Below are 114,524 nucleotides of genomic sequence, written 5' to 3'. Positions count from 1 at the left end.
TCGAGCGGCCGCATGCGCAAGGCTTGTCCCACTCGACAGCGATTTCGTCGCCCGTGATGAAGCCGCCCCAGCGCGTGTCGGCGCCCAAGTCGAAGAAGGCGGCACGGCCCGTCTGCCGGCCGGTGCGCGGCAGCGGCTTGCTGGTCTCGGGGTCGAGCAGGAAGGGGATGACCGTGTGCGCGAAGTGGTAGTGGCCGTGTTCGCAGCGGACGTGCGAGCCCGAAACCAGCTCCGACATGGCATAGGTCTCGTTGAGCACGCGGGCACCCGTGAAGCGCAGGATGTCCTCGCGCCATCCCTCGGGTTGGGGCATGCCTTTGGCGCCGCCGGTGGTCGTGATGTACGAGTCCGCGGCGAACACGCCCTCCAAGCCTCGCTCCAGGCCGGCCTTGGCCATGGCATGCAGCAGATTCCAGGTGGCGCCGATGTACACCTGCTTGCCGCGCAGTTCGTGGGTCATGCGCTCGAAGAAGGCCGCGAGATGCTGCGGCATTTCGGCCTGCAGCTTGTCGAAGGCCAGCTTCTTCGCTTTCATGGCCGGAGTGATCTCGAGCCGGTCCAGCGTGCCCTTGGCGTGGGCTGCGCGGATCTTCGCGCCGAGGTGCAGGACGTCGCTGGAGAGCGTCGACGGGTAGGCGGCATGGAAGTTGGCCTCGCCGGGCAGCAGCGCCTCGATCAGGAAATCGTTCGCGCGCACATGGCTGAGGAAGCCGGCGCGGTAGTAGGGATAGGCCGTGTGCAGATCGGGATCGGGCGTGTCGGGGCCCTCCATGCCCCAGATGAACATCTTGCGCACCTGGCAGGCCTTGCGCCATTCGATCACGCTCTGCGGCAGGAACGAGACCGTGCCGGAGGTGCCGGAGGTGTGGCTCATGCGCAGCTCGGGCACGGCCTGGTCCATGCGCGGGAACCAGTCGTCCAGGCCTTCGCAGCCTTGAACGTCAGCGGCAGCGAGCTTTTCCGCGATCTCGGGCGTGACGAGCTTGCCGAGCCATTTGTTGATCTGAGCGAAGTTGCGCTTCTCCAGCAACGAGGGCGGGTAGGACTTGTAGACCGTGTGCTCGAACATCAGCGGCACGATGTCGTCGAGCTGTTCGACGACATCGACACCTTCGGCATCGGCCAACTTCTTCAGCATCGGGATGCGGTCGCGCAATTCGGCGAAGCGCTGCTTCAGGGCCGCGAGTTGCAGCGCGTCGATCTCGGCGCGCGGCATCTGCCCCCAGGCATGGAGCGAGTAGTTCGCCAAGGCTGCCGGCTCGTTCAGCAGCGTTCGGGTCTTGTCTTCGAGGGAGGCTTGTGAAATTGACATCGTCGGCTCATGGGTTCGGCGTTGAAATCGGGTCAGTGTAGGAAGCGCGAAGGCATTTCCCAATCCGGATTCCGGCGCCATCCGTCGCTACGCAAGTCCTTGTCGCGCAAGGAGAATTCACCGAATTCACGAAACCCGAAAACCCTTCACTCCGGCTTCGGATCCGGCGCTTCGCCAGGCGTGGTCATGAGCGCGTAGAGCATGCGCGCGATGAGCAGCGGCGTGTCCTCGTCGCCGAGATATCGCGGCCGGCCGAGCACGATCGCGCGCGGGAGGGCCAGCAGCACATGGTGGGCGAGGAAGGCCGCCTTCTCGCGGTCGCGCACCAGCACTTCGTCGGTGAACTTCTCCATCAGCGCCGGCATCGCGACGGCCGACCAGAAGTGTTCCGACTTGACGAGTTCCAGCCGCACCAGCTCTTCGTAGTAGGTGGCCTTGAGATTGAACTCCGGATCGACCTGCGCCCACCGCTCCAGGGCCGCCATGCCGAAGCGCAGCAGCGAGAGGATGCCCTCGAACAGCCCCGCCGAGGGCGGTAGCGCTGCAATGTGTTCGACCACCTCGCGCCGCGCCTCGCTGCGGTAGTCGTTGAAGATCGCGGCGATCAGCGACTCCATCGTCGGGTAGTACTCGTAGATCGAGCTGACCGCGACACCCGAGCGCTCGGAGAGGTTCTGCACGGTCAGCGCATCGCGGCCCTCGCGATCGAGGATCTCGCGACCGGTCTCCTTGAGCGCCTCCACCAGTACGATGGACCGCGTCTGGCGCGGCCGCTTGCGCGGCTGCGCCGGCACCTCGATGCGGACGACGTCGCTTCCCGAGGCGTTTGGACGTGTCATGTCAACTCATGGGGTGACGATGTTGAAGCTGGGCTTGAACGCGTCCAGCATGCCGAGCAGTTCGGTGAGCTTGCCCGCATTGCCCTCGACGCGGATGTCGCCCTGCTTGAGCGCCGTGGCGAAGTCGAGCTGTCGCAAGCTGATGCGGTCGAGCACGGCCTTGTTCATGCGCACCGTGGCGTCGGCCTTCGCATGCTTCGTGCCTTCGCGATGCGTGAGCACGCCGTTGCGCAAGGTCAGCGCAAAGGACTGGCGCACGTCGTCGAAGCTCCAGTTCAGCGTCATGTCGTGGCCCTGCGCTTTGTCGGAATCGACCCGGACGGCCAGGAAGTCGAAGAACATCGCCGGCGTCGCCGCCTTGACGAGATCTTGCGTGGCGCGGCTCGCCAGCTCGGGGACGCCGTTGCGCAGGTCGGCCGCGCCGGACAGGTAGATGTTGCGCCAGACCGCCGATTCGCTCTGGTAGCCGAGCTGCTCGAGCGCATCGGCCTGCGCATCGCGCGCCTCCTTGTTGTCGGGCTCGGCGAAGACGAGGTGGTTGCCGATCTGCACCGCCCAGCGGTAGTCGCCGCGGCCCATGGCCTCGCGCATCTGCGCGAGCACCGCGCTCGCACCGCCCATCGCAGCGACATAGTGCTTGCCGGACTCCACCGGCGGCAGCGGGTCGAGGTTGGCGGGGTTGCCGTCATAGAAGCCCATGTAGCGCTGGTAGACCGCACGCACGTTGAAGCTCAGCACGCCATAGTAGCCGCGCGCGTACCACTTCTTGTCGAGGTCGCCCGGCAGCTTCTTGATGGCCTCGGCGATCTCGTTCGGCGTCAGCCCCTGGTTCAGCAGATGCAGTGTGCGGTCGTTCATGAAGGCGTACATGTCGCGCTGGTCGGCCAGCAAGGTGCGGATGTTCTCGCCGCCCCAGGTGGGCCAGCTGTGCTGCGTGAACATCACCTCGGCCCTGTCGCCATAGCGCACCAGGCTGTCGTCGAGGTATTTCGACCAACCCTTGGCATCGCGCACCAAAGCGCCACGCGGCGTGAGCAGGTTGTGCATCATGCGCGTCGCGTTCTCGGCCATGCACAGTGCATGCTGCTTCGGCAGGTACATGTGCATTTCCGAGGGCGCCTCGGTGTCGGGCGTGAGCTGGAACTCGATGGGCACGCCGTCGATGACGTGCGATTCGAATTCCTTCGTGATCAGGTGGGTCGGCGGAATCAGCGTGATCGTCGCGCTGCGCGGCGTGCCCTTGCCCAAGCCCGTGTCGACCTGTGCGCGCTCTCCGCGCGGCAACGCGGAGCCGGCCTGGTACATGCCGCGCCGGAACATCGCATTGCCGGCCAGCAGGTTTTCGCTGATCGCCTCCTCCATGAAGCCAGCGGGCGCGAAGATCTTCACCTTGCCCGCCTTCACGTCCGCTTCGTCAATCACGCCTCGCACGCCGCCGAAGTGATCGACGTGGCTGTGCGAGTAGATCACCGCGACCACTGGCTTGGCTGGGCGATGCTGGCGGTACAAGGCCAGCGCGGCGCGGGCCGTCTCGGAACTCAGCAGCGGGTCGATGATGATCAGTCCGTGGTCGCCTTCGATCACCGTCATGTTGGCGAGATCCATGCCGCGCAACTGGTAGACCCGGTCGGTCACCTTGAAGAGGCCGGCGCGCGAATTGAGTTGCGCATGGCGCCACAGGCTCGGGTTCACGGTGGCTGGCGCCTGGTCCTGAAGCAGGAAGTCGTAGCTGTGCGAGTCCCACACGACCTGCCCCGCGTCGTTCTTGATCTGCCCCTCGAAGGGCGCGACCAGACCGCGGCCAGCCGCTTCGAAGTCGGCGCGGTCGTCGAAAGGCAGTTGCTTGAGCACCGCGGCGTTGCGCGCCGCCGTGGCCTCGCTGGCAGCCTTGGCGGGTCCGGCGGGTGCCGCATCGGCCGGTGCGGCATGGATCGAATTGAAAGCCAGCGCGAGGGCCAGCCCGATCGTCTTTGCGTGGACGTGCTTCATCTCTCTATCAATCGCTTTTGGTGCGCAGGGCTGTTGCCACCGGCTGCAGCGCCGGCCTTTTCCATTCGCCGTTCAATGCTTCGGGCTTGGGCCAGTACAGGCGCAGCGCCGCGAAGAATGGCCCCTCCGGCGCAGGCAGCCAGTTCGCCTCCTTGTCCTTGCCCGGCGAGTCGTGCTGAAGGTAGATCGTGATTGCGCCATCGGCGTCGCGCTTCAGCCCGGGCAGCATCGGCGAGTTGATCAGGTAGCGACCGATCGGATTGCCGACCAGCGTGCGCGATGGCAGCTCGTACATCGTCAGGGACCAGAAGGCGTTCACAGGCGGCAGTTGGCCGGGCGCGAATCGCATCGTGTAGCGCTGGCCCGCGCCGTCGAGCTTGCCGCCGGTGGCATCGACGTAGTAGACCGGGTAGAGGGCCTCTTCCTGGTCCATGCCATAGATGCCGCCGACCGCACCGCGCATGCGGTAGAGGTAGTTGTTGCGCAGGCGCTCGCGCGAGCCGAACAGGTCGCGGCTGGTGATCTCGCCGGAGGCCAACTGCTTGTCGAGGACGGCAAGTGCCTGCCAGGCGTCGGCCATGCCGGCTTCGATGGCGGTCTTCATTGCGGGCGACAGCGCCTGGACATCGATGTGCCGCCGCGCCCCCACGCCGAGCCGGGACAGCCGCTGCATCAGCGCCTGCTCGCTGGGATGCGGGGGGCAGAACTGCAGCACGAAGTTCAGCAGATTGAAGAACTCCAGCGAGCTGCGCTGTTCGGCGACGGACAGCGGGCGCGGAAAGTCGACGGCGGCCGCCGACGCCGCAGGTCGCCCCATGTAGGACGACAGCGTCTGCACGCGATAGCCCGCCTGCACCTTCTTCACGGCGTCGATGTCCTGCGGACCGAAGAGCTGGGTGCGAATCATGATGAAGGCGAAATCGGTCTCGGAGCGAATCACCGAGGCAACGCCCTCGGGCTTCTCGCCCGACCACCCGGGCCTCGCCAGCAGGAAGCGGCCGGCAGCGTTGCCGGTGGTGCGACTGCCCACGTAGGCGAAGTTGTGGGTGTAGGCATCGACGAACTGCAGCGAGTAGTAGCGGCCCGGCTCGACCTGCGGCACGCTAATCACCAGCGGCTCGGCGCGCAGGTCCGCACCGATGAACGAATACGGCGTGTCGGAGTTGGGCGACTGGATCGCGCGGTCGTCCGGCGTGTACACCCGCGCGGTGTTGTGGACCTGGTTCCAAGGCCCCTTGTATTCGGGACCGGCGCGCTCGACGAAGTACGAGTGCTGGATGCGGTAATGGTCCACCATCGGATAGCCATAGATGTAGGCCTCTTTCGCGATGGCGCGGGCCTCGTCGGTGGAAAGCGCCGTGGACTGCGCGCACGCGATGGCGGGCAGCAGCAGGCCGCCGATGAGCGACACGACGAACGCTGCGATCCTGTGGAGAGTCGGCATGGTCTTGATTCGAAAGATCGAAGGGGCTTCAGCGAGGCACGGCCTGCGCCTGGGGGAAGATCCAGTCACCGCTCAGGATCTCGGTTCGCGCGCGGTACAGCCGCACCATGTAGTTCCAGCCCGGCATGGTCGGCAGGCAATTGGGGAGCTTGCCGTCGCAACCGCCGAACTGGATGTCGATCGAGCCGTCGGCACTCCGCCTGGCCGTGATGTTGTTGAGGGCGTAGGCCTCGTAGGGGTTGGGCTTGAAGAAGCCGTGCTCGTCGTACACGCTCACCGACCAGAAGCCATCCACCGGCACGTCCTTCACCCGCATGCGATAGACGGTGGCTCCATCGTTGCGGCTGGGCGTCACATTGAGATAGAGCGCGTCCTTCTCGTTGTTGCCGCCCCATGCGATGGCGGAGCCGATCAGGCGCCGCACCGGTGCCACCTGATCACGGCTGCCGAACATGCCTCGCGAATCGGGCACTGTCTTGCCCAGTTCGAACAGGGCTTCGCGCATGTGTTTCAGGCTTGCCGGGTCCCAGGCCGGCACCTCGAAGCGGCCGTTGCCTTCCTGGCGCGTGCCGATGGCATCCTGCAGCGCATGGACCTGCCTGCGGTCGGCCGCGTCGGCCGGATCGAACAGGATGCGAATCCCGAGCATCGCGTAACGGGTGCCCAGCTGCTCGCGGGTGAAGGTGTAGGTGCCCGGCTTGTAGATCGCGGGCGACGCGTAGTGGTCTTCGTTGTAGGCCACCAGCGAGATGTAGCGCTTGCCGGCGTCGGGCAGCGTCACCGTCACCGGCCCGGCGTCGAGGTCGAATACCCCCACCGAGTAGAGCGTGTCGCGATTCACCCGCACGACGGCCACCTTGTCGAGCGGCACGAAGTCGCGGTAGTGCATGAGCTTGCCGAACGCGTACGACGCGATGTTGCCGAAATAGCGATCGGTTTCGGCGCGCACGAAGTTGTCGGGCGTGACGGCCAGGGCGGGCTCTTTCGCCACACCAGGCTCGGCCGATGCCGCGGTCATCGTGGCCAGGCAGGCCATCACGGCGAAGATGGGAAATACGGGAAATGCGCGGTGCAGATGCTTTTTCATGGCGATGTCTCTCTCGTTGGCTTTCTTGTCCTGCGGCACTTCAACAGGGTCGATGCATCCTGATCGAGGGCTTGTCCCGGTTGATGACGGCGTGGCGGCCGAGGTCGCGCTGCTCCGGCCCCACGTTCGCGCGGCCATTCATGTCGAACTCAGATGCAGTACATCGTGACGACAGCGGCGCCGCCGATGCCGACGTTGTGCTGCAACGCCACGCGCGCGCCTTCGACCTGGCGCTTGTCGGCCCTGCCGCGCAGCTGCGATACCAGTTCGTAACACTGCGCGAGACCGGTCGCGCCAATGGGATGACCCTTGGAGAGCAGGCCGCCCGAGGGGTTGACCACGTAGCGGCCCCCGTAGGTGTTGTCGCCATCGTCGATGAACTTCTGCGCGCCGCCTTCGGGACACAGACCCAGCGCTTCATAGGTCAGCAACTCGTTCTGCGCGAAGCAGTCGTGCAGCTCGACCACGTCGACGTCCTCGGCACCGATGCCGGCCAACTCGTACACGCGCCTTGCCGCCGCGCGCGACATGCCGAAGCCTGCAAGGTGGCGCATGTCGCCGGAGTTGAAGGTCTCGGGGCCGTCCGTGGCCAGCGCCTGGCCGGCGATCCACACACGCGCGTCGAGGCCGTGCTTCTTCGCATAGTCCTCGCTGCACAGCACCGCGGCGGCCGCGCCGCAGGTCGGCGGGCAGGCCATCAGGCGCGTCATCACGCCGGGCCACATCACCTGGTCAGCCATTACCTCATCGGTGCTGACCACCTTGCGGAACACCGCGAACGGGTTGTTGGCCGCATGGCGGCTGGCCTTGGCGCGAACCTTGGCGAAGCTCTCCAGCGGTGTGCCGAAACGCTTCATGTGCTCCTGGCCGGCCGCGCCGAACAGGCGGAGCGCCGGCGCCACCCCTTCGGGAACCACGCTGGCGCAGGTCTGCTGGAACAGCTCCAGCGGCGAGGGCCGGTCGGTGTACATGTCGCCCAACGCGCCCGGATTCATCTGCTCGAAGCCGAAAGCCAGCACGACGTCGGCCTCGCCGCCGGCGATGGCCTGGCGCGCGAGATAGAGCGCGGACGATCCGCTCGCGCAGTTGTTATGCACATTGATGACCGGAATGCCGGTCATGCCCACGTCGTACAGCACGCGCTGCCCGCCGGTGGAGTCGCCGAAGATGTAGCTGGCATAGGCCTGCTGCACGGCCTCGTAGCCCACGCCGGCATCCGCCAGCGCGAGCCGCACGGCCTCGGCGCCCATCACCGGGTAGGTCTCGCTCTGGCCCGGCTTCTTGAAGGGAATCATGCCGACACCGGCCACCACTACTTTGCTTGTCATGTATTTCTCCTTTTGAACGTTTGAAAACTCACAGGCCGGAGGCATCGAAGCGAGGCGCACCAGCGTAGGCGGGTGCCTCGCGCGAGAGGAAGCGCGTGAGCGCCTCGGCGTGATAGTTGCTGCCGGCCAGAATCCCCTGCAGGGCGGCCTCCCATTGCGCCAGTCCATACCGGTCCGTCTCGAAGGACCGGTTCAGGATGTTCTTCGTCAGGCCGAGCACGTGCGTGGGCGCGTCGTCGAAGCGGCGCGCGAAGGCGAGCGCCGTCTCGAGCAGGCGCTCGGCCGGAACCACGGCCTGAACCAGGCCCATCTGCAGCGCCTCGTCGGCGGGAATGTCGCGCGCGCTGAAGGCGATCTCCTTGGCGCGCGCCAGGCCCACGAGGCGCGGCAGCACATGCAGCAGCGACAGGTCGGGCACGAAGCCCACGCGCGCGAAGCTGGCCGCGAACTTGGCGCGTTCGGATGCGATGACGAAATCCGCCCCGAGCGCGAGCGAGAAGCCCGCGCCCACCGCGAAGCCGTCGACCGCGGAGATCACCGGCTTTTCGAGATCGGCCAGTTCCGCGAACCATCGATGGGCGTCGATGAGCAGGTCCCGAACGGCGAAGGGCTTTTCGGTCTCGTCCCCGCCGTTCGACAGTTGCGCGCCCGAGCAGAAACTGCCGCCGGCTCCCGTCAGCACCACCGAGGCGACCGACGGATCCTGGCGCGCGGCGCGAATGGCCGCAGGCATCGCCGCCCGCAGCGACTCATCGAGCGCGTTCTTGTACTTGGGCCGGTTCAGCGTCATGACCGCCGTCTTGCCCACCTTCTCGTAGACCAGGACTTCTTCGCTCATCTGAATGTTGATCGGCTGCTGGATAGACATGCCTTCAGGTTAAGGAGCGCCATCGCGGAATTCCCCACCCTTTGGGGATGGGGGGCGCCTTCGGCGCCGCCACGCAAAACCTTCAACGAGCGGGTGGTGTTGAACGTGAAATCCTGCATCCGGGCAGCCTACGTGGACGCCCGCTTCTGCGGCCCCTCACTTTGGGGTGGGGCCGAGGCCCAGCCTTCTGTGGTCTCCTTGCCGGCTACCTGAAGCCCGCGACCGCAGGTCGCCCCGCCCGCATGACCCAAGAACTCATCCTCTCCCGCAGCGACCTCGACTTCCTCCTCTTCGACTGGCTCAAGGTCGATGCTCTCGCCCGGCGCCCCCGCTTTGCCGGGCAGGACCGTTTCGACTACGCATCGGTCCTGGACACCTACGCCAGGATCGCCACCGAGTTGTTCGCCACGCACAACAAGAAGAGCGACAGCCAGGAACCTTCGTTCGATGGCGAGGCGGTGACCGTCATCGACGAAGTCGGCGTGGCCATGCGCGCGTTCTCGGAGGCCGGGCTCATGGCCGCGGCCTTTCCCGAAGAATGGGGCGGCATGGGCCTGCCCTCGGTGGTAGAGCGCGCCGGGATGGCCTACCTCATGGGCGCCAACGTCGCCACTGCGGGCTATGCCTATCTGACGATCGGCAACGCCAACCTGCTGATGGCGCATGGCAAAGCAGAGCAAGTGGCGAAGTACGTGCCCGCGATGGCGCAAGGTCGCTTCTTCGGCACCATGTGCCTCTCCGAGCCGCAGGCCGGATCGAGCCTTGCCGACATCCGCACAAAAGCGGTGCCCCAACCCGACGGCCGCTATCGCCTCTTCGGCAACAAGATGTGGATCTCGGGCGGCGAGCATGAGGTGTCGGAGAACATCGTGCACCTCGTGCTGGCCAAGATCCCCGATGCGAACGGGCAGATCCCGCCCGGCGTGCAGGGCATCTCGCTGTTCACTGCGCCGCGCCGACTGGTGAACGAGGATGGCAGCCTGGGCGAGCGCAACGACGTCGTACCGGCCGGCGTGAACCACAAGATGGGCCAGCGCGGACTGGTCAACTGCCTGCTCAACTTCGGTGAAGGAAAGTTCAGGCCGGGAGGCGAGGCCGGCGCCATCGGCGAGATCGTCGGCGAGCCCGGCAAAGGCCTCGCTTACATGTTCCACATGATGAACGAAGCCCGCATCAGCGTGGGTCTGACCGCCGCCGCCCTCGCCTGCACGGGCTACCAGCACGCACTGGACTACGCGAAGACGCGCACCCAAGGCCGCACGCGCAGCCAGCGCGATCCGGCATCGCCGCCGGTGCCCATCATCCAACACACCGACGTGCGCCGCATGCTGCTTGCGCAAAAGGCCTACGCCTCCGGCGCGCTGGCGCTGTGCCTGTACGCGGCGCGCCTCAACGACGACGTCCATTCGCTGGAAGATCCGGCAGAGCGCGACGACGCCCATCTTCTGCTCGAGCTGCTGACACCGATCGCCAAGAGCTGGCCCGCGCAATGGGGGCTGGTCGCCAACGAGCTGGCCATCCAGGTGCACGGCGGCTATGGCTACACCCGTGAATACAACGTCGAGCAGTTCTATCGGGACAACCGCATCAATCCCATCCACGAAGGCACCTTCGGCATCCAGGCCCTCGACCTGCTGGGCCGCAAGACCCGTGTCGCGCAGGGACGGGCCATGCAGCTCCTGTCGGCGCGCCTCGCGCCCACCGTCAACGCCGCGGCACACGTGACTTCCCTCCAGGACCACGCTCTCGCACTCGAGGCGGCGTGGGTGAAGCTGTGGACCATCACTCGCCAGCTCCACGCGCTGGAAGACGCCGAACTGCAACTCGCCAATGCGGGCCCCTACCTCGAAGCATTCGGCCATGTCGTGGTCGGCTGGCTGTGGCTGGATCAGGCCGTCGCAGCGAGCAAGCTGCTCAAGGGCTCCCAGGCCAGCGACTTCCATCGCGGCAAGCTCGCCGCCTGCGACTACTTCTTCGGCTGGGAGATGCCCAAGGTCGACGCGTGGCTCGCCGTGCTCGATCCGATCGAGCGCACGCCGCTGGAGACGCCTGCGCACTGGCTGTGAGCGGAGGACATCTCCCACCTCCTCCTCTCTCTCCCTCCCTCCCCCCCGATGCGGACCTGAGCGGACCTACTCCACGGTCACGCTCTTGGCCAGGTTGCGTGGCTTGTCGACATCCGTCCCCCGCGCACATGCCGTGTGATACGCCAGCAACTGCAACGGCACCACGTGCAGCATCGGCGACAACGCGCCGTAGTGCTCGGGCATGCGGATCACATGAACGCCTTCGCTGCTCTCGATGCGCGTGTCGCCGTCGGCCAGCACATACAGCACGCCCCCGCGTGCGCGCACTTCCTGCAGGTTGCTCTTGAGCTTCTCCAGCAGCGCGTCGTTGGGCGCGACAGTGACCACCGGCATCTCGCTGGTGACCAGCGCGAGGGGGCCGTGCTTGAGTTCACCGGCCGCGTAGGCTTCCGCATGGATGTAGGTCACTTCCTTGAGCTTGAGCGCGCCTTCGAGCGCGATCGGGTAGTGCAGGCCCCGGCCGAGGAACAACGCGTTTTCCTTGCGCGCGAAGTCCTCCGCCCAGCTGATGATCTGCGGCTCCAACGCGAGCACCGACTGCAGTGCAACCGGCAGATGCCGCATTTCTTTCAGGTAGCGCACTTCATCCACTGCGGACAACCGGCCCTTCGATTGCGCGAGCGCCAGCGTGAGCAGGAAGAGGCCCGCCAATTGCGTCGTGAAGGCCTTGGTCGAAGCCACCCCGATCTCGACGCCCGCGCGCGTGATGTAGGCCAGCTTGCACTCGCGCACCATGGCGCTGGTCGCGACGTTGCAGACGGTGAGTGTCTGCGTCATGCCCAGTGAGCGCGCGTGCTTCAACGCGGCCAGCGTGTCGGCCGTTTCGCCCGACTGGCTGATCGTCACGACGAGCGTCTTCGGGTCTGGCACGGAGTCGCGGTAGCGGTATTCGCTCGCGATCTCGACCTGGGTGGGGATCTTGGCGATGCCTTCGAGCCAGTACTTTGCCGTGCAGCCGCTGTAGTAGCTGGTGCCGCAGGCCAGGATCAGGACCTTGTCGATTTCCCTGAAGACGCGCCATGCGGCGGCGCCGGGCTCGCCGTCGATCGCTACACCGTCGAAGAGCTCGGGCACGATGCCTTCCACGCCTTCGAGCGTGTCGGCAATGGCGCGCGGCTGCTCGAAGATTTCCTTCTGCATGTAGTGGCGATACGGACCGAGTTCGGCCGCGCCGCTGTGTGCCTGCACGGTACGCACCAACCGGGTCACGGGCTTGTGCGCGCGATCGACGATCCAGTACTTGCCGGGCTGGATGTCGACCACGTCGCCTTCTTCGAGGTAGACGATCTGGTCGGTCACACCGGCGAGCGCCATCGCATCGCTGGCGAGGAAGTTCTCGCCCTCCTCCGCGCCCACGCCGAGGATCAGCGGCGACCCGGCGCGCGCGCCGACCACGCGGTGCGGCTCGTCGCGGCAGATCACTGCAATGGCGTAGGCGCCCTGCAGTTGCCTGACGCTCGCCTTCACGGCTTCGAAGAGGTCTCCGTCGTAGTGGCTGTCGACGAGGTGTGCGATGACTTCGGTATCGGTCTGGCTGGCGAATGCATAGCCCTTGCCCTGCAGGGCGACGCGCAGGGGCTCGTGGTTCTCGATGATGCCGTTGTGCACGATCGCGATGCGTCCGGGCCGCGCCGCCTCGGCGTCCGCGCCGGGACCATGGCTGAAATGAGGGTGGGCATTGTGGACCGCAGGCGCGCCATGCGTGGCCCAGCGTGTGTGGGCGATGCCGGTGGTGCCTTCCACATGATCGTTTCGCACTTGAGCCAGCAAGTCGGCCACGCGCGACGTGGTGCGAGCGCGCTGCAGACCATCGCCATGGACGGCCACGCCACAGGAGTCATAGCCGCGGTATTCCAGACGCTGCAGGCCCTGCACGAGGATGGGAACGATGTCGCGACCGGAAACAGCGCCGACGATGCCACACATGAAATTGCTCCTGGGGATTGGAAAGTTGAGCAATCCTATGGCGCGTCGATTGAAATTTCTCTTCTCATTTCTTCCATATATGGAATCAAATTACTTGCGACGTGATTGGTGAATTTTTATTTCACTATGATCCATAGAAATGAAAATAACAGATCTCGATGACATCGACCTGCGTCTTCTCGACGCGCTGCAACGCGATGCCTCCCAAAGCAACCAGTCGCTGGCCGAACGCTTCAGCATTTCGCCACCCACGTGCCTGCGGCGCCTGCGTCGCTTGCGCGAATCAGGATGGATCGAGAGCGAGGTCGCGATCCTGCGCGCCGACCGGATCGCTCCGCTGCTCACCGCGGTGGTGGAGATTTCGCTGGATCGGCAGGACGCATCCGCGCTCGACGCCTTCGAGCAACGCATTGCGTCCGACGAAGCGGTCCAGCAGTGCTATCGCGTCTCACCGGGACCGGATTTCGTATTGATCGTCACTGTGCGCGACATGCCCGGCTACCAAGCCTTGGCGCAGAGGCTCTTCACGAGCGATGCCAATGTCCGCAACGTGAAGGCCTTCTTCAGCGTCAAGCGGGCGAAGTTCGCGCCGCAGTTGCCGTTGCCGTTGCCGCTGTCCCGCCGCGGATGACGCCTTGACCGGGCGCTTCAGTCTTTGGGCACCTTCTTCGGACGCTGCCAGTTCGCGAAGCTGGTCTGCCGCGCGCGCGAGATCGTCAGCGCACCCGGCTCGGTGCTCTTGGTGACGGTCGAGCCGCCGCCGATCGTGCCGCCCGCACCGATCGTGACCGGTGCGACCAGCACGCAATTGCTGCCCACGTGCACGTCGTCGCCGATAACGGTGCGGTGCTTGTTGGCGCCGTCGTAGTTGGCCGTGATGCTCCCGGCGCCGTAGTTGACGCGCTGGCCCACCGTGGCGTCACCCAGATAGGCAAGGTGATTGGCCTTCGCGCCCGCCGCGAGCGTCGAATTCTTGACTTCCACGAAGTTGCCGATGTGCACTTCCGCGCCCAGGCGCGCCCCGGGCCGCAGGCGCGCGAACGGCCCGACCAGCGAGCCCGCGCCCACCGTCACGCCGGCCTTTTCGCCATCGATGTGGGTGAAGGGATGGATCACCGATCCGGTCTCGATGCGCGCATTGGCGATGACGCAGTTGGCGCCGATGCGCACGCCCGCACCCAGTGAGACTGCCCCCTCGAACACGCAGTTGACGTCGATCTCGACGTCCGCTTCGCAAGCCAGCGTGCCGCGCAAGTCGAAGCGCGCAGGGTCGGCCAGCCGAACACCCTGCGCCATCAGCGCATCGGCCTGGCGCAGTTGGTAGGCGCGCTCCAGCGCGGCCAGCTGCGCGGGGCTGTTCACGCCGGCCACCTGCAGGGCATCGTCAGTGCGATGCGCGACCACCGGCACGCCGTCGACCGTAGCAAAGCCGACGACGTCGGTCAGGTAGTACTCGCCCTGCGCGTTCTTGTTGTCGAGCCGCGTGAGCCAGGTTTTCAGGAGCCGGGCGGGCACCGCCATGACGCCGCTGTAGATCTCGTTGATGGCGCGCTGGCCTTCATTCGCATCCTTTTCCTCGACGATGGCGAGCACTTCGCCCTCCGTCTCCTGGCCCAGCGCCCGCACGATGCGGCCATAGCCGGTCGGCTTGTCGACCTGGATGGTCAGCAGCGCCAGCCGTCGCCCTGCGCTTTCCGCGACCAGCGCGCGCAAAGTGGACTCGCCGATGAGCGGAACGTCACCGGAGAGCACCACCACCGTGCCGTCGTCTGGCAGCAGCGGCATCGCCTGCTGCATCGCATGGCCGGTGCCCAACTGCGGAATCTGGCGCGCGAAAAGAGGCGTCACGCCCGGCACGGCGCCGTCGAGGGCCGATTCGACATCGGCCGCGCCGTGCCCGGTCACGACGACGATGTTGCGCGCGCCAACGCGGGTGGCGGTGTCGATCACATGCGCCACGAGCGACCGGCCACCCAGGCGGTGCAGCACCTTGGGCAGGCTGCTCTTCATGCGCGTGCCTTTGCCGGCAGCCATGATGACGATGTCGAGAGGTTCCTGGTTGTGCTGCGGAGTCTGATTCATGCCACTTTTCCGAATGCTTCGCGCGAACTGGCGCGATTGGCGCGGATTATCGACGCGTCCGCACTCGGCAATGCGCTGCGAAATGCACCGATCGCCGGCGTACGACATCTGTTTACACTCGAACGCGCCTTACCTCCACTACCCATGAACATCACGCTCTGCACGCTCTTCGAAGGCAACTACCATTTCGGGGTTGCAGCGCTGTCGAATTCGCTGATCGCCGCCGGCTACGAGGGCGACCTCTGGGTCGGCTATCGCGGTGCGCTGCCGAGCTGGATCACGCAATCGCCATCCTTCGATCGTTCCACGGGCCGGCTGCAGGTCGCGCAGACGCTCGCCCTATGCATGGTCGAACTCGACACGCCGCTGCATTTCGCCTACTACAAACCCACTTTCATTCGCGAAGTATTCGAGCGGCATGCACCGGCATCGACCGTCGTTGCCTATCTCGATCCCGATATCGTCGTGAAGTACGACTGGTCCTCGTTCACGGGATGGTTCACCGAAGACGGCATTTCGCTTACCGAGGACATCAACTGGAGCTTCCCGGCGCGACATCCCAAGCGCCTGCTGTGGAACCGTTTCTTCGAGCCGCACGGCATCACGCCCCGGCGCGCGCTCGAGCGCTACTACAACTCCGGTTTCATTGCCGTTTCGCGCGAGCACTTCGAGTTCCTGGCCCTGTGGCGCCATCTGTGCGAGATCGTCCTGGCCTACAACGCCGGCATCAAGCACCTCAAGGCAGGAGGCCCGGCCGCACTCTTCCATTCGACGGACCAGGATGCCATGAACTTCGCCCTCACGGTATGCGACGCGCCGCTGAACACGGCGGGGCCTGAGGCAATGGATTTCGCGCCCGGCGGGTATTACCTCTCGCACGCCATCGGTTCGGTGAAACCATGGCACGGCGGGCATATCCGCCAAGCGCTGCGGGGCAAGCCGCCATCGATGGCCAGCAAGTGGTACTACCGCTTCGCCAATGCGCCCATCAAGGTGTATTCCGACGGCGATCTCGCGAAACGGCAAATCTCGCTCAAGATTGCCTCGGCCATCGGACGAATCTACAAGCGAGCCTGAGCCGGCCCCATCCGCCACTGCCTCCAGCGCATCGTGAGGAGCGCGTACTGGTAGCCGAAATTGGCCACGCTGGTCGCGATGCCGAACCCGAGGACCGAGCGAAGATCGGTCACACCAATCACTGCCAGATAGAGAACCTGGATGGTCAGCGTCACCAGGATGCTGTAGCTCTGCCCCGACGTCGCCCCACGCACCGTCAGCGAACGGAAGGCGAAGCCTGATGCGCTCTGCAGCATCGATGAGAGGAACACCATCCATACCAGCGGCGTCAGGCTGCTGTATTTCGAGCCCAGCAGCAGGATCCAGTACTGGGGAAAGTAGATCGAGGTCAACAGCGCCAGTCCCATCGTGCAAAGATAAGCCAGATGCGCCCTGAGCACGATGGACTGCAGCCGCGTGCCCGTGGGCGAGCGGGCAATGGCCGGAAACAGAAGGATGCCGGTGACACGATCGACGACGATCAGCACCATGCTCAGGCGCCCGAAGGCACCCACTTCCGCCATCATGTTCGACGTGCCGAAGAGCGACACCAGGAACACCGTCACGACGCCCTGCACCTGGTAGAAGATCGCCGGGAGTACCAGGGGCTTGGCAATCTGGATCACCTGGGCATCGACGCGCCGGGCATCGTCGGCATCCAGCCTTGAATCGCCGATTTCGTGCACCCTGAACTCGTGGCGAAAGAACATGACGCTCACGATGCTCGTCGCGGCCGTGGCCGCCACGACACCGGCCACGGTCCATGAGGTCGTCGGAAGCAACAGGACGGTGCCGACAAACGTGATCCGCACGAGGCTCGAAGTGAAGCCGATGCGATTCAGGCTGGGGATGTGCCCAAGAATCACCAGGATGGTGCCGCCGTAGTGCTCCCGCAGCGCCAGAAGAACGACCGTGAGCATCAGCGCTGACGCAAGGAAATAAGCCGGCCCGAACCAGCCGTGCTGGCGGGAGGTGAGGAACCAGTAGGGCACCACCAGCAACAGACCCAGGCCCAGCAGCAGCCAGCGCTTGCGGAACACCTGCTGACACGCGCCGACCACCCACGGAACCTCATTCGAACGCTGCCCGACCACCGGCATGCAGCAGTGAGCCAGCCCCAGATCGGTCACTCCCAGAACCAGCATCATGCAAGCGGCCAGAAAGGTGTAGGCGGCGTACTGGTCCTTGGGCAGCACGTTGACGATGAGCAGTCCGGAGACGCCGCCGACGGCCACGCCAAGCGATTCGACGCCGCCAACCGTGGCGATCTGGCGCAGCCGGGAGAGCAGGTTCATCAGATGAGGCGATGCAATAGTGTCAGGAAGGGACCTGACGATAAGCGATATCGATGACGCAGGCGCATCGATATTGCCGGGCGGCGTGCGCTCCTGCGCAAAGACCGCCAGAGCCGTCAGATCAGCGGCACCGGACGCAGCGGCCGCTCGAAGTAGTCGCCCAGCGATTCCAGCGCCTTCGGATCGAGGATGCGCAGCCAGCCGCCTTCGAGGCGATGCAGGTTCAGGTGCCGCAGTCGCCGCAAGGTCTTGTTGGTGTGGACGAGAGACAACCCGAGCGCGTCGGCGATGTGCTGCTGGTTGAACGGGAATTCGACCCAGCCGTCGCGCACCATGCCGACCCGCTGCGCACGGCGATAGAGATGCATCAGCAGCATCGCGACTCTTTCGTTCGCGTTGCGCCTGCCGGCGGTGACGAGGTTGTCGTCCACCATCTTCTCCTCCCGCGCGGCGAGCCAAGTGATTTCGTAGCCCAGCTTTGGATGCGCATGGAACAGGTCCCAGAGCTCGTCGCGGTCGAACATGCAAAGGGTGACGTCGGTCACGGCCTCGACGCCGTGCGTATAACCGTCGGCAAATTCGTCCTGCAGTCCGATGAAATCGCCCGGCAGCAGAAAGCTCAATATCTGCCGGCGGCCGTCGCTGAGCGTCTTGAAGCGAAAGGCCCAGCCGCCGTAGAGCGTGAAGAGATGGGGACCGGGGCGGTACTCCTCGATGATGGGTCTTCCGGCTTCGACAAGGCGCGAACCGCGTCGGAACGCCTCGATGGCGCGCACTTCGGCCGGGGATACCTGGAGGAAGGCGGGATTCGCGCGCAGGCCGCACTGATCGCAGGGGTGGTCACCGCAAGGGGGAACGGCGGGCGCCGGATAGTCCTCGAATTTCACGTCGGCACTATAGGCCCGCGAAACTGCCGCTGTCCTGAGTGTCTTTTGACATTTCGCCGTTCGAGTCCGGCTCCTACACTCCGCTCGCCTTCTCTCCCCGACAGCCGATGGAACTTCAGGAAATCCTCTATTGCAGCCGACTCGCCCCCGATCAGTCGACCACCGTGGTGGGCCACATCGTGACCCTGGCCCGCGCCCGGAACGCCCAGGAAGGGATCACCGGCCTGCTGGTATTTGACGGATTGCGCTTCTGCCAGCATCTCGAGGGGCCGCCGGAGCCAGTGATTTCGCTGATGCGCCGCCTGGCAGCCGACCGGCGGCATTCGGATGTGCGCATCCTGTATGAGGGCACGCTGCTGAAACGCCGCTACCAGCGCTTCGAGATGGGCCTGGCGGAAGTGGAAGACCACGAAGATCTGGCGGACCTTCATGATCTCCACGGCAGGGAGGCGCTCGAGCGCTTCATCGCGCTGCGCTCCCGCTTCGATATCGCCGGCTGAGGCGCTCAGCCCCTGGGTGCGGCCTGGACGGCGTCCCAGCTGTAGGTCGCGCCGTTGCCGTCCCAGGGCTCCATGACGATGCGCTGGCCCGCCGCCACGGTGATCGACTCACCCGGTGCCAGCACCAGGTCTTCGCTTCCCCATTGGGCGGTGGCGTCGCGCGTGACCCACACCCGGCCTTGCCGGACGCGCAGCACGCTGGCGCTCGTTGCCTTCAGACTCATCGCATGGCCGGCCTCGAGTTGCCATGCCCCACGGCGCACGGCCGAAGGCACGGTGGCCGGACGGCCCAATGCAATGGAAGACGGCGAGGTGGAGGTGCAGACGGCAGACATGTTCGACTCCTTGATATTGAGCACGCAAATGGCGCGCTTCGGGAATGAATGATCTGCCCTCCGTCGTTGGCGGTCCAATGAAAACGCGGTAGCCTACTGATTCCGGATTCGCATCAATCCACCCATCGTCGAAGGCCGACAGACATGCTCCATTCGCAAACCCATCTGCGGTCCAGACCGATTTCGGCCGGCCACCTTCGCGCCTTCGAGGCGGTCGCCCGCCACCTGAACTTTCGGGCCGCGGCCGAGGAAATGGCGTTGACCCAGTCGGCCGTGAGCCGTCAGATCCAGTCACTGGAGGAGGAGGTCGGCGTGGGTCTCTTCCTGCGGCACACGCGGGCGGTCGAATTGACGAGCGCCGGTGCGCAATTGCTGCTGGCGGTTCAGCAGTCGTTGCCGCGCATCGACGGTACAGTGCGTCAGATCCGTCAGAACGCCGGGCGCAAGAGCGTGTCGCTCACGACCTTCGCATCGTTCGCCTCGATGTGGCTGATTCCGCGCCTGGAGGCGTTTCAGCGCGACAACCCCGAGATCGACATCCGCATCGACGCCAGCGACGCGGCGCTCGACCTGGACATCGCTGATGTCGACATCGCCCTGCGCTACGGCCCGCGAGAGAACATGCCGGCCGGCGCCCTGCGCCTGTTCGGCGAGAACATCACGCCGGTGGCAAGCCCTTGGCTCATCAAGACCAATCCGCCGATCAAGTCGCCGGCGGACATCGCCGGCTTCACGCTCATCGAAGCGGGAGACGCGCACCGCACCCACCTCGAATGGCTCACCTGGCGCCGCTGGTTCGAGGTCAACAACATGTCGCGCGCGCAGCCGCGGCGCTGGCTGTACTTCAACTATGCCTACCAGATGGTGCAGGCCGCCCTGACCGGCCAGGGCGTGGTTCTGGCGCGAAGCTCGCTTATCGCGGAAAGCCTGGCAAACGGCGACCTCGTGGAGGTGCTTCCGCACCACCGGATGGATTCACCGATGGGCTACTGGCTGATCACCGGCCCGCGCAGCGCGCCAAGGCCTGAAATCCAGGCTTTCAACGAATGGCTTCAGGCCCAGGCTGCGATCACCCGGGAAACGATCGGCGAGGTGCCAGACCCCGACACGATCGATCAGATGGATTGACTCGTCGCGTGCCCGGTCAACCTATCGGCCAGACGACGCCGTTGTCGTTCAGGATTGCATCGAGTGGCAGGTCGTGCGCCTCTGGTTCGAAGTTCTCCAGGAAGCCATTGGTGAAACCCAGGCCGACCGTGAACGGTCTCGGCTCCAGCGCCGCGAGCGTGCGGTCATAAAAGCCGCCACCGTAACCCAAGCGATAGCCGCCAGCGCTGTACCCCAGGCAGGGCACGAAGAGCAGCGTGGGCACGATCAGCTCGGTTTCCTTCGGCTTCGGGATGTCGAAGGCATCGTTTTCCATCGGGCAGCCCGGATACCACGCGTGGAAGCCCAGCGTCTTGTGGACCCGGTTGACGACGGGCAGGCCGATGCGCCTGCGCTGCGGCTCGTCCAGGAGTTCGCCGTCTTCCTTCCAGCGGTGCAGCGCCGGCAACGGATCGAATTCACCCTTGATCGGCCAGTAGGCGCCGATCACGGTATCCGGCCGCCCGACGAGCCAGATCCGCATCACGCGCTGCAGAAGATCGGAACGCGCGAGGCGGTCCGGCATGCCGAGGCGCTGTTCGATCAGCGCCGCACGCAACTGAGACTTGAGAAATGTGGCAGTTGCCGAGGTGTCGGCACCCTTTGACTTGTCCATAATCCCCCGATGCAATTCGCAAGCATTTTGGCATCCGTCCGCCGCCGCCGACGCGGTGCTCTTTCAACTCTTGCTTTTTCGTTCCTTGTGATTGCCGCGACGACCCGGCCGGCCGACGCGCAAAACAGCAACGACGACGTCCTCCTCCAGATGAAACAGGCCGCCCAGCGCGGCGACAAGGCGCGCCTCACGGCGCTGCTGCCGCAGGCACGCGGCCATGTGCTCGAACCGTGGGCCGCCTACTGGGAAATGAAGGCTCGCCTGCAGGATGTAAGCCTGCCGGAGATCCAGGAGTTCCTCGCACGGTACGCCGGCACCTACCAGGAGGACCGCCTGCGCAATGACTGGCTGCTGCTCGCCGGCCAGCGCCGCGACTGGGAAGGCTTCACCTCGCTGAACCCGGCATTCCGCATGAACGACGATGCCCAGGTGCGCTGCTACGCCGTCCTGGTCGAGACCTTGCAGTCTGGCACCGCCACCCCCGGCCAGTTGGAGGAAATACGCCGCAACTGGTTCGGCCAGCGCGACCTCGATGACGGCTGCCTGACGGCGGCGGACCGCATGATCAGCGCAGGCCTGATGTCGCCCAACGATGCCTGGAAGAAGGCGCGCCTCGCCATCGAGGCGAACCGGCCGCAGGCGGCTCGCGCCGCGGTGATGCTGGTGGCGCCCGATGCGATCCCGCTGTTCGACGAAATGAACGCCAACGTCGGCAAGTTCCTGGCCGGCCGGGCCGTCGTCGCGGCCAAGTCGCGCCGCGAACTGGTGGTGCTCGCGCTGATCAAGATGGCGAATGCCGACCCCGACATGGCCGCGTCGCAATTCGACGCCAAGTGGAGCCCGATGATGTCCGCCGAAGAGCGCAACTGGCTCTGGGGCACCATCGGACGGCAAGCCGCGAGCAAGCTCTCGCCGCTGGCCAACGGCTATTTCGCGAACGTCACCAAGAACAGCGACCTCACCGACGACATGCTCGCCTGGAAGGCGCGCGCCGCATTGCGCGCCGGCGACTGGAAGATCGTGCAGGCCGCCATCGACGCCATGAGCGAGACGCAGCAGCGGGATCCCGCCTGGGTCTACTGGAAGGCTCGCGCCCTGGCTTCATATGGCGGCGACGAACGCCGGGCCCAGGCCCGCACGCTGTACGAGAGCATCTCCGGCACACGCGGCTTCTACGAACTGCTGGCCCTTGAAGAACTGGGCCAGCGTGCGACCGTGCCGACGCGGCCGGCGCCGCTCACGCCCGAAGAAAAGAACGCGGCGCGCAACAACCCGGCGCTCAACCGGGCGCTCTACGCCATCTCGATCGGCTTGCGCCCCGAAGGCACGCGCGAGTGGAACTACGCCACCAATCTGCACACCACGGGCGGCATGACCGACCGGGACCTGCTGGCCGCAGCGGATCTCGCCTGCCAGCGCGAGGTATGGGATCGTTGCATCAACACCAGCGAACGCACCAAGGGTGTGATCGATGTCGAGCAGCGCTTCCCGATGCCCTTCCGCGACACGGTGGTGCGCAAGAGCCGGGAGATCGGCCTCGATCCCGCCTACGTCTATGGCCTGATCCGCCAGGAAAGCCGCTTCATCATGGATGCCCGCTCGGGCGTCGGCGCCTCGGGTCTGATGCAGGTCATGCCGGCCACCGCACGCTGGACCGCCAAGAAGATCGGCATGAGCGACTTCACGCCGGGCCAGATCAACGACCACGAGACCAACATCACCATCGGCACCAACTACCTGAAGCTCGCGCTCGACGACTTCGACGGCTCCATGGCGCTGGCTGCCGCGGCCTACAACGCCGGCCCCGGCCGGCCGCGCAACTGGCGCAACGGGCCGACGATGGAGGCCGCCATCTGGGCCGAGAACGTGCCTTTCAGCGAGACGCGCGACTACGTCAAGAAGGTGCTGGCGAACACCACCAACTACGCAGCACTGATCACCGGCAAGCCCCAGTCGCTCAAGGAAAGGCTCGGCCGCGTGGGCCCGCGCGATACCGCCGAGCCAGAGTCGAGCAAAGACCTGCCTTGAGCAACCGCGAACCAGCCCTACGCGCTAAGGGTGAGGGTCCGCCATGATCCATGCCCTGCAGAACCTGCGCGCCCAATTGCCCGGCTGGGCCATCGAATGGCTGGAAATCATCGTCCCGACGGCGCAGGTCGGGCTGATCCTCCTGGGTGCCTGGCTGATCTATCGCTTCGTGCGCCGGCTGATCGCGCGCGTGACCACGGGCTACCGATTGCCCCACAACGTGGCCATGGTCACTCGCCGCACGGCCGGTTTCCTGATCTATGGCGGCGCGCTCATGTGGGGCCTGGAGCGGCTGGGCGTCTCGGGCACCGTGCTATGGACCGCCTTCACGAGCTTTGCCGCCGTCGGCGCCGTGGCCTTCTTCGCGGCCTGGAGCGTGTTGTCGAACATCTTCTGCGCGCTGCTGATCTTCACCACGCGCATGTTCTGGCCCGGCGACACGGTCGAAGTGCTGGAGAACGGAGAGAAGCCGGGCCTCAAGGGCCGTGTGTTGGACATCAACCTGATCTTCACGACGCTGGAAGAAAGCGGCAGCGCCCAAGGGGGCACGACGCTCAAGATTCCGAACAGCATGTTCTTCCAGCGCGCAGTGCGCCGCTGGCACGGCAACGCGCCCGAGCTGCCGCAACGGGTCGACCTGGCGCCGCCGACCTCCCGGGACACCCTGCACCGCTGAGCATCAATTCCGGGCCGTGATTGCATCAATCACCCCGGAGGCCGCAGCTAGCATCGAAGGCTTTGCACCACTTCCGACTTCTGGAGACCCCGCCATGCCACAGCTCTACATCGGCAACAAGAACTACTCGTCCTGGTCCATGCGGCCCTGGGTGGTCATGAAGCAGGCGGGCATCGCTTTCGATGAGGTCATGCTGCGCTTCGACTCCTTCGGCGAGGACTCGAAGTTCAAGCACACCATCCTGCCGCTCAATCCGACAGGAACGGTGCCGGTGCTGAAGGACGGCGACATCGTCGTCTACGACACGCTCGCGATCTGCGAATTCCTCGCCGAGACCTATCCCGACAAGAAACTGTGGCCCGCCGACCGCGCCCGGCGTGCGCAGGCGCGCAGCGCATGCGCCGAGATGCATGCGGGCTTCGGCATGCTGCGCACCCATTGCACGATGAACATCGAGGCCGACCTCCGGCAGCAGGGCCAGATCATCCTTCGCGACCAGCCTGGCGTGCGCGCGGACCTCGATCGCATCGTGCAGCTCTGGAGCGGCCTGCTCGAAGCGAGCGGCGGCCCCATGCTGTTCGGCGAATTCAGCATTGCCGACGCCTACTTCGCGCCCGTGTGCATGCGCATCATGACCTTCGGGCTGCCCGTGCCTGCAGCGATCTCGGCGTACGTCGAGCGCATTCGCGCGCTGCCGGGCGTGAAGGCGTGGATGGACGAGGCCCTCCTCGAAAAGGACTTCGTCGTCGCCGACGAACCCTACCGCCTGGCGCCCTGAACCGATCGCGCACCGCCCAGGCGCGCCGCCCTACACTGCGCGCATGCAAATCTATCTCGTCGGCGGTGCGATCCGCGATGCGCTGCTGGGCCGGCCCGGCAGCGACCACGACTGGGTGGTGGTCGGCGCCACGCCGGAGCAGATGGTCGCGCGAGGCTATCTGCCCGTCGGCCGCGACTTTCCCGTCTTCCTTCATCCGGAAACGCGCGAGGAGTACGCGCTGGCACGCACCGAGCGCAAGAGCGCGCCGGGCTATCGCGGCTTCGTCGTCCATGCGGCGCCCGACGTCACGCTGGAACAAGATCTCGCACGGCGCGACCTGACGATCAACGCCATTGCGCTGCCGGCGGACAGGATCGGCGCATCCGACCGGCTCGACGTAGACCCGACGGAACTCGTCGACCCCTTCGACGGCCAGCGCGACCTGCGGGAGAAATGCCTGCGCCACGTGACCGATGCCTTCCGCGAGGACCCGGTGCGCATCCTGCGCGTCGCGCGATTCGCGGCGCGCTTCGACGACTTCCGGGTTGCGCCGGACACCATGGCACTCATGCGCGCGATGGTCGAGGCCGGCGAAGTCGATGCATTGGTGCCCGAGCGTGTCTGGCAGGAACTCTCGCGCGGCCTGATGGAAGCGAAGCCTTCGCGCATGTTCGAGTTGCTGCGCGAGTGCGGCGCCCTCGCCGTGCTGTTGCCGGAAGTTGAGCGGCTCTGGGGCGTCCCGCAGCCCGAAACGCATCACCCCGAGGTCGATACCGGCGTGCACCTGATGATGGTGCTCGACATGGCCGCACACCTCCACGCGCCGCTGTCGGTCCGCTTTGCCTGCCTGGTTCATGACCTCGGCAAAGGCACGACGCCGACCGACGTGCTTCCCCGGCATACCGGCCATGAGCAGCGCAGCGCCAGGCTCCTGCGGGCGGTGTGCGATCGCTGGCGCGTGCCCGTCGACATTCGCGAGCTGGCCGACGTGGTGGCACGCGAGCACGGCAACATCCACCGCAGCGGTGATCTCAACGCCGCGGCCGTGGTCCGGCTGCTGGAGCGCTGCGATGCTTTCCGCAAGCCGCAGCGCTTCGACGAGGTCCTCCAGGCCTGCGAGTGCGATGCACGCGGACGGCTGGGCCTCGAAAACCAGCCCTATCCCCCGCGCGAGCGCTTGGCGGCGGCACTCGCCGCGGCGCAATCGGTGTCCACCGAGCCCATTGCGCGCGAGGCGCTGGCGGCGGGCGCGACCGGACCGAAAATCGGCGATGCGATCACCCGTGCCCGCGTGGCCGCCGTGGCAGAAGGCCTTCGCCCCTACTCCTGAAGTTGGATTGGCGGTTTTGGCCGACGCGCTGCGCGGCGGGAGTCTGCTATGGTTTTCCCTCCATGCAGACGCCACCCAGACTCCCCACCGACGCTGCGCTCTTCCTCGACTTCGACGGCACCCTGGTGGCGCTCGCAGAGACCCCGGAGGCCGTGCATGTGCCACCTGCGCTCATCCCGCTGCTCGGCGATCTCCATGACCTCCTGGGCGGTGCGCTGGCCGTCGTCTCGGGTCGGCAGATCGACGTCATCGACCGCTTTCTCGCGCCCCTGCGCCTGCCCGCCGCCGGCGAGCACGGCGTCCAGCGCCGCGATGCGGACGGCCAGATGCAGGAACAGCGCGCGCCCGATCTCAAGAAGGTTCTCGACGTGGCCAACGAGCTTGCACGTGTGCACGAGGGCCTGCTGGTGGAGCGCAAGCACGCCGCCATCGCCCTGCACTACCGGCTCGCACCGCAACTCGAAGCCGTCTGCCGCGACGCGATGGCGCGCGTGATCGACGGCCAGCCGCAGCTGGAATTGATGCACGGCAAGTTCGTCTTCGAGGTGAAGCCCGCAGGCATCAACAAGGGCATCGCGATCGATGCGTTCATGCACGAAGCGCCTTTCGCCGGCCGCGTGCCCGTGTTCGCGGGCGACGACACGACCGACGAGAACGGTTTCAGCGTCGTGCAGCCGCTCGGCGGCGTGGCGATCAAGGTCGGCCCGGGCCCCAGCCAGGCGCTGCATCGGCTCGAATCGCCGCGCGAGCTCTTCGAATGGCTCGTGGCGGCGCGGGACTTGCTCGCAACGCCGTGATCCGCAACCCCGAGGAAACCGGCATGACGACCCTCCAAAAAGAAATCGAAACCGAAGCGCCCGATCGAGCGGGTCAGGCCCTCGCCGGCGCCGCAGGTGCGAGCGACACGATGCCGGAACATCCGGAAGCCCTGACCGCGCCGTCCGCGCGCACCGGCTTCGGGCCGCCGGCCGACCCCTCGCTCAATGTCGGCGTGATCGGCAACTGCGCGTACAGCGCGCTGGTCGACGAACGCGGCCGCGTGGTGTGGTGCTGCCTTCCGCGCTTCGACGGCGATCCCGTCTTCAATGCGCTGCTGCACACGGGCGACGATGCAAGCGCCTGGGCCATCGAACTCGAAGACTTTGCATCGTCCAAGCAGTGGTACGAACCGAACACCGCGGTGTTGCGCACCCAGTTGTTCGACTCCGCGGGCCAGGGCATCGAGATCACGGACCTGGCGCCGCGCTTTCACAGCCGCTCGCGCTACTTCAGGCCGCTCACGATGGTGCGCCGGGTCAAGCCCATCATCGGCACGCCGCGCATCCGCGTCTCGCTCGCGCCGCGCTTCCAGTGGGGCGGCATGGCACCGACCATCACGCGCGGCAGCAACCACATCCGCTACGTCGGGCCCGACTTCACGCTGCGGCTGAACACCGACGCCTCGGTCTCGCACATTCTTGCGCGCCGGCCCTTCGTGCTCTCGCGGGAGTACAACTTCGTGCTGGGTGCCGACGAAACGCTGAACGACGGCATCGCCGACACGGCGCGGCATTTTGAACAGGAAACCATCGCGTACTGGCGCACCTGGAGCAAGCGACTCGCGATTCCCTTCGAATACCAGGAAGCGGTGATCCGCGCCGCCATCACGTTGAAGCTCTCGCTCTACGAAGACACCGGCGCGATCGTCGCCGCGATGACCACCAGCATTCCCGAAGCGCCCGGCAGCCAGCGCAACTGGGACTACCGCTACTGCTGGCTGCGCGATGCCTTCTTCGTGGTGCGCGCGCTCAACAGCCTCTCGGAAGTCGGCACGATGGAGGACTATCTCCGCTGGCTATCCAACGTGGTGATCGGTTCGCGCGGCGAGCACATCCAGCCGCTCTACGGCATCGGGCTGGAGGGCGAACTGCCTGAATCCTTCGTCGAGAGCCTGAGCGGCTATCGCGGCATGGGACCTGTGCGCGTCGGCAACCAGGCACAGGAGCACTTCCAGCATGACGTGTACGGCAACATCGTCCTCGGTGCGGCGCAGGCTTTTCATGACCATCGCCTGCTGAGCAGGGGCGGCGTGGCTGAGTTTCCGTATCTCGAGGCGGTAGGCGAGCAGGCCCTGCGCGTCTACGGCACGCCGGACGCCGGCATGTGGGAGTTGCGCACGCGCGCTCGCGTGCACACCAGTTCGGCGCTGATGAGCTGGGCCGCCTGCGACCGACTTGCCAAGATCGCGCGCGCCCTCGGGCTGGCGGAACGCGCGGCCTACTGGCACGGCCACTCCTCGCGCATGCGCGAAGAAATCCTTGCCAAGTCGTGGTGCGAGGAACGCCAGGCCTTCGCAGAAAGCTTCGGCGGCCATGAACTCGATGCGAGCATCCTGCTGATGGCCGAAGTCGGCCTGGTCGACGCGCGCGACCCGCGCTTCGTCTCGACCGTCGAGGCCATGGAAAAGTCGCTTTGCGATGGTCCCTACATGCGCCGCTACGAAGCGGCCGACGACTTCGGCAAGCCCGAGACCGCCTTCAACATCTGCACCTTCTGGCGCATCGACGCACTCGCGAAGATCGGTCGCAAGGCCGAGGCGCGGCAGATCTTCGAGACCATGCTGGCTGCGCGCAATCCGCTCGGTCTGCTGTCCGAAGACACGCATCCCGTCACCGGCGAGATGTGGGGCAACTTCCCGCAGACCTATTCGATGGTGGGGATCATCAACGCCGCGGTGAGGCTGTCGGCGCCCTGGGATTCGTGCATATGAACGCGCCCCTGCCCGGCGGCGGTCGCATGGAGAACATGAGTCGACTGGTCGTGGTCTCCAATCGAGTGGCCGATCCGCGCAGGCCGGCTGCCGGCGGGCTGGCCGTTGCACTCGGCGATAGCCTTCAGCAAAGCGGTGGCCTCTGGTTCGGCTGGAGCGGGTCGATCGTCGAGGAAGGCCCCACCGGCGAGGGTGAACTTCATCGGCAGCAGGCGGGCAAGGTCACGCTCGCCACCATCGACCTGAGCCGCGATGACCACGACAGCTACTACCTCGGCTACAGCAACGACGTGCTGTGGCCGGTGTTCCACAACCGCCTGGATCTGGCGCACTTCGACGCCGGCTTCATCGGCGGCTACCGGCGCGTCAACCAGTTGTTCGCCCGCAAGCTGATGCCGCTGCTGAAGGACGACGACATCATCTGGGTGCACGACTACCACCTGATCCCGCTGGCGGCAGAGCTGCGCGCGATGGGTTGCAGGCAACGCATCGGCTTCTTCCTGCACATCCCGCTGCCGCCGCAGATCATCATCGCGGCGGTACCGCAGCACGAATGGCTCATGCGCTCGCTGTTTGCCTACGACCTGATCGGCTTCCAGGCCCATCAGGACGTGCAGCATTTCGAGCACTACGTGCAGAACGAGGCGCACGGCGAGGCTCTCGGCAATCACCTCTATCGCGCCTACGGCCAGACAGTGCGCTGCAACGCCTTCCCGATCGGCATCGATGTCGACGAGTTCGCCGCGCTCACGCACGCGAAGGAATCGCGCGACATGTACGAGACCATGAAGCGCGAGTATTCGAGCCGCCGCCTGCTGCTGGGCATCGACCGGCTCGACTACTCCAAGGGCATTCCGCAGCGGGTGCGCTCGTTCCGCGAGCTGCTGGCCAACTATCCCGAGAACCGCCGCAGCGCGACGCTGATCCAGATCGCGTCGCCGACACGCGAAACGGTCGATGCCTATGGCGACATCCGGCGCGAACTGGAGTCACTGTGCGGCGCCATCAATGGTGATTTCGGCGAGCTCGACTGGATGCCGGTGCGCTACATCCACCGCATGGTCGCGCGCAAGCGTGTGCCGGGCCTGTGCCGCGCGGCGGCGGTGGGCCTCGTCACGCCGCTGCGCGACGGCATGAACCTCGTCGCGAAGGAATACATCGCCGCGCAGGATCCGGCGGATCCGGGCGTGCTGGTCCTGTCACGCTTTGCCGGGGCGGCCGAGCAACTCAGGGAGGCGCTGTTGGTGAACCCCTACGACACCCACGGCACCGCGGAGACCGTGCAGCAGGCGCTGCAGATGCCGCTGGAAGAACGCCGGGAGCGGCATCAGAAGCTGCTGGCGCGGATTCGCGAGCAGGATGTGCATTGGTGGCGGGAGGGGTTTCTGGATGCGTTGCGGGCGGCGGAGAGCGTGCGGTAGCGGCTACCGAAAGCTATGCGGCGGCTCGATGTCGAGTTCGCTCGCGCTTCCAGAGGTGGAAGCGAAACGGCCAACTTGCTATTTGTCCTTTTGATCCTGGAGCCAATGCGGAGCCAGCACGGTCTTGGTCCTTGCGACTTCCCCGCAGTAGTCCGCTTTTGCAAATTTCGCCTTGGCCCTGGCCGAAGGGATCGGCGCCCAATGAACGGTGATGCTCTCCGATACCTTGGGATCCTTCGATACAGAAGTTCTTACATCATCGCGTTCCGCGTATCCGACCAGGATCGGCCCTGAGAGCTTGCGGGCATCGTCGAGTGCCCAGCTGCAGACCATCAGGTATCTCGGGATCTCCTCCCCTTTGAGTGGCGGCGTCGGCGTTGCGAATTTCCGCTTCGCGGACGCCAGCGTTTGATTGGGTACGTAGTCGGTTTGCCCCATCCAAGTCACATTTCCCGCGTCGTCGGCGGCGAACGCTGCGATGCCGCCTGCATTGGGGCGGTTGCCCACACTCAACGAGGTGTAGAAGCCGTATGACTGCTCGCCCCTGCGCAAGAAAATCGATCCCATGACCCAGGCGCTGACCTGAGGCTCGAATCCAGGCGGCATCGCGGGTTGTGCCTGGACGGCCGTGCTGATCGCGAGCAGCAATCCGGCGGCGGCCCACCGCTCGTAGCTGACAGCGCACGCGGGAGCAAATCGGCCCAAGAGCATATTCATGAATCCCCAATTTACGACCCTGCTGTCGATCGGGCGTCTCCCAAACAGGAGAGAAATCACAGATGCACCGAGATGCCCGCCACGCTGCGTGCCAGCAGGGCGACCAGCGCGGCTTGTCGACGAGTGCCCGTCTTGGTCAGCACCTTCTTGAGATGCGTGCGCACCGTGCCGAGGCCCACGCCAAGGGCGACGGCAATCTCTTCCAACGACCGGCCTTCGCTGAGAGCCACCGCAATCGCGGCTTCGGCTCGGGTCATGCCGAACAACTCGCGCAATGTCAGGGCCGCGGCCGACCCCGAATGTTCCGGATCACGGACAAAAATCATTGCGGCGGGCATCACGACATCCGTCGGCGCCCAGGCGGCGCGCCAAGGTGAAATCAACAGCGTGATGGGCAATCGCCCCGGACGCGCCACAGCCAGTGGCGCCCCCGGCGTATTGGGCTTCCCTCCTGCGGTTTGCACGGCCTCCCGGACCAGCCGCATCAGCCGGTTGTTCGCTGCGGGATCGTTCAGGCGCAACCGACCCCCCGTCGCCCGGATCTCGAGCGCCGATTGCAGCAGGCGTTCGACAGCCCGATTCGCATACACCACGGTGCAGGAGGCATCGACGACCAGCACCCCGGTCTCGATTCGCTCGATGGCGTCGACCGCGGCACTCTGCGCCAACCCGGTTCCGCGGAGCCTTTCGCGCAATCCGAGCGCCCGTCGCACATGCGGAAACAGGGCACCGAGTCGAAGGCGATCGGCGTCGGCGTAGCAGCCGGCGGCACGAGGCCGGTGCACCCCCAGGACGCCGATCTCTCCATGACTGGTTGGAAACAGCACGCCCACCATGTGATAGATGTCGAGTCTCCTCGTCCAATCCTGATAGAACCCCGTGCGTTCGAATTGGGTATCGGGCATCAGGCTCTGGCTGGTGAAGACATGGCCCATGTCGAACTGCGAAGAACGTTCGACCCACAGGTCGTTGCGATGCCAGTGCTCCGCCCACGACTGCTCTCCCGCCGAGACGCGCAGGTTTTCCGTCACGCTTTCCAATCGAGGTCCCGACTGGCCTCCAAAGGTTTTAAACACAGCACTGGAAGAATCGAAGGCGTCCGCGACCGACACGGCAAGATCCCGCCATCGGCCGTCATCGAGCGCCGCGTCATACAGCAAATCGATCACCGAACCAAGCTGGTCCAGCGGTCCCGCCACCTTGCCCATCGTGTGTACCTTCTTCCCCCGACTCGATGCAAATGTACGGGATGTAAGAAAATACGTCTACTCGAGAGCTCGGAAGATGCCGAGCACATCCCGACAGACAAAGCGCGTGCCTGGGCTCAGTCAGAGAGACATTCCCGGAGGACAAGCGCAGTCGTTGCTTCCGACCGCTGAGTCTCCGGTGCCGCGGCGACAGGCGGCCATCACAGTCGATTTTTCGCCGATCAAGGCGCCCTTCCCGGGCTTGAGTCGCGTCTGGGCGCAGAGCTCCTGGGTCACGGCGAGTGTCGAATGCCACAGCAGCACGACCTCTTCTCCACAGTTGTTTGTCGCCCGCTGATCGGGGCTGCGCTCCATGTTCTGGGTCGGCGAAACGGAGACGCAAGCGCTCCCCTTGCTCGTCACACTCGAGTACGGCCGCTTCGGGACGAATCCTCCTGACGCGGACTTCGGCTGTTGAATTGGAGGGATGGGTGGTGACGCCTGTGCCTGTTGTGCCTGTTGTGTCTGCGGCGCGCCGGGCGACGAGGTGCTCGTATCCTGCGGGCTCTTCGATGGGCCTGGGAGCACGTTGTCCAATGCCCTGCCAAGCGCATCGGTGGCGCTCTTCCCAAGTGTCTTTCCCAACTCGTCGAATGCTCCCGCGGCAGGTGCAGCCTGACCAAGCGCCATCCCGAGCAGGACCGCAACGAGCGCACTGTGCATCCTCTTCCCATTGAACCGTTTCATCGTGATGTTCCGATCAGGTTGCCGTAGCGGTCAGAGCCCGCAGGCCTTCATCGACGCCGCGCGCAAGGCTTCAACCTTGCGCAGGTTCGAATTGGGGCTTGCACGGAAGGCGTCGGAGAACCTGTTTCCCGTGCAGGCGCAAAACTGCGTGTGATCGGTCCGCTTGTGCTGCATGTAGTCGTCGCATGTCTGGTAGACCCAGGCGTAAATGGTCTCCTTGGGTGCCGCGCATGTCTGTCCGAGTTGGTACTGTTCTTCCACAGAGACCACCACGCTCTTGCGCGCCGTCAGCGCTTCGCGCGCTCCTCGGGTAAGGCATTCGCAGTCGTGCATATTTCTCAGGTAGGTCGTGTGAACGGCGCAGTTGTCGTGGTACTTGGCGACGGCCGCCTCGATCTGCTCCGGCGTGGCTTTGCCGCGCGCCGGCATCGGCCCCGGAGCGCTACCGGCCGCCACGGAGGCCCCACCTGCGGTCGGCGGCGGCGCCGCTGCCTGCGCCCGCTGGCCAGCCCCCGTTTCAGGCTGAGTGCCAGGTGAAGGATTGCTGGTCGGCTGATTGCCCAGGACGGAATCGACGTTGCGCTTGATCGCGTCGCTCAAGCTTTGTGCGAGACCCTCCTTCATGTCGTCGAACGTGGCGGCTGTTCCTGTCGTGGGACTGCCCGCGCAGAGGATTCCGACCAGGAAGAGGCGAGGGACAAACGTATACCGGCTCATTGCGAATCTCAGTTCGCTTGCTGCATTGCCGTCAGCTCGATGTTGGTGCCATCTGGACAGGTGCATGGCACGACGTAGGGTGACGACTTCGGCAGCGTCATCCTCGTACTGCAAAGTCTGGCCACCGGCATCATCTTCTTCACGGAATGCGCAGGCACCCACGCCGCATTGCAAACCTCCTGGCTCGTCTTGTAGTTCTGGTAGGTCAGCAGGGTCAGATCGCCGTCGCAGTCGTTGACGACGTCCATTTCCATGAACCCGCGGAACATCCTGAATTCCTTTTGTGAGCCGGCGAGTTTTCTCCTGGCGCAGCCGGAGGAGGCTTGGCCGGATGGTTGCGCCGAAGCGGATGGATTGCTTCCACTGCCCGGCATCGTCTTTGTCGCCACTTGGGAGCTCACAGGAGCTTGGGTTTGAGCGGGTGCCGTGGGGGCGGTGGACGCCGGAGCGGCGTTGCCGGAGGGAGGGTTCCCGAGGGCCGCGTCGAGGCTTCGCTTGGCAGCCTCCCCGAGACTCTGGCTCAGCCCCTGCTTCAGGTCGTCGAAGGTGCCGGCGCGGACCTGCATCGAGTACAGCGCGCAACCCAGCGCCAAAAGCGCGACGAGCGTGCCGGCGTGGAACCGAAGTCTGTAGTCCGTCATGGCACCTCCAGCCCCTGTGAAGGAGGTTCCGCCGACTGGCCCGCCTCCGATGTGCAGAGACAGTACTGCTTCGGATCCAAGTTCGCCTCTACCAATTAGGAGAGAAAGTGGGAGAGAAAGCCCGCATGCGGAACTGCAGGTGGGTGCCCCTGCGGCTATTTCCGAAGTCGCGAAGACCGCTTCTCGCCGTGGCGCGGCCCCGGCACTTCCCGCCGCAGGCTGTTCCCGAGCGCCGTCTTCCGCAAGATCACCGCAAACGACTGGACGAAGACCGGTTTCGTCTCGCCGAGTCGCCAAAGAATCCCGGGCGTGCGCGTCGGCGTCGGGCTTTCCAGCGGGATCACCGTCAAGCCCGCCATGCCCTCGGGCACGGCATTGATGGCAACGATCGAACCGATCTGCGTGCGGGCGACGAGAGCGAGCATGGGCGCGACCGTGGACATCTCGGCGACCACCGTCGGCTCCGCGCCGCAGGCCCTGAAGCATTCGTCCAGCATGGTCCGCGTCGAGAAGGAGGTCGAGATCAGCACCAGGTCCTGCCGGTGCAGTTCCACCATGCGAATGCGCTTGCGGCCGGCGAGCGGATGGCTGTTCGACACCACGAACACCATCTCCTCGTTGTAGAGCGGCTCGAACCACAGGTCGCTCGGATCCTCGGGCCGGTAGGCAATGCCGAGATCGAGTTCGCCGGCCTGCAGCCGATCGCAGATCACCTCGGCCGACAGTTCCTCGACGCTGATGCGCACCGTGGGATGGCGCGCCAGGAACAGCGACACGCACTCCGGAATCAGGCCGATGTTGAAGGTGTGGGTCGCGCCGATGCGAACCCTGCCGGTCAGGTTGCCCGCGCCGGGCTTGAGCAGCGCCACACCCTGGTCGACCTCCCGCAGCGCACGCGCAGCAAAGCCGCGCAGCAGTTCACCCGCCTCGGTGGTCACCACCTTCTTGCCGATGCGTTCGAACAGCGGCTGGCCGATCTCTTCTTCGAGCTGCCGTATCTGGTGCGACAGGGTGGACTGCGTGACGTGAACGCGTTCCGCCGCCCGCGTGAAGCTCAGGCAATCGCTCAGCGCGACGAAGTACCGCAGATGCCTCATCTCCATGAAAACCCCCACGAATGATCGATGCCATCGATGATATCGATGGAAATTCATCATTTGCGGGCTTTGTGTCGGCGTCCTATCGTCCGACGCGAATCGACGCCGAAGTACGGCGCGCAACAGGAGACAAGCCATGTCGGAATACAACCAGGACGGCATCACGCGGGACGTTCTCGAGGCCTTCGCCAGGACGCCCGATCCCCGTCTGCGCCAGCTGATGACCGCACTGGTCAAGCACGTTCATGCCTTCGCGCGCGAGGTCGACCTCCAGCCGGAAGAGTGGCTCGCGGCCATGAACTTCCTGACCGCGACGGGGCAGATCTCGACCGACAAGCGGCCCGAGTTCATCCTGCTGTCCGACACGCTGGGCCTGTCGATGATGGTGGTCGCGCTGGCACAGGCCCGCGCCAGCAAGGCAAAGGGCGCGACCGAGGCGACCGAGGCCACCGTCGAAGGCCCGTTCTATTGGGCTGGCGCGCCCGACGTGCCGCTGGGCAGCGACATCGCGAATGGCGCGACGGGCGAGCCAACCTTCTACATGGGCCGCGTGACCGACTGCGACGGCCAGCCGCTCGCGGGCGCGCTGCTCGACGTGTGGTCCGGAGACGGGCACGGCAAGTACGACGTGCAGCTCAGCAGCGAGCCGACGATGCAGGCGCGCGGACGCTTTCGCACCGATGCGCAGGGCCGCTACTGGTTCTGGTCCATCCGCCCGAACTACTACCCGATACCGGACGACGGACCCGTGGGCGACATGATGCGCGCGACCGACCGCAGCATCTACCGGCCCGGCCATCTCCACTTGCAGGTCTCGGCGCCGGGCCACGCGACGGTGACGACGCAGCTTTTCGTCGGCGGCAGCCCGTACATCGACGCCGACGCCGTCTTCGGCAAGCGCGACAGCCTCGTCGTGGACTTCGAGACCCACCCGCCCGGCAAGGCCGTGGACGGCCGCGAGATGCGCGTGCCGTACCACTCGGCGAGTTTCGACATCCGCCTCGCGCCGGCGACCGCTTGATGCACGCACCCTCCATTCATTTCAACTCACGCCCCATGAAACTGGCGCAGCCCAGCCCAGGGCACCCGCGGAACCGGCTTGGCCGGGCCGCCGGGTGCGCCCCCTTGAGGGGGAGCGCCGAAGGCGCATGGGGGCGTTTCAAGGACCTTTCATGAAGATCGGCAAGGCCACGGTGCCACGCACTTCCATCTCCACGTCGGACGCCCATACCATCGTCGTCCGCGGGATGGATCTTTCCCGCGAACTGATCGGCAAGATTTCCTTCGTCGATCATTTCTTCCTGCTGCTGACCGGCAGGCGCGGATCGGCCGGAGAAATCGCGGTGCTGAACGCCGCGCTGGTCGCGATTGCCGAGCACGGGCTGGTGCCGAGTGTGCAGGCGGCGCGCATGACCTTCGCCGCCGCGCCCGACGCGATGCAGGGTGCCGTGGCGGCGGGCATCCTGGGCTGCGGTTCGGTCGTGCTGGGGTCCTCCGAGACGGCTGGCCGCCTGTACGCCGAAATCGATGCGCTGGTGAGCACCGGACGGCCGCTGGGCGCCGCGGCGCTGTCTGTGGCGAAGGCATGGCGCGAAGCCGGCCGATCGATCCCCGGCTACGGCCATCCGTTGCACAAGGAACGCGACGCGCGCGTCGATGCCCTGTTCGCGGCGGCCAAGGAGGCAGGCACCGACCTGCGCTTCGTCGAGATCGCGACTGCGGTCGAGGCGCTGATGCCCGAGGTGCTGGACAGGCCGCTCAAGCTCAACGTGTCGGGCGCGATTCCGGCCGTGCTCCTCGGCGCGGGCTTTCCCGTGGAGGCGCTCAAGGGCGTGCCGATCCTCGCGCGCACTGCCGGGTTGATCGCGCACATGTTCGAAGAGATGCGGCAGCCCATCGGTTTTGCGCTCTCATACCAGGCGACGCGCGAAGCGGTCTACGAAGGCCCGTTGCCGGCCCACTTCGGACCCCAGGAATGATCCCCGTCCTGAAAGGGCTCAAGGTCATCGAGCAAGGCACCTTCATCACGGGGCCGGCGGCCGGCATGCTGCTCGGCGACCTGGGCGCGGATGTCATCAAGGTGGAGCAGCCGAAGACGGGTGACCCGTTCCGCGCCTTCAAGGATGGCCTCTACAGCCCGCACTACCAGACCTACAACCGCAACAAGCGCAGCATCACGCTGGACCCCAAGGACGCCGGCGACCGCGAAGTGCTGGATGCGCTGATCGCCGATGCCGATGTCTACATCCAGAACTTCCGGCCTGGCGTGGCGGAGAAGCTCGGCGTGGGTGCCGAGCGTTTGCGCGCGCTCAATCCGAAGCTCATCTACTGCTCGATCAGCGGCTTCGGCGCCACCGGGCCGGCAGCGGACCGGCCCGCGTACGACACCGTGGCGCAAGCCGCGAGCGGCTTTCTCAACCTGCTGATCAATCCCGAGAACCCGCGCGTCGTGGGCCCGGCCATCGCGGATTCGCTGACCGGCTTCTATGCCGCCTACGGCGTGTTGGGCGCGCTCTTCGAACGCAGCAGGACGGGAGTCGGCCGCAAGGTCGAGGTGTCGATGCTGGAGGCGATGGCGCATTTCAACCTCGACGCCTTCACGCATTTCTTCCAGGTGGATGAAGTGATGGGGCCTTACAGCCGGCCGCGGGTCTCGCAGTCGTACGTGCTGCGCTGCGCCGACGACAAGTGGATCGCGCTGCACATGTCCTCGCCGGAGAAGTTCTGGCGCGGGCTCGCCGTCGCCATCGAGCATCCCCGCCTCTTCGAGGACGGGCGCTTCGCGACCCGCGAGGCGCGCATCGAGAACCAGGAGCAGTTGATCCAGCTGCTCGGCGAGCGTTTTCGCACGCAGCCACGCGACGAGTGGTGCCGGCGACTGCAGCGCGAAGACGTGCCCCATGCGCCGATGTACGACACCAGCGAGGCGCTCGAAGACCCGCAGGCGAAGCACCTCCAGTTGATGACCTCTGCCGAACACCCGGTGATGGGCCTGTTCCGCACGGTGCGATCGCCGGTCAGCTTCGATGGTGAGCGCGCGCTCGAAGTCCGCCCGCCGCCGACGCTCGGCGAGCACAACGACGAGATTCGCGCCGCACTGCGGCACCGGGCGACGCCCAGGAATCCAGGAGATGCGGCATGAAGCACCCTACGCTGCTCAATGTGTTCGTCGCGTTCGGGTTGCTCTTCGGCGGCCTCGCCCAGGCGCAGGACCGCGGCCCGGTCCGGATGGTCGTGCCGTTCGGCGCCGGCACCACGACCGACACGGTGGGTCGCATCGTCGGCGAAGCGCTGGGCAAGAACCTGCAGCAGCCGGTGATCGTCGAGAACCGGGCGGGCGCCGGCGGTTCGACCGGTACCGACCTCGTCGCCAAGGCCACGCCCGACGGCAGGACCCTGGTGATGGGCACCGTCGGCACCCATGCCATCAACGCGGCACTCTTCAGCAAGCTGCCCTACGACCCGCTGCGCGACTTCGCACCCGTCGCCTTCGTCGGCTACACGCCGACGCTGCTGGTCGTGGCGGCCGATTCACCGATCAAGTCGCTGAACGACCTGGCGCAGGCGGCCGCAAGACCGGCGGGCGTGACCTTCGCCTCGGCCGGCAACGGCACCTCCGGCCACCTCGCGGGCGAACTTCTCGCGCAGCGCCTCGGCGGCAAGATGATGCATGTGCCGTACAAGGAGGGCGCCATGGCGTTGACGAGCGTGATGTCGTCGCAGGTCGACTTCATGTTCTATCACCCCGCGGCGGTGATGCCGCAGATCAAGGCCGGCAAGCTGCGCGCGCTGGGCGCGAGCGGCGCGGTGCGCAGTGCCGCAGCCAGCGATGTTCCGACGCTGATGGAGCAGGGCATCGCCGATTTCGATCTCGTTGCCTGGTTCATGCTCTATGCGCCCGCCGCGACGCCGACAGCCACGCTGGAGCGCCTGCGCACGGCCGCCGGCGCGGCACTCGCGCAGCCCGACGTCATGGCGCGCCTGCGCGACCAGGGTATCGAGTCGCGCAGCCTGCGCGCCGAAGAGATGCTGCCCTTCAACAAGACGGAGCTCGGCAAATGGGCCGGCTTGGTCAAGCGCTCCGGCGCACAGGTCGACTGACCCCCGGTTTCCCGTTTCGCCCACAAGAACTCATAGGAGACAAGACCATGAAGACGCAGACTTTCGAAGGCATCGGACGGCGCAGCGCGGTGGCGGCCATCGCGCTGGCTGCGGCAGGCGTCGCTTTTGCGCAGACGCCATCCGGCCCGCCGATCCGCATCGGCAGCACGCTGGCGCTCACCGGGCCGCTGTCGGCCACGGCGCAGATCCACAAGGTCGTGGGCGAGATCTATGTCGAGCAGCTCAACAAGCGCGGCGGCCTGCTCGGGCGGCCGGTCGAATGGGTGGTGAAGGACGACCAATCCAAGCCCGACCTCGCGCGCACGCTGTACGAGCAACTGGTCACCGCGGACAAGGTCGACCTTCTCATGGGCCCCTACGCCACCGGCGCGATCCTCTCGGCGATGGGCGTGGCGCAGCGCTACAACAAGGTGCTGGTGCATCACACGCTGGGGATTCCGTCGCTGGCCAAATACGACATGCAGTTCCCGGCCTGGTCGATCGGCTCGGACCCGGCGAACACGGTGCCGAACACGCTCTTCGATGCCCTTGCCGCATCCGCCAAGCCGCCGAAGACGATCGCGGTGGTCACCAGCAAGTTCCCGTCGATCCAGTTCATGAGCGCGGGTGCGCGGGAGGTGCTCAAGAAGCGCGGCCTCACCGAAGTGCTGTTCCTCGAATGGGACTTCGGCAACCGCGATTTCGGCCCGATCGCCAACCGGGTGAAGGACGCCAAGCCCGACTTCGTCTGGGTCGGCGCCATCGGCCTGGAGGGCAACCTGCTGCTCGATGCGATGAAGAAGATCGACTATGTGCCGCCGCAGCACTTCTACCTCTACCCCGCGCCCGGTCCGCTGCTCGCGTCGCCGGATGCGAAGAACGCGCTGTCGGCCACGATCTTCGAGGAGCAGCCGCCCTTCACCAGCAACCTGGGCGCCGCCGAGTTCATCAAGCTTTATCACGAGCGTGCCGCCAAGGCAGGTTTCACCGACACCTCGGTCGAGACGCAGGCCGCCGCTTCGTACACGGCGTGGCAGATCCTGGAAGCCGGCGTCGTCAATACCAAGAGCCTGGACGACAAGACCATCGCGACCTACCTGAAGACGCACAAGGTCGACACGCTGCAAGGCAAGCTGCGTTTCGACGGCGTCGGCAACTTCGGCGACGACCTGATGCGCATCAAGCAGATCCAGGATGGCAAGTGGGTCGTTGTCTGGCCAAAGGAAGTCACCGCAGGTGGAGCCAAGCTCCTAGCCCCCTGACATGTCTGGCTTCACACTGCCCAGTCTTTCACTGCTGTCCCAGTCCATCCTCTCCGGTGTCTTCGTCGGCGCGCTGTACGGGTTGATGGGCCTGGGCCTGAGCCTCAGCTGGGGGTTGCTGCGACTGATCAATCTCGCGCACTTCGCCTTCGCGTTCATGGCCGCCTATCTCTGCTACCAGATGGCGACGATGGGCATGGACCCCTTGCTGACGCTCGTGGTCATCGTGCCGGCCTTCTTCGCGCTCGGCGCGGGACTGCATTGGGTGATGGCGCGCTTTGCGGTGACGCCCTTCAACTCACTGCTGCTCACCTTCGGCTTGATGGGCATCGCCGAGAGCGTGATCCAGGCCATCTGGACCGCCGACTTCCGAAAGCTCGAATCGAGCTACGCGCAGCAGAAGTTCAAGATCGGCGAGCTGTTCGTGCCGGTGCCCGAGTTCATCACGCTGCTCCTGGCGGTCGGTCTCGCGTTCGCGGTCTGGGCCGTGCTGCGTTTCACCGACCTGGGCAAGGCCATGCGCGCCGCCGCGCAAGACGCGCCGGTGGCCGCGGCCTTCGGCATCAATGAAAAGGCACTCGGGTTGCTGCTCGCGGGAACGTGCGCCGCGCTCGCCAGCGTGGCCGGCGTGTGCCTGGCGCTGAGCTTCACGCTCGCGCCATCGCAGATGTACGCCTGGGTCGGCGTGGTCTTCGCAGCCGTGATGCTGGGCGGGCTGGGCAGCGCGCTGGGGCCGCTGATCGCCGGCACGCTGATCGGCGTCAGCGAAGCCATCACGATGGCGATCACCGCGCCCTCATGGGCGCCGATCGTGTCCTTCACGCTGCTGATCGTGATCCTCGTCTTCCGCCCCGGAAAGACCACCTGACGATGAAACGCACCCCCGTGGTCATCCTGCTGGCCGGCGTTGCGCTGGCCTTCGTGCCGCAACTCGGCCTTCCCGCCTTCTACGACTCGCTGCTCTATCTGATGCTGAGCTGGATCGTGCTGGCGACCTCATGGAACATCCTGTCGGGCTACTCGGGCTACTTCTCGTTCGGGCACGGGGCCTTCTTCGGTGCCGGCATCTACACGAGCGCCACGCTGATGGCGCGCTACGACTGGCCCTTCCTGTGGACACTGCCGGCGGCGGCGCTGGTCGCTGCGCTGCTCGGCGTGGCGCTCGGCGCGGTCGTGTTCCGGGTCCGGGGTGTGCGCGGCGAACTCTTCGCGCTGCTCACGCTGGCGATCACCTTTGTCATCGGCACCATCGTCGTCAACACGCCGCTGGATGGCGGCTCGGGCGTGCCGCTCAGTGCCGTGCCTGTCCCGAAGATCGGCCCGACCCAGTCCTCGACGTTCTACCTGCTCGCGCTGGCCGCCGCCGTGGGCACGCTGCTGATCGCCTGGGGCATCCAGGTGTCGAAGTTCGGTGCGGGCCTGTTCGCGATTCACGACGATGAAGACGCCGCCGAAGTGATGGGCGTGCCGACCTACCGCTACAAGCTGCAGGCGCTTGCCATCTCGTGCGCGCTGGCCGGCGTGGCCGGCGGGATCCATGCGCTGTTCCTGTCGTACGTGACGGCCGGCGAAGTCTTCACCATCACCGTGCCGCTGACGGTGGTGCTGATGAGCGTGCTCGGCGGCACGCGCCACTGGGCCGGGCCTGCGATCGGAGCCGTGGTCATCACCGCGTTGCTCTACAGCTTCACGGCGGCCGACCATGCGGTGGCCGGCAAGGCGCTGATCGGCATCATCCTGATCGCGGCCATCCTGTTCATGCCCGAGGGCATTCTGGAGCGCGTGCGCCGCCTGTGGCGGCCAGCGCAGCCCATCACGCCGCCAGAGACCCACTCGGCACCGGCATCGGCGGAGACACCTGTTCGACCCTCACCGGTGATCGCAGGACATGGCGACCTGCTGCTGCGCGTGCGGGGCCTGAGCAAATCGTTCAAGGGCGTGCGTGCGCTGACCAGCGTCAACGTCGACGTGCGGCGCGGCGAGATCCTCGGCCTGCTCGGTCCGAACGGCTCCGGCAAGTCGACCTTCATCAACGTCGTCAGCGGCCACTACACGCCCAGCGGCGGCCAGATCGTCTTCGAAGGGCGCTGCCTGAACGGCCTGCCCGCGCACCGCATCGCAGGCAGCGGCATCGCGCGCACCTACCAGATCCCCCGGCCCTTCGCGCACCTGAGCGTGCTGCAGAACGTGGCGATCGCCACGATGTTCGGCGGCGCGGTCCGCGATCCGGACAGCGCGCGCAAGCAGGCCATGACCTGGCTCGAATTCACAGGTCTGCAGGACAAGGCCGGCGCGCTGCCGGACGACCTGAACCTGCACCAGCGAAAGTTCCTCGAACTCGCCCGCGCGCTGGCCTCGCGCCCGCGGCTGGTGTTGCTCGACGAGGTGCTGTGCGGGCTCACGCCGAGCGAAATCGACGATGCGGTGGCGCTGATCCGGCGCATCCGCGACCAGGGATCGAGCATCGTCTTCGTCGAGCACGTGATGCGCGCCGTGATGGCGCTGACCGACCGCATCGTGGTGTTCAATCACGGCGAACTGCTCGCCGAAGGAGCGGCCACCGACGTGATGCAGCGCTCCGAGGTGATGACCGCCTATCTGGGGAAGGCCCATGCTTGAAGTCCGGGATCTCCAGGTCGCCTACGGCGCCGCGCCTGCGCTGTGGGGCGTTTCGCTCGACGTGCGGCCCGGCGAGCTGCTGTGCGTGGTCGGCCCGAACGGCGCCGGCAAGACGACGCTGATCAACACCATTGCGGGAATGCTGCGCGCAAGCGGCGGCAGCATCGGCCTCGACGGACGGGACATCACCCGACTGCCGCCGCATCGTTTCTGCGAGGCCGGCATCGCGCTGGTGCCCGAAGGGCGGCGTCTCTTCGCCGGTATGACCGTCCTGGAGAACTTGGAGCTCGGCAGTTACCTGCCGCATGCCAAGGCGCAGCGGCGCGACACGCTGGAGCAGGTGATCGCGCTGTTCCCCGTCATCCGCGAGAAACTGGCGAGCCCGGCCGGCGAGTTGTCCGGCGGGCAGCAGCAGATGGTCGCGATCGCCCGGGCGCTCATGGCGCGCCCGCGCCTGCTGCTGCTCGACGAGCCCTCGCTGGGCCTGTCGCCGCGCATCGTGCACGACATGTTCGCCGCCATCCGGCGAATCAATGCCGATGGCATATCGGTGCTGCTGGTCGAACAGAACGTCACGATGGCGCTGGAGGTGTCGCACCGCGCCTATGTGCTCGAAGAGGGCCACGTCGTGGCCGAGGGCGTGCCGCAGGAGTTGCTGGCGCGGCCCGAGATCCGGCGCGCCTACCTGGGCGTCTGAGCCGCCGAATCGTACGAACTTCAATTCACCCTGGAGGAAAACCATGCTGTTCCCCACCACCATCGTCGGCAGTTTCCCGCAGCCGGAATGGCTGATCGACCGCGCCAAGCTGGCCGGTCGCTTTCCGCCGCGCGTCCGTGCGCGAGAGCTCTGGCGCATTCCGCCGCAGTACCTCGAGGAAGCGCAGAACGACGCGACCCTGATGGCGATCCGCGCACAGGAAGAAGCCGGACTGGACATCGTCAGCGACGGCGAGATCCGGCGCGAAAGCTATTCCAACCGTTTTGCCACTGCGCTCGACGGCGTTGATCTCGACAACCCGGGCACCGCGCTGGACCGATCGGGCCATCCGAACCCGGTGCCGCGCATCGTCGGCAAGATCGTCCGCCGGCATGCCGTGGAAGTGGACGACCTGAAGTTCCTGCGGGCCCACACCAACCGCCAGGTGAAGATCACCGTCCCCGGCCCGTTCACGATGCTGCAGCAGGCGCAGAACGACCACTACGCGAGCGAGGAAGAAGCGGCGATGGACTACGCCGCCGCAGTCAATGCGGAGATCCGCGACCTGTTCGCCGCAGGCGCCGACGTGGTCCAGATCGACGAACCCTATATGCAGGCGCGTCCCGAGAAGGCGCGGCAGTACGGCCTGAAGGCGCTGAACCGCGCACTCGACGGCATCACCGGCACCACGGCAGTGCACATCTGCTTCGGTTACGCCGCGATCATCCACGAGCGGCCGAGCGGTTATTCCTTCCTGTCCGAATTGGCGCAGTGCAGTTGCCGACAGGTTTCGATCGAGACCGCGCAGTCGAATCTGGACTGTTCCGTGCTGCAGCAACTGGACGGAAAGCGCGTGATGGTGGGTTGCATCGACCTGTCCGACCCGAAGGTCGAATCAGTCGAAACGATCGCCGGGCGCATCCGCCGCGCACTGCCTTACATCAAGCCGGAGAACGTGATCCTGGCGCCCGACTGCGGCATGAAATACCTGCCGCGCGACGCGGCCATCGGCAAGCTGCGCGCGATGGTCTCGGCCGCCAAGATCCTCCGTGAGGAGTACGCCGCGGCGGCCTGACTCAATGGCGCCAAGCCACGTCGCCAGTGAGCAATTGCACGAGCCGCGCGACGAGAGAAGCCGTCGTCTCGGGCTTGCGCGCCGGCTGCGGCAGGCCACGAACCTGCGCGGCGGACAGTGCCGAGACCTCGATCCAGCCGCCGCGCTCGATGACATGGGCCTCGCCTTCATTCAGCAGGGTCCGCGCGCTGAACATCGTTTCGCCGAACCATGCGGGCGGCGAGCAAACGCGCACGCTACCTTGCGCGACAAGCATCGTGAAGCCTGGGTCGACGGCCACGCGCAGTGTCTGGCCCGCTTGAAGACTGGTGATTTCGGAAAGTTCGCTCGACATGGTGATACCTCTTTGAGAACGATCTGGGTGCCTTCATGGTAGGCAGCGGGTCGCCTAGAAAACAGGCACAGCAGAAGGGAAGCTGAAGCACAACAGATGGGCTCGAGAAGCGTCTGTTATGGTCGATTTCCTTCGGATCTGCATCTGTTTTCAAGACACGGACCGCGCGAGGATCAAAGCCATGGAATCGCCACCGCTCTACCGGAAGCTCGCCACCCGTTACGTAGACGCCATCCGCGCCGGCTCCCTCGAGCCCGGCGACAAGCTGCCATCGTTGCGCAGCCTGATGCGACTGCACGACATCAGCCTTTCCACCGCACTGCAGCTTTGCCGCGCGATGGAAAGCGAAGGCTGGGTCGAGGCCCGGGATCGCTCCGGTTACTTTGTGCGGCGTCCACGCCGGCTCGCGATCGCAACGATGGAGGAGCCCGCTGCCAACGAGCCGCCCAACCCGGCCCAATACGTCGGCATTCACGCGAAGGTTTCGGAATTCGTCGCGCGTCGGCGCCAGGGCGAGGTGCGGATCGACTTCTCGACGGCACGCGGCGCACCAGGGCTCTACCCCGCGCAGGCGCTTCGCACGACCATGATTCGGCTGCTGCGCCAGCGGCCGGAGTTGCTCACGACTGCAGCGCCCTCGCGCAGCCGCACGCCATTGCGCGAAGTGGCGGCGCGGCGCGGCTTGCGTGTCGGCATGGCACTGTCGCCCGACGACGTGATGGTCACCAACGGCTGCATCGAAGCGCTCAACCTCGCGCTGCGCGCCGTGGCCCAGCCCGGCGACACGGTGGCGGTCGAATCGCCGACCTTCTACGGCTTGCTGCAGGTGCTCGAAAGCCTCGGCATGCGCGCGGTCGAGATTCCGACCAGTCCGCAGACTGGCCTGTCGATCGAGGCCCTGGAGATGGCGCTCGACGCCTACGACAACATCAAGGCGGTGGTGATCGTGCCCCACCTGCAGAACCCGCTGGGCAGCGTCATGCCCGACGCGCACAAGCAGCGCCTGGTCGCGCTGTGCGAGCAGCGCGCCGTTGCACTCATCGAGGACGACTCCTACAGCGAACTGCTCGACGCCGACGTGCCGCCGCGCGCGATCAAGTCATGGGACCGCAGTGGCAACGTCATCCATTGCGCATCGCTGCACAAGATCCTGGCGCCCGGCATGCGTCTGGGCTGGATGTCGGCCGGCAGATGGCACGGGCGCGTCGAGATGCTCAAGTACACCCAGTCGCGCAGCAACGAGGAACTCTCGCAATGGGTGGCCGGCGAGTACATGGGCACCGGCGCCTACGACCGCCATCTGCGCCGCCTGCGCGAAAAACTGAAGGATCAGCGCGAGCAGACGGCCGATGCGATCGCCGCGCACTTTCCGTCAGGCACCCGCCTGAATCTTCCGCCCGGCGGTCTTCAACTGTGGGTGGAACTGCCTGGGCGGCTTTCGTCCATGGAGGTATTCGACGCGGCCTTGCGCGAACGCATCCTGGTGGCGCCGGGCACGCTCTTCTCGAATTCTTCGCGCTTCGACCACTACGTGCGGATCAACTGCGGCAGCCCCTATGACGACACCGTCGCTGCGGGACTGCGACGGCTGGGTGAGATCGTCGGCGAATGCGCGGCCGAACAGAGCGCGAAGCTGCGGATGGCAGCCTGACGGTCGTTCGCTCGTCGGCAGGTAGGCCGGTGATTCAGACGACGGTTTCACCTCGGATCGCATCCGTAGACCTGCGGATCTGATCCGCCATGAGACGTTCCAAGTGCGTCGGCGGCGTACGGTGCGCAAGCAGATCGATGACCCAGCCGACGGCCACCAACGCGCCAAGTGCTGCAAGAGTGAAGATCGCTGAATCCATGGTCCGCTCCGTCGTGTAACCGCTGAGGCAGCGCGCACTTTGCCTGCGTGAGACCGGCCGGTGAAGGGGCCAAATGGCGCATTTGGCAGTGACAAATTCACTTTTCGGACCGGGAGGGATTTGATAGACGCCTAGATCATTGCCCGCAATCGCCGCTGCGCGCGATCGAGTCCGACGACCAAGCGGTTCTCGATACTTTCCGCCTCCGTGATTCGCTCGTCGAGCCACACTGCATCCGCGCTTCCGACTCGGGACATCTTCTGCATCATCCTGGCGATGAGGGCGTTCTGATCCGTGATCAACCCATCCCAGAGGTCAACATCCGCCTGGGCGCCTTGTATTTCCACGTAGCTGGCCGTCATCGTTGTCTCCTGGGCGCGTGTCTGAGTAGCGTAGCACTGCGACCCTGCGCCTCGACGATGCCTCAAGCGATCAGGGCCAACGCGCCGTAGTCGCCCACCGTGTTGCCGAGGCCGGCGGGAATCAGCACGGCGCCGCGCGTCAATGCAACGAGCTTGCCGTCGATCTGAGCCTGCAAGCGCGGCAACAGGAAATCGCGGTTGTTCCAGAACACGCTGCCGCCCAGGCTGATGCGTTCGAGGTCCAGTGTCGCGATCAGGTTGTAGAGCATGCGGCCCATGACCCGGCAGAGCCCGTCCGCCGTGGCAATGGCCTGTGCATCGCCGCGCATGGCCGCCGAGAACAAGTCGGGTGCGGACTGGCCGAATCGCCGTGCGATCGCATTGCCCGCGCTCAGTCCCTCGACATCCCCGACGTTGCCGCAGCCGCACAGCGCATTGCTGTCGTCATCGACGACGAAGCTGTGTCCTGCGTGGCCGGCGTTGCCGTTCTTGCCGCGCAGGACGCATCCGTCGACGCACAGGCCGACGCCGATGCCGGTGCTCCACGTGACGTAGGCGCAATGGTCGACTCCCTGCAGCGCGCCCCAGCGCCGCTCGGCTTCGAGTGCAGCGACTGCATCGTTCTCGACGCGGACGTGCGGGAACCGCCGGCGAAGCGGCGCTTCGAGCAGTGCGGTCATCCACTGGTTGGGCAGCCCACGCGCGGGGCCGGCAATGCCGCCGCAGATGTTCGGCGTCGCCAGCTCGACCATGCCGTCTCGCAATTCGAAGGGGCCCGCCGACGAAACGCCGACGCGATCGATGCTGGCGAGATCGACGCCCTGCTCCGCGCAGGCCTCTTCGATCAGCCGAATGATCTGAACGGCCACCGCATCGTTGTTTCCGGTCTTGGCGGTGGGTTCGCTGCGGCGGCCGATCAGCGGCGGAGCACCGGTCGCGGACAGGCTCACGGCCACTTTGGTTCCGCCGAGGTCGACGCAGGCTTTCATCGATTCAAATCCATCGCGCGATCAATGCCGCGATCATGCTGAGAACGACCGTGCTGGCGATCGGCAATTGCCATTCGCGTCCGAAGGCACGGAACTCGAAATCGCCAGGCAGCCGCCCGAAACCGAAGCGCCGCAGCCATTGGGTGAGCCCGCTCATCAGAACGAGCGCAAGAACGACGACGATCAGCCAGCGAATCATCCGGAGAGTTTAGGCCGCTAGCAACGCCAGCGCCTGTCGGTGAAGTTCGGGCGTTGCGGCGGCGATGACGCGCCCGTCAGACTGCAGGCCGAGCGGACGCCCTTCCCAATCGGTCACGATGCCGCCCGCTGCCTCGATGAGGCCGGTCGGGCCGAGATAGTCGTAGGGTTGAAGGCCGGTTTCGACCACCAGATCGATCGTGCCGCCCGCGAGTTGCGCGTAGCCGTAACAGTCGCCGCCGAAGCGCCGCATCGCGCACTGGCGGCTGAGCTTGTCGAAGGCCTGCCAGTCGGCCGCGTTGAAGATGTCGGGCGATGTGGTGACGATGCGGGCCTCTGCGATGGTCTTGCAATCCCTCACGCGTACAGGTTGACCGTTGCGGTTGGCACCGATGCCGGCCTGGCCGACCCAGCGTTCGCCAAGCACCGGCATGTCGACCATGCCCAATTCCACACGGCCACCGCGCACCAGCGCGATCAGCGTGCCCCAGAGTGGCGAGCCGGTGATGAAGCTGCGTGTGCCGTCGATCGGGTCCAGCACCCAGACGCGTTCGGCTTCCAGGCGCTCGCGCCCGTGCTCTTCGCCGAAGATGCCGTCGGCGGGCCGTTCGGCGCCGAGGATGTCGCGCATCGCCGTCTCGGCGGCACGGTCGGCCTGGGTCACGGGGCTTTCGTCGGCCTTGGCGATGATGTCGAGCGGCGTGCGGAAGAGGCGCAGCGAATGCGCCGCCGCCGCGCCAGCGAGCGCATGGGCGACGCTCAAATCGGCTTCGGGAGAAAAAGTGGAGCTCATGAGGGCCGATTAGACCCGAGCCCGGTGTCAGAAGGGCTGGTCGCCCTCGACGGTGGTCCGGTAGAGCTTGCGGCGCAACGCGTCCGGCGTTCCCGCAGCCAGGTGCATCAGCGAGCGGTTGTCCCAGAACACAAGGTCGTGCGGCGCCCAATGGTGCCGGTAGACGAATTCGGGCTTCACGCTGTGCGCGAAGAGTTCGGCCAGCAGCGCATCGCTCTCGGCCTGAGGAAGTCCGACGATGCGCGTCGTGAAGTGCTCACTGACGAAGAGCGCCTTGCGGCCGGTCTCCGGATGCGTGCGAACCACCGGCTGGACGGCCGGCGCGACCTGGTCGATCTGGGCTTGCGACAGCTTGGGCCGCCACGGATTCTTCGCCCGCAGTTCTTCGTACTTGGCCAGGTAGCTGTGCTCGGCCTTGAGCGGCACGATGCGCATCTGCAGCGCCGGGTCGAGCGCTTCCCACGCCAGGTGCTGGTCAGCGAACAGCGTGTCGCCGCCCTCGCTCGGCAGTTCCTGCGCATGCAGCAGCGAACCGAGGCTGGGCCGGGTCTTGTAGGAGATGTCGGAGTGCCAATAGACACCCGCATCGCCCAGGCCGATCGGCTCGCCGTTTTCCTTGATGTTGGAGACGATCAGGATCTCTGGATGGCCCTTGAGATGGAATTGATGCAGCACATGGATTTCCAGCGGCCCGAAGCGACGGCTGAACGCCACGTGCTCCGCGGGCGTGATTTGCTGGTCGCGGAAGACGAGCACGTGGTGATCGAGGTGCGCGCGGTGGATGCGCGCGAAGTCGGCATCGTTGATCGGCTTCGAGATATCGAGCCCGACGATCTCTGCGCCCACCGGCGCATCGAAACGTCGCACTTCGAAGGGCTGCGCCGGCGCATTCCGCGTGTCGGCTTCGGGAGAAAGAGTAGCAGTCATTCAGACAATCCATCGTGGCGTCGCGCCTTCTGAGCCTTCAGGCGGGCAGCGACCGGTCTGCCACTTTAGGACGCGCGGCGCGAATCTCCAACCAACGGTTGGTTGCTAGCTTATTCGGGCCTCACAGCGTGTGGATCCGGTCGCCTTCGGCGAAGCCGAGCGCATCCCAGTGCGCCCCCACCGTGAAGCCGATGACCTTGAACAGTTCGCCCATCTCGTGCTCATGGATCAGCCGGGCCGCCATGCTCCGCTCGGCGAGCGTGGCCTGCTCCATCATGGGAAGGATGCCGGCGTTCAGCAGGAACCTCGCCTGGCTGCCATAGCCCAGGACTTCGAAACCCGCGTTCTGGCCCGCCAACGCGACCGAGGTGAAGTTCACGTGGGCGGTGATGTCCTTGGCGCCGACGTCGGCAAGCGGATCGCCATCGGCCTGGTGCCCGAGATGGCACATCACCGTGCCCATGTGGCGTTGCGGGTGGTAGTACTCCGACTCCGGAAAGCCATAGTCGAAGAAGAAGGCTGCGCCCTGCTTCAGGCGATCGGCGAGCGTGGCGATGAAGGCCTCGGCTTGCGGATGGATTTCGGTCAGGTAGTCGTGAGTGCCTTCGATCTCCACCGGCGGGCGCAGATCGGTGGGGCGGTCGTCCCAGGCGAATCCTTCGCCATCGCGCACCACGCCGCGCTCGAACCAGGCGCCGCCTGTCCGCACCAGCAGTTGCACCGGCATCGCGTCCAGCACCTCGTTGCCGACGATCACGCCGCGCATGGTCTCGGGCAGTTCGGCAAGCCATTCGACCTTGCTGCCATGCCTGGCCAGCGTCTGCTGCTGCCGCTCGCGCAGGGTGCCGGAAAGATCGACGATGCGATAGCGCACCACGCGATCGCCCAATGCATCGAGCAGTTGCAGCGCCAGCGCACCCGAGCCGGCGCCGAATTCCCAGATTTCATCCGTGCCGGTCTTCGCGAGGGCCTCGGCCACCTGAACGGCCAGCGTTCGGCCGAAGAGCGGTGTCAGTTCGGGCGCCGTCACGAAATCGCTGCCGGAAGACGGCATCTGGCCGAACTTGCGGCTCGAATTGGCGTAGTACCCCCATCCGGGCGCATACAAAGCCAGCGCCATGAAGCGGTCGAAAGGCAGCCAGCCACCGGCGCGCTGCAGCGCGGCATCGATAATCCGGGTCAAGGGGGTGGCGCGTCCGGCGCCCTGCTCCAGGTTCATACGGGAAATCTATCAGGATGGTTCATTCGTCCCCACGCCAGAGCGTGCTCGTGACAGGCGGCGGCCAGCGGCTGGGCGCCGCGGTCTGCGAAGCCTTCGCGCGCGCGGGCTGGCGCGTGTGGTGCCAATACCGCGCCTCGCGCGAACAGGCCCTGGCATTGTGCGCGCGCCTGCGCGACGAAGGTCATGACGCAGCCGCCGTCGAATCCGACATCGGCAGCGAGGAAAGTCGCCGCGCCCTGGTCGAGCAGATCTCGGCCGACGGCCCGCTGGCTTGCATCGTCAACAACGCCTCGGCCTTCGAACCCGATACCGGGCTGGATTTCGACGCCGATGCCGCAATGCGCCAGATCGGCGTGAACCTGATTGCGCCGCTTTCCTTCGCGCGGCTTCTCGCCCGCAACGCGACGCCGGGCGACGGCATCGACCGCTCGGCGATTCACATGCTGGACCAGAAGGTCTACAACCTGAACCCCGACTACTTCTCATACACCGTCTCCAAGCTGGCGCTGGAACGTGCCGTGGCACTCCAGGCCCAGTCGCTGGCGCCGACGGTGCGCATCTGCGGCGTCGCGCCGGGCATCCTCTTCACGAGCGGTCCGCAGACGGGGGACAACTTCGAGAAGGCTTCGCGCGCCAACCTGATGCGCCGACCCATCGATCCCGCCGACGTGGCGCGCACCTGCGTCTTCCTCGCCGCCACGCCCAGCGTGACCGGCACCACCCTTTGCGTCGACAACGGCCAGCACCTGGTGCCGCTGCCGCGCGACATCATGTTCGTCGTCGACGATCTGCTGAAAGATTCCACTCCATGAGCCGCCCGGCCGCTCCGAAGGCGAATCCGAAGCGCTTTTGCGCGAAGGTACTCCTATGACACACGTCGCCATCGACCCTCTATTGCGCACCTGCAGACGCGTCTTCCTGCGCGACTACGAGGTGTGGATCAACATCGGCGTGCACGAATTCGAGAAGCGCGCCGAGCAGCGCGTGATCATCAACGTCGACCTGTACGTGCCGCTCGACGTCTCGACGCCGAAAGTGGACGAACTCGACGAAGTCGTCGACTACGACTTCATCCGCCGCACCGTCGCCACGCGCCTGAGCAAGGGGCATATCCACTTGCAGGAAACGCTGTGCGACGACATCCTCACGCAAGTGCTCACGCACCCGAAGGTGCATGCCGCACGCGTGTCGACCGCCAAACCCGACGTGTATCCCGACTGCGACGCCGTCGGCGTCGAAGTTTTCAGGAGCAAGTAAATGAGTGCCGTGTGGATCGACGAGACACCATCGTCTGCCAATAGCCTGAAGATCGAGCGCGAGACCCACAAGCTCGAAAAGCGCCTCTGCCGCGAGGTGGGCCGCGCCATCGTCGACTACAACATGATCGAAGAGGGCGACAAGGTCATGGTGTGCGTGTCGGGCGGCAAGGACAGCTACGGCCTGCTCGACATCCTCCTCAAGCTGAGGGCGCGCGCCCCGATCCATTTCGACATCGTCGCGGTCAATCTCGACCAGAAGCAGCCCGGTTTTCCCGAGGACGTGCTGCCCGGCTACTTGACGGCGTTGGGGGTGCCTTTCCACATCGAGGAGCAGGACACCTATTCGATCGTCAAGCGCGTGATCCCCGAGGGCAAGACGACCTGCGGCCTGTGCAGCCGGTTGCGCCGCGGCATTCTCTACCGCGTGGCCGACGAACTCGGCGCGACCAAGGTCGCCCTGGGCCATCACCGCGACGACATGCTGCAGACCTTCTTCCTCAACATGTTCTTTGCGGCGAAGCTCAAATCGATGCCGCCCAAGCTGGTGAGCGACGACGGCAGGCATATCGTGATCCGTCCGCTGGCCTATGTGGCCGAGAAGGACCTGGTCCGCTGGGCGCAGCACCGCGAATTCCCGATCATTCCCTGCACTCTTTGTGGCAGCCAGGAAAACCTGCAGCGCAAGCAGGTCGGCGAGATGCTGCGCGAATGGGATCGCAAGTTCCCGGGGCGCATCGAGAACATGTTCAACGCGCTCCAGAACATCGTGCCCTCGCACCTGCTCGACGGAACGTCATTCGACTTCAAGGGTCTGAAGGCGACGGGCGTGCCCGATGCCGACGGCGACAAGGCGTTCGACGCTCCCGAGTTGCCAGCCCAGTCGCCGCTGCGCATCGTGCAAATCTAGGGGCGCAGGGCCTGTCGCGCCGACAAAGCCCGGTCAGGAGAGCCAATTGAGATTCCTGCTCGCAGCGCTCGTGCTCACCGCCAGCCTCTCCGGCTGCGCCACGCGCTGGGTGGTCGACAGCGACGTCCGGAGCTTCTCGGAGATCGCCTCCGTGCCCGCCGACGCGACCTACCGATTCGAACGGCTGCCATCACAGCAATACGACGAGGCGGCGCAGCTGCAACTCGAGGCGATGGCAAGCCCCGCGCTCGAAAGCGTGGGATTGCGCCGCGATGATGCGGCGCCTCGCTACACCGCCCAGATCGGCGCACGCGTCACTTCCGAACTTTCGCCCTGGGTGGATCCCTGGTATGGCGGTCCGTGGTGGGGACCCGGACCTTGGTGGGGTCCAGGCCCTCGTTATGGCGCCTGGGGCTACGGCCGCGGCTGGTATGGCGGCGGCTGGTACGGGCCGATGTTCCCGCCCGCTTCGAACCCCTGGTACACACGCGAGGTCAGCATCGTGCTGCGCGAACTGCCCTCGAATCGCGTCGTGTACGAAACGCACGCCCGCAATGACGGGCCCTACAACATCAGCGCCGACGTGTTGCCCGTGATGTTCCAGGCCGCGCTCCAGGACTTCCCGAATCCGCCCAAGGGCGAGCGGCGGGTGAATCTGGAGATTCCCACCGCGAAGAACTAGCCCCGGTCTGACGCGTGGGGCCAAGGGGTCACCCTAGAATCTTCGCGAATGGACCCCACCCGAGTCATCGCCGTTCGCCACGGCGAAACCGCCTGGAACGTCGACACCCGCATTCAGGGACAGCTCGACGTAGGCCTCAACGACACCGGCCTCTGGCAGGCCCGGCAGGTTGCGCGGGCGCTCGAGGAAGAACCCATCGGCGCGATCTACGCCAGCGATCTGGCGCGCGCATGGCAGACAGCCCAGGAAATTGCACAGTCGCGGGGCATCAAGGTCACGGCGGATCCCGGCCTGCGAGAGCGCGCATTCGGCATGTTCGAGGGCCGCACATTCGCCGACATCGACGCCACGCTGCCCGATCAGGCCCGGCTGTGGCGCACGCGTGACCCTGAATTCACGCCCGAGGGCGGAGAGTCACTGCTCACTTTTCGGGAACGAGTCACCCGCACCGCAGCGCGAATCGCCGCGCAACACCCTGGCGAACTCGTGGTGATGGTGGCCCACGGGGGCGTCATGGACGTGCTTTACCGGGCGGCTACGCGACAGGATCTTCAGGCGCCACGCACCTGGGAACTGGGCAACGCGGCCATCAATCGGCTGCTCTGGACGCCGCAGGGATTCACGCTGGTGGGCTGGGCCGATACCACTCATCTGAACGGCGACCAACTGGACGAAGCGACCGTCTAGGCCCTGGGTCGGCGAAGTGCTACAAATTAGTACTTTCCATCTCATTTTCCGATTGGCCTGACCCCGTTTGTCAGATTTTCGTACTCACTTTTGGAAAAGGTAGGCACAATCAGTTGCGATTGGCTCAATTTGTCAAGAAGGTAATGGCAACCAAGTGATTCCAATGTTGTCATGTGGGCCGGAGATGTATGCCTTCTGACACAACTTTCGGCAAATGGCGACACTTCCAGGCGGTTGGCAAACTTGGGACCGGCGGAAAAAGACTGCTTTGGTATTCGATTCAAGTTCTGACACATCGTGTTGCGTTGAACCGGGTGCCGAGGGCGAGAGGGCTACATGGTGAATTCATTTGTTCCGGTACACCAGCGAGTCGCGGCGCGCGCTGCGGCGAATCCTGACGCACTCGCCGCGTCTTGCAACGGTGAATCCATCAGCTACGGTGAGCTGAATCGCCGCGCCAACCAACTGGCGCGCCGCCTGCAGCGTGCGGGCGCCGGGCGAGACCAGTTGATCGCGATCGGCATGGATCGCTCGATCGAGATGGTGGTGGGTCTTCTGGCCATTCTGAAATCGGGCGCTGCCTATCTGCCGATCGACCTCGAATACCCCAAGGAACGGCTGGAGTTCACCATCGGGGACGCTCGGCCGGTTGCCATCCTGACGCATTCCGCCAGCGCCTCGGCCCTTCCCGGATCGGAGCTGCCGGTGTTCCTGGTCGACGACGCGAGCCTGGGGCAGGAAGATTCGACCGACGTCGGCACCGCCGAGCCCGATGCGGTTGCCTATGTGATCTACACCTCCGGCTCGACCGGCCGCCCCAAGGGCTGCCTGGTCACGCATGCGAACGTGGCCCGCCTGTTCGATGCGACGGACGCCTGGTACGGCTTCGGCCCCGGCGATGTCTGGACCTTCTTCCACTCCCACGCATTTGATTTCTCGGTCTGGGAAATCTGGGGCGCGCTGGCCTACGGCGGCCGCGTGGTGGTGGTGCCCTATGCTGTCACGCGTTCGCCGGCGGACTTCCTCGACCTGCTGGTGAGGGAGAAAGTCACCGTCCTCAACCAGACGCCGTCGGCCTTCCGGTCGCTGATCGAGGCCGATCGCCGCGCCGCGCTGCCGCCGGAGGCGTTGAGCCTGCGCTATGTCATCTTCGGTGGCGAAGCGCTGTCCTTCGAGATGCTTCGCCCCTGGTTCGAGCGCCACGGCGATGCAAGGCCGCAACTCGTCAACATGTACGGCATCACGGAAACGACGGTCCACGTCACCTACCGGCCGGTCGCGTTGCGCGACCTGGAAGAGCGCCGCGGCAGCATGATCGGCGTGCCGATTCCCGACCTCCGGATCGACCTGCTCGACGAGCAGCTGCGACCGGTGGCCGATGGCGAAACGGGCGAGATTGTCGTCAGCGGTGCCGGCGTGAGCAACGGCTACCTACGGCGTCCCGAACTGACGGCAGAGCGATTCATCGACTGGACGGACCCGGCGAGCGGCAAGACGCTGCATGCCTACCGCTCCGGCGACCTGGGTCGGCGCGACGCGAACGGCGACATCGAATGCCTGGGCCGGATGGACCATCAGGTCAAGATCCGCGGCTTCCGCATCGAGACCGACGAGATCGAAAACCTGCTGCTGCGCCATCCGGGCGTGCGCGAATGCGCGGTGATCGCCCGGACCGACCACGGCGACGGCGAACCGCGGCTCGTCGCCTACGTGGTGCCGGAGTCCGGTCATGTACCGGACTCCGAGTTGCGCGCGCATCTCGCACGGGACCTTCCGCAGTTCATGCTGCCCGCGGCTTTCGTCGAACTGGCCGCCCTGCCGATCACCGAAAACGGAAAACTCGACCGCCGCGCGCTTCCCGCGCCGCCGCGCCAGCGCCCCGAATTGGCGACGGTGTTTCGCGAGCCGTCCACCGTCCTCGAGAAGCGCGTGTGCCAGGTGTTCGCCGAAGTGCTCGAAATCGATCGTGCCGGCGTGCTCGACAACTTCTTCGAACTGGGCGGGACCTCACTGGCAGTGCTGCGCGTGATCCGCATGCTCGAAGGCGCCGGCTCGCGCAAGCTCGCCGCGAACGACTTCTTCCAGGAACCCACGGCGCGTGCGCTTGCACAAGCCATGGGCGAGCCGAGAGAAGCCGCGCCCGCAGCCGAACGACCGGCTCCGGCCGATGCCTCGTGCGGCAGCGCGCCGGAACCCATCGCCATCATCGCCATGGCGGGACGCTTTCCCGGTGCGGCTGACGTCGAACAGTTCTGGGACAACCTTTGCGCGGGCCGCGACACCGTCAGCTTCTTCGACGATGCGACGCTCGATCCGTCCGTGCGTGATGCGCTGCGCAACGACCCGGCCTATGTGCGCGCCCGCGGCGTGGTCGCCGACGTCGAGATGTTCGATGCCGCGCACTTCGGCATCAGCCCGAAGGAAGCGGAAATCATCGACCCGCAACAGCGCCTCTTCCTCGAGATCTGCTGGGAATGCCTGGAACGCGGCGGCTACGCACCCGACCGGACGCCCGGCCCGGTCGGCGTGTTCGCCGGCATGTACGGCAGCACCTATCTGCAGCGCCATCTGCTGGCGCGCCCCGACCTGATCGAGCAATTCGGCGAACTGCCGGTCACCCTGGCCAACGACAAGGACTTCATCGCAACGCGCGTCGCGCACCGCCTCAACCTGACGGGCCCCGCGATCAGCGTGCATACGGGCTGCTCCACGTCGCTGGTGGCGGTGGCGCAGGCGTTCTCCGCGCTGCGCAACGGCGATTGCGACATGGCGCTGGCGGGAGGCGCCGCCGTGACCTGCCCGCCGCGCAGTGGCTATATGTATGAAGAGGGCTCGATGCTCTCCCCCGATGGTCATACCCGCACCTTCGACGCCAAGGCGCAGGGCACGGTCTTCAGCGATGGCGCGGCCGTGGTGTTGCTGAAGCGGTTGTCGGACGCGCTGGCCGACGGCGATCCCATCCATGCCGTGCTGCGCGGCGTTGCGATCAACAACGACGGCGGCATCAAGGCCAGCTTCACCGCACCAAGCATCGACGGGCAGGCGCGCGTCGTGACGGCCGCGCTGCGCTCGGCCGGCGTGGACGCGCGAAGCATCTCGTACGTCGAGACGCACGGCACGGCAACGCCGATGGGCGACCCGATCGAGATTGCGGCCCTGACCAAGGCCTACGCCGCCCACACCAGCGACACCGGCTTCTGCGGCGTGGGCTCGGTCAAGAGCAACATCGGGCACCTGGTGGCCGCCGCGGGCGCCACCGGCCTGATCAAGACGGCACTCGCACTTCGCGAGCAGAAGCTCCCGGCTTCGCTTCATTTCGAGGCGCCCAATCCGGCGATCGATTTCGCCTCGACACCGTTCCGCGTCAACGACCGCATGCAGTCCTGGCCGCGCGGTGCCGCGCCGCGGCGCGCCGGCGTGAGCTCGTTCGGCGTCGGCGGAACGAACGCCCACGTGATCGTCGAAGAGGCGCCGCTGATCGAAGCTTCGGACGCCAGCGCCGGGCCGCAGCTTCTACAACTGTCGGCACGCACGCCGACCGCACTGGCAGCCGCCGCATCGCGCCTCGCCGCCCACCTCGAGGCCGAGCCCGGCGTGTCGCTGGCGGACGTCGCGCACACGCTGCGCGTCGGCCGGAAGGCATTCGCGCACCGCAGTTGCATGGTTGCCGAATCGGTCGCACAGGCTGTGCAGGCTTTGCGCGGTGACGATCCATCGACCAAGGCCACCGGCGAGATCGCTCCCTGGACGCCGCGTGCGGTCTTCATGTTCCCCGGCCAGGGTGCGCAGTACGCCGGCATGGGCCGCGAGCTCTATGCCAACGAGCCGGTGTTTCGCGCGGCCTTCGACGAATGCCTGCAGGCGCTGGAGGGCGCAGTGGCATTCGACCTGCGCGAGCGCATGTTCTCGGACGATGAGGCTGCGCTGAAGCCGACCTCCATCACGCAGCCCGCCACCTTCACTCTCGAATACGCGCTGGCGCGTCAACTCCAGTCGCTGGGCATCGAGCCGGCGGCGCTGATCGGACACAGCGTCGGCGAATTCGCGGCCGCGGTGCTGGCAGGCGTGATGAGCCTCCACGACGCTGCGCGGCTGGTAGCGCAGCGCGGCGCCCTCATGCAATCGATGCCCGAGGGCGACATGCTGTCGGTGCGGATGCCGGCGGCCGAACTCACGAAGCAGCTGCCCGACGGCATCTCGCTCGCCGCGGAAAACGGTCCGACGGCTTGCGTGGCAGCTGGCCCTGCCGATCTCATCGAGCAATTCCGCCAGCAGCTGGAAGCAGCCGGCGTGGCATCGAAGGTGCTCCAGACGTCGCATGCCTTCCATTCCGCGATGATGGAAGGGGCTGTCGCGCCGTTCGAAGCGCTCGTGCGCCAGGTGACCCTCAAGGCACCGGGCACGCCGATCTACTCGACCCTCACCGGCCGACAGCTCACCGATGCGGAGGCGATCGATCCCAAGTACTGGGCCCGCCATCTGCGCGAAGCCGTGCGCTTCTCTCCTGCCGCCCTTTCCGCGCTCGGCGAGACGGAACACGCACTCTTCGTCGAGCTGGGCCCGCGCAACACGCTGGTCACCCTGGTGCGTCAGCACGCTTCCAAGCAGCGCCCCGTGCCTGCCGTTTCCCTGTTGTCGGATCGGCCCGAACAGGAATGCGCAAGCTGGCGGCTCGCCGCCGGCCGGCTCTGGACGCTCGGGCTCGAACCCGATCTGTCGACGCTCGACCCGCGCCGACGCAAGCATCGCCTGCGGCTGCCGACCTATCCCTTCGAGCGCAAGCGTTTCTGGGTCGACATCGCGTCGACGCCGGTCGCGCCTGCCGTCGCCACCTCTTCGGCCACCTCTTCGGCGGCTTCTTCGACCGCTTCCTCGGTCTCTTCTTCCATCACTTCCGTGCGGCCTTCCGCACCGCTTCCGGAGTTGACAATGCCTGTCGCAGCCACCGCTTCCGCCCAACCCGCTCGCCGGGCCTCGCTCGTCGCGCGCCTTCGCGAACTGTTCGAAAACCTTTCGGGCATCGACATGTCGGATGCCCCCGGTGCATCGCCCTTCGTCGAGATCGGGCTCGATTCGCTGACGCTCACGCAGGCCGCAATCCAGGTCAAGAAGAACTTCAAGGTCAACCTGACCTTCCGGCAGTTGATGGAGAGCTATCGCAGCTTCGATGCGCTCGCGGAGTACCTCGACACGACGCTACCGCCCGATCCGGTCGCGGCCACCGCCGCCGTTGCACCCGCCGTGGCCACGGCGCCGGCAGCAGTGTCGATGCCGGCGATGCAGCAACAACCAGCCGCACCGACGGCGACCTCGATGCCCGCCGCGGTGCCCGTCGTCGGGCTGGCGGCCGGCAACGGCTCGCTGGTGCAGCAGGTCATCGCGCAGCAGATGCAATTGATGCAGCAGCAACTCGCATTGCTGTCGGCGGCGCCAGTGGTTCCGGCCAGCCCCGTGCTGCCGGCGCCAGTGGTGGAGCAACCCACGCCCATGGCCACCGCCGCGGCCACGGCGTCCATATCTCCCACGCCGGCTGCCGACGAGCCCGCGCCATTGCAGAAGTACGACGTCAAGAAGGCCTTCGGTGCCATTGCACGCATTCACACGCAGAGCAAGGAACCGACCGAGCGACAGAAGGCGCGCCTCGCGGCCTTCATGCGGCGCTACATCGAGCGCACGCGCAGCAGCAAGTCCTTCACCGAGCGCAATCGTTCGCAGATGGCCGATCCGCGCGTGGTCAACGGCTTCCGGCCGGCGACCAAGGAGATCACCTACCAGATCGTGGTCGGGCGCTCCAAGGGTTCGAGGCTCTGGGACATCGACGGCAACGAGTATGTCGATGTGCTCAATGGTTTCGGGATGAACCTCTTCGGCTGGCAGCCCGACTTCATCAACGACGCGGTGCGCGCACAGCTTGACCTCGGCTACGAGATCGGCCCGCAGCATCCGCTGGCCGCCGAAGTCACATCGCTCGTCTGCGAACTCACCGGCTTCGATCGCGCCGGCCTGTGCAACACCGGTTCCGAATCGGTGATGGCGGCGATGCGCATCGCGCGCACCGTGACCGGACGCAGCACGGTGGTAGTGTTCACTGGCTCCTACCACGGCACCTTCGACGAAGTGCTGGTGCGTGCAGGCCGCAATGCCAAGGGCATGTCCGCAGCGCCCGGCGTTCTGCAGGGCATGTTCGGCGACATCCGCGTACTCGACTACGGCACGCCCGAATCGCTCGAATTCATCCGCGCCAATGCCGACGACCTGGCCGCCGTACTCGTGGAGCCGGTGCAGAGCCGCCGACCCGACTTCCAGCCGCGCGAATTCCTGCGCGAGGTGCGGGCCATCACCGAGAAATCGGACACCTGCCTGATCTTCGATGAAGTCATCACAGGCTTCCGCTGCGATCTCGGCGGCACGCAGGCGATGTTCGGCGTGCGTGCCGACCTCGCCTGCTACGGCAAGGTGATCGGCGGCGGCTTCCCTGTCGGCGTGATCGCCGGCAAGCGCGCCTACATGGATGCACTCGACGGCGGCGCCTGGCAGTACGGCGACGACTCCATGCCGACCGTGGGCGTGACCTACTTCGCCGGCACCTTCGTGCGGCACCCGCTGGCGCTGTCCGCGGCCAAGGCGGCCCTCGAGCACCTGAAGAAGGACAACAACAAGCTGCAGACACAGCTCAACCTGCACACCGCGGCGATGGCCGATGAACTGACGGCGTTCTGCCGCGAAGTCGGCGCGCCGCTGGAGATCCGCTACTTCTCGTCGCTGTGGCGCGTGACGTGGCTGGAAGACCATCCACTGCAGGACCTGCTGTTCGCCATGATGCGCAGCCGCGGCGTGCACATCCTCGACAACTTCCCCTGTTTCATGACGACTGCGCATTCGCAGCAGGACATCGCGACGATCAAGTCCGCCTTCAAGGAATCGATCGCCGAGATGCAGGAAGCCGAACTTCTTCCGCGCCGCGCCGCGGTGCAGTCGGCCTTCGACCCCTCCAATCCGCCTGTCCCGAACGCCCGATTGGGCCGCGACAAGGACGGGCAACCCGCGTGGTTCGTGCCCGATCCCAACGCCCAAGGCAAATTCACGAAGTTCCAAAAGCATGACTGATGCCGTCCTGACCCCACCCTCCGCCCCGGCCGCGGCCGCGGAAGAATTCGACCCGTTCGCGTCGGGGCTGATCGAGCGGATCGTCCCGACCACTGAAGCACAGCGCGAGGTCTGGCTGGGCGACCAGCTGAGTCCGGAAGCATCGCTGGCGTACAACGAAGCGCTCCGGATGCGGCTCAAGGGCGATCTGGACACGCAAGCGCTGAGCGCCGCGCTCGACCGGCTCGTTGCGCGTCACCAGTCGCTGCGCTCGACCATCTCGCCCGACGGCACGCAACTGCTGATCGGCGAAGCCGCGCCGGTCGACCTCGCCGAATACGACTTGCGGGAGCTCGATCCCGCCGCGCAGAAGCGCCGGCTGGAGGATGAAGGCCTCGCCGCGGTGCTGCAGCCCTTCGAGCTGGAGAAGGGGCCGCTCTTCAGGGCCGAGCTCTTCAAGCTGTCCGCCATCGAGCACGTGCTGATCATGACGGCGCACCACGCCGTCTGCGACGGCTGGTCCTGGGGCGTCATCAGCCAGGACCTCGGACTGCTCTACGCCGAGCAGATCGGCGCCGGCCCATCGCTCGAACCGACCTTGCAGTATTCGGACTACGCGGCCTGGGAAATGCAGGAGGCGGGCAGCCCCGAGATGCAGGGGCACATCGACTACTGGCTGTCGCGCTTCTCGGGGGGCAGCCTGCCGGTGCTCGAACTGCCGCTGGACCATCCGCGGCCCGCGGTCCGCACCTTCAATTCCCGCCGCATCGACCATGTGCTCAGCCAGGAACTGATCGATTCGCTTCGCAAGGTCGGCGCGGCGTCGGGCACCAGCCTGTTCGCGACGATGTTCAGCGCCTTCGCCGCCACGCTGCACCGGCTCACGGCACAGGACGATCTCATCATCGGCATCGCCGCCGCGGGACAGATGCCCAGCGACATGCCGTCGCTGGTTGGGCATTGTGTCAACACGCTGCCGATCCGTGTCGCGGTCGAGGCGCAAATGTCCTTCGAGGCGTTCGCACGCTCGTCGGGTGCGACGCTGCTCGATGCCTTCGAGCATCAGACGCTGACCTACGGCGCGTTGCTCAGGAAGCTGCCGGTGCCTCGCGACCCGAGCCGCCTGCCGCTCGTGAATGTCCTGTTCAACCTCGACAGCGGAGCGCTGGTCACGGGCAACTTCCCCGAGATCGAATCCGAACAGAGTTCCATCGCGCGCCGCTACGAGAACTTCGAGCTCTTCGTCAACGTGGCGCCGGTCCGGCAAGGCATGCAGATCGAGGCGCAGTACAACGCCGACCTGTATGACGATGCCACGATCAAGCGCTGGCTCGGCATGTACGAATGCCTTCTTCGCGCGGCTGCGCTCGACCCGATGCAGCCCGTCGGGCGGCTCAACGTGGTGTCCGACGCAGAGACGAAGGCGCTCGTCGCGCTCCAGCCGGCGGCGACGCCGCTCGTGGGTGTGCAACTGATGCATGCCGGCTTCGTCGCGCGCGCCGCACTGAGTCCGGACCGCACCGCCCTGCGCGACGGCGAACACCGTTGGAGCTACCGCGAACTCGACGAACAATCGAACCGCCTGGCGCACGCCTTGCGCGAACGCGGCATGACCCGTGGCGAGCGCGTCGGCCTGTGCCTGGACCGCAACGCCGACATGATGGTCGCCTTGCTGGCGGTGCTGAAAACCGGCGCCGCGTATGTGCCGCTGGACCCCGCCTTTCCGCAGGCGCGTCTCGACTACTACGCCGAGGACGCACAGCTGGGTCTTCTGCTCACCGCATCGACTGTCCCCGCCGCACCCGCGAACTGGCGCCCCGATGCGGCGGAGCGTGTTTTCACGATCGACCGCGACACCGCATGGCATGACAAGCCGGCCACCGCGCTCCCGACCTCGCCGCAGGACGCTCAGCCCGTCGACGCGGCCTACGTGATCTACACCTCCGGGTCGACCGGCAAGCCCAAGGGCGTGTGCGTGCCGCATGGCGCCGTCGCGAACTTCCTGCAGAGCATGCGCGAAGCGCCCGGCATCACCGCCGACGACCGCCTCGCGGCGGTGACCACCCTGTCGTTCGACATCGCGGTGCTCGAACTGCTGCTGCCGCTGACAGTCGGCGCCGAAGTGATCCTGGTGTCGCGCGACACGACCATGGACGGCAACGCGCTGCGCACGCTGATCGAAGAAAGCGGCGCGACCATCATGCAGGCGACGCCGGGCGGCTGGCGTCTGCTGCTCGACGCGCAATGGCCCGGCGTATCCGGTTTCAAGGCGCTCGTCGGCGGCGAAGGCCTGCCTTCGGATCTGGCCCAGACACTGCTGCAGCGCTGCGGTGAAGTCTGGAACATGTACGGACCGACCGAAACGACGATCTGGTCGACGCTCTGGCGCGTCGAGCCGGCACGGGTCGCACAACGGGGCGTGTCGATCGGCAAGCCCGTCGCCAACACCACCGTCTGGATCCTCGACGGGCAGGGTCAGCGCTGCCCCATCGGCGTGCCGGGCGAAATCGTGATCGGCGGCACCGGCGTGACCCTCGGCTACCTGGACCGGCCCGAACTCAACGCCGACCGATTCGTCCCCGATCCGTGGGGCGACGCAGGCGCACGCCTCTATCGCACGGGCGATCGGGGCCGCTGGGGCAACGACGGCCTGCTGGAGCACATGGGCCGCTTCGACTTCCAGGTCAAGGTACGCGGCTACCGGATCGAACTCGGCGAGATCGAAGCCGCATGCAACGAAGCGCCCGGCGTCGGCAACAGCGTCGTCATCACGCGCGAGGATCAACCGGGCGATGTGCGCCTGGTGGCCTATGTCAGCCCGTCGACCGGCGCCACCATCGACCTCGCAGTGCTCGATCGCCGCCTGCGCGAACGGCTGCCCCAGTACATGCTGCCGCAGCACGTGGTGACGCTGGACGCCATCCCCTTCCTGCCGAACGGCAAGGTCGACCGCAAGGCGCTGCCGAAGCCCAGCGCCGTGCGCGAACAGGCGGCCGAACGGGTCGCGCCGCGCAATGAGCGCGAGCGGACCGTGCTCGAGCACATGGAGCGCGTGCTCAATCTGCCGGGCCTCGGCATTCACGACGACTTCTTCGCGCTCGGCGGCCATTCGCTGCTGGCCGCGCGACTGGCCACGCTGTTGAGCCGTGAATTCGACGTCACCGTGCCGTTGCGCGTCCTGTTCGAAGCGCCCACGGTCGAGCGCCTGGCTTCGGCGATCGAGACGCTGGGCCAGACCGGTGCTCCGCGCAGCGAAGCCATCCGGGTCGTGCCCGGCCGGCGCAGCGCACCGCTCACGCCGATGCAGGAACGCATCCGTTTCCTCGAAGAGCTGCATCCCGGCCGCTCGACGTACAACGCCCCCTCCGCGCACAGGCTCGGTGGTCCGATGGATGTCGAGAAGTTCAAGGCCGCGCTGGGCATCATCATCGAGCGGCAGCCTGCGCTGCGCACCTCGATGGGAACCGATGCCGCGACGGGCGAACCGCATGCGGTCGTCGCCGACAAGGTGGCGTACGAGCTTCCGGTCGTCGATCTCGCCGCGCTGCCCGAAGACCAGCGCGAGGTCGCGCTGAAGGAACGCATGCGCGAACTGGCGGATCGTCCGATCGACATCCACGAAGCGCCGTTGTTCAATGCGACGCTCTTCCGGCTTGCCGCCGACGATCACGTGTTCGTGTTCGTGCCGCACCACCTGATCTGGGACGGCTGGTCCTTCGACATCCTGCAGCAGGAACTCTCGACGATCTACGGCGCGCTGGTGCGCGGCGAGCCGCACGGCCTGCCGACGCTCGCGGCAACCCACGGCGACTATGCCGAGTGGTATGCGCGCTGGCTCGAGTCCCCCGCCTGCCAGACGCAGCTGCGCTACTGGAAAGAGCGATTCGCGAACGCACCCGCGCCGAAGGCGCCACGCACCGACATGCCGCGCCGCGCCGGCATGAGCGGCCGCGGCGGGTCGCACTGGATCACCGTCGACAAGGACCTCACCGAGCGCCTGCGCCAGTTGGGCCAGCGCCATGAGATGACGCTCAACATGCTGACGCTAGGCGTCTACATCCTGATGATGAGCAACGTCATCGGCACGCCGTCGATCGTCGTCGCGACCCCCGTCCGCGGCCGCGAGGCGCCGGAGCTGGAGCCGGTCATGGGCTTCTTCAACAACCTGCTGCCGATGCCCTTCCAGGTCGACGCATCGATGCGCTTCGGCGAGTTCATGCACTACGTCAAGCAGGAACTCATCTCGGTGATGGACCACCAGCAGATTCCGTTCGAGCGCTTGGTCAGCGAACCCGAATTCGTCGAGCGCGCGCAGGGCGTGGGCCTTTATCAGGCGCTGTTCTCATTCCAGGACGCACGGGAGCGGGCGCGCGACGTCGGCGGCCTCGCGGACCGGCAGGTCCACCTGCTGCAGCAAGGCGCGACCGACGACCTGGGCCTGTGGCTGATGGACAAATCGAGCGTGCTGGAAGGCGCCGTGGTCTACAACGCGGACGTCTACAAGGATGAAACGGGCGCCGCCTTCAAGGAGCGCTACATCGAGTTGCTGCGCTGCGTGGTCGATCAGGACGATCCGACGCTGGAAACCATATTCGCGCCCGCAGGCTCTGCCAGCGCCGCCTACCTGCAGCGCCTCGCGGCTTCCGATTCGCCGGCACCTAGCGCCAACACCGCTGCCGTGCCGAGCGCGCCTGCGCGCGCGCAACGGGACGCGCTGCTGCAACCCGAGCAGGCCCGCCTGGCGCAGATCTGGGCGAGCGCGCTGAGCATCGACGTGAACGACATCCATGCCGACGAGAACTTCTTCGACCTGGGAGGCGATTCGCTGCTTGCCATGCGCGTGATCCAACAAGCCGAACAGATGATGGGCTTCCGGGTCGAGCCGCGTCGCTATGTGTACGAAACGCTCGCCCAGCTATCGTCCGCTTCGGCCGGCACCGCCATCGATGTCCAGGACGCGCAGCCCGCCAAGGAGACGGCCAAGCGCGGTCTGCTGGGCCGCGTGTTCGCCGGGTGGAAGAAGTGAAGTCGCGAAGCGCAACGAGGCCCTGACCGTGTCCATTGCACCGATCTCCTGGCCGGGGCCCTGCCTGCTATGGCAGATCGACCTCGACGCCGCGCCGACGGATGCGAGCTCCCTGTCGGAGGCGGAGCGCGCTCGCGCGGCGCGCTTCGTGTTCCCGCGTGACGCGCAGCGATACGTCGCTGCGCATGCGGCGTTGCGCGAGATCCTCTCGGCGCAGACCGGCATCGCGCCCAAGCGCCTGGAATTCTCCGAAGGTGAATTCGGCAAGCCGTCGCTGGTGGGGCAATCTGATGTGCACTTCAATCTCAGCCACAGCCATTCGATCGGCCTGATCGCGGTCAACCACGGCGCCGAAGTGGGCGTCGACGTGGAACTGGCGCGGACGGTGTCCGATGCGATGGCACTGGCCGCGACCTGCTTCACACCCGGCGAGATCCGGATGCTGCAAGCAACACCCGCAGCGACGCGCGACCGCGCCTTTCTCATCGGCTGGACGCGCAAGGAAGCGGCCATCAAGGCGCTCGGTCTGGGCATGTCGGCCGACCTGCAATCGCTGGAGGTCGGCCTCGAGACCGCCGAACGCAAGGTACAGTGTGTCGCGGGTTCTCGCATGCGTGCCTTGCAAGTTTTTTCCATTCCTCTCGGCGAGGGCGTCCTGGGTGCGCTGGCACTCGACGCCGCCCGCCCGGGAGGGCATGTGGCGTCGGCAAGGCCGGCGCTGCTCGAAGCCTTGCCATGATTCCGTTCTATTTCGGTCCGGCGAACCGCCAGCTGTTCGCCGTCTATCACCCCCCCCAGCACGAAGCCGAGGGCCATCCGTCCGTGCTGATGTGCAGCCCGTTCGGGCACGAGGCCATTCGCGTCCATCGGCTGTACCGCGTCATCGCTGATCGCCTGGCCCGTCTCGGCGTCGCCGTCCTGCGCTTCGACTTCTTCGGCACCAGCGAATCCGGCGGCGACGACGAAGCCGGCGAAATGAAAGGCTGGCAGCTCGATCTGTTGCGCGCGAACGAGGAGCTTGCACGCCGCTCGCAATCGCCGAAGCCGACGTGGCTCGCAGCACGGCTGGGCGCCACGCTCGCGCTGCAGGCAGCGCGCCATGCGCAGGGGCTTCAGCAGCTCGTGCTGTGGGAGCCGATCCTCGACGGACCTGCCTATATCGACGAGCTTCTCGACGCCCAGGTCAAGATGCTCGAAGTGGGCTACTACGCCAAGGACCGCTCCTGGTACAAGCGCCGCCAGGATGACAGCGGCCCTGCGCTCACCGAAGCGCTGGGGCACCGGATCAGCAGCCACTTCGCAGCCCAGCTGGCCGCGCTGCGGCCGGATGCACTGAACGCGCCGACAGGGGTAGCGACCACCGTGTTCGCCAAGCCTGACGATGAAACCACACGCGATTGGTGCCTGCGCGAGAATTCGAACAGCCGAAAGGTCGTGCATGAATTGCTTGACCATCCGATCATCTGGACTTCCGATCCGTTGCCGAATCAGGCCATTGTTCCCGCTGAAGTTACCAAGCGCCTTATCGGACTCATTCGATGAACAGCTATCAAGAAGAACCCGTCCAGTTCGGCCTTGAGTCAGGCCTGCTGGGCGTGATCACTCGGCCGACCGACCGCACCTCCGATGCCCTGGCGTGCGTGATGTTCAACTTCGGCGTCACGCACCGGGTCGGCCCCCGCCGCATCCAGGTCAAGATGGCCAGGCGCCTGGCCCAGGAAGGCTTCGCGACGCTGCGTTTCGACCTCTCGGGCATCGGCGACAGCCAGGGCGCTGACGCTTCTCTCAGCTTCGAGGAACAGGCGACCAACGATCTTCGTGCGGCGATTGACGAAATCGAAAAGCACCTCGGCATCCGCCAGGTCGTGATCTTCGGCCTGTGCTCCGGTGTCGCCCCTGGGCTTCGGCTGGCAGCGGAGGATCCGAGGGTCGTCGGACTGCTCAGCTTCGACGGCTATGCATTCACCAGCCAAGTAGCGAACATCGAGCGTCGCGTGCGGCGCTTCCTGCGGTTCCCGAAGGCTCAGATCAGCCATTGGATCGAGCGCTTGCTGGGCCATGACCAACCGGAAGGCGACTTGCTCAAGACCGGGGAGAGATTGAAGGTCGTGACCCCGGCCGATTTCGCGCGCGAAATGGACAACCTGACCACCCGGGGCGTGTCCATCTACCTGATCTATTCCGGGTCGCTGCAGCAGCGTGACCGCAACCACGACCAGATGTATCCGCTTCGCGGCGCACCCTTCCTTCAGAAGGTGCGTTACGAATTCATGCCCAAGGTGGACCACTCCTTCACCGACCTCGCCGGGCAGCAGTTCTTCATCGACGCCGCCTGCCGTTGGGTCGAGGACATCGAGGCCAAGCGGGTCAGCGTGCCATCGACCGCTGCGTCGGCAGCCAACCAGTCGGCGCCAGAGCGAAAGGCGTCAACGCTCGCCGTCGCCTGACGGGGCAGCGCTCCCACGCCGTCAGGCGTGCGCGGCGCTCTCGCCCGGATGCGCTTCCGAGGGCAGTTCCTGCAGCGGACCGCTGCCGCTGTAGCGGTCCAGCGCAAGGTAGATCGCCGGCGTGATGTAGAGCGTGATCACCTGCGAGAAGATCAGCCCGCCCACCACGGCCACACCCAGCGGCTGACGCAACTCTGCACCGGCACCCAGCCCGAGCGCGAGCGGCAGCGCACCCATCATCGCGGCGAGCGTGGTCATCAGGATCGGCCGGAAGCGCAACCGACAGGCCTCGCGGATGGCGTCGACCGGTTTCATGCCCTCGGAACGCTGAGCCTCGAGCGCGAAGTCGATCATCATGATCGCGTTCTTCTTCACGATGCCGATGAGCAGCAGGATGCCGATGGTCGCGATCAGCGTGAGGTCGAAGCCGAAGAGCTTGAGCGACAGCAGCGCACCCACCGCCGCCGACGGCAGGCCTGCCAGGATGGTGAGGGGGTGGATATAGCTCTCGTACAGCACGCCGAGCAGCACGTAGATCACGAGCACCGCCAGGATCAGCAGCACCGCCTGGCTCGATTGCGAACTCTGGAACACCGCCGCATCGCCGCCATAGCTGGTGATGATCGAGGGCGGCATCTTCAGCTCTTCCTTGAACCGGTCGATCTTCGCCGTGGCGTTGCCCAGCGGGACGTCCGGCGCGAGGTTGAAGGACACCGTGACGGCCTGCAGTTGACCCTGATGGTTGACCGAGGTCGGGCCGACTGTGCGCCGGACCGTCGAAAACGCCGACAAGGGAACCAGTTGCCCGGCCTTGTTGCGCACCGACAGGCGCGACATGTCTTCCTCGAACTGCCGGTCGCTGTCGGACGCCGAGAGAATGACCTGGTAGGTGTTGCTGGCCCCGTAGATGCTCCCGATCTGGCGGTCGCCGTAGGCGTTGTAGAGCGCGGTGCGCAAGTCGCCGACCGCGACGCCGAGCACGCCCGCCTTGTCGCGATCGATGTCCAGCGTGGCCTGCAGGCCTCGGTTCTGCGAGTCGCTCGTCACGTCGCGGAAGGCCGGGTCGGCGCGCATGCGTTCCATCAGCTTGTCCGACCAGACGCCCATGGTGCCGGCGTTCACGCTCTGCAGCGTGTACTGGAAGCGCGCCTTGCTCTGCCGCCCGCCGAGGCGCAGGTTCTGGATCGGCTGCATGTAGACCGCGATGCCCGGAATCTCGCGGAAGCGCTTGCGCAACGACTCCAGCACCTGCGGCATGGCCGCGCGATCCTTGCGCGCCTTAAGCACGACGAACAGGCGTCCGGAGTTCTGCGTGGCCGTCGGGCCGCCGACGCCGATGAACGAGTTGACGTAGTCCACGTTCGGATCGGCCATGATCGCCTCGGCGACGCGATCCTGCAGATCCTTCATCGCCGGGAAGGAAATGTCCTCGGCCGCTTCGGTCGTGACCTGGATCTGCCCGATGTCCTCCTCAGGGAAGAAGCCCTTCGGGATCGTGATGAACATCCACGCCGTGAGCGCGAAGGTCGATGCCGCGACGATCAGCATCACGGCGCGGTGGCGCAGCGTCCAGTCCAGCGTGCGCATGTAGTTGGCATGCACCCAGCGGTAGCCGCGCTCGAAGGCCCGGCCGATCGCGGTGCCGGGTTCGGGATGCTCTTCCTCGTGATCGAGCGCGCCGCCTTCCCGCGGCGTGTGCTTCAGCAGCCGGCTCGCCAGCATCGGCACCAGCGTGAGCGACACGATCGCCGAGACCATCACCGCCAGCCCCACCACCACGGCGAATTCGTGGAACAGCAGGCCGATCACGCCCGGCATGAAGAAAATCGGGATGAACACCGCCACCAGCGAGATCGAGATCGAGATGATGGTGAAGCCCACTTCACGCGCGCCGCGCAGCGCGGCGGCGAAGGGCTCCATGCCCTTCTCGACGTAGCGCATGATGTTTTCGAGCACGACGATCGCGTCGTCCACCACCAGCCCGACGGCCAGCGTGATGCCGAGCAGCGACACGTTGTCCAGGCTGTAGCCGAAGGCGTAGAGCAGCGCGACGGCGCCGATCAGCGAGATCGGGATCGTGAGCGCCGGGATCAGCGTGGCGACAAGACGGTGCAGGAACAGGAAGATCACCAGCACCACCAGCAGGATGGTGCCCAGCAACGTGAGTTGCACGTCATGCACCGCTTCGCGGATCGACAGCGAGCGGTCGTTGAGCACGCTGATATCGACCGAATGCGGCAGTTCTTCCTTGAAGCGCGGCATCAGCGCACGCACCGCGTCGACCACCTGGACCGTGTTGGCGTTCGGCTGGCGCTGCACGGCCAGCGAGATCGAACTCTGGCCGTTGTAGGCGCTGGCCGTCTTGACCGACTCGAAGCTGTCCTCGATGGTCGCGACCTCATCGAGCCGCACCGGCGCGCCGTTGCGCTGGCCGACGATGACCTTGGCGAAATCGGCGGCCCTCAACATCTGTTCGTTGGCCTGGATGGTGAGCGTCTGGCGCGGACCGTCGAGGACGCCGACCGGCGTGTTGGCATTCGCCAGCCGGACGGCGTTGGAGAGTTCGTCGAGCGTGATGTTGCGTGCGTTGAGCAGATCGGCGTCGGCCTTGATGCGGACCGCGAAACGCTTCTGCCCGTAGACGGCCACCTGCGCCACGCCGTCGATGGTCGACAGCGTGGGCGAGACCAGGTTTTCGGCGTAGTCGTTCAGCTCGGACGGCGTCATCGAATCCGAGGTCATCGCGATGAACAGCACCGGTGCGTCGGCCGGATTGACCTTGCGGTAGGAGGGCAACTGCGTGAGTTCGGGCGGCAGCAAGCGCTGTGCGCGCAGCAGGGCGGCCTGCACGTCGACCGCGGCCGCGTCGATGTCGCGGGAACTCACGAACTCCAGCGTGACCGAGGTGTTGCCCTGCGTATTGACCGAGCTGATCGTCTGAAGGCCCGGGATGGTCGAAAACTGCTTTTCAAGCGGCAGTGCGACGGATGACGCCATGGTCTCCGGACTGGCCCCCGGCAGCTGCGCCGAGACGTTGATGACCGGTGTGTTGTAGCTAGGCAGCGCCGCAACCGGAATCTGGAAATAGGCAAAGATGCCGATCACCACCACGGCGGCAGAGAGCAGCACCGTCATCGCAGGACGACGGATGCACAGCTCGGAGATGTTCATGTCCGCTCCCGCTCCGCGACGAGACTGGCGTTGGTGGGCGCGACCGAGGCCGCGCTGCCGGGCCCGGGCGTTTCGCCATCGGGTCGCTGCGGTTCATTCGCGGCCTCGACGCGCACCTTGCCGCCCGGACGGACGTTCTGCTTGCCCTCGATGACCACCTGCTCGCCCGGCGCAATGCCTCGCACCACGACCTGCGTGCCGAAGGTGTGGAGTGACTCGACCTTGCGCCGCGTCGCCTTCTTTTCGGCGTCGACCACGTAGACCGAGGTGCCTTCGGCCAGCATCATCAGCGCCGACGCCGGCAGCACGGTCGCGTCATCGATGGTGCGGACGGTGACGCGCGTCTCGACGAACTGGCCGGGCCAGAGGCTCTGGTCGGCGTTGTCGAACACGGCCTTGGCACGCACGGTGCCGATCAGCGGGTCGACCGTGTTGTCGACGAAGCTGAGCGAACCCTTCAGCGTTTCCTTGCGGCCGGGCACGACGGCTTCGACGGGCGTGTGCGCGCGCGCGGCCGCGAGCAGGTCCTGCAATTTGCCTTCGGGCACAGGGAAGCTCACCGCAATCGGGTCGAGCTGCGTGATCGTGACCAGCGACAGCGCCGGCTGGACCAGCGTGCCCGGATAGATATTGACGGCGCCGATGCGCCCTGCGATGGGTGCGCGCAGCGTGGCATAGCCCAGCGCCACTTCCGCCGACTGCACCGCTGCACGGTCGGCCGCCACCGCGGCGCGCTGCGCCTCGAGTTGCGACAGCGTCGCGTCGGCGGCACTCTTGGCGATGAAGTTCTGGGCGACGAGATCCTGGCTGCGCCTGTACTGCCGCTCCAGATCGGCCAGCATGGCCTCGTCCCTCTGCTGCTGCGCCTTCGCCTTGGCGAGATTGGCCTGGTCCGGGCGGTCGTCGAGCGTGAAGAGCAACTGCCCGGCCTTGACGAACTGGCCTTCCTTGACATGCACCTGCCGCACGGTGTTGGTCACCTGGGGACGCAGGTCGACGCTGTTGAGCGACACCACGCTGCCGTTGACCTGGACGGTAACGGGCACGCTCTGCCGCTTGGCAACCGCCAGCGAAACGAGTGCCGGAGCCCCGGCGTTGGCACCGGGGCCGCCCTTGTCTCCCTTGGCGCCAGTGGCGCTGATCTCCGCGGCAACGCGCGATTTGGAGCCGGACCACCACCAGGTACCTGCGGCTGCGGCCACGATCAGCACACCCGACAGGGTGAGGGCGAGATTCTTCTTCATGAGGCGGATATCTTGGATCGAAGGTGGGGCGCCGGATATGGGAGTCGTACTACTACCCACTACATTTCTCCAGCGGCGCCTATTGGAGCAGCGCCCGACCGAAAGCGACCCGGGGCGCCGTAAAGATAAGTAAAGCGATCATGCAAGATGGCACACCCGGGTAAGACTCGTTGCGTGGAGGCTGGCCGCTAAAATCGCCGCTTCCCAGCCTCTGGATGAACCCCATGAATCGCTGCAAAAATTCCCTGAATGCTTTTGTCTTGGTGGCACTAAGCGCAGTCCTCGCGCCTGCTGCCGCGCTATTTTCCTCCGACGCCGCAGCGCAGCTCGCGGACATTCCCAACACCCAGAACGAAGCCGCGAACGGCGGCCGCAACTTTCCGGTCGGCACGCTGCGAGGCAAGTTCATGGTGGTGAACCCTCCTGAAATCGTGCTCGACGGGCAGCCCGAGCGCCTTTCACCCGGCGCGCGTATCACGGGCGCCAACCGGATGCTCGTCATGCCGGCGGCCATCATCGGCCAGAACCTGCTCGTCAATTACACGCGCGACGCCGCCGGCCTGGTGCGCGAGGTCTGGATCCTGACGCCCGACGAAGCCCAGGCCAAGCGCGCGTCGGCCGAGAAGCCGCTGCTCAATTTCTGGCCCTTCGTGGCCAACAGCGGTCCGCGCGACGACGGCAAGACGCCGTTCGACCAACTGCCCAAATACGGCGAGTAAGTAACTCACCCCCAGGTTGGCTCACTTCGTGTAGCCGCCCACCCCCTCGCCGGGGGCGACACCAGCGGCCTGGCGGAGCCAGTTCCGCGGTGTCTCGCGAATTGGCGGCGCTGACCTTATTGCATCCGCATCTCTCGGGAGAGGCACCATGAACCCCAAAGTTTTTATCAAGACCTTCGGCTGCCAGATGAACGAGTACGACTCGGACAAGATGGCGGACGTGCTGCGCGCCGCCGAAGGGTATGAGCCGACCACGAACGTGGACGAGGCCGACCTGATCCTCTTCAACACCTGCTCTGTCCGCGAAAAGGCACAGGAAAAGGTGTTCTCCGACCTCGGCCGCGTCAAGCACCTCAAGGCCAAGGGCGTGAAGATCGGCGTCGGCGGCTGCGTTGCGAGCCAGGAAGGCGAGGCGATCATCGCCCGCGCGCCCTACGTCGACGTGGTTTTCGGCCCCCAGACCCTGCACCGGCTGCCCGAGATGCTCACGCAGCGCGATCGCCAAGGCCGGCCGCAGGTGGATATCAGTTTCCCCGAGATCGAGAAGTTCGACCACCTGCCGCCGGCCCGCGTCGAAGGCGTCACCGCTTTCGTCTCGATCATGGAAGGCTGCTCCAAGTACTGCAGCTACTGCGTGGTGCCTTACACCCGCGGCGAAGAGGTGAACCGGCCGCTCGACGACGTGCTGGTGGAAGTCGCCGGGCTGGTCGACCAGGGCGTGCGCGAAGTCACGCTGCTGGGCCAAAACGTCAATGCCTACCGCGGGAAGATGGGCGACACAGCGGAAATCGCGGACTTCGCCACCCTGATCGAATACATCGCGGAGATCCCGGGCATCGAGCGCATCCGCTACACGACCAGCCATCCCAACGAATTCACGCCGCGGCTGATCGAGGCCTACGCTCGGGTGCCGCAGCTCGTGAGCCATCTGCATCTGCCGGTGCAGCACGGCAGCGACCGGATCCTGATGGCGATGAAGCGCGGCTACACGGCGATGGAATACAAGAGCACGGTCCGCAAGCTGCGCGCCATCCGCCCCGGACTCGCGCTCAGCAGCGACTTCATCGTTGGCTTCCCGGGCGAAACCGACGAGGACTTCGCAAAGATGATGAAGCTCATCCACGACCTCGACTTCGACGCCAGCTTCAGCTTCATCTTCAGCCCGCGCCCAGGCACGCCGGCCGCAGCGCTGCACGACGACACGCCGCACAGCGTCAAGCTCGCCCGGCTCCAGCAGTTGCAGGCGGTGATCGACGGCAACGTCAAGCGATTCGGCGAGAGCCGCGTGGGCACCGTGCAGCGCGTGCTGGTCGAGGGCACGTCGCGCAAGGACGCGAGCGAGCTGATGGGCCGCACCGAGTGCAATCGCGTCGTCAACTTCGAGGGCGATACGCGGCTGGTCGGTCAGATGATCGACCTGCGCATCACCCGCTCGCTGGCCTATACCCTGCGCGGCGAAGTCGTGACGGCTGAGTCGACGCACGCTGCCGGCAGGCCCGCGCCGGCGCCCGTCGCCTGATGCCGAAGTTGACGTCGGCGCGCGGTTCGTTCCAGCAGCTGCTGCTTTTCGCGTTTCTCCTGATCACCGCGCTCCTCGTGGGCGTGGCGCTGCGCGCCGTCTTCCAGTACGACGCGCTGATGACCGAGAGCCGCGATGCCGCGGCGCGCGCGCTCACCCTCTCCGGCGCAGCCCAATCGCTGGCCGAGCGCAGCGCGGCGATGGAGCGCGCCGGGCGCCAGTCGCTGGTGCTCAACGATGCCGTGCTGCGCCGCCGCTTCGACGACGCGTCCCGCGATGCGCGCCAAGTGCTCGAGCGCCTCACTTCCAACGGCCTGGGCAGCGAAGGCCCGGACAGATGGCGCGAGCAGATGGAGGTCATCCAGGGCTTGATGAGCGGCGCGTCCGAAACGGCGCTCGCCCGCGAAAGCTCGATGGCCATGCAATTCCGCGAGCTCGATGCGCTGAACACCAACATCGCACAGCAGGCGCAGTTCCTGATCGAGACACAGAACAAGGCGCTGGCCGAGCGCATCGAGACGGAGCGCAGGAGGTTGATGCGGCTGGTCGTGGCGGCGAGCGCCCTCGCGGTGTCGCTGGCCCTGGCCTTCGGAGTCTGGCTGGCGCGGCCGTTCAAGCGGCTCCAGCGCGCCATCGTCGGTCTCGGCGAAAACCGGCTTGACGAGCCGATCGACATCCACGGTCCCGCCGACGTGCGCCGCGTGTCCCAGCAGCTCGAGTGGCTGCGCCTGCGGCTCACCGAACTGGACGCCGACAAGGCACGCTTCCTGCGACACGTTTCGCATGAACTCAAGACTCCCCTGGCCGCCTTGCGCGAAGGCGTCTCGCTATTGGAAGATGGCGTGACAGGGGCACTGAACCCCTCCCAGCGCGAAGTCACGCAGATCCTGCAGCAGAACACCGTGGCGTTGCAGGGGCAGATCGAGGCGCTGCTGCGCTTCAACGCCGCCGCGTTCGAAGCCCGCGAGCTGCGTCGGGAGCGCACCCCGCTGCTGCCGCTGATCGAGGAGCAGATCGAAGCCCAGCGCCTGCAATGGCAGGCCAACGGGCTCACCGTGCGGGCCGAGGGCGAGCCGATTTCGGTCCTGGTCGACCGGGTGAAGCTCGGCACCGCGCTGGCCAACCTGCTTTCGAACGCCATCCGCTTCTCGGCGCGCGGAGGCACCATCAGCATGGCCGTCTCGAGCACCGCCGACGCCGCGCAAATCGACATCAGCGACGCGGGTCCCGGCGTGGCGGATGGCGATCGCGACCGCATCTTCGAGCCCTTCTTTCGCGGAGAACGGCAACCTCAGCATTCGGTGAAAGGAACGGGTATCGGCTTGTCGATCGTGCAGGAGTACATTGCGGCTCATGGCGGCCGCATCACGCTGCTGCCGGAGGGGCCAGGCGCGCGTTTCCGTATCGAACTGCCGCGCACCGCTTGAGCCCACCGCCCGACGTTCCCATTCCGATCCATGTTTTTCTCGATCTTTCGCAGATCCGCCATCGTCATGACGCTCGTCGCGCCGATGCTTTTCGCTGGCTGCGCCACGTCGCACAAGCCGCCGGCCGAAGCCGTCGTCGTGCCGGCCATGCCGCCCTCGCCGCCGCCCGTCACGCCGGTCGAGGCCGAGCCCATCGCGCCGGCGACGCAGCCCGGCGGCATCTTCACGCCGCTGGCACCCGGTCCCGTGGGCGCCATGCTTGCCTACGCCGACAAGGTGCGGCCTCTCGGCGCCCCCGAACTTGCCAACGAACTGTCTCGTCTCGGCGACCTCATGGAGACGCCCACCACGCAGATGCAGACTGCCATCGTGCTGGCCCAGACGCGCGTCCCCGCCGACCTTGTCAAGGCCATCGGCCTGATGCAGCGCGTGTCGACCAACCCCTCGGCCGAAGCGCAGCCCCTTCAGCCGCTCGCCCGAACGCTGGGCGCACGCTATTCGGAACAACGGCGCGTCGAGGATGACCGTGAGAAGCAAGCGCAACAATTGCGCGACAGCCAGCGACGCATCGACCAGTTGAACGATCGGATCGAGGCTTTGAGGGCCATCGAGCGGAGCTTCGCCCGCCCGAACACCCCGCCTGCAGCAGCGCCAGTGATCAACCCGAAGCCCGCACCGTGACCAGCCCGGCCATTCCCCCATCCGAAAAGGCGCCCGCTTCCGGGACCGGCGAGCAGGCGCGTGGCGCCCGGCTGCTCGTCGTCGATGACGACCCGGACATGCTCCGGCTCATTTCGATGCGGCTGACCTCCGTCGGCTACCACGTCACGGCCGTGACCTCGGCCGAATCGGCACTCACGCAGCTCGAAATCGAGCACCCCCAGCTTGTGCTGAGCGATGTGCGGCTCCCGGGCCGGGACGGACTTGCCCTCTTCGACGAGATCCGCAAGCGCCATCCGACCCTGCCCGTGATCCTGCTGACCGCGCACGGGACCATCCCCGACGCCGTCGAGGCCACGGCGCGCGGCGTCTTCACCTATCTGACCAAGCCCTACGACGGGCGCGAACTGCTCGAAAAGATCGCCCAGGCGCTCGCGCTCGGCGCACCGAGCGTCGCGCCCGGCAAGGGCGGCGACGAAAGCTGGCGCGCGGAAATCGTGAGCCGCAGCAACCGGATGGCGGAGTTGCTGGCCGAAGCGCGCATGGTGGCCAAGTCGGACGCCAGCGTGCTGCTGCGCGGCGACAGCGGCGCCGGCAAGGAATTGCTGGCCCGTGCCATCCACCGGGCGAGCGCGCGGGCCGACAAGCCTTTCGTGGCCGTCAATTGCGGTGCCATTCCGGAAGCGCTCCTGGAGTCGGAGTTGTTCGGCCACATGAAGGGCGCCTTCACCGACGCCGTCGCCAACCACAAGGGGCTGTTCCAGCAAGCCGACGGCGGCACGCTGCTGCTCGACGAAATCGGGGACATGCCGCCGGCGCTCCAGGTCAAGCTGCTGCGGGTGCTGCAGGAACGCGCGGTAAGGCCGCTCGGCGCCAGCCAGTCGATCGCGGTGGATGTGCGGATCATCTCGGCCACCCACCGCGATCTCGATGCCGCGATGGAAACCGGGCAGTTTCGCGAAGATCTCTACTACCGTCTCAACGTGGTGACACTGAGCCTTCCGCCCCTTTCCGCGCGGCGGGAGGACATTCCGCTGCTGGCCAATCACTTTCTGCAGCGGCTATCGACCAAGTACGGCAAGCGGCTCTCCGGCTTCGCGCCGGAGGCGCTCAAGGCGCTGACCACGGCCTCGTGGCCCGGAAACGTGCGGCAACTGTTCAACGTGGTGGAGCAGGTCTGCGCGCTTTCGAGCTCGCCGCTGATCCCGCTCGCCCTCGTGCAGCGCGCGCTTCGCGTGCCGAGTGTGGAGGTGCTGACTTACGCCGAAGCCAAGCAGCGATTCGAGCGCGACTACCTGGTCGGCCTGCTGAAGTTGACCGACGGCAATGTCGCCGACGCAGCGCGCCTTGCGGATCGCAACCGGACCGAGTTCTACCGGCTCCTGCAAAAGCATGAGCTCACCCCCGGACACTTCAAGGCCGAGGGCGTGTCGCCGGGAAACGAAACCGGTCGCTGACCAGCGACACTCCAAGTATTTGATTTCATTGCGTTTTTAGAGTCAGCCTCGAAGGCTTGTCGGGATTCGGCGACAAAAACAGGGGTTTCGCGGGCCTTTCGGCTCAGGTCTGCGGTCGAGGCAACCAAGATTTGACCTAAGCTGTTGATCTAGAAGGATTTTCTGGCGCTGGCACAGGGTTTGCCCCTGTAGAGGCATGACAGCTCATTCCAGCCCCTCTTTCGCACTGCGTCCGCAGCGCGACGGCCTGCGTCAAAAGCAGTTTTCCCTCTCGCGCCCCCGCGCAGCGGGACATTCGCTGGCAGCCCTCGAGGCATCCAGCGGAATCGCGCCGGACTGCGTCTTCAAGCGCTTTCCGGCAATCGGCGACACGCCCTCCGTTCAGAAGCAACGGTGAGCCGCCCATGAAGCCCAACGAATACTCCCAACTGAAGGTGCTGGCGGAAAGCGATTTCTCGCACCGCAGCCTCCTTCGCGAAGAGCGCCACCCGAACTCGGTGACGGCGCCCCCCATCAACCGCGGTTCGATGACGCCGCGCCCCTGGCGCGGTTTCTGGAACAGCATCGGCACGGCGCTTCTGGTGAAGCTCGGCGCGGGCGGTGCGGCCAAGGCCGCCGGACGCGGCGCTGCCTCCGGCGCCGCCCAGCAACCGTGGCAGCATGCGGCCGCACAACGCCGCTTTGCGTTCCTCGCGTTGACGGTGCTGAGCACGGTGATCGCTTCCACGCTGTTCGCACGCGTGCAACCGGACTACGACAACGTCTGGCTCGAATACAGCCAGATCGTGCTCTACGGCCTGTTGTCGGGCTGGGTCGTGACCGGCTTCGTGACGGCGCTCATGGGCTTCTATGTCTCGGTGCGCGGTGACAAGCATGCGCTGTCCGCCAAGCAGGTGGCCAACCATCCGATGAACCCCGAAGCGCGGACGGCCATCATCATGCCGATCTGCAATGAGGACGTGGCGACTGTGTTCGCCGGCTTGCGGGCGACCTGCGAATCGGTCGCTGCGACAGGCCATGCCGGGCAGTTCGACGTGTTCGTGCTGTCCGACAGCTACACGCCCGGGATCGCCGCCGCCGAGCGCGCCGCCTGGGAAGACCTGCGCGCCGCGCTGGCCCAGAACTACGCGAACAACCCCAACCAGCCCCAGGTCGAGGTGTACTACCGCCTGCGCACCCGCCGCACGCACCGCAAGGCCGGCAATGTCGCCGACTTCTGCCGCCGTTGGGGCAAGGACTATCGCTACATGGTCGTGCTCGACGCCGACAGCGTCATGAGCGGCGACTGCCTGACCTCGATGGTCAAGCTGATGGAAGCCAACCCGACGGCCGGCATCATCCAGACCGCGACGCAGGCCATCGGCCATGTCACGCTGCACGCTCGCGCCCAGCAGTTTGCCTCGCGCATGACGGGTCGCCTGTTCACCTTGGGCATGCAGTTCTGGCAGCTCGGCGAGTCGCACTACTGGGGCCACAACGCGATCATTCGCGTGCAGCCCTTCATGGACCACTGCGCGCTGGCGCCGATCCGCGGCAAGGGCGGCATGTCGGGCGGCATCATGTCGCACGACTTCGTCGAGGCCGCGCTGATGCGCCGCGCCGGCTATCACGTGTGGCTGGTCGCCGATCTGGTCGGCAGCTACGAGCAGCAACCGCCGGACCTGCTGGCCGAGTTGCAACGCGACCGCCGCTGGTGCCAGGGCAACCTGCAGAACGCCCGCCTGATGACGGAGCCCGGCCTGCATCCGGTCCACCGCGCGATGTTCGTCACCGGCACGATGGCCTATGCATCGGCCCCGCTCTGGCTCGCGTTCCTGACGCTGGGCACGGCGCTGTGGCTCACCGGTTCGAGCGTGGCGGAGCACTGGCTCGCCATGCCGATGGAACTGGCCGGCCTGTGGCTCTGGACCTTGTGCCTGCTGTTCCTGCCTCGCGTGCTGGGCCTTATCGCCGTGGTGCTGCGTGGCGAGACGCGCCAGTTCGGCGGCGTCGGCGGCATGCTCAAGAGCGCGGCGCTGGAAAGCGCCCTCGCCATCGTGCAAGCACCGGTCCGCATGCTCGCGCACTCGTTGTTCGTGGTCGTGGCCCTTACCGGCATCAAGCTCGACTGGAAGTCGCCTCCGCGGGAAGCCGCCGCCGTGCCTTGGCGCGTCGCGATCGCCCAACTGGCGCCGATGACGCTGGTGATCGCAGCCTTGGCCGTCGGCATTGCGCTGATCGATGCCAGCGCACTGGCCTGGCTGATGCCGGTGGGTCTGCCGCTGCTGCTGGCGATCCCGCTGACGGTCCTGACCAGCCAGATCGCCCTCGGCAACTCGCTGCGCGACCGCGGCTTCCTGCTGATCCCTGAAGAATCGCGTTCGCCGGCAGTGCTCCGGCGCGCATGGATGCACGCCGTGCGTCTCGCCCGCGCCTGAGCCCTCCACGCCCCAATGGAAAAGCCCGCATCCGCGGGCTTTTTTCTTTTCCAGGAATACCTCGGAACCGGCTCAGCGGGCCGCTGGTATCGCCCGCGGCAGGGAATCAGAACCTCGGCATGCCGCCACCGCCCCCCATACCGGGCATTCCCTTCATGCCGCCCATGCGCTTCATCATCTTCATCAGGCCGCCGCCCTTCATCTTCTTCATCATCCCCTGCATCTGCTCGAACTCGTTGAGCAGGCGGTTCACTTCCTGAACCTGCACGCCGGCACCGGCAGCAATGCGCCGCTTGCGGGTGGCCTTGAGAAGTTCAGGCTTGCGGCGCTCCAGCGGCGTCATGCTGTTGATGATGCCTTCCTTGCGCCGGATATCGCGCTCGGCGCGGGTCATGTCGGCCTCGGTGGCCTTGGCGGCCATCTGCGCAGGCAGCTTGTCCATGATGCTGGACAGCCCACCCATCTGTTTCATCTGCTGCAGCTGGCCGAGGAAGTCGTTGAGATCGAAGCCCGCACCGCTCTTGACCTTCGCCGCCAGCTTCTGCGCCGCCGCGACGTCGACACCGGCCGTGACCTGCTCGACCAGCGCGACGATGTCGCCCATGCCCAGGATGCGGCCGGCGTGGCGTTCGGCATCGAACACCTCCAGGCCGTCGATCTTTTCGCTGACGCCGGCAAACTTGATCGGCACACCGGTGACCTGCCGCACCGACAGCGCCGCACCGCCGCGCGAATCGCCATCGGTCTTGGTCAGAATGATGCCGGTCAGCGGCAGCGCGTCCTTGAAGGCCTTGGCGGTGTTGATCGCGTCCTGACCCTGCATCGCGTCGACCACGAACAGCGTTTCGATCGGATTCAGCGCCGCATGCAATTCCTTGATTTCCTGCATCAGGACTTCGTCGATCGCGAGTCGGCCTGCCGTGTCGACCAGCAGCACGTCGAAGAAGTGGCGCTTGGCGTGATCCAGCGCAGCGCGCGCGATGTCGAGCGGCTTCTGGTCCGGCGTGCTGGGGAACCATTCCGCGCCGGCCTGCTTGGTCACTGTCTTGAGTTGCTCGATGGCAGCCGGACGATAGACGTCGCCCGAGACGGTCAGTACCTTCTTCTTGCGCTTCTCGATCAGGTGCTTGGCAAGCTTCGCAGTGGTGGTGGTCTTGCCGGCGCCTTGCAGGCCGGCCATGAGGATCACGGCTGGCGGCTGTGCAACGAGGTTGATGTCCGCCACGCCTTCGCCCATCGTCGCGGCGAGTTCGCGGTTGACGATACCCACCAGTGCCTGACCGGGCTTCAGCGAACCCAACACTTCCTGGCCGAGCGCCTTTTCCTTGACGCGACCGACGAAATCGCGGACCACCGGCAATGCGACGTCGGCTTCGAGCAGGGCCATCCGCACTTCGCGCAACATGTCCTGCACGTTGGCTTCGGTGATGCGAGCCTGCCCGCTCATCGTCTTGACGAGCCGGGAGAATTTTTCAGTGAGGGCGGTGGCCATGAAGAGGTACCTTGTTGTCGCGGAAGCGAACGATGGAAGTCGTGAGAACCAGAAGCCAGTAACCAGCGCGAAGCCTAGCCCCATTTCGCGAAACACCGCGGAACCGGCTCCGCCGGGCCGCTGGTGTTGCCCCCGGCAGGGGGTGGGCGCCCGACACGAAGTGCGGGCAACCTGGGGGCGAGCCAGTAAACTCAGTCGATGATTTTAGCGATCCCCTCCCCGCTCGGCGTGGCGCTGGGCATCGCCACCGCCGCCGCCTATGGCGTTACCGCCGCAGCGTCTTCCTGGCTCAGTCGATCGTCCACGCAATGGATGCTCGCATTGGCCTGGCTGCTGCACGCGTTTGCGCTGGGCTGTGGTCTCGGGGGCGGCACCCCGCACTTCGGATTTGCACCGGCGATTTCCGTGACCGCCTGGCTTGTACTCACCGTGTACGGCATCGAGAGCCGCATGTACCCGCAACTCCAGGTCCGGCGCGCGCTCGCGGTGCTGGGCGCGGCGGCGGTTCTGCTCGCCGTGCTATTTCCGGGGACGCCGCTGCACGTCTCGGCATCGCCATGGTTGCCGCTGCATCTCGCGCTGGGCATTGCTTCCTACGGATTGTTCGGCGCCGCCGTGGTTCATGCGTGGCTCATGACGCGCGCCGAAAAGCAGATCCGGCTCGCGGCCGAAACACAGAGCGGCGTACCTCTGCTCACGATGGAGCGCCTGACCTTCCGCTTCGTGGCGGCGGGCTTCGTGCTGTTGTCGGCCACGCTGCTGGCGGGCATCTTCTTCAGTGAAACGCTCTATGGCGCGACCGTCCGCGGCTGGAAATGGGATCACAAGACGGTGTTCTCGATCCTCGCGTGGATCACCTTTGCGGTTCTCTTGATAGGACGCGCACGCTTCGGCTGGCGCGGGCGCACGGCGCGGCGCGTGCTCTATGCGGGCTCCGCGTTGCTGTTGCTCGCCTACGTGGGATCGCGCTTCGTCCTCGAGGTCGTCCTCTCGCGCACGCCCTCATGAAGTACCTGCTCGTCCTCGCCGTGATCGTCGTGGCCATCTGGTTCTGGCGCCGAGGTCGTCAGGAAGAAATGCAGATGCGCTCGCGGCCGCCGCCACCGCCTCCCGCCGTCGGCGCACCGAAGGCCATGGTCCGTTGCGCCTACTGCGGGTTGCACCTGCCCGCCGCCGACGCCATCAACGGCCCCGATGGCATCTATTGCAGCGCAGCGCACCGAAAAGCCGCAGAAAGCCAAGGATGACTGCCTTCCTGTGGTCGCGGGGCGAGCCGGCTACGGATTGGAGTTCGCTCGAGAAATTCAACACCGAGAGCTCGGCGCTGCTGCGGCTTTGGCGTGGATTCATGGCGGCGCGATGCTTTGTCGCGGCCGTGCTCCTGCTCTTGCCGGGCGTGACCATGGTTCTCAAGCAACCCGTGCAGGGACCGGCGATCGCCCTCTCGGTCGTCTATCTGATCGCCGTGCTGTTGGCAGCACGGTATGCACCCTTCCAGCCGATCCGCAGATTCGGAGGCGCCTGGCTGTCGACGATCGGCATCGACCTCGTCACATTCACGGCGCTGCAGGTGCTGCAGGTGGGGGGCGTCAATTACACGCCGCTGTTCGCTCTCCCGGTGCTGATGGGGGCGGTGCTCGGCACTGGGACCGTCGGCCTCGGCACCACCGCAGCGGCCACGCTGCTGCTGCTTGGCCATGCAGCGTGGTACTGGCTGGAGCAGCCGGCAGACACCTCGCCCCGTTTCGTCCAGGCCGCGCTGACGGGCACCGGCCTGTTCGTGGTGGCCCTGATCGCGCACGAACTGGCTCGCCGGCTGACGCGCGAAGAAGCGATGGCGCAACGCAGTCGCAGCGCCGCGCAGATGCATGCGATGGTCAACGACCTCGTGATCGAAACCCTCAGCGAGGGCGTCCTCGTGATCGACGCGGAGGGCCAGGTGCACGCGGTCAATCCCGCGGCCGACGCGATCCTCGGCCACGGCCTCGCCGAGATTCCGCAGCCCTTCGCACTCGGCGCCTATCCGGCCTGGGTGCCTCTTGCCGGTCTTGCGCGCCAGACCTTCTCGCGTCGCGCGCCACAGGCCAAGGAGGTTCCCGTCGCACAGGCCCACGGCGCACCGCGCGAGGTCCGCGTGCGCACGCGCCTGACGCAATCCCACGACAGCCACGCCGAGAGCCTCTGCGTGATGTTCCTTCAGGACCTGCGCGAGCTCGAAGCCCGCATCCGCACCGAAAAGCTGGCGGCCATGGGTCGCATGTCTGCCGCCGTCGCGCACGAAATCCGCAACCCGCTCGCCGCCATCACCCAGGCCAGCGCGCTGCTCAGCGAGGATCTGGTCGACCCTGGGCATCGGCAGTTGACCACGATGGTCCAGCAGAACGCTCAGCGTCTGTCACGCATCGTGGATGACGTACTGGACGTGGCGCGGGCTCGTCAGCAGCGCGTGCTGCCGCTCGGCGAACAGGTGTCCCTGGACCCGACGGTTCGCGCGCTTGCGGAAGAATGGGTTCAGCACGCGCAGCAGCAAGGCGTCTTGCTTTCGCTCGAAGCGGGCACCGACGTACGCTTCGACGCCGAGCATCTGCGCCGCATCCTCGTGAACCTGCTGGACAACGCCGCCCGCTATGCGGGGGACCGCGAGGGCTCCATCCAGGTCAGCACCCGGCGCAACGCCACGGGCCGCGCGAGCCTGCAGGTCTGGAGCGACGGCGCACCCCTCGAACCCGCCGTGCAGCGGCACCTGTTCGAGCCCTTCTTCTCCTCCGAGAGCCGCTCAAGCGGACTCGGCCTGTTCCTGTGCCGCGAATTGTGCGAACAGCACGGCGCGACCATCGGCTACGAGCGCCGCGCCCTGTCCGCGGCGGGCCCCGAGGGCAACGAGTTCTTCGTGGCATTTGCCTCGGCCGAAAGCCGACTGACACAATAGCGGCGTGAGCACCCCCAACACCTCCGCGTCGCAGCCTGCCCAGATCCTGGTCGTCGACGACGAGCCCGACCTGCGCACGCTGTATGAACTCACCTTGTTGCGCGAGGGCTACCGCGTCGAGGCCGCCGGCAGCGTGTCGGAGGCCTGGCAGCACCTCGATGCCGGCCGCTTCGATGCAGTGATCACTGACATGCGCCTGCCCGACGGCCTCGGCATGGAGATCCTTCAGCGCATCCAGCAAGATCAGCGCAGCGAGCGTTGTGTCGTGATGACGGCCTATGGATCGGCGGAGAACGCGGTGGAGGCTCTCAAGGCCGGCGCCTTCGATTACCTCACCAAGCCGGTCGACCTGAAGCAATTCCGCTCGGTGGTGGCGTCGGCGGTGCAGGCGCCTTCGCAGCCGGCGCCGGTCAAGGCACTGCGGCCTGTGGATGACGGCACAACGATGGCGACCACCATCGCCATCGGGGACAGCGGCGTCGCGGCACTCCGACGTCTGGTGGGCGACTCCGAACCCATGCGTCTCGTCAAGGCGCGCATCGCCAAGGTGGCGCGCGGCATGGCACCGGTGCTCGTGCGCGGCGAGTCCGGCACCGGCAAGGAGCTCGTCGCGCGCGCCGTGCATGCATGCAGTCAGCGCAGCGACGGACCTTTCGTCGCCGTCAACTGCGGTGCGATTCCCGAAAATCTTCTCGAAGCCGAGTTCTTCGGCGCGCGCAAGGGTTCATACACCGGCTCTTCGCAAGACCGCGACGGCTACTTCCAGGCGGCACGCGGCGGCACCTTGTTCCTCGACGAGATCGGCGACCTCCCGCTGGCCATGCAGTCGAAGCTGCTGCGCGCTATCCAGGAGCGCAGCGTCCGGCCCATCGGCTCGACGCAGGAAGACGCCGTCGATGTCCGCATCGTGAGCGCGACCCACAAGGACCTGCATGCCGAAGTGCAGGCCAGCCGGTTCCGGCAGGATCTCTTCTACCGCCTGAACGTGATCGAGATCGCGGTCCCCGCGCTGCGCGACCGCCGCGGCGACCTGCCCGCGCTGTGCAACGCCCTGCTCGCGCGCATCGCCCGCGATGCCGGCATGCCGGTGCCGACGCTTTCCGCCGATGTGCTGCAGCGGCTCGCCGAACACCCGCTTCATGGCAACGTCCGCGAGCTCGAAAACCTCCTGCACCGCGCGGTGGCCCTCAGCGACGGCGATGTGCTCCATCTCGATCTCATGGGCGGCGGAACGGCAATCCCCAACGAGCCGTTGCCTGCTGGACCGGTGCAACAGCCCGAGCCGGCATCCGCCGCAGAAACGGGCGCCCACGCCCGCCCCGCTCCCGCAGTGCCTCGCGACCTGCAAAGCTATCTGGATGAGCAGGAGCGGCAGATCCTCGTCCGCGCGCTGCAGGAAACCGGCTTCAACCGAACAGCCGCCGCCGCGCGCCTTGGACTGAGCCTGCGGCAGATTCGTTACCGGATCGCGCGCCTGGGCATCTCGACGCCCCACGGCGACGATGCCAACGGCCTCGGCGGCGATGAGTGAAGCCGACACAGGGCTCTGGCAATCCGGCTGGTATCGCTTCGCCCGGCGATTGCGTTCCCCCAATTTCGGGCCGCGGCCCACGGACGCGCAGATCGACCTGATCGTGCTGCATTCGATCAGCTTGCCGCCCGGCCGCTACGGCGGTGACGAGGTCCAGCAACTCTTCACGAACAGCCTCGACTGGGACGCACATCCCTATTTTTCCGGCATCCGTGGTCTCGAAGTCTCCGCCCACTTCTATGTGCGGCGCAATGGAGAGCTGTGGCAGTTCGTGAGCTGCGACGATCGCGCATGGCATGCCGGCGCTTCGTCATGGCGCGGCCGTTCGAACTGCAATGACGACTCGATCGGCATCGAACTCGAAGGGCTGGAAGGCGACACCTTCGAGCATGCGCAGTACGAGACCCTGGCCAGCCTTTGTCCGGCGATCGCGCAGCGCCATGCGATCTCGTTCATCGCGGGCCATGAACACATCGCGCCCGGCCGCAAGGAAGATCCGGGCCCCGGATTCGACTGGCGCCAGCTGCGCGAACAGCTCGGCTGGGATCTGACGATGTTTCCGCCCAACACTCTCGAGCCCTGAAGTTTTTTTCAATCGCGAAGTCACAGGCGATGCGCCGCGAGGCGATACGCGCGCTTTGCCACGCCAGAGTCGGCAGCGCAGTATCCATGCGCATTTCCAGCCGATTTGCGCCCGGAAAGCGCATGAATAGCGGCCTGCGCCACCTCGTTTCAGCAATGATGCGGCTTCGCTGCCGCCCGACCGGCCACAGACACGTTTCACAATCGTTGCGATTTGTGGAAAACACTATATCTAGTGGCTTGTAGCCCCCCTTGCCACTAGATATAGTGTGCTCTGCCCGGCGCTTACAGCCGGAAACAGCGGCCACAACGACACCGCAGCCCAACAAGAATTGCCAAACGAGGATCGCATGCAAACTGCACTGAACACCCCTTCCACCCCTCGCGCCGTACCCTCGACGCCGCAAAACCGAGACGTCGCCGGCTCGCCCGCTGGCAACGCCCTCGCGCACTACCAGATCATTCGCCGCAACGGCGCGGTCGTGCCTTTCGAGCCGAACAAGATCGCGATCGCGATGATGAAGGCCTTCCTGGCCGTGCACGGCACCCAGGGCGCGGCTTCCGCCAGCGTGCGCGAGACCGTCGATACGCTGACCCAGGCCGTCGTGCGCGCCATGGTGCGTTCGCGTCCGGGCGGCGGCACCTTCCACATCGAGGACGTGCAGGACCAGGTCGAACTCGGCCTGATGCGCGGCGGCCACCATGAGATCGCCCGCGCCTATGTGCTCTACCGCGAACGCCGCTCCCAGGAACGCACGAAGCAAGGGGAGCAGGACGCACCCGTCGCGACGCCCGCACTGCACGTGCTCGACCGCGGCGAAAGAGTCGCGCTCGACCTCAACGAGCTCAAGGACCTCATCGAGTCGGCCTGCATCGGCCTGGGCGACAGCATCACCGCCGCTCCGATCGTCGCCGAGACGATGCGCAACCTCTACGACGGCGTTCCGCTCGACGAGGTCTACAAGGCCTCGATCCTCGCCGCCCGCACGCTGATCGAAAAAGATCCCGACTACACCTTCGCCACCGCCCGCCTGCTGCTGCACACGATCTTCAAGGAAGTGATCGGCCGCGAAGTGCCGGCTGCGGAACGGGCCCAGGCCTACGCCGACTACTTCCCCCAATTCATCAAGAAGGGCGTCGACAACGAACTGCTGGACGAGAAGCTGCTGCAGTACGACCTGGCCCGCCTGGGCGCCGCGCTCAAGCCCGAGCGCGACATGCAGTTCGACTACCTCGGCCTGCAGACGCTCTACGACCGCTACTTCCTGCACGTGCGCAAGACGCGCATCGAGCTTCCGCAAGCCTTCTTCATGCGCGTCTCGATGGGCCTTGCGCTGAACGAGATCGACCGCGAAGCCCGCGCGATCGAGTTCTACGAAGTGCTGTCCTCCTTCGACTTCATGTCGAGCACGCCGACGCTGTTCAACAGCGGCACGCTGCGCTCGCAGCTGTCCAGCTGCTATCTCACGACCGTGCCCGACGACCTCGACGGCATCTACGAGTCGATCAAGGAAAACGCGCTGCTCTCCAAGTTCGCAGGCGGCCTGGGCAACGACTGGACGCGCGTGCGCGCCCTCGGCAGCCACATCAAGGGCACCAACGGCGAATCGCAAGGCGTCGTGCCCTTCCTCAAGGTGGTGAACGACACGGCGGTCGCGGTCAACCAGGGCGGCAAGCGCAAGGGCGCCGTCTGCACCTACCTGGAAAGCTGGCACCTCGACATCGAGGAATTCCTCGAACTGCGCAAGAACACCGGCGACGACCGCCGCCGCACGCACGACATGAACACGGCGAACTGGATTCCCGACCTGTTCATGCGCCGCGTGATGGAAAAGGGCAACTGGACGCTTTTCTCGCCTTCCAACGTGCCCGACCTGCATGACAAGTTCGGCGCCGACTTCGAGGCCGCCTACGTCGCCTACGAAGAAAAGGCCTCGCGCGGCGAGCTCAAGCCGAGCCGCACCATTGCCGCAACCGACCTCTGGCGCAAGATGCTCACGATGCTGTTCGAAACCGGGCATCCGTGGATCACGTTCAAGGACGCCTGCAACGTGCGCTCGCCCCAGCAGCACGCCGGCGTGGTTCACTCGTCGAACCTCTGCACCGAAATCACGCTGAACACCAGCGACACCGAAACCGCCGTCTGCAACCTCGGCTCGGTCAACCTGCTGCAGCACCTGAAGGACGGCAAGGTCGACCAGGAGAAGCTCAAGCGCACCATCTCGACCGCGATGCGCATGCTCGACAACGTGATCGACATCAACTACTACGCAGTCAAGAAGGCGCGCGACTCGAACTTGCGCCATCGTCCGGTCGGCCTCGGCCTGATGGGCTTCCAGGACGCGCTGTACGAACTGCGCATCCCCTACGCCTCGCAGGAAGCCGTGCAGTTCGCCGACGAATCGATGGAAGCGATCTGCTACCACGCCTACTGGGCCTCGACCGACCTGGCCCGCGAGCGCGGCAAGTATTCGAGCTACAAGGGCTCGCTGTGGGAGAAGGGCGTGCTGCCACCTGACACGCTCGACCTGCTCGAGAAGGCGCGCGGCGGCTACGTCGAAGTGGACCGCTCGTCCACCCTCGACTGGGACGCGCTGCGCCTGAAGATCAAGGCCGACGGCATGCGCAATTCGAACTGCGTCGCCATCGCACCGACCGCGACCATCTCCAACATCATCGGCGTGGATGCCTCGATCGAGCCCTGCTTCGGCAACCTCTCGGTCAAGTCCAACCTCTCCGGCGAGTTCACCGTGATCAACCACTACCTAGTGCGCGACCTCAAGCGCCTGGGCCTGTGGGACGACGTGATGGTGATGGACCTCAAGCATTTCGACGGTTCGCTGCGTCCCATCGACCGCGTGCCGCAGGACGTCAAGGCGCTCTACGCCACCGCGTTCGAGATCGAGACCACGTGGCTCGTCGAAGCCGCCGCGCGTCGCCAGAAGTGGATCGACCAGGCGCAGTCTCTCAACATCTACATGGCCGGCGCATCGGGCAAGAAGCTCGACGACACCTACAAGCTCGCATGGCTGCGTGGTCTCAAGACCACCTACTACCTGCGCACGCAGAGCGCGACGCACGCCGAGAAGTCCACCGTTCAATCGGGCCGGCTCAACGCGGTGTCATCGGGCAACGGCGACTCGTCGTCGGGCATGAGCGCGCTCGAAGCTGCTGCGCTCGCAGCACAAGCGCAGTTGAATGCGATCCCCGCAACCGACATCGCGTTCTGCGGTGTCGATGATCCGACGTGCGAAGCATGCCAATGATGTCGGCATGAAGTGGAGGTCGTTCGCGGCATCGCCTGACAATTTGCGATGCATGCGAACAACATAACGACAACATAATTGGAGCGCGATGTGAAGGAGCACTTTGCAACTCACATCGTTGCTCACATAATTTGAGCATTGGATTTTTCTATGTTGACCTGGGACGAAGAAGTCAAGCCCTCCTTGCCAAAGGATCTGCAACAAGGATTGCGGCACACATCGAACAGCGGCGCGCAAGTCGGCCGCTCGTCGGAGTTTCCGACTTCGCAAATTGCTTCCCAAATTTCTCCTGCTTCGCTTTCGTCGCCCGCCGCTGCCGTGCGCACGCTCGATGACGGCGCTCCGGTGCATCCTGCACGGGCAGCGACGTCGACCGCCGCGGCCACACCGGTCACGCGTCGCGTCAACGCCGCCGACAAGCGGATCATCAACGGCCAGACCGACGTCAACCAGCTGGTGCCGTTCAAGTACAAGTGGGCCTGGGAAAAATACCTCGCCACCTGCGCCAACCACTGGATGCCGCAGGAAGTGAACATGACGCGCGACATCGCGCTCTGGAAAGATCCCAACGGCCTGACCGAAGACGAGCGCCGCATCGTCAAGCGCAACCTCGGCTTCTTCGTGACCGCCGACTCGCTGGCCGCCAACAACATCGTGCTCGGCACCTACCGCCACATCACGGCGCCCGAGTGCCGCCAGTTCCTGCTGCGCCAGGCCTTCGAAGAGGCGATCCACACGCACGCCTACCAATACATCGTCGAATCGCTCGGCCTGGACGAGAGCGAGATCTTCAACGCCTACAACGAAGTGCCGTCGATCCGCGAGAAGGACCAGTTCCTGATCCCGTTCATCGACGCCATCAGCGACCCGAACTTCCACACCGGCACACACCAGAACGACCAGACCCTGCTCAAGTCGCTGATCGTCTTCGCCTGCCTGATGGAAGGGCTCTTCTTCTACGTCGGCTTCACGCAGATCCTCGCGCTGGGCCGCCAGAACAAGATGACCGGTGCCGCCGAGCAGTACCAGTACATCCTCCGCGACGAGTCGATGCACTGCAATTTCGGCATCGACCTGATCAACCAGCTCAAGCTCGAGAATCCGCACCTCTGGACCGCCGAGTTCAAGGCAGAGATCAAGGCCCTCTTCATGAAGGCCGTCGAGCTCGAATACAAGTACGCCGAGGACACCATGCCACGTGGCGTGCTCGGCATGAACGCCTCCATGTTCAAGGGCTACCTGCGCTACATCGCCAATCGGCGCGCGCAGCAGATCGGCCTCGAAACGCTCTTCCCGAACGAAGAAAACCCGTTCCCCTGGATGAGCGAAATGATTGACCTGAAGAAGGAGCGCAATTTCTTCGAAACCCGTGTGATCGAGTATCAGTCGGGTGGCGCCCTGTCCTGGGATTGAATTTTTTCGATAAAAACAAAGTGAATTCAAGAATTGCTCTCACCAACGAATCGCACCGGAGAGTGCGGCATCGGTGAGGGCGCAGGTGTTCATGGTGCTGGGGCCTGCTCCAACGCCATGAATCGCTTCACGCTGACCAACATGCGTGGAGTGCTTCAAAAGGTTGATTTTTTCAACTTGATCAAGGAGAAATAGAAATGGCAACTGCAAAGAAAGCGCCGGCCAAGAAGGCCGCTGCGAAGAAGGCTCCGGCTAAGAAGGTCGCAGCCAAGAAGGTCGTGGCCAAGAAGGCCCCGGCGAAGAAGGTCGTAGCGAAGAAGGCTCCGGCGAAGAAGGCTCCTGCCAAAAAGGTAGCAGCCAAGAAGGCTCCGGCGAAGAAGGTCGTAGCGAAGAAGGCCCCGGCGAAGAAGGCTCCTGCGAAGAAGGCAGCAGCCAAGAAGGCCCCGGCGAAGAAGGCCGCTGCGAAGAAGGCGCCTGCCAAGAAGGCGCCTGCGAAAAAGGCTGCAGCCAAGAAGCCTGCCGCCAAGAAAGCAGCGAAGAAGCCTGCTGCGAAGAAGGCCAAGGCGCCCGCCAAGGCTGCCGTAGCGCCTGCCCCTGCGCCTGCTGCCGCGCAGACGACGCTGAACCCTCAGGCAGCTTGGCCGTTCCCTACGGCCAGCAAGCCCTGAGTCTCTCAGTCGCTCTCAAGGCAAGGCCCGGCACTGCAAGGTGCCGGGCTTTTTTCTTTCTGCGGTCGGTCAGAGGCCGAGCGCCTTGCGGTCGATCTTGTAGTTCTGCGGACCGCGCTGCGCGATCTTAAGCGCGCCCAACTGATTGCCCAGCGCAGCGCAGCGCGCGAGCGACCAGCCCTGCTCCAAACCGAACAGCAACGCGCCGCGCCATGCATCGCCGCAGCCCGTGGGCTCGATCACGGCCTCCGGCTTCACCGCCGGCACATGCTCGCGGTCACCATTGATCCAGACCTCGCAACCCTCCGCAGCCAGGGTGATCACGAGGCCGCGCACGCGCTTCGAAATCTCGGCAAGGCTCCAGCCGATGCGCTGCGAAAGCATCTTTCCTTCGTAGTCGTTGACCACGACCCAACTGGCCAGGTCCACGAAGTGCGCCAGTTCCTTGCCGTCGAACATCGGCAGGCCCTGGCCCGGATCGAACACGAAGGGAATATCGGCGGCCTTGAACTGCTCGGCGTGTTGCAGCATGGCTTCGCGGCCGTCAGGCGCCACGATGCCGAGGCGAATGTCCTCGCGCGCCGTGACGCGCGTGATGTGAGCCTGCTGCATCGCGCCTGGATGGAACGCCGTGATCTGGTTGTTGTCACGGTCGTTCATGATCATCGCCTGCGCGGTGAAGGTGTCGCTGACCTGCCGCACGAACTCGGTGCTGATGCCGAGCGAGCGCAGGCGCTCCAGATAGTCGGCGCCGTCGCTACCGACCGTTGCCATGGGCAATGCCGTGCCGCCGAGCGCATTGAGGCTGTAGGCGATGTTGCCGGCGCAACCGCCGAAGTCGCGCCGCAAGCCGGGCACCAGGAACGACACGTTCAGGATGTGCAATTGATCTGGAAGGATCTGGTCGGCGAACCGGCCTTCGAAAGTCATGATCGTGTCGAACGCGAGAGAACCGCATATCACTGCTGCCATGGATGATGAACCGTAGGTTGAATTGAATGGAAAGGCATGCGGCGCTCAGGGATAGAGCGCCTCCAGCCGAAAACCGGCGACGGGTGGCAAGGCCTGGACCTCGGGCCCGGTGAGTTTCAACGCGAGCGATGCCGCACGCTCTGCGCGCGCCGGCAGCACGACCGGTGCGCTGAATTCGGAGGGCATGAGCACGCGCCGCACCACGGCCCGTTCCTGCGTATCGAGCAACGTCAGCTCGACCGCGGGCATGGCGAGCGGCACGTCGGCGGCGTTGCGAAGCGTGAAGCTGAGTTGATAGCCCTCGTCGTTCTTGCCGCGCGCGAACGAAGCGCCATCGACCTTGATGTCGTTGATCTGGCGCAGCGCCGAGATTTCGCAGCCCAGCAGTTTGCACATCGACGCGAGCGGCAGACGAGCCGCTGGTTGGCGAGCGACGATCAGGTCGCGCTCCTGATAGAGCATCTGCCCCACCAGCAACACGGCAGCCAGGATCGCGAGCACCCCCATCGAGCGCCGCACCGCGACCCGCTGCCAGAAGCCTCCCGTTTCCTCCGCCCCGAAAAGCGACGCCATGTCAGACACATTCGCCGCGCTGGGCTCCGGTTCGCTGGCGGCAAGGATGACTGGCGCGGCTTCGACGGCCGCAGCCTTTTCCTTCTGCTCGCGAGCCTTGGCCTTCGCGATCTTGGCGGATTTGGCATGCGCCCTTCGCAATGCTTTTTGAAGCTGCACATCGGCAGCGGCATCTTGCGCCAAGGCTGCGTCTGAGTCGGCCTGGACAGGCTCGGACGCAGGCGCAGGCGCCGCCACGGGCGACGACAAACTCAGGTCGATGTCCGGAAAGGAAAGTGGAGGAGGAAGCGGCGGTCGCACGGCAATGCGGCCTTCGTCCTCCAACGTCAGTGTTTCCGGATCGGGCCAGTGATGGTCGGAGGCAACGGCGGCGAGGGGCAAGGTATCGTGGTCGTCGGCAACGTCCGGCTCCTCGATGTCCGGATTCGACGGTTCATGCTCGTCATCGAAAAAGTCCGCCTCCGCTTCGTCCCGCAGGGCCTCTTCTTCACCCTCCGTCTGCAACTCGGGCTGTACTTGCGGTTCCGATTGCGACGCCAGTGCAGCCTCGGATTCGACGTCGTGAACGATCGCGGCCGGCGAAGATGATTCGTCAGCGGCCGGCTCAGGCGCCGGGGCATCCGTGTCGTGCAGTTCGATGGTCGCATCGAACACTTCACTGCAGCGGCCGCAACGCACCCATCCATCCGAAATGCGAAGTTGGTCCCTCACCACCTTGAAAGTGGTGGCGCACGCAGGACAGCGGGTGACCAGACTCATGTGGCGAAGATTGTAGGGGTGGCACCCATCCAATTCGGCTTGCTCGCGTTGCAAACCGGTTCGTGAAACACCGCGGAACCGACTCTGCCGGGCCGCCGGTGGGGCGAGCTAGATTCTTGCGGTCATCAAGATCCAGCCATCCTCGCTGTCACTCACTTCGAGCGACGCATAGGGTGCATAGGCCAGTTTGAGCTCGTCGGCCTGGCGCTCGAGGATGCCGGCCAGGACCAGCGCTCCGCCCGGTGCCACATGGCCGCACAACAGCGGCGCCAGCACCTTGAGCGGGGTCGCGAGAATGTTCGCAAGCACGATGTCGTAGAGGCCGCTTGACGCTTCAGGCAGCCCTGCGTTCAGGCGCACGCTGTTCGCCTCGGCATTGAGTCGCGTCGATTCGACCGCTGCTTCGTCGATGTCGACCGCATCGATATCAACCGCACCGAACTTTGCCGCCCCGATCGCGAGGATGCCCGAACCGCAGCCGTAGTCGAGCACGCGACGCCCAGCCAGACTCCCCTGCGACGCGGTCCACCGCAAGCACATGCGCGTGGTCGGATGTGTTCCGGTGCCGAAAGCCAGCCCCGGATCCAGCCGGATGACCTGCTTCGCCTGCGCCGGCGGCTCGTGCCAAGTCGGAACGATCCAGAACTCGGTCGTGATCTCCACGGGCGAGAACTGCGACTGCGTCAACCGAACCCAGTCCTGCTCCGGCACGTCGACAACGCCCAGCACGCTGCACCCATCGAAGAAGTCCTGTGCGGCCAGCACCGACGCCGCTTCCCGCGCCAATTGCTCGTTGGCAAACAAGGCGATCACGCGAGAACGTTGCCAACCCTCCTTGGGCGGAGGCATGCCCGGCTCGCCGAACAACGCCTGCTCGGCATCGGTCTGTGCATCGGCATCTTCAACCGACACGCTCAGTGCATCCAGCGCATCGAGCGCGTCGCTGACGTCCTCGACGCTGTCCTCCGGCGCAAGCAGACGAAGTTCAAACATGGAAGCTCCTCTCAATTGTTTGGCCCGGGCATCCGGCGCGCCCCCGGCCGGCCAGCGAAGCGAGGCCAATTCGTGAAACACCGCGGAACCGGCTTTGCCGGGCCGCTGGTGTTGCCCCCGGCGAGGGGGTGGGCGGCTACACGAAGTGAGCCAACCTGGGGGAGATCAACGTTTATGCGCAGCCAGCCACTCTTCGAGATAGTGGATGTTGGTGCCGCCGCTCATGAACTTGGCGTCGACCATCAGTTCGCGATGCAGCGGCACGTTGGTCTGGATGCCTTCGATCACCGTTTCGTTCAGCGCCGTGCGCATGCGCGCAAGCGCCTGCTCGCGCGTGTCGCCGTGCACGATGATCTTGCCGATCATCGAGTCGTAGTTCGGCGGCACGAAGTAGTTGGTATAGACGTGCGAATCCACGCGCACCCCGGGGCCGCCGGGCGGATGCCACATCGTGATGCGGCCCGGCGACGGCGTGAACTTGTAGGGATCTTCGGCATTGATGCGGCACTCGATCGCGTGGCCGCGCATTTCGATCTGGCGCTGCGTGAACGGCAGCTTCTCACCGGCCGCCACCATGATCTGCGTCTTCACGATGTCGATGCCGGTGGTGAATTCCGTGACCGGATGCTCCACCTGCACGCGCGTGTTCATTTCGATGAAGTAGAACTCGCCGTTTTCGTAGAGAAACTCGAACGTGCCGGCGCCGCGGTAGCCGATCCGCTTGCACGCAGCCGCGCAGCGCTCGCCGATCTTCTCGATGAGCTTGCGCGGAACGCCCGGGGCGGGCGACTCCTCGATCACCTTCTGATGGCGCCGCTGCATCGAGCAGTCGCGCTCGCCGAGGTAGACAGCGTTCTTGTGCTTGTCAGCCAGCACCTGGATTTCGATGTGGCGCGGGTCCTGGAGAAACTTCTCCATGTAGACGGCCGGATTGTTGAAGGCCGCGCCGGCTTCCGCCTTGGTCATCTGGATCGCGTTGATCAGCGCCGCTTCGGTGTGGACCACGCGCATGCCGCGCCCACCACCGCCGCCCGCGGCCTTGATGATGACCGGGTAGCCGATCGCCCGCGCGATGCGCTTGTTGGCGGTCGGGTCGTCCGACAGTTCACCATCCGAGCCCGGCACGCAGGGGACGCCGGCTTTGATCATGGCCTGCTTTGCGGACACCTTGTCGCCCATGAGGCGGATCGATTCGGGCGTGGGCCCGATGAACTGGAAGCCGCTCTGCTCGACGCGCTCCGCGAAGTTCGCGTTCTCGCTCAGGAAGCCATAGCCAGGATGGATCGCCTCGGAGTCCGTCACTTCGGCAGCCGAGATGATCGCGGGCATGTTCAGATAGCTCTGCGACGATGGCGCGGGACCGATGCAAACGGCCTCTTCGGCCAGCTTGACGTACTTCGCATCTCGGTCGGCCTCGGAATACACCATCACGGCCTTGATGCCGAGCTCGCTGCAGGCGCGCTGGATCCGCAGGGCAATCTCGCCGCGATTGGCGACCAGGATCTTCTTGAACATGGTCACTCGATGATGAACAGCGGTTGGCCGTATTCGACCGCCTGGCCGTTCTCGACGAGGATCTGGGTGACAGTGCCGGCCTTGTCGGCCTCGATTTCGTTGAGGATCTTCATCGCCTCGATGATGCAGACGGTGTCGCCTTCCTTCACCTGGGTGCCGATCTCGACGAATGCGGGAGCGCCCGGACTCGAGGAACGGTAGAAGGTGCCGACCATCGGGGACTTGACCGCATGGCCGGTGGCTGTCGCTTCTGCCGGCGCGGGGCTCGCAGCAGGTGGGGGAGCCGTGCCGATCGCGGGTGCGGCGGCTGGCGCAGCTACGGTTTGCACGTACTGGACAGGTGCGGCGATGCCACCCTTGACGATTCGGACCTTGCCTTCCGTTTCGGTGATTTCCAGTTCGGAAATGTTGGATTCAGACACCAGATCGATCAGTGTCTTGAGCTTGCGTAGATCCATGGGACTCCAGCGTCGGCTTTGCCGCTTATTAGAACTTAACTCGCCTGAAAATCGGCCTTTTTCGGCGTTTCAACGCCATCTGCCTGATTTGTGGGGCTGGATTCTAGCCGTGAAATTATGCGCGCCGCCAAGCTTGCAGATCGCCTGGGTCCAGCCTGCCCATTTTACGCGCCGCCACTGCGCCGGTGCCGTCGATCACCAGCGTGAAGGGTAGCCCCCCCGACGTGTTGCCGAGTTGCTTGACCAACTCTGTGCCCTGTAAACCAGCCAGTCCAATGGGGTAGCTGACGGGCGTCTTGTCGAGAAACTTGCGGACAGCACTGGGCTGATCAATTGCCAATCCAATCACTTGCCAACCGTTGGCGCCATTTTCTCGAAAGAAGGCATCAATCATCGGCATTTCCTCGACACAAGGCGGGCACCACGTCGCCCAGAAGTTGACGAGAAGCGGCTTGCCGCGCAGCCCATCGAGCGCAAGTTCGCCGCCTTCGGGCCGGTCGAATCGCTGAGACCAGAACGCGTCATCCAGTCGCTCGCCAGCGCCGTGCGCGGCCTTGCTTCGCCAGTAAGCGCCGCCAATTCCGGCGGCGGCCGCGACCGCGGCAACGCCACCGTAAAGCAAGCCGCGACGAGTCGGGCTGGAAGTCATCCGCTTTCCTTTTCTTTTTCGATCAATCGCCTGAGCGCGGCAAGATTGCCGCGGGGCACACGCCCCTGGGCATCGTGCTTCAGCGCGCCGCGAAGGTCGTCGAGGTCGTAGACCAGCAGATGGACACCGATTTCCTCTCCCAGCACCCGGCTCGCCGCGTGAACGCTCAGCGCCTCGACCTGCTCTCCGTGAAAGCCGGTGACCATGCGGGGTTCATAGTCCACGTGATGGTCGATCAGCGCGATCTCGGCCGATTTCGAGTCATCACAGAAGAGCTGGATATAGATATCCGAAAGTCTCGTGGCCGTGCCGTGCCACACGGCGCCGCCGACATGCGGCCTGAATTCGGCCATGCGCTCCATCCACTCCAGCGCCAGGACACGCAAGGCGTGCAGTTCCTTGGGCTGCGTGTCTGCGCAATAGAGCCGGATATAGTCCCGCACCTCGGCCTCGACCTCATCGTTGTTGGGCAACGCGGTACGCGCAGGCAAGGCCAGGTCGCGCAGTGCGCGGCGCTTGGCAGGCCCATACTCCAGCCCCTCTTCGACGACGAGGCGGGCTGCGGCAGCGGCGATTTCCTGCTTGGACTCATCCATCGGGTCATTTTGCCCCCAGTAGGGCAGGCGCAGAAGACCGGAGCGCCAGCATCCCTAGAATCGGCCGATGCACATTCACATTCTCGGCATCTGCGGCACCTTCATGGGAGGTGTCGCGGCGCTGGCGCGCGAAGCCGGCCACCGGGTGACCGGCTGCGATGCCGGCGTCTATCCGCCGATGAGCGATCAGTTGCGCGCCCTCGGCATCGACCTGATCGAGGGTTTCGGCGCCGACCAGCTCGGCTTGAATCCCGACGTTTTCGTGGTCGGCAACGTGGTTTCACGCCTCCGCCTGCCCGACGGCTCGCCGAAGTTTCCGCTGATGGAAGCGATCCTCGATGCTGGCGCGAGCTACACCAGCGGTCCGCAATGGCTGGCGGAGCACGTGCTGCAGGGCCGTCACGTGATGGCGGTCGCCGGGACGCATGGCAAGACGACCACGACGTCGATGCTTTCGTGGGTCCTGGAGCGCGCCGGCCTGGCCCCCGGATTTCTCGTGGGCGGCGTGCCGCTCGATTTCGGCGTGTCTGCCCGGCTCGGGCGCGACAGCGACGTGCCCTTCGTGATCGAAGCCGACGAATACGACACCGCTTTCTTCGACAAGCGCAGCAAGTTCGTCCACTACCGTCCGCGTACGGCGATCCTGAACAACCTGGAATTCGATCACGCCGACATCTTTGACGATCTCGCGGCCATCGAAAGGCAGTTCCATCACCTCGTGCGCACAGTCCCGGGCACTGGCCGCATCGTCGTGAACGCGACCGAGGAAAGTCTGCAGCGCGTGCTGGCGCAGGGGTGCTGGAGCGAACTCGCCCGCTTCGGCGCCGGCGGCGAATGGCAAGCGCGAGGCTCGCACGATGCCTTCGACGTGCTCCGCAACGGCGCGCCGGTCGGCCGCGTCGAATGGGCGCTGAGCGGCTTGCACAACCAGATGAATGCACTGGCCGCCATCGCTGCGGCCGAACACGTGGGCGTGGCGCCTGCCGCTGCGGCGGACGCACTGGGCAGCTTCCGCAATGTGCGCCGCCGCATGGAGTTGCGCGGCACCGTGAACCACCGGCAAGGCGCGATCACGGTGTATGACGATTTCGCCCACCATCCGACCGCGATCCGGACCACGCTCGATGGTCTGCGCCAGAAGCTGGACGCCGACGGCAAGAACGACGATCGGATCCTCGCGGTCTTCGAACCACGCAGCAACACCATGAAACTGGGAACCATGGCGGCACAGCTGCCTTGGAGCCTGGAAGCGGCCGACCTGTCGTTCTGCCACAGCGGCGGGCTGGACTGGGACGCCGCGGCGGCGCTCGCTCCCATGGGCGCACGGGCGCAGGTGGCCGGCGACATCGACGCACTCGTTGCGCATGTGATTGCGGCCGCGCGCCCCGGTGACCACATCGTGTGCATGAGCAACGGCGGCTTCGGCGGCGTTCACGGCAAGCTGCTTTCGGCGCTGAACGCGTCGGATTGAGTCGGGTGCGGGGCTAACATGCGCACCATGCGTGCGCAACAGCTCATCGAGACCTTGAATCTCCAGCCTCACCCCGAGGGCGGCTGGTACCGCGAGATGTTTCGGTCGGCGGCGCAGGTCAAGCCCGACGACGGCCGGCCCGCCCGCGACGCGTTGACGACCATCTATTTCCTGCTGGAAGCACACCAGCACTCACGCTGGCACCGGGTGCAGTCGGACGAAGTCTGGATTCACCTGGAAGGCGCACCGCTTGCGCTCTGGACGAGCGACGCGGCGCTACGCATGCCACCCAAGCATGTGCGACTGGGCCCTGTCGACGTGCACGGCACCCGGCCCCAGCACACCGTGCCGGCAAGCCAGTGGCAGGCAGCCCGGCCGATCGCTGCCGAAGATGGGGCCGATTACACGCTGGTCAGTTGCACTGTCGGTCCGGGCTTCGATTTCAACGATTTCTCGTTCATGCGGCCCGACGGCGACGAGGCCGCGCTTTTGCGGCACCACTGGCCGGAACTGGCTGCGCTGATCTGACACGCAGCCCGTCGCCCTTTAATGGCGGCGCTTCTTGACAGCGTGCGACAGCAGGTCGAGCACCTGCGTCGAATCGTCCCAGCCGATGCACGCGTCAGTGATGCTCTTGCCGTATTCGAGGCTGGAAACGGCGTCCTTGCCCGGCGTGAACTTCTGCGCGCCCGCGTGCAGGTGGCTCTCGACCATCAGCCCGAAAATGCTGCGGCTGCCGCCGGCGATCTGCCCCGCGATGTCTTTGGCGACGTCGATCTGCTTCTGGTGCTGCTTGCTGCTGTTGGCGTGGCTGCAATCGACCATCAGCGTGGGATGCAGCTTGGCGGCCTCGAGATCCTTGCAGGCGGCGGCGACGCTGGCGGCGTCATAGTTCGGCGCCTTGCCGCCGCGCAGGATGACGTGGCAGTCCTTGTTGCCGTTCGTCTGCACGATGGCGACCTGCCCGTTCTTGTGCACCGAGAGAAAGTGATGGCCGCGTGCCGCGGCCTGGATCGCATCGGTGGCGATGCGGATGTTGCCGTCGGTGCCGTTCTTGAAGCCGATCGGCGCGGACAGGCCGGAAGCCAGTTCCCGATGCACCTGGCTTTCGGTGGTGCGCGCGCCGATCGCGCCCCAAGCAATCAGATCACCGATGTACTGCGGCGAGATCACATCGAGGAATTCGCTACCCGCCGGAAGGCCCATCCGGTTGATGTCGATCAGGAGCTGCCGCGCGATGCGCAGGCCCTCGTCGATGCGGTAGCTCTCGTCGAGGTAGGGATCGTTGATGAGGCCCTTCCAACCCACCGTCGTGCGCGGCTTCTCGAAGTAGACGCGCATCACGATCTCCAGCGTGCCGGCGTACTTCTCGCGCTCGGCCTTCAGGCGCCGTGCGTAGTCCAGCGCAGCCGCCGGATCGTGGATGGAGCACGGCCCCATCACGACCAACAGCCGGTCGTCCTTGCCGGCCATGATGTTGTGGATCGCGCGGCGGGTGCCGGTGATCAGCGACTCGACCGGCGTCCCCCGGATCGGGAAGAAGCGGATCAGGTGTTCGGGAGGAGGCAACACAGTGATGTCCTTGATGCGTTCGTCGTCGGTCCGGCTGGTCTTTTCGACGTTCGCATACCAGGTGTCGCTGGGCGGGGCGGCTTTTGAGCTCATCTGCGTTCCTTTTTCGGGTGTCTTGAATTTCGTGAGGGCAAGAAAAAACCGCCGGGCTTTTGGCACCGGCGGTTTTGGGAGGTTCTGCTTGTCTGCTTGCTTTACGCGCGCGCCTCTCGTCCGCCGGAAACCGGGAACCAAAAGTAGGCAAAGAAATAAGCGCGGACGGCGGACATGGGCGTGAAATGTAGCACGGTTTGGCGGCTTCAGGCAGTCCCGCCGACCGTCAAGCCGTCGATGCGCAAAGTGGGCTGGCCGACGCCCACCGGCACGCTCTGGCCTTCCTTGCCGCAGGTGCCGACGCCGGAATCGAGCGACATGTCGTTGCCGATCATCGTGACGCGGGTGAGCGCGTCGGGGCCGTTGCCGACCAGCGTTGCGCCCTTCACGGGGTACTGGATCTTGCCGTTTTCCACCCAGTAGGCTTCGCTCGCGGAGAACACGAACTTGCCGCTCGTGATGTCGACCTGGCCGCCGCCGAAGTTGGTGGCGTAGAGACCCTTCTTGATGCTGGCGACGATTTCCTCCGGCACGCGGTCGCCGCCGAGCATGTAGGTGTTGGTCATGCGAGGCATCGGTGCGTGCGCGTAGCTTTCACGCCGGCCGTTGCCCGTGGGCTTGGCCTTCATCAGGCGCGCATTGAGCGAGTCCTGGATGTAGCCCTTGAGAATGCCGTCCTCGATGAGCACGTTGCGCTGGGTGGCATTGCCTTCGTCGTCGACGTTGAGCGATCCGCGGCGATCGGCGATGGTGCCGTCGTCGAGCACCGTCACGCCCTTGGCCGCCACCCGCTGGCCGATCCGACCCGAGAACGCGCTCGAACCCTTGCGGTTGAAGTCGCCTTCCAGGCCGTGGCCGATGGCCTCGTGCAGCAGGATGCCGGGCCAGCCTGGGCCGAGGACCACGGTCATCTCGCCTGCCGGCGCAGGACGCGAATCAAGATTCGTGAGCGCCGACTTGACGGCCTGGTCCACGTATTCGGCGATGTGCGCGTCGTCGAAATAGGCGAGCCCGAAACGGCCACCGCCGCCGCCTGAACCCACCTCGCGGCGGCCGTTCTGCTCGGCGATCACGGTGACCGACAAGCGCACCAGCGGCCGCACGTCGGCGGCCAGCGTGCCGTCAGCGCGCGCGACCAGCACCACGTCGTATTCGCTCGCGAGGCCGGCCATGACCTGCGCGACGCGCGGATCGCGGGAGCGCGCGAGTTGCTCGACCTTTTCGAGGAGCTTGACCTTGGCGGTGCTGTCGAGCGTGGAGATGGGATCGATGCCGCCGTAGAGCGAACGGCTGCTCGCGATCTTGCGCGTCGGCGCCTTGACCCGCGCCGTGCGGCCGGCAGCCGAAATGCTGCGGACCGTGCGCGCCGCATCGAGGAGCGAAGCCTCGGAGATGTCGTCCGAATAGGCAAATGCCGTCTTCTCGCCGCTGACCGCACGCACCCCGACGCCCTGGTCGATGCTGAAGCTGCCGGTCTTGACGATGCCTTCTTCCAGGCTCCAGCCTTCGCTGCGCGTGTACTGGAAGTAGAGATCGGCGTCGTCCACCTTGTGCGCCGTGATTTCGGCGAGAGCACGCGAAAGGTGCGATTCGTCGAGTCCGAAGGGCGTGAGCAGAAGTTGCTGCGCCGTGGCCAGGCGCTCGATCGTAGGTTCGCGTGAAATCATTGAAGCATTTTAGGCTCGCCCCCAGGTTGCCCGCACTTCGTGTCGGGCGCCCACCCCCTGCCGGGGGCAACACCGGCGGCCCGGCCAAGCCGGTTCCGCGGTGTTTCTGGAAGGGGCCTGGCTTCGCCGGCCGATCAGGACTGCATCAGGCGGCGGGCGCGGGAGATCGACATCAAGATGCCGAGGCCCAGGCCCAGCGTCACCATGGCGGTGCCGCCATAGCTGATGAAGGGCAGCGGCACGCCGACCACCGGCAGGATGCCGCTCACCATGCCCATGTTCACGAAGGCATAGGTGAAGAAGATCATGGTGACCGCGCCGGCCAGCAGCCGCGAGAAAAGCGTCGGGGCGTTCATGGCGATCACGAGGCCGCGAAATATCAGGAAGATGAAGGACGCAATCAGGGCCAGGTTGCCCGCCAGGCCGAATTCCTCGGAGTAGGCGGCGAAGATGAAATCGGTGGTGCGTTCGGGAATGAACTCCAGGTGCGTCTGCGTGCCCTGCATGAACCCCTTGCCGCCGACGCCGCCCGAGCCGATCGCGATCATCCCCTGGATGATGTGGAAACCCTTGCCGAGCGGATCCTTCGTCGGGTCGAGCAGCGTACAGATGCGTTGCTTCTGGTAGTCATGGAGGATGCGCCAGTCGAAGCCATCGGCGCACAACTGGGACTCGAAACCCACGATGAGAGACACAGCGATCAGGCCGATCACCACCGGCGGCACGATCAGCTTCCAGGAAAGGCCCGCGAAGAAGATCACCGACAACCCCGTGGCCAGCACCAACAGCGCGGTGCCGAGGTCGGGCTGTTTCATGATGAGACCAATGGGTATCACGAGCAGCACGGTCGCGACCACGAAATCCAGCGGCCGCAACTGGCCCTCACGCCGCTGGAACCACCAGGACAGCATCAGCGGCATCGCGATCTTGAGAATCTCGCTCGGCTGGATGACGACGCCGACGTTGATCCAGCGCTGCGCGCCCTTCTTGGTGATGCCGAAGAGCATCACTGCAATGAGCAGGCCCACGCCAACCGTATAGAGCGGAACGGCGAAGATCATCAGCCGTTGCGGCGGGATCTGCGCCACCACGAACATGATGAAAGCGGCCAGCAGCATGTTTCGGCCGTGATCCGCGAAGCGGGTGCCGTGGTCGTAGCCCGACGAATACATGGTCAGCATGCCCGCGCAGGCCAGGAGCAGCACGGCGAAAGCAAGAAATCCGTCGAAACCCTGGAACACGGGCAACAGACGTCGCGCGAGCGAGGGTTGTTGGAATACGGCCGACATGGGCCGGGATTATCCCAGTCGCCGGCACCTCCTGAGAGCCGTCAGGGCTCTGTTACGACTCATTTGGAAGCATGCGTCCGGATAATGAACACATGGCATCCGTGACCCACCTGCTCTATCTGCACGGCTTTCGCTCTTCGCCGCGTTCGACCAAGGCGAGCCAGATGGCTCGTTGCATCGCCGAACAACATCCGGCAGTCCACTGGTGGTGCCCGCAGCTACCGCCGTCGCCGCGCGAGGCGATCGACCTCGTGATGCAGGGCATCGCGGAATGGCCGCGCGCGACGATGGCGGTGGTCGGCTCGTCGCTCGGCGGCTTCTACGCCACCTATGTCTCCGGCATGACAGGCTGCCGCGCCGTGCTGCTCAATCCGGCCGTGAATCCCGCACGCGACTTGACCCGATATATCGGCGACCAGACGCTTTGGCACGATCCGGGCGAGCACTTCCTTTTCCGCCCCGGGTACATCGACGAACTGAGCGCCCTGGAAGTCGGCCCGTTGAAGCACCCCGAACGCGTGTTCGCCGTGATCGCCAAGGGCGACGAAGTACTGGACTGGCGCGAGATGACGGCCCGTTACCCCGGCAGCCGCGTGAAGCTCATCGAAGGCGAAGACCACGCCCTGTCCGACTTCGAGCGTTTGCACCTGGACGACGTGCTGGCCTTCCTCGACCCCATCTGAGCGCCCTGCGGCGGGAATGCGCCGCGCTGCGTGGGACAATCCGCGCCATGTTTGTTTTGTTCGAAGAAGCCGGAAAGTACCTCGGCGGCCGCGTCCTGTCGGAGACCGATGCCTCGGCACAGGTGGAGCTGGAGACCGGCAAGCGCGTCAAGGTCAAGGGCGCCAACATCGTGCTGCGCTTCGAGAAACCAGCACCCGCGGAACTGCTCGCCGAAGCGCGCACCCTGGCGGCCGGGATCGATCTCGACCTTGCCTGGGAATTCGCGCCCGAAGGCGAATTCAGCTTCGGCGAGTTGGCCACGGAGTACTTCCAGGCCCATCCGACGCTCAGCCAGCAGTCCGCGGCGCTGTTCGCAGTCTTCGAGGCGCCCCATTACTTCCGCCGGGCGGGCAAGGGGCGCTTCAAGAAGGCACCGGCCGAAATCGTCCAGCAGGCGCTGGCCGCGATCGAGAAGAAAAAAGCGATTCAGGCGCAGATCACCGAATGGTCCGCTCAGCTGGCCGCGGGCGAATGCCCGGCGCCGGTGCGCGAGCAACTCTTCAAGATCCTGTTCCGCCCCGACAAGAATGCCCCCGAATACAAGGCCGTCGTCGAAGCCGCGCGTGCCACGCAGCGGCCGCCGCTCGAACTGCTGAAGCAGGCGGGCGCCATCGAGTCCTCCTACGAGTTCCACTGGCGCCGATTCCTGTTCGAGAACTTTCCCAAGGGCACCGGCTTCCCGACGCTCAATGCGCCAGACATCGCCGATGACCTGCCCCTGGCCGACGTCCAGGCCTTCTCGATCGACGATTCCCAGACCACCGAGATCGACGATGCGCTTTCGGTCCAGGGACTCGGCAGCGGCACCGTGATCGTCGGCATCCACATCGCGGCGCCCGGCCTTGCGCTGGTGCCGGGCAGCGCCATCGACCAGGTGGCCCGCACGCGGATGTCCACCGTCTACATGCCCGGCCACAAGATCACGATGCTGCCAGACCATGTGGTCGAGGCCTACACCCTGCAGGAAGGCCGCGACTGCCCGGCGGTCTCGCTCTACGCGACCTTCGACGAAGCGACGTTCGCATTGAAGTCGACCGAGACGCGCCTCGAGCGCGTGCCGATCGTCGCCAACCTGCGGCATGACCAGCTCGACGCCGTCGTCACGCAGGAATGGCTGGAAGACGCATCCGTCAACGCCGACGGCACACCGGAAATCGCCGCCCGCGTGCGCGAGCCGCTGTCTTTCCTGTTCCGTCTCGCCAAGCAACTGAAGGCTCAGCGTGAAGTGGTCCGCGGCAAGCCCGAGAGCTTCAACCGGCCGGACTACACCTTCCGCCTCGTCGGCAACGACGGCGAGCCAACTGGTAACGAGCAGGTGCAGATCAGCACCCGCCGGCGCGGTGCGCCGCTCGACCTGATCGTGTCCGAAGCGATGATCCTGGCCAACAGCAGCTGGGGCGGCTGGCTGGGCGAACTCGGCGTGCCGGGGCTCTATCGCAGCCAGGCGAGTCTCGCACCCGGCATCAAGGTTCGCATGGGGACGCGCGCGCTGCCGCATGCCGGCCTCGGGGTGAAGAGCTACGCGTGGAGCACCTCGCCACTGCGCCGCTACACCGACCTCGTCAACCAGTGGCAGATCATCGCGGCCGCGCGCCACGGCAAGACCGCCGCGCTGGCGGCACCTTTCAAGCCGAAGGACGCGGATCTGTTTTCCATCCTCTCGGGCTTCGACGCCGCGTACAGCGCCTACAACGCGCACCAGGGTGGCATGGAACGATTCTGGACGCTCAAGTACCTCGAGCAGCAAGGCATCACCGAAATCGAGGCGACCCTGGTCAAGGACGTGCCGAACGGCGCGCTGGTGCGCGCGGACACATTGCCGCTGGTCTTCCAGGTGACCGGCACGCAGGGCCTTCAGCGCGGCGCGCATGTGCGCGTCAAGCTCGGCGAGATCGACGAGATTGCGCTCGATGTGCACGGCACGGTCATCGCGCGTCTCGACGACACGGCCGCGGAAGCCGTATCCGAAGAGGAGAGCGGCGAGGATGAGGAAGAAGTCGCCGGTCCCATCGCGATCGCGGTGGACCTCGCCGACAGCGAGGCCGCACCGGAGAGCACGCCCGCATGAGGGGAGAAGCCCATCAATGAACCTGCGTGACTTCAGCACGCTGCAGATTGCGCTCGGCCTGTCGGTCATTGCCCATGCGGCGCTACTGACCGTGCGCTTCGTCGATCCGGAGTCATTCAACCGCGTTTTCAAGGAGACGCCGCTGGAGGTCATTCTGGTCAACGCCAGGACCAACGAGCGCCCCGACAAGGCCAAGGCCATCGCGCAGGCCTCGCTGGCCGGCGGCGGCGATCTCGACAAGGGGCGCGCCACCAGCCCGCTGCCACCCTCGGCCTTCAGGGCCATCGGCGATTCGATGGAAGACGCGCAGCGCCAGGTGGAAGCGATGCAGGCCCAGCAGATGATGCTGCTGGCCCAGATCAAGCAACAACTGGCCACCATGCCGGCGCCCGATCCGCGCAGCCAGGGCAACCCGACCGAAGCCGCCGCGCGCGAGGAAAAGCGACGCCAGCTGATCGACATGCTGGCCGAGATCGAACGCCGCGTGAACGAGGAAAACTCACGTCCCAAGAAGCGCTACCTCAGCCCGGCCACGCGCGAAGCTGCCTACGCGACCTACGTCGATGCGCTGCGCCGCAAGATCGAGGCACGCGGCACCGAGAACTTTCCCGAAGCCGCCGGCAAGAAGCTCTACGGCGAACTCACGATGCTGGTGACCGTCAATTTCGACGGCTCGATCCTCGGAACCGAAATCGTCGAAAGCTCGGGCGACAGGACACTCGACCGCCGCGCCCAGGCCATCGTGCGCAGCATTGGCAGCTTCGGCAAGTTCACCGACGCGATGCGCCGCCAGACCGACCAGATCGTGCTGCCGTCGCGCTTCAAGTTCACTCACGACGAGACGCTGGAGACGCAACTCTCGTCCAGACAATGACGGAGGGAGGCACCATGGATCTGTACTGCGTGATGGGCAATCCGGTCGAGCACAGCCGCTCGCCGTGGATTCATGCGCGCTTCGCCGCGCTGACCGGCCAGACGCTGGACTACGGCCGACGTCTTGCGCCGCGCGACGGTTTTGCCGATGCCGTGGCCGCCTTCCGTGCCGACACTTCCGGCACCGCACGCGGATGCAACATCACGGTGCCTTTCAAGTTCGAGGCGGCTGCGTTGTCGCAGCACCTGACGCCGCGCGCTGCATTGGCGCGGGCCGTCAATCTTCTGAGCTTTCGCGACGACGGCATCCACGGCGACAACAGCGACGGTATCGGGATCGTCAACGACGTCACGTTGCATGCGGGCGTTTCGATCGCGGGCAGCGAACTGCTGCTGCTCGGCGCGGGCGGCGCCTCCGCGGGCGTCCTCGGCCCGCTCATCGAGGCCGGGCCGCGGCGGCTCGTGGTCGCCAACCGCACGCTCGCCAAGGCGATCGCGCTGGTGCAGCGCCACGCGGCGTTGGCATTGCAGCACCACGTCGCGCTGGAGGCGCAAGAGCTTCACACCGTGCCGGGTTCCTTCGACGTGCTGATCAATGCCACTGCGTCGAGCCTGGGCGGCGGCGAGGTACCGGTCGCGGCCGCCGTGCTGAAACCTGGCGCCCTTGCGGTCGACATGATGTACGGCCCTGCTGCGGCGGGCTTCATGAACTGGGCGCGCGAACACGGCGCCGTGCCGCGCGACGGCCTCGGCATGTTGGTCGAGCAGGCCGCCGAAGCCTTCGAGACCTGGCGCGGCGTGCGCCCGCCGACCACTCCCGTGCTGGCCGAACTGCGGGCCATCGTCGACGCGAAGTGAAAGCGGTCCTTCGCTGGCTCGGCTGCCTGCTGATCGCCGCCTTCGCATTGCAGATCTTCTTCATTGCGCGCATTGCGGCGATGGCCGCCATCGACCCCGAGTCCACGGCATTCCAACGCTCCGAGGCGTGGCGCATCACGACGCAAGGCCGCACCAACGGCGGCAGCCAATGGCAGCAGCGCTGGGTCCCCTATGCGCAAATCTCCGATTCGCTCAAGCGCGCGGTGATCGCGAGCGAGGACAGCGAGTTCATCTATCACCAGGGCGTCGAGTGGGAGGCGATCGAGCGCGCCCGTCAACGCAACGCCAAGGCCGAAGAACTCGCAGCCCGACGCGCCGCGCAGATGCGTGCCCGCGGCAAGGAACCTCGCCCCGCCCAACTGCGCGGCGGCTCCACCATCACGCAGCAGATCGCCAAGAACCTCCTGCTGTCCGGCGAGCGCACCCTGCTGCGCAAAGGCCAGGAACTTGCCCTCGCCACCGCACTGGAGGTGCTCCTGAGCAAGGAGCGCATCCTGGAGATCTATCTCAACAACGTGGAATGGGGCGAAGGCATCTTCGGCGCCGAAGCCGCCGCGCAGCACTACTTCAAGAAGCCCGCATCGCGCCTCACCGCCAGCGAAGCAGCAAAACTTGCGGTGATGCTCCCAAGCCCCAAATTCTTCGAACGCCGCCAAGGCTCAGGCTATCTGGCAAGCCGCTCCAGCACCATCGCGGCACGCATGCCAGCCGCGGAACTCCCCTGACCCGCCCCGACGCGGCCGGCAAAGCCAGGCCCGTTGGTGAAACACCGCGGAACCGGCTTCGCCGGGCCGCTGGTGTTGCCCCCGGCAGGGGGTGGGCGGCTACACGAAGTGAGCCAACCTGGGGGCGAGCCACATTGCACAAGCCACAATACGCTCATGCTCGCCAAGTTCACGGGATGGGGATTGCTGGCCATGATTCGGTTGCTGACCGGCGCACAAGCGCGCTGGTGGGGCTGCCCACCCAAGGCCGAGCAGCGCATCTACTTCGCCAATCATCAAAGCCATCTCGACCTCGTCATGATCTGGGCCGCGCTGCCCGAGGAGTTGCGCAGCATCACGCGACCGATCGCAGCGCGCGACTACTGGGCGACCAGTCCCTTCAAGCGATGGATCACGACCGAGGTCTTCAACGCCATCTACGTCGAACGAGGCGGTGGCGCCCCGACGGTACCGCCCGCGCCACCTGCGCCCGTGCACGACGAACGCATCGAACCATCGTTCGACGACGCACCGCCTTTGACGCCCATCGAGCCCGTTGCCGAACCGTGGGTTGTCCAGACCGAGTTGCCGCTGATGCAGCCCGCCACGGAACCGGCGCAGCCCAGTGCCCAGCCCGGAAGCGCCGAGGCACTGGCTCCGTTGCAGCCGCTGATCGAGGCCCTGCAAAGCGGTGATTCGATCATCATTTTTCCGGAAGGGACACGGGGCCATACCGGCGAGCCGCAGAAGTTCAAGTCGGGCCTCTTCACGCTGGCCCAGATGTTTCCCGAGGTGGTGCTGGTGCCGGCTTGGATCGACAACGTCCAGCGGGTGATGCCCAAGGGCGAGGTGGTGCCGGTGCCGATCCTGTGCTCGGTCACCTTCGGCGCGCCGATTCGCCTGGATGAAGACGAGGAACGCCGTCCTTTTCTCGATCGGGCGCGCGAGGCGGTGATCGCGCTGCGAGATGTCTAGAAGATGAACGAGTACCTGCGCAATCTCTCGTCGACCCGCCAAGTCGCGGCCCTGTTCTTCATCGTTTTCGGGCTTCTGTTCGTGGTGAGCGCCGCGGCGTTCATGCTCAGCTTTCGGGAACGCCGCAATCCCGTGCACGACGAGATCTGGCAGCGCGAGCTCCGGCATTTCCGCTCGCTGCTGCGCACGACGTGGGTGATGGTGGTCGTGTTCTGGATCGGGTGGGCGCTGGGCGAAACTGTCGCGACGTTGCTGTTCGCGCTGATCTCTTTTCTCGCGCTGCGCGAGTTCATCACGCTGTCGCCCACGCGGCGGGGCGATCACCGCAGCCTGATCCTGGCTTTCTTTGTCGTATTGCCGATCCAGTTCTGGCTGGTGGCGACCGCACACTTCGATCTGTTCACGGTATTCATCCCGGTGTATGTCTTCCTCGCGATCCCGGTCGTGAGTGCGCTGGCGGACGATCCAAGCCACTTCCTCGAACGCAACGCCAAGCTGCAGTGGGGCATCATGGTTTGCGTCTACGGCATGAGCCACGTGCCGGCGCTGCTGCTGTTGTCCTTCCCGGGGTATGAGGGCAAGAACGCGTTTCTGGTGTTCTACCTGGTGTTCGTGGTGCAGACCTGCATGCTGGTGCAGCATCTGGTGTCGCGCAAGAAGTCGATGCCGGCAGTGGGAGCGCCGATGCCGGAGCCCCCAAAGGGCTGGCTGGGTGCCATCAGGCGCCGCTTGTTCTTCCAGCCGCCCTTCGCGCCGAATGTGAGTCGCAGCTTCAACTGGACCAGTTGGGCACTGGGCATGGTGATCGCGAGCTTCGTCGGCGCGCTGTTCTCGTTCATCACACCGTTCAAATACGGGCAGGCGCTGGCGATGTCGTTGATCGCCTGTGCGGCGGGCTCGATGGGTCATCTCGTGATGAAGGCGCTGAAGCGCGACCGCGGCATCCCCAACTGGGGGCAGCGGAGCGTGGGCGTGACGGGCGCCAATGGGCTGCTGGATCGCGTCGACGCACTCTGTTTTGCCGCACCAGTGTTCTTCCACGCGGTGCGGTGGTATTTCAACGCATGAAGATCACATGCGCATCCTAGGCATCGATCCCGGTCTGCAAACCACCGGCTTCGGCGTGGTCGACGTGGATGGCCATTCGCTGCGCTACGTAGCGAGCGGGACCATCAGCACCCGTCACCTGTCGAAGGGCGAGTTGCCGGCACGGCTGAAGGTGCTGTTCGACGGCATCGGCGAGATCAATGAACGCTACAAGCCTGATGCGGCTGCGGTGGAGATCGTGTTCGTCAATGTGAATCCGCAATCCACGCTGTTGCTGGGACAGGCGCGAGGTGCATGTTTGACAGCGCTGGTCACGTGCAATCTCACGGTTGCCGAGTACACGGCACTGCAGATGAAGCAGGCTGTCGCGGGGCATGGACGCGCTGCGAAGGCTCAGGTGCAGGAGATGGTCAAGCGACTGCTTCAGTTGCCCGGTGTGCCCGGGAGCGATGCTGCCGATGCGCTGGGCATTGCCATTACGCATGCACACGTGGGGAGTTCGATGGCGCGGCTTGGACAGGCTACGGTGCTGGCTAGAAGCACCAGTGGGATGTATCGGCAGGGGCGGACTCGATAGCTGCTTCGTCTGTCGGGGTGGGGCCTTCGTTGGAGGGTCCGCCCGGTATGCGGTGCGGGCTGTGCGACCCCGCTGCGCCGGCCCTTCGGGCTTCCCTGCAGTGCTCGCCTCAGGCGGGGTCCGCGTGAAACTCGCTTCGCTCAGACACACGCGGCCCTGATCCGCCTGAGGCTGCGCGCTTCGTCG

General features: G+C 65.8%; 95 protein-coding genes (1 of these 95 running past the window's edge). 56 read left to right on the top strand and 39 right to left on the bottom strand.

Features of this window, described 5'->3' with window-relative positions; all coding sequences use genetic code 11:
• The 7 genes from AC1DN9_RS20025 to AC1DN9_RS19995 all read right to left on the bottom strand — a co-directional run.
• Positions 1 to 1,312 carry the 5' portion of a phenylacetate--CoA ligase family protein gene (locus AC1DN9_RS20025; protein ID WP_478103167.1) on the bottom strand. It extends 128 nt beyond the left edge of the window, so the window shows 1,312 of its 1,440 coding nt (coding positions 1–1,312); its start codon is at positions 1,310 to 1,312; the stop codon falls past the left edge of the window.
• A 146-nt stretch (positions 1,313 to 1,458) separates the two neighbouring features.
• Positions 1,459 to 2,151, bottom strand: coding sequence for a TetR/AcrR family transcriptional regulator (locus tag AC1DN9_RS20020; RefSeq protein ID WP_478103166.1), 693 nt, complete (start codon positions 2,149 to 2,151; stop codon positions 1,459 to 1,461).
• 6 nt (positions 2,152 to 2,157) lie between these two features.
• Positions 2,158 to 4,140, bottom strand: a complete 1,983-nt coding sequence (locus AC1DN9_RS20015; RefSeq protein WP_478103164.1) for an alkyl/aryl-sulfatase — start codon at positions 4,138 to 4,140, stop codon at positions 2,158 to 2,160.
• 7 nt (positions 4,141 to 4,147) lie between these two features.
• Positions 4,148 to 5,584: a DUF1254 domain-containing protein gene (locus AC1DN9_RS20010; RefSeq protein WP_478103163.1), complete on the bottom strand. Its 1,437-nt coding sequence runs from the start codon at positions 5,582 to 5,584 to the stop codon at positions 4,148 to 4,150.
• A gap of 28 nt (positions 5,585 to 5,612) precedes the next feature.
• Positions 5,613 to 6,671 carry a DUF1214 domain-containing protein gene (locus AC1DN9_RS20005; RefSeq protein ID WP_478103161.1) on the bottom strand — a complete coding sequence of 353 codons (1,059 nt, stop codon included), beginning with the start codon at positions 6,669 to 6,671 and terminating at the stop codon, positions 5,613 to 5,615.
• A 149-nt stretch (positions 6,672 to 6,820) separates the two neighbouring features.
• Positions 6,821 to 7,999: a lipid-transfer protein gene (locus AC1DN9_RS20000; protein WP_478103160.1), complete on the bottom strand. Its 1,179-nt coding sequence runs from the start codon at positions 7,997 to 7,999 to the stop codon at positions 6,821 to 6,823.
• A gap of 28 nt (positions 8,000 to 8,027) precedes the next feature.
• Complete coding sequence (locus AC1DN9_RS19995; RefSeq protein WP_478103159.1) at positions 8,028 to 8,867, bottom strand: enoyl-CoA hydratase/isomerase family protein; 840 nt, start codon at positions 8,865 to 8,867, stop codon at positions 8,028 to 8,030.
• Between the two features lie 242 nt (positions 8,868 to 9,109).
• Here AC1DN9_RS19995 and AC1DN9_RS19990 point away from each other — a divergent pair, with 242 nt between their 5' ends.
• Positions 9,110 to 10,933: an acyl-CoA dehydrogenase gene (locus AC1DN9_RS19990; RefSeq protein WP_478103157.1), complete on the top strand. Its 1,824-nt coding sequence runs from the start codon at positions 9,110 to 9,112 to the stop codon at positions 10,931 to 10,933.
• 66 nt (positions 10,934 to 10,999) lie between these two features.
• Here the strand turns inward: AC1DN9_RS19990 and glmS are convergent, their stop codons facing one another.
• Positions 11,000 to 12,880 carry a glutamine--fructose-6-phosphate transaminase (isomerizing) gene (gene glmS / locus AC1DN9_RS19985; protein ID WP_478103156.1) on the bottom strand — a complete coding sequence of 627 codons (1,881 nt, stop codon included), beginning with the start codon at positions 12,878 to 12,880 and terminating at the stop codon, positions 11,000 to 11,002.
• A gap of 139 nt (positions 12,881 to 13,019) precedes the next feature.
• Here glmS and AC1DN9_RS19980 point away from each other — a divergent pair, with 139 nt between their 5' ends.
• The gene (locus AC1DN9_RS19980) at positions 13,020 to 13,511 is read left to right on the top strand and encodes an Lrp/AsnC family transcriptional regulator (protein ID WP_478103154.1); all 492 of its coding nucleotides are present in this window, start codon (positions 13,020 to 13,022) and stop codon (positions 13,509 to 13,511) included.
• A 17-nt stretch (positions 13,512 to 13,528) separates the two neighbouring features.
• Here AC1DN9_RS19980 and glmU read toward each other — a convergent pair whose 3' ends face one another.
• Entirely contained in the window at positions 13,529 to 14,962 is a 1,434-nt protein-coding gene (gene glmU, locus AC1DN9_RS19975; RefSeq protein WP_478103152.1) for a bifunctional UDP-N-acetylglucosamine diphosphorylase/glucosamine-1-phosphate N-acetyltransferase GlmU, read from the bottom strand.
• 144 nt (positions 14,963 to 15,106) lie between these two features.
• Between glmU and AC1DN9_RS19970 the strand changes: the two genes are divergently transcribed.
• The gene (locus AC1DN9_RS19970; RefSeq protein ID WP_478103151.1) at positions 15,107 to 16,039 is read left to right on the top strand and encodes a glycosyltransferase family protein; all 933 of its coding nucleotides are present in this window, start codon (positions 15,107 to 15,109) and stop codon (positions 16,037 to 16,039) included.
• Here AC1DN9_RS19970 and AC1DN9_RS19965 read toward each other — a convergent pair.
• Positions 16,024 to 17,313, bottom strand: coding sequence for a hypothetical protein (locus AC1DN9_RS19965; protein WP_478103149.1), 1,290 nt, complete (start codon positions 17,311 to 17,313; stop codon positions 16,024 to 16,026). The genes AC1DN9_RS19970 and AC1DN9_RS19965 overlap by 16 nt on opposite strands.
• A 116-nt stretch (positions 17,314 to 17,429) precedes the next feature.
• Entirely contained in the window at positions 17,430 to 18,200 is a 771-nt protein-coding gene (locus tag AC1DN9_RS19960; RefSeq protein ID WP_478103148.1) for a Crp/Fnr family transcriptional regulator, read from the bottom strand.
• Positions 18,201 to 18,238: 38 nt separating this feature from the next.
• Here AC1DN9_RS19960 and AC1DN9_RS19955 point away from each other — a divergent pair, with 38 nt between their 5' ends.
• Positions 18,239 to 18,700 (top strand): BLUF domain-containing protein, encoded by a 462-nt coding sequence (locus AC1DN9_RS19955; RefSeq protein WP_478103147.1) that lies wholly within the window; start codon positions 18,239 to 18,241, stop codon positions 18,698 to 18,700.
• Positions 18,701 to 18,705: 5 nt separating this feature from the next.
• Here the strand turns inward: AC1DN9_RS19955 and AC1DN9_RS19950 are convergent, their stop codons facing one another.
• Positions 18,706 to 19,035, bottom strand: a complete 330-nt coding sequence (locus AC1DN9_RS19950; protein WP_478103146.1) for a DUF2917 domain-containing protein — start codon at positions 19,033 to 19,035, stop codon at positions 18,706 to 18,708.
• Positions 19,036 to 19,179: 144 nt separating this feature from the next.
• On the opposite strand from AC1DN9_RS19950, the gene AC1DN9_RS19945 reads away from it, so the two are divergent.
• On the top strand, positions 19,180 to 20,163 hold the full coding sequence (locus AC1DN9_RS19945) for a LysR substrate-binding domain-containing protein (protein WP_478103145.1): 984 nt from the start codon (positions 19,180 to 19,182) through the stop codon (positions 20,161 to 20,163).
• Between the two features lie 16 nt (positions 20,164 to 20,179).
• Here the strand turns inward: AC1DN9_RS19945 and AC1DN9_RS19940 are convergent, their stop codons facing one another.
• A complete protein-coding gene (locus tag AC1DN9_RS19940) occupies positions 20,180 to 20,797 on the bottom strand; it encodes a 5-formyltetrahydrofolate cyclo-ligase (RefSeq protein ID WP_478103143.1) in 618 nt (205 codons plus the stop codon).
• 9 nt (positions 20,798 to 20,806) lie between these two features.
• Between AC1DN9_RS19940 and AC1DN9_RS19935 the strand changes: the two genes are divergently transcribed.
• The 7 genes from AC1DN9_RS19935 (at position 20,807) to otsA (ending at position 29,761) form a co-directional block, all read left to right on the top strand.
• Positions 20,807 to 22,825, top strand: coding sequence for a lytic transglycosylase domain-containing protein (locus AC1DN9_RS19935; RefSeq protein WP_478103142.1), 2,019 nt, complete (start codon positions 20,807 to 20,809; stop codon positions 22,823 to 22,825).
• A 43-nt stretch (positions 22,826 to 22,868) separates the two neighbouring features.
• Entirely contained in the window at positions 22,869 to 23,501 is a 633-nt protein-coding gene (locus AC1DN9_RS19930; protein ID WP_478103141.1) for a mechanosensitive ion channel domain-containing protein, read from the top strand.
• A gap of 94 nt (positions 23,502 to 23,595) precedes the next feature.
• Positions 23,596 to 24,279 (top strand): glutathione S-transferase family protein, encoded by a 684-nt coding sequence (locus AC1DN9_RS19925; RefSeq protein WP_478103140.1) that lies wholly within the window; start codon positions 23,596 to 23,598, stop codon positions 24,277 to 24,279.
• A gap of 43 nt (positions 24,280 to 24,322) precedes the next feature.
• The gene (locus AC1DN9_RS19920; RefSeq protein ID WP_478103138.1) at positions 24,323 to 25,591 is read left to right on the top strand and encodes a multifunctional CCA addition/repair protein; all 1,269 of its coding nucleotides are present in this window, start codon (positions 24,323 to 24,325) and stop codon (positions 25,589 to 25,591) included.
• Between the two features lie 62 nt (positions 25,592 to 25,653).
• The gene (otsB, locus tag AC1DN9_RS19915) at positions 25,654 to 26,388 is read left to right on the top strand and encodes a trehalose-phosphatase (protein ID WP_478103137.1); all 735 of its coding nucleotides are present in this window, start codon (positions 25,654 to 25,656) and stop codon (positions 26,386 to 26,388) included.
• Between the two features lie 110 nt (positions 26,389 to 26,498).
• Positions 26,499 to 28,340, top strand: coding sequence for a glycoside hydrolase family 15 protein (locus AC1DN9_RS19910; RefSeq protein ID WP_478103208.1), 1,842 nt, complete (start codon positions 26,499 to 26,501; stop codon positions 28,338 to 28,340).
• Between the two features lie 35 nt (positions 28,341 to 28,375).
• A complete protein-coding gene (gene otsA / locus AC1DN9_RS19905; protein WP_478103207.1) occupies positions 28,376 to 29,761 on the top strand; it encodes an alpha,alpha-trehalose-phosphate synthase (UDP-forming) in 1,386 nt (461 codons plus the stop codon).
• Positions 29,762 to 29,839: 78 nt separating this feature from the next.
• Here otsA and AC1DN9_RS19900 read toward each other — a convergent pair whose 3' ends face one another.
• The 5 genes from AC1DN9_RS19900 to AC1DN9_RS19880 form a co-directional block, all read right to left on the bottom strand.
• A complete protein-coding gene (locus tag AC1DN9_RS19900; RefSeq protein ID WP_478103136.1) occupies positions 29,840 to 30,409 on the bottom strand; it encodes a hypothetical protein in 570 nt (189 codons plus the stop codon).
• Between the two features lie 125 nt (positions 30,410 to 30,534).
• The gene (locus AC1DN9_RS19895) at positions 30,535 to 31,686 is read right to left on the bottom strand and encodes a helix-turn-helix transcriptional regulator (RefSeq protein ID WP_478103134.1); all 1,152 of its coding nucleotides are present in this window, start codon (positions 31,684 to 31,686) and stop codon (positions 30,535 to 30,537) included.
• 756 nt (positions 31,687 to 32,442) lie between these two features.
• The gene (locus AC1DN9_RS19890; protein ID WP_478103133.1) at positions 32,443 to 33,129 is read right to left on the bottom strand and encodes a hypothetical protein; all 687 of its coding nucleotides are present in this window, start codon (positions 33,127 to 33,129) and stop codon (positions 32,443 to 32,445) included.
• 8 nt (positions 33,130 to 33,137) lie between these two features.
• Complete coding sequence (locus tag AC1DN9_RS19885; protein WP_478103132.1) at positions 33,138 to 33,770, bottom strand: hypothetical protein; 633 nt, start codon at positions 33,768 to 33,770, stop codon at positions 33,138 to 33,140.
• 155 nt (positions 33,771 to 33,925) lie between these two features.
• The gene (locus AC1DN9_RS19880) at positions 33,926 to 34,873 is read right to left on the bottom strand and encodes a LysR substrate-binding domain-containing protein (protein ID WP_478103131.1); all 948 of its coding nucleotides are present in this window, start codon (positions 34,871 to 34,873) and stop codon (positions 33,926 to 33,928) included.
• Positions 34,874 to 35,003: 130 nt separating this feature from the next.
• Here AC1DN9_RS19880 and AC1DN9_RS19875 point away from each other — a divergent pair, with 130 nt between their 5' ends.
• The 9 genes from AC1DN9_RS19875 (at position 35,004) to AC1DN9_RS19835 (ending at position 44,621) form a co-directional block, all read left to right on the top strand.
• A complete protein-coding gene (locus tag AC1DN9_RS19875; protein ID WP_478103128.1) occupies positions 35,004 to 35,888 on the top strand; it encodes a dioxygenase family protein in 885 nt (294 codons plus the stop codon).
• Positions 35,889 to 36,039: 151 nt separating this feature from the next.
• Positions 36,040 to 36,846 carry a citryl-CoA lyase gene (locus AC1DN9_RS19870; protein WP_478103127.1) on the top strand — a complete coding sequence of 269 codons (807 nt, stop codon included), beginning with the start codon at positions 36,040 to 36,042 and terminating at the stop codon, positions 36,844 to 36,846.
• Positions 36,843 to 38,009, top strand: a complete 1,167-nt coding sequence (locus tag AC1DN9_RS19865) for a CaiB/BaiF CoA transferase family protein (RefSeq protein WP_478103126.1) — start codon at positions 36,843 to 36,845, stop codon at positions 38,007 to 38,009. Before AC1DN9_RS19870 ends, AC1DN9_RS19865 begins: the two co-directional genes overlap by 4 nt.
• Complete coding sequence (locus tag AC1DN9_RS19860) at positions 38,006 to 38,968, top strand: Bug family tripartite tricarboxylate transporter substrate binding protein (RefSeq protein ID WP_478103124.1); 963 nt, start codon at positions 38,006 to 38,008, stop codon at positions 38,966 to 38,968. The genes AC1DN9_RS19865 and AC1DN9_RS19860 overlap by 4 nt, the downstream gene beginning before the upstream one ends.
• 47 nt (positions 38,969 to 39,015) lie before the next feature.
• Positions 39,016 to 40,230: an amino acid ABC transporter substrate-binding protein gene (locus AC1DN9_RS19855; RefSeq protein WP_478103123.1), complete on the top strand. Its 1,215-nt coding sequence runs from the start codon at positions 39,016 to 39,018 to the stop codon at positions 40,228 to 40,230.
• Position 40,231: 1 nt separating this feature from the next.
• Complete coding sequence (locus AC1DN9_RS19850) at positions 40,232 to 41,098, top strand: branched-chain amino acid ABC transporter permease (RefSeq protein WP_478103122.1); 867 nt, start codon at positions 40,232 to 40,234, stop codon at positions 41,096 to 41,098.
• Between the two features lie 2 nt (positions 41,099 to 41,100).
• Positions 41,101 to 42,849, top strand: coding sequence for a branched-chain amino acid ABC transporter ATP-binding protein/permease (locus tag AC1DN9_RS19845; protein WP_478103120.1), 1,749 nt, complete (start codon positions 41,101 to 41,103; stop codon positions 42,847 to 42,849).
• Entirely contained in the window at positions 42,842 to 43,546 is a 705-nt protein-coding gene (locus AC1DN9_RS19840; RefSeq protein WP_478103118.1) for an ABC transporter ATP-binding protein, read from the top strand. Before AC1DN9_RS19845 ends, AC1DN9_RS19840 begins: the two co-directional genes overlap by 8 nt.
• A 43-nt stretch (positions 43,547 to 43,589) precedes the next feature.
• Positions 43,590 to 44,621, top strand: a complete 1,032-nt coding sequence (locus AC1DN9_RS19835; RefSeq protein WP_478103117.1) for a uroporphyrinogen decarboxylase family protein — start codon at positions 43,590 to 43,592, stop codon at positions 44,619 to 44,621.
• Between the two features lies 1 nt (position 44,622).
• On the opposite strand, the gene AC1DN9_RS19830 is transcribed toward AC1DN9_RS19835, so the two are convergent.
• Entirely contained in the window at positions 44,623 to 44,955 is a 333-nt protein-coding gene (locus AC1DN9_RS19830; RefSeq protein WP_478103115.1) for a hypothetical protein, read from the bottom strand.
• Between the two features lie 181 nt (positions 44,956 to 45,136).
• Here AC1DN9_RS19830 and AC1DN9_RS19825 point away from each other — a divergent pair, with 181 nt between their 5' ends.
• Entirely contained in the window at positions 45,137 to 46,606 is a 1,470-nt protein-coding gene (locus AC1DN9_RS19825; protein ID WP_478103114.1) for an aminotransferase-like domain-containing protein, read from the top strand.
• Positions 46,607 to 46,640: 34 nt separating this feature from the next.
• Here AC1DN9_RS19825 and AC1DN9_RS19820 read toward each other — a convergent pair whose 3' ends face one another.
• The 7 genes from AC1DN9_RS19820 to AC1DN9_RS19790 all read right to left on the bottom strand — a co-directional run bounded on the left by AC1DN9_RS19820 (position 46,641) and on the right by AC1DN9_RS19790 (position 51,293).
• Positions 46,641 to 46,805: a hypothetical protein gene (locus tag AC1DN9_RS19820; protein WP_478103112.1), complete on the bottom strand. Its 165-nt coding sequence runs from the start codon at positions 46,803 to 46,805 to the stop codon at positions 46,641 to 46,643.
• A gap of 131 nt (positions 46,806 to 46,936) precedes the next feature.
• Positions 46,937 to 47,167 carry a hypothetical protein gene (locus AC1DN9_RS19815; protein WP_478103111.1) on the bottom strand — a complete coding sequence of 77 codons (231 nt, stop codon included), beginning with the start codon at positions 47,165 to 47,167 and terminating at the stop codon, positions 46,937 to 46,939.
• A 62-nt stretch (positions 47,168 to 47,229) separates the two neighbouring features.
• Positions 47,230 to 48,156: an ROK family protein gene (locus AC1DN9_RS19810; protein ID WP_478103109.1), complete on the bottom strand. Its 927-nt coding sequence runs from the start codon at positions 48,154 to 48,156 to the stop codon at positions 47,230 to 47,232.
• Positions 48,157 to 48,160: 4 nt separating this feature from the next.
• Positions 48,161 to 48,355 carry a DUF2905 domain-containing protein gene (locus AC1DN9_RS19805; protein ID WP_478103108.1) on the bottom strand — a complete coding sequence of 65 codons (195 nt, stop codon included), beginning with the start codon at positions 48,353 to 48,355 and terminating at the stop codon, positions 48,161 to 48,163.
• Between the two features lie 9 nt (positions 48,356 to 48,364).
• Positions 48,365 to 49,147, bottom strand: a complete 783-nt coding sequence (gene hisN, locus AC1DN9_RS19800) for a histidinol-phosphatase (protein ID WP_478103107.1) — start codon at positions 49,145 to 49,147, stop codon at positions 48,365 to 48,367.
• Between the two features lie 27 nt (positions 49,148 to 49,174).
• Positions 49,175 to 50,074, bottom strand: coding sequence for a TauD/TfdA dioxygenase family protein (locus tag AC1DN9_RS19795; protein ID WP_478103105.1), 900 nt, complete (start codon positions 50,072 to 50,074; stop codon positions 49,175 to 49,177).
• A gap of 121 nt (positions 50,075 to 50,195) precedes the next feature.
• A complete protein-coding gene (locus tag AC1DN9_RS19790) occupies positions 50,196 to 51,293 on the bottom strand; it encodes a class I SAM-dependent methyltransferase (RefSeq protein ID WP_478103104.1) in 1,098 nt (365 codons plus the stop codon).
• Positions 51,294 to 51,310: 17 nt separating this feature from the next.
• Here AC1DN9_RS19790 and AC1DN9_RS19785 point away from each other — a divergent pair, with 17 nt between their 5' ends.
• From AC1DN9_RS19785 to AC1DN9_RS19740, 10 genes are all read left to right on the top strand, one after another.
• Positions 51,311 to 52,108, top strand: a complete 798-nt coding sequence (locus tag AC1DN9_RS19785; protein ID WP_478103103.1) for an SDR family oxidoreductase — start codon at positions 51,311 to 51,313, stop codon at positions 52,106 to 52,108.
• A 55-nt stretch (positions 52,109 to 52,163) separates the two neighbouring features.
• Complete coding sequence (locus tag AC1DN9_RS19780; RefSeq protein ID WP_478103101.1) at positions 52,164 to 52,553, top strand: dihydroneopterin aldolase; 390 nt, start codon at positions 52,164 to 52,166, stop codon at positions 52,551 to 52,553.
• Complete coding sequence (ttcA, locus tag AC1DN9_RS19775; protein WP_478103100.1) at positions 52,554 to 53,462, top strand: tRNA 2-thiocytidine(32) synthetase TtcA; 909 nt, start codon at positions 52,554 to 52,556, stop codon at positions 53,460 to 53,462. It abuts the gene before it with no gap.
• Between the two features lie 46 nt (positions 53,463 to 53,508).
• Positions 53,509 to 54,144: a DUF4136 domain-containing protein gene (locus AC1DN9_RS19770; protein ID WP_478103099.1), complete on the top strand. Its 636-nt coding sequence runs from the start codon at positions 53,509 to 53,511 to the stop codon at positions 54,142 to 54,144.
• A gap of 48 nt (positions 54,145 to 54,192) precedes the next feature.
• The gene (locus AC1DN9_RS19765; RefSeq protein ID WP_478103098.1) at positions 54,193 to 54,831 is read left to right on the top strand and encodes a histidine phosphatase family protein; all 639 of its coding nucleotides are present in this window, start codon (positions 54,193 to 54,195) and stop codon (positions 54,829 to 54,831) included.
• A 336-nt stretch (positions 54,832 to 55,167) separates the two neighbouring features.
• Complete coding sequence (locus AC1DN9_RS19760) at positions 55,168 to 61,938, top strand: amino acid adenylation domain-containing protein (RefSeq protein WP_478103096.1); 6,771 nt, start codon at positions 55,168 to 55,170, stop codon at positions 61,936 to 61,938.
• Entirely contained in the window at positions 61,931 to 66,943 is a 5,013-nt protein-coding gene (locus AC1DN9_RS19755) for an amino acid adenylation domain-containing protein (protein ID WP_478103095.1), read from the top strand. Before AC1DN9_RS19760 ends, AC1DN9_RS19755 begins: the two co-directional genes overlap by 8 nt.
• Before the next feature lie 28 nt (positions 66,944 to 66,971).
• Positions 66,972 to 67,682 carry a 4'-phosphopantetheinyl transferase family protein gene (locus AC1DN9_RS19750; protein WP_478103094.1) on the top strand — a complete coding sequence of 237 codons (711 nt, stop codon included), beginning with the start codon at positions 66,972 to 66,974 and terminating at the stop codon, positions 67,680 to 67,682.
• Positions 67,679 to 68,485, top strand: a complete 807-nt coding sequence (locus AC1DN9_RS19745) for an alpha/beta hydrolase family protein (protein ID WP_478103092.1) — start codon at positions 67,679 to 67,681, stop codon at positions 68,483 to 68,485. The genes AC1DN9_RS19750 and AC1DN9_RS19745 overlap by 4 nt, the downstream gene beginning before the upstream one ends.
• On the top strand, positions 68,482 to 69,390 hold the full coding sequence (locus AC1DN9_RS19740) for an alpha/beta fold hydrolase (protein ID WP_478103091.1): 909 nt from the start codon (positions 68,482 to 68,484) through the stop codon (positions 69,388 to 69,390). Before AC1DN9_RS19745 ends, AC1DN9_RS19740 begins: the two co-directional genes overlap by 4 nt.
• Positions 69,391 to 69,411: 21 nt before the next feature.
• Here AC1DN9_RS19740 and AC1DN9_RS19735 read toward each other — a convergent pair whose 3' ends face one another.
• Together AC1DN9_RS19735 and AC1DN9_RS19730 are read right to left on the bottom strand one after the other, a co-directional pair.
• Positions 69,412 to 72,561: an efflux RND transporter permease subunit gene (locus AC1DN9_RS19735; RefSeq protein ID WP_478103090.1), complete on the bottom strand. Its 3,150-nt coding sequence runs from the start codon at positions 72,559 to 72,561 to the stop codon at positions 69,412 to 69,414.
• Positions 72,558 to 73,805: an efflux RND transporter periplasmic adaptor subunit gene (locus AC1DN9_RS19730; protein WP_478103088.1), complete on the bottom strand. Its 1,248-nt coding sequence runs from the start codon at positions 73,803 to 73,805 to the stop codon at positions 72,558 to 72,560. The genes AC1DN9_RS19735 and AC1DN9_RS19730 overlap by 4 nt, the downstream gene beginning before the upstream one ends.
• A gap of 263 nt (positions 73,806 to 74,068) precedes the next feature.
• Here AC1DN9_RS19730 and AC1DN9_RS19725 point away from each other — a divergent pair, with 263 nt between their 5' ends.
• The 6 genes from AC1DN9_RS19725 (at position 74,069) to mdoH (ending at position 82,004) form a co-directional block, all read left to right on the top strand.
• Positions 74,069 to 74,524 (top strand): hypothetical protein, encoded by a 456-nt coding sequence (locus tag AC1DN9_RS19725; protein ID WP_478103087.1) that lies wholly within the window; start codon positions 74,069 to 74,071, stop codon positions 74,522 to 74,524.
• 148 nt (positions 74,525 to 74,672) lie between these two features.
• Complete coding sequence (gene miaB / locus AC1DN9_RS19720) at positions 74,673 to 76,043, top strand: tRNA (N6-isopentenyl adenosine(37)-C2)-methylthiotransferase MiaB (RefSeq protein ID WP_478103086.1); 1,371 nt, start codon at positions 74,673 to 74,675, stop codon at positions 76,041 to 76,043.
• Complete coding sequence (locus AC1DN9_RS19715) at positions 76,043 to 77,470, top strand: sensor histidine kinase (protein WP_478103085.1); 1,428 nt, start codon at positions 76,043 to 76,045, stop codon at positions 77,468 to 77,470. Before miaB ends, AC1DN9_RS19715 begins: the two co-directional genes overlap by 1 nt.
• 30 nt (positions 77,471 to 77,500) lie before the next feature.
• The gene (locus tag AC1DN9_RS19710; protein ID WP_478103083.1) at positions 77,501 to 78,151 is read left to right on the top strand and encodes a hypothetical protein; all 651 of its coding nucleotides are present in this window, start codon (positions 77,501 to 77,503) and stop codon (positions 78,149 to 78,151) included.
• 98 nt (positions 78,152 to 78,249) lie between these two features.
• On the top strand, positions 78,250 to 79,587 hold the full coding sequence (locus AC1DN9_RS19705) for a sigma 54-interacting transcriptional regulator (protein ID WP_478103205.1): 1,338 nt from the start codon (positions 78,250 to 78,252) through the stop codon (positions 79,585 to 79,587).
• Between the two features lie 404 nt (positions 79,588 to 79,991).
• The gene (mdoH, locus tag AC1DN9_RS19700; protein ID WP_478103082.1) at positions 79,992 to 82,004 is read left to right on the top strand and encodes a glucans biosynthesis glucosyltransferase MdoH; all 2,013 of its coding nucleotides are present in this window, start codon (positions 79,992 to 79,994) and stop codon (positions 82,002 to 82,004) included.
• A 106-nt stretch (positions 82,005 to 82,110) separates the two neighbouring features.
• Here the strand turns inward: mdoH and ffh are convergent, their stop codons facing one another.
• Positions 82,111 to 83,496: a signal recognition particle protein gene (gene ffh / locus AC1DN9_RS19695; protein ID WP_478103081.1), complete on the bottom strand. Its 1,386-nt coding sequence runs from the start codon at positions 83,494 to 83,496 to the stop codon at positions 82,111 to 82,113.
• 198 nt (positions 83,497 to 83,694) lie between these two features.
• Between ffh and AC1DN9_RS19690 the strand changes: the two genes are divergently transcribed.
• The 8 genes from AC1DN9_RS19690 (at position 83,695) to AC1DN9_RS19655 (ending at position 93,885) form a co-directional block, all read left to right on the top strand.
• Positions 83,695 to 84,504 carry a cytochrome C assembly family protein gene (locus tag AC1DN9_RS19690; protein WP_478103080.1) on the top strand — a complete coding sequence of 270 codons (810 nt, stop codon included), beginning with the start codon at positions 83,695 to 83,697 and terminating at the stop codon, positions 84,502 to 84,504.
• Positions 84,501 to 84,743 (top strand): PP0621 family protein, encoded by a 243-nt coding sequence (locus tag AC1DN9_RS19685; RefSeq protein ID WP_478103078.1) that lies wholly within the window; start codon positions 84,501 to 84,503, stop codon positions 84,741 to 84,743. The genes AC1DN9_RS19690 and AC1DN9_RS19685 overlap by 4 nt, the downstream gene beginning before the upstream one ends.
• Positions 84,740 to 86,425, top strand: coding sequence for a two-component system sensor histidine kinase NtrB (locus AC1DN9_RS19680; RefSeq protein WP_478103077.1), 1,686 nt, complete (start codon positions 84,740 to 84,742; stop codon positions 86,423 to 86,425). The genes AC1DN9_RS19685 and AC1DN9_RS19680 overlap by 4 nt, the downstream gene beginning before the upstream one ends.
• Before the next feature lie 4 nt (positions 86,426 to 86,429).
• Complete coding sequence (locus AC1DN9_RS19675) at positions 86,430 to 87,956, top strand: sigma-54-dependent transcriptional regulator (protein WP_478103076.1); 1,527 nt, start codon at positions 86,430 to 86,432, stop codon at positions 87,954 to 87,956.
• The gene (gene ampD, locus AC1DN9_RS19670) at positions 87,928 to 88,539 is read left to right on the top strand and encodes a 1,6-anhydro-N-acetylmuramyl-L-alanine amidase AmpD (protein ID WP_478103074.1); all 612 of its coding nucleotides are present in this window, start codon (positions 87,928 to 87,930) and stop codon (positions 88,537 to 88,539) included. The genes AC1DN9_RS19675 and ampD overlap by 29 nt, the downstream gene beginning before the upstream one ends.
• Before the next feature lie 349 nt (positions 88,540 to 88,888).
• Entirely contained in the window at positions 88,889 to 91,804 is a 2,916-nt protein-coding gene (locus AC1DN9_RS19665) for a ribonucleoside-diphosphate reductase subunit alpha (RefSeq protein ID WP_478103073.1), read from the top strand.
• Positions 91,805 to 91,954: 150 nt separating this feature from the next.
• Positions 91,955 to 93,217, top strand: coding sequence for a ribonucleotide-diphosphate reductase subunit beta (locus tag AC1DN9_RS19660; protein WP_478103072.1), 1,263 nt, complete (start codon positions 91,955 to 91,957; stop codon positions 93,215 to 93,217).
• A 197-nt stretch (positions 93,218 to 93,414) separates the two neighbouring features.
• Entirely contained in the window at positions 93,415 to 93,885 is a 471-nt protein-coding gene (locus tag AC1DN9_RS19655) for a histone H1-like DNA-binding protein (RefSeq protein ID WP_478103070.1), read from the top strand.
• Positions 93,886 to 93,954: 69 nt separating this feature from the next.
• On the opposite strand, the gene AC1DN9_RS19650 is transcribed toward AC1DN9_RS19655, so the two are convergent.
• The 7 genes from AC1DN9_RS19650 to AC1DN9_RS19620 all read right to left on the bottom strand — a co-directional run bounded on the left by AC1DN9_RS19650 (position 93,955) and on the right by AC1DN9_RS19620 (position 100,400).
• Positions 93,955 to 94,857, bottom strand: a complete 903-nt coding sequence (locus AC1DN9_RS19650) for a carbohydrate kinase family protein (RefSeq protein ID WP_478103069.1) — start codon at positions 94,855 to 94,857, stop codon at positions 93,955 to 93,957.
• A gap of 45 nt (positions 94,858 to 94,902) precedes the next feature.
• Positions 94,903 to 96,189, bottom strand: coding sequence for a zinc-ribbon and DUF3426 domain-containing protein (locus AC1DN9_RS19645; RefSeq protein WP_478103068.1), 1,287 nt, complete (start codon positions 96,187 to 96,189; stop codon positions 94,903 to 94,905).
• 108 nt (positions 96,190 to 96,297) lie between these two features.
• Positions 96,298 to 97,182 carry a 50S ribosomal protein L11 methyltransferase gene (prmA, locus tag AC1DN9_RS19640; protein WP_478103066.1) on the bottom strand — a complete coding sequence of 295 codons (885 nt, stop codon included), beginning with the start codon at positions 97,180 to 97,182 and terminating at the stop codon, positions 96,298 to 96,300.
• Between the two features lie 165 nt (positions 97,183 to 97,347).
• A complete protein-coding gene (accC, locus tag AC1DN9_RS19635) occupies positions 97,348 to 98,697 on the bottom strand; it encodes an acetyl-CoA carboxylase biotin carboxylase subunit (RefSeq protein WP_478103065.1) in 1,350 nt (449 codons plus the stop codon).
• Positions 98,698 to 98,699: 2 nt separating this feature from the next.
• On the bottom strand, positions 98,700 to 99,155 hold the full coding sequence (accB, locus tag AC1DN9_RS19630; protein ID WP_478103063.1) for an acetyl-CoA carboxylase biotin carboxyl carrier protein: 456 nt from the start codon (positions 99,153 to 99,155) through the stop codon (positions 98,700 to 98,702).
• A gap of 115 nt (positions 99,156 to 99,270) precedes the next feature.
• A complete protein-coding gene (locus tag AC1DN9_RS19625) occupies positions 99,271 to 99,804 on the bottom strand; it encodes a TlpA family protein disulfide reductase (protein ID WP_478103061.1) in 534 nt (177 codons plus the stop codon).
• Positions 99,801 to 100,400 (bottom strand): hypothetical protein, encoded by a 600-nt coding sequence (locus tag AC1DN9_RS19620; protein ID WP_478103060.1) that lies wholly within the window; start codon positions 100,398 to 100,400, stop codon positions 99,801 to 99,803. Before AC1DN9_RS19620 ends, AC1DN9_RS19625 begins: the two co-directional genes overlap by 4 nt.
• A gap of 67 nt (positions 100,401 to 100,467) precedes the next feature.
• Here AC1DN9_RS19620 and mpl point away from each other — a divergent pair, with 67 nt between their 5' ends.
• Together mpl and AC1DN9_RS19610 are read left to right on the top strand one after the other, a co-directional pair.
• Entirely contained in the window at positions 100,468 to 101,871 is a 1,404-nt protein-coding gene (gene mpl / locus AC1DN9_RS19615; RefSeq protein ID WP_478103059.1) for a UDP-N-acetylmuramate:L-alanyl-gamma-D-glutamyl-meso-diaminopimelate ligase, read from the top strand.
• A gap of 27 nt (positions 101,872 to 101,898) precedes the next feature.
• Positions 101,899 to 102,399 (top strand): cupin domain-containing protein, encoded by a 501-nt coding sequence (locus tag AC1DN9_RS19610; RefSeq protein ID WP_478103057.1) that lies wholly within the window; start codon positions 101,899 to 101,901, stop codon positions 102,397 to 102,399.
• Between the two features lie 18 nt (positions 102,400 to 102,417).
• Here the strand turns inward: AC1DN9_RS19610 and AC1DN9_RS19605 are convergent, their stop codons facing one another.
• The 3 genes from AC1DN9_RS19605 to rodA form a co-directional block, all read right to left on the bottom strand.
• Complete coding sequence (locus AC1DN9_RS19605; RefSeq protein ID WP_478103056.1) at positions 102,418 to 103,536, bottom strand: 3-deoxy-7-phosphoheptulonate synthase; 1,119 nt, start codon at positions 103,534 to 103,536, stop codon at positions 102,418 to 102,420.
• Positions 103,537 to 103,742: 206 nt separating this feature from the next.
• Positions 103,743 to 105,203, bottom strand: a complete 1,461-nt coding sequence (tldD, locus tag AC1DN9_RS19600) for a metalloprotease TldD (protein ID WP_478103054.1) — start codon at positions 105,201 to 105,203, stop codon at positions 103,743 to 103,745.
• 134 nt (positions 105,204 to 105,337) lie between these two features.
• Entirely contained in the window at positions 105,338 to 106,492 is a 1,155-nt protein-coding gene (gene rodA, locus AC1DN9_RS19595; protein WP_478103053.1) for a rod shape-determining protein RodA, read from the bottom strand.
• 92 nt (positions 106,493 to 106,584) lie between these two features.
• Here rodA and AC1DN9_RS19590 point away from each other — a divergent pair, with 92 nt between their 5' ends.
• The 8 genes from AC1DN9_RS19590 (at position 106,585) to ruvC (ending at position 114,338) form a co-directional block, all read left to right on the top strand.
• Positions 106,585 to 107,175: a YqiA/YcfP family alpha/beta fold hydrolase gene (locus tag AC1DN9_RS19590; RefSeq protein WP_478103051.1), complete on the top strand. Its 591-nt coding sequence runs from the start codon at positions 106,585 to 106,587 to the stop codon at positions 107,173 to 107,175.
• Positions 107,176 to 107,222: 47 nt separating this feature from the next.
• Positions 107,223 to 109,283: a ribonuclease catalytic domain-containing protein gene (locus tag AC1DN9_RS19585; protein ID WP_478103050.1), complete on the top strand. Its 2,061-nt coding sequence runs from the start codon at positions 107,223 to 107,225 to the stop codon at positions 109,281 to 109,283.
• A gap of 16 nt (positions 109,284 to 109,299) precedes the next feature.
• Positions 109,300 to 110,157, top strand: coding sequence for an energy transducer TonB (locus AC1DN9_RS19580; protein ID WP_478103049.1), 858 nt, complete (start codon positions 109,300 to 109,302; stop codon positions 110,155 to 110,157).
• 14 nt (positions 110,158 to 110,171) lie between these two features.
• Positions 110,172 to 111,014 (top strand): shikimate dehydrogenase, encoded by an 843-nt coding sequence (gene aroE, locus AC1DN9_RS19575; RefSeq protein WP_478103048.1) that lies wholly within the window; start codon positions 110,172 to 110,174, stop codon positions 111,012 to 111,014.
• On the top strand, positions 111,011 to 111,760 hold the full coding sequence (gene mtgA / locus AC1DN9_RS19570; protein ID WP_478103046.1) for a monofunctional biosynthetic peptidoglycan transglycosylase: 750 nt from the start codon (positions 111,011 to 111,013) through the stop codon (positions 111,758 to 111,760). Before aroE ends, mtgA begins: the two co-directional genes overlap by 4 nt.
• 156 nt (positions 111,761 to 111,916) lie before the next feature.
• Positions 111,917 to 112,714 carry a lysophospholipid acyltransferase family protein gene (locus tag AC1DN9_RS19565; RefSeq protein WP_478103045.1) on the top strand — a complete coding sequence of 266 codons (798 nt, stop codon included), beginning with the start codon at positions 111,917 to 111,919 and terminating at the stop codon, positions 112,712 to 112,714.
• Between the two features lie 3 nt (positions 112,715 to 112,717).
• Entirely contained in the window at positions 112,718 to 113,782 is a 1,065-nt protein-coding gene (locus AC1DN9_RS19560) for a phosphatidate cytidylyltransferase (protein WP_478103043.1), read from the top strand.
• Positions 113,783 to 113,789: 7 nt separating this feature from the next.
• Positions 113,790 to 114,338 carry a crossover junction endodeoxyribonuclease RuvC gene (ruvC, locus tag AC1DN9_RS19555; RefSeq protein ID WP_478103042.1) on the top strand — a complete coding sequence of 183 codons (549 nt, stop codon included), beginning with the start codon at positions 113,790 to 113,792 and terminating at the stop codon, positions 114,336 to 114,338.
• Positions 114,339 to 114,524 lie beyond the last annotated feature (186 nt).

Source organism: Variovorax sp. 05L425 (assembly GCF_056397705.1).
This window is presented reverse-complemented; position numbering and strand designations above follow the sequence as displayed.

What these genes read in the sequence shown, in the direction of transcription:
- AC1DN9_RS20020 (WP_478103166.1), bottom strand. Translation starts at nt 2,151, where the DNA reads ATGACACGTCCAAACGCCTCGGGAAGCGACGTCGTCCGCATCGAGGTG.
- AC1DN9_RS20015 (WP_478103164.1), bottom strand. Translation starts at nt 4,140, where the DNA reads ATGAAGCACGTCCACGCAAAGACGATCGGGCTGGCCCTCGCGCTGGCT.
- AC1DN9_RS20010 (WP_478103163.1), bottom strand. Translation starts at nt 5,584, where the DNA reads ATGCCGACTCTCCACAGGATCGCAGCGTTCGTCGTGTCGCTCATCGGC.
- AC1DN9_RS20005 (WP_478103161.1), bottom strand. Translation starts at nt 6,671, where the DNA reads ATGAAAAAGCATCTGCACCGCGCATTTCCCGTATTTCCCATCTTCGCC.
- AC1DN9_RS20000 (WP_478103160.1), bottom strand. Translation starts at nt 7,999, where the DNA reads ATGACAAGCAAAGTAGTGGTGGCCGGTGTCGGCATGATTCCCTTCAAG.
- AC1DN9_RS19995 (WP_478103159.1), bottom strand. Translation starts at nt 8,867, where the DNA reads ATGTCTATCCAGCAGCCGATCAACATTCAGATGAGCGAAGAAGTCCTG.
- AC1DN9_RS19990 (WP_478103157.1), top strand. Translation starts at nt 9,110, where the DNA reads ATGACCCAAGAACTCATCCTCTCCCGCAGCGACCTCGACTTCCTCCTC.
- glmS (WP_478103156.1), bottom strand. Translation starts at nt 12,880, where the DNA reads ATGTGTGGCATCGTCGGCGCTGTTTCCGGTCGCGACATCGTTCCCATC.
- AC1DN9_RS19980 (WP_478103154.1), top strand. Translation starts at nt 13,020, where the DNA reads ATGAAAATAACAGATCTCGATGACATCGACCTGCGTCTTCTCGACGCG.
- glmU (WP_478103152.1), bottom strand. Translation starts at nt 14,962, where the DNA reads ATGAATCAGACTCCGCAGCACAACCAGGAACCTCTCGACATCGTCATC.
- AC1DN9_RS19970 (WP_478103151.1), top strand. Translation starts at nt 15,107, where the DNA reads ATGAACATCACGCTCTGCACGCTCTTCGAAGGCAACTACCATTTCGGG.
- AC1DN9_RS19965 (WP_478103149.1), bottom strand. Translation starts at nt 17,313, where the DNA reads ATGAACCTGCTCTCCCGGCTGCGCCAGATCGCCACGGTTGGCGGCGTC.
- AC1DN9_RS19950 (WP_478103146.1), bottom strand. Translation starts at nt 19,035, where the DNA reads ATGTCTGCCGTCTGCACCTCCACCTCGCCGTCTTCCATTGCATTGGGC.
- AC1DN9_RS19945 (WP_478103145.1), top strand. Translation starts at nt 19,180, where the DNA reads ATGCTCCATTCGCAAACCCATCTGCGGTCCAGACCGATTTCGGCCGGC.
- AC1DN9_RS19940 (WP_478103143.1), bottom strand. Translation starts at nt 20,797, where the DNA reads ATGGACAAGTCAAAGGGTGCCGACACCTCGGCAACTGCCACATTTCTC.
- AC1DN9_RS19935 (WP_478103142.1), top strand. Translation starts at nt 20,807, where the DNA reads ATGCAATTCGCAAGCATTTTGGCATCCGTCCGCCGCCGCCGACGCGGT.
- AC1DN9_RS19930 (WP_478103141.1), top strand. Translation starts at nt 22,869, where the DNA reads ATGATCCATGCCCTGCAGAACCTGCGCGCCCAATTGCCCGGCTGGGCC.
- AC1DN9_RS19925 (WP_478103140.1), top strand. Translation starts at nt 23,596, where the DNA reads ATGCCACAGCTCTACATCGGCAACAAGAACTACTCGTCCTGGTCCATG.
- AC1DN9_RS19920 (WP_478103138.1), top strand. Translation starts at nt 24,323, where the DNA reads ATGCAAATCTATCTCGTCGGCGGTGCGATCCGCGATGCGCTGCTGGGC.
- otsB (WP_478103137.1), top strand. Translation starts at nt 25,654, where the DNA reads ATGCAGACGCCACCCAGACTCCCCACCGACGCTGCGCTCTTCCTCGAC.
- AC1DN9_RS19910 (WP_478103208.1), top strand. Translation starts at nt 26,499, where the DNA reads ATGCCGGAACATCCGGAAGCCCTGACCGCGCCGTCCGCGCGCACCGGC.
- otsA (WP_478103207.1), top strand. Translation starts at nt 28,376, where the DNA reads ATGAGTCGACTGGTCGTGGTCTCCAATCGAGTGGCCGATCCGCGCAGG.
- AC1DN9_RS19895 (WP_478103134.1), bottom strand. Translation starts at nt 31,686, where the DNA reads ATGGGCAAGGTGGCGGGACCGCTGGACCAGCTTGGTTCGGTGATCGAT.
- AC1DN9_RS19890 (WP_478103133.1), bottom strand. Translation starts at nt 33,129, where the DNA reads ATGAGCCGGTATACGTTTGTCCCTCGCCTCTTCCTGGTCGGAATCCTC.
- AC1DN9_RS19885 (WP_478103132.1), bottom strand. Translation starts at nt 33,770, where the DNA reads ATGACGGACTACAGACTTCGGTTCCACGCCGGCACGCTCGTCGCGCTT.
- AC1DN9_RS19880 (WP_478103131.1), bottom strand. Translation starts at nt 34,873, where the DNA reads ATGGAGATGAGGCATCTGCGGTACTTCGTCGCGCTGAGCGATTGCCTG.
- AC1DN9_RS19875 (WP_478103128.1), top strand. Translation starts at nt 35,004, where the DNA reads ATGTCGGAATACAACCAGGACGGCATCACGCGGGACGTTCTCGAGGCC.
- AC1DN9_RS19870 (WP_478103127.1), top strand. Translation starts at nt 36,040, where the DNA reads ATGAAGATCGGCAAGGCCACGGTGCCACGCACTTCCATCTCCACGTCG.
- AC1DN9_RS19865 (WP_478103126.1), top strand. Translation starts at nt 36,843, where the DNA reads ATGATCCCCGTCCTGAAAGGGCTCAAGGTCATCGAGCAAGGCACCTTC.
- AC1DN9_RS19860 (WP_478103124.1), top strand. Translation starts at nt 38,006, where the DNA reads ATGAAGCACCCTACGCTGCTCAATGTGTTCGTCGCGTTCGGGTTGCTC.
- AC1DN9_RS19855 (WP_478103123.1), top strand. Translation starts at nt 39,016, where the DNA reads ATGAAGACGCAGACTTTCGAAGGCATCGGACGGCGCAGCGCGGTGGCG.
- AC1DN9_RS19850 (WP_478103122.1), top strand. Translation starts at nt 40,232, where the DNA reads ATGTCTGGCTTCACACTGCCCAGTCTTTCACTGCTGTCCCAGTCCATC.
- AC1DN9_RS19845 (WP_478103120.1), top strand. Translation starts at nt 41,101, where the DNA reads ATGAAACGCACCCCCGTGGTCATCCTGCTGGCCGGCGTTGCGCTGGCC.
- AC1DN9_RS19840 (WP_478103118.1), top strand. Translation starts at nt 42,842, where the DNA reads ATGCTTGAAGTCCGGGATCTCCAGGTCGCCTACGGCGCCGCGCCTGCG.
- AC1DN9_RS19835 (WP_478103117.1), top strand. Translation starts at nt 43,590, where the DNA reads ATGCTGTTCCCCACCACCATCGTCGGCAGTTTCCCGCAGCCGGAATGG.
- AC1DN9_RS19830 (WP_478103115.1), bottom strand. Translation starts at nt 44,955, where the DNA reads ATGTCGAGCGAACTTTCCGAAATCACCAGTCTTCAAGCGGGCCAGACA.
- AC1DN9_RS19825 (WP_478103114.1), top strand. Translation starts at nt 45,137, where the DNA reads ATGGAATCGCCACCGCTCTACCGGAAGCTCGCCACCCGTTACGTAGAC.
- AC1DN9_RS19820 (WP_478103112.1), bottom strand. Translation starts at nt 46,805, where the DNA reads ATGGATTCAGCGATCTTCACTCTTGCAGCACTTGGCGCGTTGGTGGCC.
- AC1DN9_RS19815 (WP_478103111.1), bottom strand. Translation starts at nt 47,167, where the DNA reads ATGACGGCCAGCTACGTGGAAATACAAGGCGCCCAGGCGGATGTTGAC.
- AC1DN9_RS19810 (WP_478103109.1), bottom strand. Translation starts at nt 48,156, where the DNA reads ATGAAAGCCTGCGTCGACCTCGGCGGAACCAAAGTGGCCGTGAGCCTG.
- AC1DN9_RS19805 (WP_478103108.1), bottom strand. Translation starts at nt 48,355, where the DNA reads ATGATTCGCTGGCTGATCGTCGTCGTTCTTGCGCTCGTTCTGATGAGC.
- hisN (WP_478103107.1), bottom strand. Translation starts at nt 49,147, where the DNA reads ATGAGCTCCACTTTTTCTCCCGAAGCCGATTTGAGCGTCGCCCATGCG.
- AC1DN9_RS19795 (WP_478103105.1), bottom strand. Translation starts at nt 50,074, where the DNA reads ATGACTGCTACTCTTTCTCCCGAAGCCGACACGCGGAATGCGCCGGCG.
- AC1DN9_RS19790 (WP_478103104.1), bottom strand. Translation starts at nt 51,293, where the DNA reads ATGAACCTGGAGCAGGGCGCCGGACGCGCCACCCCCTTGACCCGGATT.
- AC1DN9_RS19785 (WP_478103103.1), top strand. Translation starts at nt 51,311, where the DNA reads ATGGTTCATTCGTCCCCACGCCAGAGCGTGCTCGTGACAGGCGGCGGC.
- AC1DN9_RS19780 (WP_478103101.1), top strand. Translation starts at nt 52,164, where the DNA reads ATGACACACGTCGCCATCGACCCTCTATTGCGCACCTGCAGACGCGTC.
- ttcA (WP_478103100.1), top strand. Translation starts at nt 52,554, where the DNA reads ATGAGTGCCGTGTGGATCGACGAGACACCATCGTCTGCCAATAGCCTG.
- AC1DN9_RS19765 (WP_478103098.1), top strand. Translation starts at nt 54,193, where the DNA reads ATGGACCCCACCCGAGTCATCGCCGTTCGCCACGGCGAAACCGCCTGG.
- AC1DN9_RS19760 (WP_478103096.1), top strand. Translation starts at nt 55,168, where the DNA reads ATGGTGAATTCATTTGTTCCGGTACACCAGCGAGTCGCGGCGCGCGCT.
- AC1DN9_RS19755 (WP_478103095.1), top strand. Translation starts at nt 61,931, where the DNA reads ATGACTGATGCCGTCCTGACCCCACCCTCCGCCCCGGCCGCGGCCGCG.
- AC1DN9_RS19745 (WP_478103092.1), top strand. Translation starts at nt 67,679, where the DNA reads ATGATTCCGTTCTATTTCGGTCCGGCGAACCGCCAGCTGTTCGCCGTC.
- AC1DN9_RS19740 (WP_478103091.1), top strand. Translation starts at nt 68,482, where the DNA reads ATGAACAGCTATCAAGAAGAACCCGTCCAGTTCGGCCTTGAGTCAGGC.
- AC1DN9_RS19735 (WP_478103090.1), bottom strand. Translation starts at nt 72,561, where the DNA reads ATGAACATCTCCGAGCTGTGCATCCGTCGTCCTGCGATGACGGTGCTG.
- AC1DN9_RS19730 (WP_478103088.1), bottom strand. Translation starts at nt 73,805, where the DNA reads ATGAAGAAGAATCTCGCCCTCACCCTGTCGGGTGTGCTGATCGTGGCC.
- miaB (WP_478103086.1), top strand. Translation starts at nt 74,673, where the DNA reads ATGAACCCCAAAGTTTTTATCAAGACCTTCGGCTGCCAGATGAACGAG.
- AC1DN9_RS19715 (WP_478103085.1), top strand. Translation starts at nt 76,043, where the DNA reads ATGCCGAAGTTGACGTCGGCGCGCGGTTCGTTCCAGCAGCTGCTGCTT.
- AC1DN9_RS19710 (WP_478103083.1), top strand. Translation starts at nt 77,501, where the DNA reads ATGTTTTTCTCGATCTTTCGCAGATCCGCCATCGTCATGACGCTCGTC.
- AC1DN9_RS19705 (WP_478103205.1), top strand. Translation starts at nt 78,250, where the DNA reads ATGCTCCGGCTCATTTCGATGCGGCTGACCTCCGTCGGCTACCACGTC.
- mdoH (WP_478103082.1), top strand. Translation starts at nt 79,992, where the DNA reads ATGAAGCCCAACGAATACTCCCAACTGAAGGTGCTGGCGGAAAGCGAT.
- ffh (WP_478103081.1), bottom strand. Translation starts at nt 83,496, where the DNA reads ATGGCCACCGCCCTCACTGAAAAATTCTCCCGGCTCGTCAAGACGATG.
- AC1DN9_RS19690 (WP_478103080.1), top strand. Translation starts at nt 83,695, where the DNA reads ATGATTTTAGCGATCCCCTCCCCGCTCGGCGTGGCGCTGGGCATCGCC.
- AC1DN9_RS19685 (WP_478103078.1), top strand. Translation starts at nt 84,501, where the DNA reads ATGAAGTACCTGCTCGTCCTCGCCGTGATCGTCGTGGCCATCTGGTTC.
- AC1DN9_RS19680 (WP_478103077.1), top strand. Translation starts at nt 84,740, where the DNA reads ATGACTGCCTTCCTGTGGTCGCGGGGCGAGCCGGCTACGGATTGGAGT.
- ampD (WP_478103074.1), top strand. Translation starts at nt 87,928, where the DNA reads ATGCCAACGGCCTCGGCGGCGATGAGTGAAGCCGACACAGGGCTCTGG.
- AC1DN9_RS19665 (WP_478103073.1), top strand. Translation starts at nt 88,889, where the DNA reads ATGCAAACTGCACTGAACACCCCTTCCACCCCTCGCGCCGTACCCTCG.
- AC1DN9_RS19660 (WP_478103072.1), top strand. Translation starts at nt 91,955, where the DNA reads ATGTTGACCTGGGACGAAGAAGTCAAGCCCTCCTTGCCAAAGGATCTG.
- AC1DN9_RS19655 (WP_478103070.1), top strand. Translation starts at nt 93,415, where the DNA reads ATGGCAACTGCAAAGAAAGCGCCGGCCAAGAAGGCCGCTGCGAAGAAG.
- AC1DN9_RS19650 (WP_478103069.1), bottom strand. Translation starts at nt 94,857, where the DNA reads ATGGCAGCAGTGATATGCGGTTCTCTCGCGTTCGACACGATCATGACT.
- AC1DN9_RS19645 (WP_478103068.1), bottom strand. Translation starts at nt 96,189, where the DNA reads ATGAGTCTGGTCACCCGCTGTCCTGCGTGCGCCACCACTTTCAAGGTG.
- prmA (WP_478103066.1), bottom strand. Translation starts at nt 97,182, where the DNA reads ATGTTTGAACTTCGTCTGCTTGCGCCGGAGGACAGCGTCGAGGACGTC.
- accC (WP_478103065.1), bottom strand. Translation starts at nt 98,697, where the DNA reads ATGTTCAAGAAGATCCTGGTCGCCAATCGCGGCGAGATTGCCCTGCGG.
- accB (WP_478103063.1), bottom strand. Translation starts at nt 99,155, where the DNA reads ATGGATCTACGCAAGCTCAAGACACTGATCGATCTGGTGTCTGAATCC.
- AC1DN9_RS19625 (WP_478103061.1), bottom strand. Translation starts at nt 99,804, where the DNA reads ATGACTTCCAGCCCGACTCGTCGCGGCTTGCTTTACGGTGGCGTTGCC.
- AC1DN9_RS19620 (WP_478103060.1), bottom strand. Translation starts at nt 100,400, where the DNA reads ATGGATGAGTCCAAGCAGGAAATCGCCGCTGCCGCAGCCCGCCTCGTC.
- mpl (WP_478103059.1), top strand. Translation starts at nt 100,468, where the DNA reads ATGCACATTCACATTCTCGGCATCTGCGGCACCTTCATGGGAGGTGTC.
- AC1DN9_RS19610 (WP_478103057.1), top strand. Translation starts at nt 101,899, where the DNA reads ATGCGTGCGCAACAGCTCATCGAGACCTTGAATCTCCAGCCTCACCCC.
- AC1DN9_RS19605 (WP_478103056.1), bottom strand. Translation starts at nt 103,536, where the DNA reads ATGAGCTCAAAAGCCGCCCCGCCCAGCGACACCTGGTATGCGAACGTC.
- tldD (WP_478103054.1), bottom strand. Translation starts at nt 105,203, where the DNA reads ATGATTTCACGCGAACCTACGATCGAGCGCCTGGCCACGGCGCAGCAA.
- rodA (WP_478103053.1), bottom strand. Translation starts at nt 106,492, where the DNA reads ATGTCGGCCGTATTCCAACAACCCTCGCTCGCGCGACGTCTGTTGCCC.
- AC1DN9_RS19590 (WP_478103051.1), top strand. Translation starts at nt 106,585, where the DNA reads ATGGCATCCGTGACCCACCTGCTCTATCTGCACGGCTTTCGCTCTTCG.
- AC1DN9_RS19585 (WP_478103050.1), top strand. Translation starts at nt 107,223, where the DNA reads ATGTTTGTTTTGTTCGAAGAAGCCGGAAAGTACCTCGGCGGCCGCGTC.
- AC1DN9_RS19580 (WP_478103049.1), top strand. Translation starts at nt 109,300, where the DNA reads ATGAACCTGCGTGACTTCAGCACGCTGCAGATTGCGCTCGGCCTGTCG.
- aroE (WP_478103048.1), top strand. Translation starts at nt 110,172, where the DNA reads ATGGATCTGTACTGCGTGATGGGCAATCCGGTCGAGCACAGCCGCTCG.
- AC1DN9_RS19565 (WP_478103045.1), top strand. Translation starts at nt 111,917, where the DNA reads ATGCTCGCCAAGTTCACGGGATGGGGATTGCTGGCCATGATTCGGTTG.
- AC1DN9_RS19560 (WP_478103043.1), top strand. Translation starts at nt 112,718, where the DNA reads ATGAACGAGTACCTGCGCAATCTCTCGTCGACCCGCCAAGTCGCGGCC.
- ruvC (WP_478103042.1), top strand. Translation starts at nt 113,790, where the DNA reads ATGCGCATCCTAGGCATCGATCCCGGTCTGCAAACCACCGGCTTCGGC.